Source organism: Billgrantia zhangzhouensis, from assembly GCF_021404465.1.
Classification (GTDB): domain Bacteria; phylum Pseudomonadota; class Gammaproteobacteria; order Pseudomonadales; family Halomonadaceae; genus Halomonas; species Halomonas zhangzhouensis.
The window spans coordinates 1-112,349 of sequence record NZ_JABFTT010000004.1 but is presented as its reverse complement, the minus strand read 5'-3'; the positions used below and the strand labels follow the sequence as shown (position 1 = coordinate 112,349).

Sequence of the window (112,349 nt, the reverse complement as noted above, 5' to 3'; positions counted from 1 at the left end):
CCACGGGGCTTTCGGGAAGCGTAGCGATCAGGTCGCGGGTTGCACGCCTCCCTTACATTCAGCAAGAGGCAATATCATGTCCGATTTCACACTCAATGCCAGCGTTCGTAACGACCTGGGGAAAGGTGCGAGCCGCCGCCTGCGTCGTTCGAACCTCCAGGTGCCGGCCATCGTTTACGGTGGCGAGAAGGCTCCGCAGCCGATTTCCGTCGAGAAGGCCGCGTTCTACAAGGCCATCGAGGACGAGTCCTTCTTCTCCTCCGTGCTCAATCTGGTCATCGACGGCAAGAGCGAGCAGGTGGTGGTGCGTGACCTGCAGCGTCATCCGTACAAGCCGCTGATCACCCACGCCGACTTCATGCGCGTGGACGCCACCCACGAGATCACCATCAACGTGCCGCTGCACGTGGTGGGCGAGGAGAAGTCCAAGGGCATCAAGGACCAGGGTGGCGAACTGCACGTGCTCTCCAACGAGGTCCAGATCAGCTGCCTGCCGAAGGATCTGCCCGACTTCCTCGAAGTCGACATCAGCAACGTCGAGATGGGCACCACCCTGCACCTCTCCGACCTCAAGCTGCCGGCCGGCGTCACCCTGGTCGAGCTGACTCACGGTGCGGATCACGACAACGCCGTACTGAGCATCACCAAGCCCAAGGGTCGCAGCGAGGCTGACGAAGGCGAAGGTGAAGGCGAGGAAGGTGAAGGTAGCGCCGAGTAAGCTGCCCCGCAGGGGTCGCCCAAGCGGGCGGCCCCTTCCCGGTCCCATCAAGCGCTGCGGCGCTTGTTTTCGTTTGGAGACCCCGCATGCCCCAGATCAAGGCGATCATCGGGCTGGGCAATCCCGGTGACGGGTACGCCGCCACACGCCACAACGCCGGCGCCTGGCTGGTGGAAATCCTGGCCCGCCAGGCCGGCACCGAGCTGCGCCCCGAGAAGAAGTTCCTCGGCCTGTATGCCAAGGTGCGGCTCGACGGCCAGGAACTGCATCTACTCGAACCCACTACCTTCATGAATCGCAGCGGTGCCGCGGTGGCGGCCCTGTGCCAGTTCTACAAGATCGCCCCGGATGAGCTGCTGGTGGCTCACGACGAGCTGGACATTCCCCCTGGTTCGGCCCGCTACAAGCAGGGCGGTGGCCACGGCGGCCACAACGGCCTGCGCGACATCATTAGCGCGCTGGGCGAGAAGGGCTTCAATCGCCTGCGCATCGGCATCGGCCACCCCGGTAACTCGCATCAGGTCACGAATTACGTGCTCGGTCGCCCCGGCAAGGCGGAACTCGAAGCCATCGGCGCCGCACTCAACGAGTGCCTGGCCACGCTTCCGCTTGCCGTATCGGGCGAATGGGCGCGAGCCATGAGCCGACTGCACAGCTTCTCGGGCTGATCCGGCTCCCCGGCTGATCTAGAATAGAGCCCGCTGCGAACGCCATCCGCCATCTCACTCAGGACAACATCATGGGTTTCAACTGCGGTATCGTCGGCCTGCCCAACGTGGGCAAATCGACCCTCTTCAACGCCCTGACCAAGTCCGGCATCGATGCCGAGAATTTCCCTTTCTGCACCATTGAGCCCAACGTCGGTATCGTGCCGATGCCCGACCCGCGCCTCGACAAGCTGGCCGGGATCGTGAAGCCGCAGAAGGTGCTTCCCACCACCATGGAGTTCGTCGACATTGCCGGCCTGGTGGCGGGCGCCTCCAAGGGCGAAGGGCTCGGCAACCAGTTCCTGGCCAACATCCGCGAGACCCAGGCCATCGCCCACGTGGTGCGCTGTTTCGACAACGACAACGTCATCCACGTGGCCAACCAGGTCGACCCCCGCGCCGATATCGAAACCATCAATCTGGAACTGGCGCTGGCCGACCTCGACACCGTCGAGCGAGCCATCCAGCGCCTGGTGCGCGTAGCCAAGGGCGGTGACAAGGACGCCATCGCCACCAAGGCGATCCTGGAACGCGTCCAGCCGCACCTGGCCGAGGGCCAGCCGCTGCGGAGCTTCGGCCTCGACGACGACGAGAAGCGCCAGGTCAAGAGCTTCGGTTTCCTCACGCTCAAGCCGACCATGTACATCGCCAACGTCAACGAGGACGGCTTCGAGAACAACCCCTACCTCGATATCGTCAACGAGATTGCCGCCGAGGAAGGCGCCGTGGTGGTGCCGGTGTGCAACCAGCTCGAAGCCGAGATCGCCGAACTCGACGACGACGAGCGCGCCATGTTCCTCGGCGAGATGGGCATGGAAGAGCCCGGGCTCGACCGGGTGATCCGCGCCGGTTACAAGCTGCTGGGCCTGCAGACCTACTTCACCGCCGGGGTGAAGGAAGTGCGCGCCTGGACGGTCAAGGTGGGTGCCACCGCTCCCGAGGCCGCCGGGGTGATCCACACCGACTTCCAGAAGGGCTTCATCCGCGCCGAGGTCATCGCCTACGACGACTACGTCTCCCTGGGCGGGGAACAGGGCGCCAAGGATGCCGGCAAGTGGCGCCTCGAGGGCAAGGAGTACGTGGTCAAGGATGGGGACGTGATCCACTTCCGCTTCAATGTGTAGCCTTCAAGCTTGACCTGATGGGGGCGAATCCGTAAACTTCGCCTCCGTCGATTGGCTACGTAGCTCAGTTGGTTAGAGCACATCACTCATAATGATGGGGTCCCCTGTTCGAGTCAGGGCGTAGCCACCAGAATCGAAAAAAACCCGGCGCCTCATGGGCGCCGGGTTTTTCGTGGTGACGACTCAAACCAACTGGGAGCGGTTGGCAAAGGCGATCAGCGCCCGGGTCAGATGCTCGACATCATGGCTGCCCGCCGTCTCGCGAATCGAGTGCATGGCCCACTGCGGCACCCCCACATCCAGCGTCGGCACACCGAGCTCGGTGGCGGTAATCGGACCAATGGTGCTGCCGCAGCCCATGTCGGCACGGGTGACGAAAGTCTGCACCGGCACGCCGGCTTCGCGACAGAGATCGCGAAACAGCGCCGACGTAGCGCTGTTGGTGGCATAGCGCTGGTTGGCGTTGACCTTGATCACCGGACCACCATTGAGCGCTGGCCCATGGGCGGCGTCATGCTTGTCGGTGAAATTGGGGTGAAGGGCGTGAGCGTTATCGCAGGAAATCATTCGCGAGGCCTGGATCAGGCGAATGAAGCCCTCCTCGCCCGGTTCGCCGAGCTGCGCATTCACACGACGCAAGACGTCGCCGAGGAACGGCCCCTGGGCACCGCAAGCGCTGGCACTGCCGACTTCTTCATGATCGTTGGCCACCAGCACCACGCCCTGACTGCCGTCGCTCTCCAGCAACGCTTCCAGGCCGATGAAGCAGGAAAGCAGGTTGTCCAGGCGGGCGCTCGCTATCAGCTCGCGCTCGACGCCCACCAGTGCCGGCGGCTGCACATCGTAGAGTGCCAGCTCGAAATCGAGGATCTCGGCTCCGGTGATGCCATGCTGCGCCTCCAGCCACTCGAGCAGCAGGCGTTGCAGGTCGGCTTTTTCTCCGCCCTGCAGGAAAACCGGCGGCATCTGGGTCTGGGCGTTGATCGCCCGGCCGGCGTTGACCTCACGATCGAGGTGGATGGCCAGACTGGGGATGATGGCGACCGGCCGGTCCACGCACAACAGCACGCCTTCGATACGACCGTCGGCATGTCGCACGTGGACTCGCCCGGCCAGCCCCAGGTCGCGATCGTACCAGGGGGCCAGCAGCACGCCGCCATAGAGTTCGACGCCGAGCTGCAGCCAGCCCGCCGAACTCTGGGCCGCATTGGGCTTCAACCTCAAGCCAGGGCTATCGGTATGGGCACCAATCATGCGCAGCGACTCAAGTCCCTGCCGAGGCAGCTGCAGCGCCACGATGGATGAGTCGTTACGCGTGGCAAAGACCCGCTCGCCGGGAGAAAGCTGCCAAGGCTGGCGCTCGTCGAGGCGACGAAAGCCGGCAGCCTCGAGCCGGTCGGCCATTACCGCCACGGCATGCCAGGGCGTAGGGGAACGATGCAGAAAATCGAGCAGTCGCTCGAGACGGGCTTCCCGAGACATGTGGATCCTCATCAGGGGTCGTGGTTAGCGCGAGAGCTGCTACAATGCGGTTTCTGCTTGGCAACTCACACGCCATACGCTTGTCTAGGGAAGGAAGTGTACACGAAACCAGGGGTGCTTCATTGATGAGCCAGTTAGTCGTTATTCGGCACACAGCGATCATGACGCTGGTGCTGCTGTTGTCGTGCGCTCAACTGGCGCTTGCCCAGATCCAGCCCGGCGATGCCCAACGGCAGGCCGCGGTAGAGGTGGCCGAATCGTTACGCTACGGCCACTACGCCGACACCGCTCTCGATGACGCCTGGTCGCGACTGGCCTTCGAGCGCTACCTCGACATCCTCGACGGCCAGCGCGCCTTCCTGCTGGAGAGCGACATCGAGGAATTTCGCCATCTCGAGGGGCGCATCGACGACATACTGTTCGAGGGTGACCTGACTTCCGTCTACCAGCTCTACCAGCGCTATCACGAGCGTGCCGAAAGCCGCTTCGAATGGCTGCTCTCCGCCCTCGATCAAGGGCTGAACTTCACCTACGAAACCGATATGAGGCTCGATCTCGACCGCCGCGACGCCGACTGGGCCACCAGCGAGGCGGAACTCGACGACCTGTGGCGCAAGCGTCTGAAGAACGCAGCCCTGACCCTGGACATCAGCGGCCAGGACGAGGAGCAGGTAGCGAACAATCTGCGCCAGCGCTACGAAGGCCAACTCTCGCGGCTCCGCCAGACCAATGGAGAAGACGTGTTCGGTCTGTTCATGGCGGCCGTGACCAGCAGTATCGACCCGCATACCGAATACCTCTCCCCGCGCCAGGGCGAATCCTTCGATATCCAGATGCGGCTGTCACTGGAAGGCATCGGTGCCATGCTGCAATCCGACGGCGAATACGTGAAGGTGACCAGCCTGGTGCCCGGCGGTCCGGCGGATCGCGCCGGTGTGCTCGAGCCCGCCGATCGCATCGTCGGCGTCGGGCAGGAAGATGAAGGGGAAGTCGTCAACGTCGTCGGCATGCGCCTGGACGAAGTGGTCGACCTGATCCGCGGTCCCAAGGGCACCGTGGTACGCCTCGAGGTAGTGCCTGCGGAAGCCGTGGACATGACACGCTCGCACACCATTGAGATCACCCGTGACACCGTGGACCTCGAAGAACAAGCGGCCAAGAGTGAGATCGTCGAAGTAGAGCGTGACGACGACATCAAGCGCATTGGCGTGATCACCATCCCCACCTTCTACGTCGACTTCGATGCCTGGCAGTCCGGCGCCGAGGAGTTTCGCAGCACCACCCGCGATGTTGCACGCGAAGTCGAGCGACTCAAGGCAGAGGGTATCGACGGCATCATGCTCGACCTGCGCAACAACGGCGGTGGCGCTCTGCAAGAGGCCAACTCTCTGCTCGGCCTGTTCATCGACCGTGGCCCCACCGTGCAGGTACGCGACGCCCGCGGCCGCATCAGCCTCTACGGCGACACCGAGACCGGTACCCTCTACGACGGTCCGCTGGCCGTGCTGGTCAATCGCCTGTCGGCCTCGGCCTCGGAGATCTTCGCCGGTGCGATCCAGGATTACGGTCGCGGTCTGGTGCTGGGCAGCGCCACCTTCGGCAAGGGCACCGTACAGACTCTGAACGATCTCAGCCACGGCCAGATCAAGCTGACCCGAGCCAAGTTCTACCGCATCTCGGGTGAAAGTACCCAGCATCGCGGCGTCGAACCCGACATCCTGTTCCCCGACATGATCGACCCGGACCGGATCGGCGAGAGCAGCCTGGACAACGCACTGGAGTGGGATACCGTCCAGGCGGTCCAGTATCGCCACTACGGCGAGCCGTGGGAGTATCTCGAGACGCTGCGCTCACGACATCGCGAGCGGGCCGACTCCCACCCCAACTTCGTCTATCTCAAGGAGCGCGTGGAACTCGCACGCCGCATGCGCGAGGAGCACACCAGCGTCAGTCTCGACCGTGAGCAGCGCCAGCGCGAAGTGGAAGCCCGCGATGCGGAACAGTTGGCTCTCGAAAACCGCCGCCGCGAGGCCCTGGACCTGGAGCCGCTGGACGAGTTGATCGATGCCCGCGGTGAAGAAGAAGGTGAAGAGGACGAACCCGTGGACCGCGTCCAAGTCGTCGAGGCTGCATCGATCCTTGCCGATTATGCCGAGCTGACCCAGCGGCGCCTGGCCGGCCGATCCTGATCGCGACGCACCTCGATCCCCTGCCCTTCCGCCAAGGGCGCCCGACTGCGATGACCGGGCGCCCTTGGCGCATCGCCCCATGCGGGCCCGTATCCGGCTTACCCGCTAGCGTTTGTGCCGAGTCGAGCCTCTGATAAAGGCTTCACTTATACTCAACGCAAGTGATGCAGGGTGAGACGACAGCACTCGATACCAGGCAAGAATCAAAATGGGGAGGGAAACGAAAGCTGGCTCCCGGAGCAGGACTCGAACCTGCGACCCAGTGATTAACAGTCACTTGCTCTACCGACTGAGCTATCCGGGAATGGTGCAATGCTTCTGCAAAGAGCCGATGGCTTTCTTTGAAGCCGAGCTGATGGCTCTTTTCGAGCTTGAGCTGATGGCTCCTCGAGCAGGACTCGAACCTGCGACCCAGTGATTAACAGTCACTTGCTCTACCAACTGAGCTATCGAGGAATGACGAGCGTCAGGATCAGCGTGTGTTCTTGGCTCCCGGAGCAGGACTCGAACCTGCGACCCAGTGATTAACAGTCACTTGCTCTACCGACTGAGCTATCCGGGAATGGCCCTGAACACGGTGCGTAGTATACGGATCGCTCACATAAGGTCAAGGGCGGATTCTACTAGCCTGGCACCGCCCTCAAAACCCATGACGCCCGCGCAACGGTAGCTGCGCGGGCGTCATGGGAGAACCTGGTGGCTACGCCCTGATTCGAACAGGGGACCCCATCATTATGAGTGATGTGCTCTAACCAGCTGAGCTACGTAGCCTTTTCGAGGGCACAAGGACCCTTCAACGCGGCAGGATTATGCACGATACCTGACATGCAAGCAAGCCGGCAGTCGCCCTTCTTTTATTGATTGAACGTTCAATAAAAAATTAGCATACTGATGAGCCATCGTGGGGGTCATTGCATTCACAGGAGTCAGCGGTGCCAAAGACAGGTATGGAGCCGATCAGGCGTAGCCAGCTCATCAAAGCCACCATGGCTGCCATCGACGAGGTCGGTCTGGCGGATGCTACCGTACTGAGAATCGCCCGGCATGCCGGCGTATCGGCGGGCATCATCAGTCACTACTTCGGTGGCAAGGACGGCCTGCTCGAGGCCACCATGCGCCAGATCCTCACCGACCTGGGCCAGGCCGTAGCGGCCCGGCGCAGCCGGTTGAAAGATGGCTCTCCTCGCGACCATCTAGGCGCCATTATCGATGGCAACTTCGACCGTAGCCAGATCTCCAGCCCAGCAGCCAAGACCTGGCTCGCCTTCTGGGCCAGCAGCATGCACAAGCCGCGGCTCCAGCGACTCCAGCATGTCAACGACCAGCGGCTCTATTCCAATCTGTGCTGCCAGTTTCGCCGCCTGATGCCGCACGCAGCGGCACGCGATGCCGCTCGCGGCCTTGCCGCCATGATCGACGGCCTGTGGCTGCGTGGCACCCTGAGTCCCGAGGGGCTGGATACTGAACGCGCCCGACGCTTGGCGCACGCCTATCTCGATCAGTTACTGACCGGTTACGACACCTCCCTTGCGTCCACAAAGGAGACAGCATGACAGCGTACAACACCGAGCCCCTCTTCATCGCGGGCCGTCGGGAGCCGGCGACCTCCGGCGAAACTTTCGACGTCATCAACCCTTACGATGGCAGCCTGCTGTCCAAGGTCGAGCAGGCCAGCCAGGCTGATATCGATCGTGCCATCGCTGCGGCACGGAGGGGCCAACACCGCTGGGCCGCCCTGACCGGCATGCAGCGCGCCCGCATCCTCAACCGTGCCGTCGCGCTCTTGAGAGAGAGAAATGACGAACTCGCCGAGCTCGAAACGCGCAATACCGGCAAGCCGATCAGCGAAACCGCTGCGGTAGACATCGTCACCGGCGCCGACGTGCTCGAGTACTACGCTGGCTTGGCTCCAGCCATCGAGGGCGCCCAGATTCCGCTGCGCGAGTCGTCGTTCGTCTACACCCGCCGCGAGCCGCTCGGCGTGATCGCCGCCATCGGAGCCTGGAACTATCCGATCCAGATCGCCTGCTGGAAGGCGGCCCCGGCGCTGGCCGCGGGCAACGCCGTGGTGTTCAAGCCCAGCGAAGTCACTCCGCTGACCGCCATGAAACTGGCCGAGATATTCACCGAAGCCGGACTGCCCGACGGCGTGTTCAACGTCGTGCATGGCGACGGCCGCGTCGGCCAGATGCTGACCGAACATGAAGACATCGCCAAGGTGTCGTTCACCGGCGAGGTAGGCACCGGCAAGAAGGTAATGGCAGCAGCCGGCGGCTCGACGCTCAAGGACGTGACCATGGAACTGGGCGGCAAGTCGCCGCTGATCGTGTTCGCCGATGCCGACCTCGAGCGCGCCGCCGACGCGGCGATGATGGCCAATTTCTATTCCAGCGGTCAGATCTGCACCAATGGCACACGGGTCTTCGTCGAACGCTCGGTGAAGCAGGCCTTCGAGGAGAAGATCGCGGAGCGCGTGGCGCGCATCCGTGCTGGCGACCCGCTCGACCCCAGCGTCAACTTCGGCCCGCTGGTCAGCTTCGAACATCAGGCCAAGGTGCTTGGCTACATCGAGTACGGCAAGCAGGACGGTGCCCGCGTGCTGATCGGCGGCGAGCCCTTGGCCGAAGGCGACTTCGCCCGCGGCGCCTGGGCCCCGGCCACAGTGTTCACCGATTGCACCGACGACATGCGCATCGTACGTGAGGAGATCTTCGGTCCGGTGATGTCGATCCTCGCCTTCGATGAGGAGGAGGAGCTGATCCGCCGCGCCAACGACACCCATTACGGCCTTGCCGCTGGGGTATTCACCGAGAGCCTCGCCCGGGCACATCGCACCATCCATCGCCTGGAAGCCGGCATCTGCTGGATCAACACCTGGGGCGAGTCGCCGGCGGAGATGCCGGTGGGGGGCTACAAGCAGTCCGGTGTCGGCCGTGAGAACGGCATCGAGACCTTGGCCCACTACACCCAGACCAAGTCGGTGCAGGTGGAGATGGGACCCTTCGAGTCTGTGTTCTAGGAGGCAGGAGAACATAGGGGATCGCTCGGGGCTGATCCGTCGACAAGCCCCGGGGCGCCGGACCGTCGATGAGGCGCTGTGAACCCATCCCTGGGCGCTACCTACGCCATCCATGGCGTAGGACCTCCTCTTCGGCTTGTCCCCGGCGCCCCTCGCTACCGCCAGCCGCTCCTGCCTTGGGCCGATACTCCTTGCGCACAGGAGCGGGCCCGCTTCCGTCGCGTTATCAGTGAGAGATGTTATGTCCCAGATTCGTGAATTCGACTACGTCATTATCGGTGCCGGTTCCGCCGGCAACGTGCTGGCCACCCGCCTCACCGAGGACGCGGACGTCAGCGTGCTTTTGCTCGAGGCGGGCGGCCCCGACTACCGCTTCGATTTTCGCACCCAGATGCCTGCCGCCTTAGCCTATCCACTGCAAGGCAAGCGCTACAATTGGGCCTTCGAGACCGACCCGGAGCCGTACATGAACGGCCGCCGCATGGAGTGCGGCCGCGGCAAGGGACTTGGCGGCTCCTCGCTGATCAACGGCATGTGCTATATCCGCGGCAACGCGCTTGACTACGACAACTGGGCCAGCATGGCCGGCCTTGAGGACTGGCGCTACGTCGATTGCCTGCCCTACTTCAGGAAAGCCGAGTGCCGTGACATCGGGCCCAACGCCTACCACGGAGGCGACGGCCCGGTCAGCGTGACCACGCCCAAGGAGGGCAACAACGAACTCTACCGCGCCTTCGTCGATGCCGGCGTGCAGGCAGGCTATCCCGAGACCGAGGACGTCAACGGTTACCAGCAGGAAGGCTTCGGCCCCATGGACCGTTTCGTCACCCCCAAGGGCCGCCGCTCCTCCACCGCGCGCGGTTATCTCGATCAGGCCAAGGGGCGCGACAACCTCACCATCGAGACCCACGCCACAACGGACGTGATCGAGTTCGAGGGCAAGCGCGCCGTAGGCGTGCGCTACCTGCGCCGCGGCCAGACGCAGCAGGTTCGCGCCCGCCGTGAGGTGCTGCTGTGCGCCGGGGCCATCGCCTCGCCGCAGATCCTGCTGCGCTCGGGGGTCGGCAATCCGGAGCACCTGCGCGAGTTCGACGTTCCCGTCGTTCACGACCTGCCCGGTGTCGGTGAGAACCTGCAGGACCACCTGGAGATGTACATCCAGTACGAATGCAAGCAGCCGATCACGCTCTATCCTGCACTCAAGTGGTTCAACCAGCCGAAGATCGGCGCCGAGTGGCTGTTCCTTGGCAGCGGTATCGGCGCCAGCAACCAGTTCGAGTCGTGCGCCTTCATTCGTACCCACGACGAGGAGCCCTGGCCCAACCTGCAGTATCACTTCCTGCCCATCGCCATCAGCTACAACGGCAAGAGCGCGGTACAGGCGCACGGCTTCCAGGCCCACGTGGGCTCGATGCGCTCCGAGAGCCGCGGGCGCATTCGCCTCACCTCGCGCGACCCCAAGGCCGCTCCCAGCATCCTGTTCAACTACATGGCCAAGGAGAAGGATTGGCAGGAGTTCCGCGATGCCATTCGCCTGACCCGTGAGATCATCGCCCAACCCGCCATGGATCCGTATCGCGGCCGTGAGATATCGCCAGGGCCGGACGTGCAGAGCGACGAGGAACTGGATACCTTCGTGCGCGAGCACGCGGAGACCGCCTACCACCCCTGCGGCAGCTGCCGTATGGGGGAAGGCGACGACGCCGTGGTCGACGGCCAGGGCCGCGTGCACGGCCTGGAGGGGCTGCGTGTGGTGGATGCCTCCTTGTTCCCGGTGATCCCTACCGGCAACCTCAACGCACCGACCATCATGCTGGCCGAGAAGATCGCCGACCGCATCCGTGGCCGCGAGCCGTTGCCACCCTCGGATGCGCCCTACTACGTGGCCGGTGACAGTCCGGCGAGGCGCGAGCCACAGCGCCGCCTAACCTAGGAAATACGGTACAACTACCTGCGCGAGCGAATCACTTTTCCTCCCACCCAGCGCCCTGCCACCGAGCAGGGCGTTGTCATTTCGTCTGCGCCTCAGGGCTGGCCAGCGTCGAGGAGATCGGCTAGGCTGACACATTCAAACAACCGTTCTAAACATGAACCAAGGGAGCGCCGAACACATGCTCACCCTGATACTCCTCATCCTCACTGTCGCTGGCCTGCTGGTGTTAATGCGGCGCGAGGCCGGCGCCATGCCGATCCTGGTCATGCTCGGAGGCCTTGGCCTGGTGAGTCTGCTGGTCTCCCCCGTACTTGGCGTACTGCTGCTGCTCGGCGCGGCAGCGGTCGCCGTGGCCGGCCTGCCGGCGCTGCGTATCCAGTGGCTCACGCCGCGCCTGTTCGCCATGTTCAAGCGTGTCTCGCCCAAGGTCTCGGATACGGAGCGTATTGCGCTGGAAGCCGGAACCGTAGCCTGGGATGGCGAGCTGTTTTCGGGTCGTCCACAGTGGGACAAGCTGATGAGCTACCGCGACGACGGCCTGACCGAGGAGGAGCGCAGCTTTCTCGAGCGCCAGTGCTCGGTGGCCGCCGGCATGTGCAACGCCTGGGAGATCGCCAAGGAGCGTGCCGACCTGCCGGAGGAGCTGTGGCAATACCTGAAGAAGGAAGGCTTCTTCGGCATGATCATCCCCAAGGAGTACGGCGGCCTCGGGTTCTCGGCCAAGGCGCAGTCGCTGGTGCTGCAGAAGCTCTCGATCAGCGAGACGTTGATGGTCACGGTGGGAGTGCCCAACTCCCTCGGCCCGGGCGAACTGCTGCTCAAGTACGGTACCCAGGCGCAAAAGGATCACTATCTGCCGCGCTTGGCTGACGGCCGCGAGATTCCCTGCTTCGGCCTGACCGGCCCCCGCGCCGGCAGCGATGCCACCTCGCTTCCCGATACAGGCATCATGTGCAAGCAAGTGATCGACGGTGAAGAGGTGTTGGGCCTGCGACTCAACTTCGAGAAGCGCTGGATCACCCTGGCGCCTATCGCTACCGTGGTGGGCTTGGCTTTTCGCCTGTTCGACCCCGACCACCTGCTGGGCGAGGAGGAGGATCGTGGCATCACCCTCGCACTGGTGCCGCGCAATACCGCTGGCATGGAAATCGGCCGCCGCCACCACCCCATCGGCAGCCCGTTCCTCAACGGTCCGATCAAGGGCAAGGATGTCTTCGTCCCGCTGGACACCATCATCGGCGGCACCGAGATGATCGGTCAGGGCTGGCGCATGCTGGTGGAGTGTCTTTCCATCGGCCGCTGCATCACCCTGCCCTCCGGTGCCAGCGGCACCATGCGCTACGCCCTGGGCTGGACCGGCGGCTTCGCCCGCATTCGCCGCCAGTTCAACGTACCCGTCGCTGAGATGGAGGGCGTACAGGAGCCACTGGCACGCCTGGCCTCGTTGGGCTACATCGCCCAGGCGGCAGTCTACCAGACCGCCAACACCATCGACCGCGGTGAGAAGCCTTCCGTCCCCTCGGCGATCCTCAAGAGCCAGCTCACCGAGTTCCAGCGCCTCGGGCTCTCCGATGCCATGGACATCCACGGCGGCAAGGCGGTCACCCTGGGCCCACGCAACTATCTGGGCATCGGCTACAGCGCCAACCCGGTATCGATCACGGTCGAGGGTGCCAACATCATGACCCGCAACCTGATGATCTTCGGCCAGGGCGCCATCCGCTGCCATCCGTTCGTGCTCGAGGAGCTGGCCGCCTCGGACAGCAACGATCTCAAGGCCTTCGACCGTGCCTTCTTCGGCCACGCAGCCCTGGTCTTCGGCAACGCTGCCCGCTCCTTCACCATGGGGCTCGGCATCGGCAAACCGAGCGTGCCCTTCGATGAAGTCGCCGCGCCCTACGCCCGCGACATGGCCCGCCTCTCGGCCGGCTTCAGCCTGTGTGCCGATGCCGCCATGGCCAGCCTCGGGGCCACGCTCAAGCAGCGCGAGATGATCTCGGCACGCCTGGGCGACGTGCTCTCCAATCTCTATCTCGCCTCGATGGTGCTCAAGCACTGGCAGGAGGGTGACAAGGTGGAAGGCGAGGCCGCCCTGCTCCACTACAGCTGCATCCACCTGCTGCAGCGCGCCGAGCAGGCCTTCGACGAGCTGTTCGACAACCTGCCCAACCGCGCGCTGGCCGGCGTGCTGCGCGCGGTGACGATGCCGTTGGGACGGCGCTGGAAACGCCCCGCCGACCACCTGACCCGGGAGATCGCTCAGTCCGTGTCGCGCGACACCGCGCTGCGCGCCAAGCTCCTCGCGGCGGCCTGGCAGCAGAACGACGGCGCCAAGGACAATCCGCTGGCCCACTACAATGCCCTGCTGGCCGACTACGACCGCGCCGAAGCGCTCTACCGCACGGTCAACAAGGCCTACGCCAAGGACGAACTGCCGCGGCAGGCGCTGCATCCCGAGGCTCGCCTGGAGGCGGCGCGGGAGAAGGGCCTGGTAAGCGAGGAGGACGCCGAGTTCATGCGCCGCTTCGAAGCCGAGGTGCTCGAGCTACTCACGGTGGACGACTTCGAGTATGACGAGTTCGCCACCGACAAGGCCAACATCCTGCGCCACAACGCGGCATAAGATCAGTTCCCTACCCAACCCTGGCCCCAGCGCCGGGGTTTTTCGTTTCCTCTCCTACAAGGGCCATACCAGTAGGATCATCGGTATCGCCACCACCATGACTATCAGCTCCAAGGGCAACCCCATGCGCCAGTAGTCACCGAAGCGATACCCTCCCGGCCCCATGACCAGGGTGTTGGATTGGTGTCCGATAGGCGTGAGGAAAGCACAGGAGGCACTGATGGCCACGGTCATCAGGAAGGGATCGATGGAAGCCTCGAAACCGCTGGCCAGGCTGACGGCTATCGGCGCCATCAGTACTGCCGCCGCCGCATTGTTGATCACGTCAGAGAGCATCATGGTGGTAACGAACAGCAGTACCAGGATCAACACGGTGGGCCAGGTGCCCCCCAAATCCAACAGACTCTCTGCTATGAGCGCCGCACCACCGCTGGTCTCGAGCGCCGTGCCCACGGGAATCATCGCCGCCAGCAGCACGATCACCGGACCGTCGATGGCCTGATAACCGTCTCGCAGCGGCAATACGCCGACCAGCAGCGTGACCAGGGCCGCCAAGGCAAGCGCGACGGCATTGGGCAGAATGTCCAGCAGCATGGCGACGATGGCCAGTGCAAAGATACCGATCGATACCAGCAGCATGCGCGGCTGCCCCAGGGTGAAGTTACGCCTGGCCAGGGGCAAGCAGCCCAGCGTTGCCAGACTATCGCTCAGATTGCTTTCGCCGCCCTGCAGCAACACTACGTCGCCGGGCCGAAAACGGATATCGCGCAGGCGCTGGCGCAGACGGCTGCCGTCCCGAGCCACTGCGACCAGATGCATGCCGTACTGGTTGTGCAGCCGTAGTTGCGTCACGGTACGGTTGACCATGACCGAGTCGTTGCGCACCACCGCCTCGACCAGCTCCAGCCCCTCGGTATCCAGGCCGTCGGATGCTCCGTGCTTCTTTTCCTTCTTTTCCTTCTTTTCCTCCTGGCCACTCTCGGCATCCGGCAGGCTACCGTCTCGCTGCATCTGCCCGCCCTCCTCCGCCTCGACACGCTCTTCCTCGATAGTCTCCTCCTGCGGATCGATCCCCACCCGCAGGCCGGCCTTGTCCTCGAGCAGTTTCATCTCTTCCGGCCCCGCCTCTACCAGCAGGACATCCCCCTCTTTTAGCGCGCCGAGGAAGGCATGCCCGGCATAGCGCTGCTCACCGCGCAAGACCGCAAGAACCGGAAGCGTCTCCTCGAGTTCACGCTGGAGTTCGCGCAGGGTCCAACCGAGCGCCTTGGCCTCCTCATCTACCCGGACTTCGACCAGGTAGTGACTGATATCGAACATGCCCTCGGTGGACGCATTGCTGGCCCGCTGCGGGACCAGCCGCCAACCCAGCAACACGATGAACGCGAGCCCCGCCAGGGCCACGCTGGCCCCCACGGGGAAGAACGAGAACATGCCGAAGGTCTCGCCGGTCACGCTGCCGCGATAGCTAGCAATGATGATGTTGGGCGGAGTACCGATCAGCGTCATGAGACCGCCGAGCAGCGAGCCGAAGGCAAGCGGCATCAGCAATAGAGAAGGCGAGGTATTGTGCTCACGCGCCAGGCGCATGGCCACCGGCAAGAGCAGCGCCAGGGCACCGACGTTGTTCATGAAACCGGACAGCACAACCACCGTGGCAGTGAGCGCCACCAGTTGCAGGAACAGGCGGTCGCCCACCTTGAGCACCTGCTCGGCGATGACATCCACCACGCCGGAGCGTTCGAAGCCGCGGCTGAGCACCAGCACGGCGGCCACGGTGATCACCGCCGGATGACCGAACCCGTAAAAGGCCTCCTGGCCCGGCACCAGCCCCAGGATCACGCAAGCCAGCAGCGCGGAGAGCGCCACCAGATCGTAACGAAAGCGCCCCCAGACGAAGGCGGCCAGCGTCAGGCCCAACACGATGAAAACCAGCGTATGGTCGGCCATTTCCCACTCCCTCTGTCGGCGAGCTTTCAGCACAACAGCCATACGCGAAAAAATCCAGCTTTTCTTAGGGTCCCTCATACCGGTGCAAAAAACCCGGCCGAAGCCGGGTCGCTACAGAGCGGGGCAAGAGCTATTCGACTTTCTTCCTCGGTTGCTTGTCGCCGACCTTACGGCTCGCTGAACGGCAGGGGAGCATCCGTATCGCGGCGCACCGCGAAAACGTTCAGGGTCATGGCCACCAAGGCGTAATAGCCAAATACCCCTACCAGTTCGACCACGGCGGGCTCGCCGAAGGCTTCAACGGCCTCGGCATAGAGCGCCTCGTCGACTCGTCGGGTGGCATAGAGCGTGCTGCCCAGGCGATAGATCAGATGCTCATCCTCCCGTTCGAAGACCGGTTCCTCGCCCATGCGCAGCGCCTCGATCACCTCATCGGCGATCCCCGCCTCGCGGGCGATGGGCTCGTGGATCTGCCACTCGGCCTGGGAGCGCCACCAGGCGGCAGTGACCAGGATTGCCAATTCGGTCAGGCGCAGCTCCAGCCGCGTGCCGTAGCGGCAGAAGGCGCCCAGCCGCTGGGCGTGATCGGCCAGGCCCGGGCTATGAATCCAGGCCAGGAAGGGGCCGTCCAGGTTGCCACGTGGGCCGCTGAGGATCTCCTCCAGCACGCGGCGCTGCTCGGCGTCCAGGCGTGTCTCGTCAAGTGGGGTCAGGCGGGATTCGATGGCCATGTGCGTCTCCTTATCGGCTACCCAGCGCACTGCGCAGGGCAATATCGAGCTTGTCGACGATCTCGTCCAGATGGCTCTCTTCAAGGATGAAGGGCGGCGCCAGCAGGATGTGATCGCCCAGGCGACCGTCGATGGTACCCCCCATCGGGTAGCACATCAGCCCCGCCTGCATGGCAGCCTGCTTGACCCGTGCGTTCACCTTGCGTTCGGGATCGAATGCCGTCTTGGTGGCCCGATCCGCCACCAGCTCCAAACCCTGGAAGAGCCCCCGGCCACGAATGTCTCCGATATGGGGATGTTCGCCGAAGCGCTCGGTGAGGCGCCGCTGCAGCCCCTCGCCCAGCTCACACACCCGGGGCAGCAGGTCGCGCTGCTGGATGGTGGTCTGCACCGCCAAGGCCGCGGCACAGGCCGTCGCATGGCCGATATAGGTATGGCCGTGCTGGAAGAAGCCCGAGCCACTGGCGATGGCATCGCGGATACGCCTGCTGACCAGGGTGGCGCCAATCGGCTGATAGCCGGCCCCGAGCCCCTTGGCGATGGTGATCAGGTCGGCGGTGATGCCCTCCTGCTCGGCAGCGAACAGGGTGCCGGTGCGCCCCATGCCGCACATCACCTCGTCGAGGATCAGCAGGATGCCATGGCGGTCGCATACCTCGCGCACCCGCTTGAAGTACCCCGGCACCGCGGGCACCGCACCCATGGTGGCCCCCACCACCGGCTCGGCCACGAAGGCCATCACGTTCTCCGCTCCGAGGTGCAGGATCTCGGCCTCTAACTCGTCGGCCAGGCGTACCGCATAGGCCTCGGGAGTCTCGCCCTCCTGCAAGCCACGGTAGGCATAGCAGGGGCTGACATGGCTCACGTCGATCAGCAGCGGCTCGAACTGCTGGCGGCGCCATGCGTTGCCGCCGGTGGCGAGCGCGCCCAGGGTGTTGCCGTGGTAGCTCTGGCGACGCGCGATCAAGTGCCTGCGCCGCGGCTGACCAATCTCGATAAAGTACTGACGTGCCAGCTTCAGAGCCGCCTCCATCGCCTCGGAGCCGCCCGAGACGAAGTAGACCGACTCGAGCCCTGCAGGTGCGCGCTCGACCAGGAAGTCGGCCAGGGCTTCCATCGGCTCGGTGGTGAAGAACGCGGTGTGGGCGTAGGCCACCTTGCCCACCTGCTCGCGGATGGCCTCGGTGACAGCGGTATCGCTATGCCCCAGGCAGGAGACCGCGGCTCCGCCGCAGGCATCCAGGTAACGCCGCCCTTGATCGTCGATCAGGTAAGGGCCTTCGCCCTTGATGGCCGTCGGGTAATCCTGCGTCAGGCTGCGATGGAAGACGTGGCTCATGGGATCCTCCGGATTGACAATACGCAAAACATACCTGCTTTATTCTATTTTGCAATAAAATTTGCAAACAATCCCCACCCGGCGTCTTCAGCAAGGCAAGGAAGCTACAATGCTGTCCCGACGCCCCGAGAGAAGTGAAGCAACGCAATGAAGGACACCCTCACGACACCCCCGAAGACGCTGAGCGGCCTCAGGCAACGGCTCAAGGCCATCGAGGCCGGCGAGGCCGGCATTCGGCTGGGCAAACGCTCCCGGCACGTACTCGCCCTACTCGTGGAGGCACCGCAGCAGGCCGCCGTCTCCTCCATCAGCGAGCTGGCGGACCGGCTGGGCGTCAATGCCTCGACGCTCTCGCGCCTGGCCCAGCGCCTGGGCTATGGGGGATTCAGCCAGTTGCAGGATGTCTTCCGCCGAGAAGTCACCGAAGGCCAGAGCTTCTACAGTGACCAGGCCTCCCGCCTCCTCGAGGCGAGCGGCGACACGCAGGAGCTGGCCCGGCTGAGCCGGTTGGGTCGACAGGAGAGTGCCAACATGGCCAGTCTGCTGGAGCGGATCGACCCCGCGGCCTTCGAGCAAACAGTGACGCTGCTGGCGACGGCCCATCGGGTGCGCGTCCACGGCATGCGCCAGTTCCATTCCCTGGCGCTGTTCATGGCCTATGGCCTGGGAATGCTGCGCCCCGACGTCGCCCCTCTCGATGCGGGCCGGCAAGGCGTCGCCGATGCCCTGGCCCAGCTCGACCCCGGCGACGTGCTAGTGGTGGCAAGTTGCTTCCCCTACACCCCAAGCGTGCTGGCCACGGCCGAGGTCGCGGCCCGCCACGGGGTCGAGGTCATCGCCCTGACCGACTCGGAGAGCTCTCCCCTGGCCCGGGTCGCGCGGCACAGCTTCCCGGTGCCCAATCATAGCCTGTTCTACAGCAACAGCATGTGTGCCTTCATGCTGCTCGCCCAAGGGCTGCTGAGTGAAGTGGCCAGCGCCTTGGGTAGCGCTGGGCTGGCGGCGCTCAAGCACCGCGAGACGATGATCGCCGAGCTCGGCGCCTCCCTGTGACCTCGGACGGTCGCCCATGAGAAGTGCCACAAAAGATTCAACAAAACTTCAGACAACCTGCCTTCGCTCCTCCCTATGGTGATACCTTCACGGAGGAAGGAGTGGAGCATGTCATACCGGATCGATATCGACTCACTGCGCCGCTATCAGGCTGGCGGCGTGGTATCCAAGGCCATGACTGAAGGTGAGCGCCAGCGCTTCGAACAAGCCGTCGAAGAAGCCCTCAACGCCCGCGCGTCAGCAGGCGGCACGGGCGAACTCGACAGCGCAACGGAGCGGGTTTTCGTCGTCGAGGAAGGCGACAGCCTGTGGGAGATCGCCGAAAAGCTCCACGTCGATTACGACGATTTTCTCGCCCTGAACGAACGTGACGACATGCCCGCCCCGGGAGAAATCGATCCGGGCGACGTCGTGTTCGTTCCGCATACCTCCCCCGAGGAGGCGGCCCAGTCGCCACGCAACGCCGAAGGCGTTCCCACAGGCGAAGACGATTTCATCGACGGCCTGCGCGAGCGAGGCAACGATCTCGAATATGCCGATGACCCGGCCGCGGTCAATTACGACACCGAGATCGATGTCATCTCCCAGGACATCGAGCGCTACCTCGCGGCACTGCCGGCTGATGAACGACTGGCTGCCCTGCAGCGTCTCTACGATCACAACTGGGTGGATGCCGGCCCCGCTCAGATGGCCATCGAACAGGCCGCGGAGAACAGCGGATTGGCGCTTCAGCCGAGCAGTCACACCGGCCCGGAAGCAGAAGCGGCGGCACGCGAGATCATTGACGAGGCCCGTGAGCAGAGTGACCCTCAGGCGGCACTGGAGACCCTTGAAGAGAGGTACGAGGAGGCATCGCCGGCGGTCCAGGCCGCCCTGGGCCGTTCCAGCGATACCAGGGAGATCGCCGCCGAAGCAGGAGCTGGGATCGTCGACGCTGCCCGCGCCGAGGATGATCCGGCCAGCGCACTGCGTACCTTTGAGGCAGGACGGGCCGAGGCTCCCGGGCGGGTACAGAACGCTCTAGACCGATCCAGCGACGCCCAGGCGATCATCGATGAGGCCGCCGCTTGGGCCGCCGAACCTCTCACTGGTGAATTGCAGGGAACGGACACCCCCGAGCGGCGCACACTCGAGATGATCGAACGCCTCGACACCCTGACCGAAGGACTGGAGCCTGAGCTCGCCAGCGAGGTAGTGGAAGCCCTGATCGACGAGATCGAGGCGGCCAACCAGGGTGATCTACAAGCTTATGGCGGAGCCATGGCGGGCCCGAACGGCACAGCCCTGCTGATGGAGATCCTCGATCGTATCGCCGGAACGGAAGCCGGGGACCAGGCGGCGCAGCATATTGCCGAACACCTCCCGGTGGACATGAATACGGTGCGCAACGAGATGCACGAAGCGATCTCCTCCGGCGAAGCGATTCCCAGCCTGGCCCTGGCGATCGCCTCGTTGGAAGGCGCGGAGAGTTTCCGTGACGAACTGTTCACCGCCGTGGAACAGTTCCGCGACCATACCATCGGTGGACAGGCCGACGAGTACCACGAGCATCTCGACGAATTGAGCTTCCTGATCCTCAACGGCGGAGCGGCAATGACCGAGGAGCAGCTCGCAGCGGCGATCGACGAGTACATCGCTTCCAATCCCGACTGGGAAACGGAGTTCGAGGCACTGCAGGAGCAGTTGGCCGACAGCGGTGCCGGGCTGCTGGAACAGATAGAACAGCTGCGGGGGCTACCGGACGAGGCGGACGGCGATCAGCAATCGCGTATCGAGGCCCTGCTCGAAGATGCCAATGCCCAGTTGGCCGTATCGACTGCCCTCCAGGAGAAACCCGAGCGGGTGTCGGGGGAAGCAGGCGGCGCCCTGATCGAGACCTTCAACGAACTGGGTATCACCGAAGACCACCCCTTGGCGGTGAGTCTGGCCGGCGCCTACCTGCGCGAGAACGTGATCCTGCCTGCGGTCGACATCGATCCCAGCGACCCTCAGTCGCTGGAGGAGGCCCAGGCGCGGCTGGACGAGACGCTGCGCGACAATCCCCAGCTCGCCGAGCTGCTGGGCACCACGACCGGCGAACTCGATGAGCTCGCCGACACCTTCACAGCACTGGTACCTGAATTCACCGATGACTTCGACCCGCAGCGCTACCAGATCGACGTGGCGCGCAACCTCAACAATACCCTGGACAAGACCAACGAGATCTTCCGCAACTCGCCCTACAATCGCGCCTTCCGTGCTTCCGCGCTCTCCATCGTCGGCTCAGGGCTGGCCAATGCCATCGAGACCTACGGCGACGACCCTTCGCTGCGCAATGCCCTGCAAGTATCGATCGAAACAGCACGGGTCGGCGTCGATGGCGCCCAATTGGTCGACGCTCTGTTCACCGGCGGCGAAGGTTCCCGAGCCACGCCTGGCCTCAAGCTGGGCGGCAAATTCGTGCATTTGCTCGGTGCCTCGTTAGCCGGGGCCGATGCCCTGGCTCGCCTGAACGAGGGCGACGTGGTCGGTGCCGGTCTCAACGCGGCGGTGGCGGGCGGGGTCGGCTATGCGGTGTTCGGTAGCTCGACACTGGCAGGCCCAATCGGCTTCGGCATTGCCACCCTGGCCACCCTGGTGCAGTTCGGTCGTGACGCTTACCTGACCGCGCAGCACAACAGTCGCTTCGAAACCCAGACCACGGCGGACTTCCTCGCCCACGCCGGTTTCAGCGAAGAGGCCGCCCAACTGCTGATCGACCAGAGCGGCGATGGGCATAGTGTAGTGCCTCTGCTGATGCGCTATGGCGAACTTCACGGACTCTCGCCCGAGCAGACCGTGGAGTGGATCAACACGATTCCCGAGAGTGAGAACGGAGCCGTCATGCTCGCCGCTCTGCGCGACAATCTGCACAACACGCTCGACAAGTTCGATGGCGATATCAGCCAGTTCGACACCCATGCCGATGGCTTCGAACTGGCCTCGCCCTCACTCGGGGAGTCTCGCAGCGGTTCCCTGACGCCTCGCTCGCAGTTTGAACTCGACGCCATCCTGCCGCAGCTCGGCATCGAGTCTCCGCGGGAGTACGCCTAGTCGTACCGCCAAGAGGCTCAAGCGAAAACGACAACGCCCGCCTCGAGGAGAGACGGGCGTCGCATGAGTCGAGCTTCGTTCGGGCCTATGGCAGCAGTATGGTCGAGCCGGTGGTCTGGCGGCCGGCCAGCGCATCCTGGGCCTTGCCGGCATCGGCCAGGGCGAAGCGCTGGCCGATGTCGACCTTGACCTTGCCGCTGCCCAGCATGTCGAACAGGTCGCGACACATCATCTCGAGCCGCTCGCGGCTATCGGCATAACCGTTGAGGCTGGGGCGGGTCACGAACAGCGAGCCCTTCTGGTTGAGAATGCCAAGATTGACCCCTTCGACCGGCCCCGAAGCGTTGCCGAAGCTGACCATCAGCGAGCGCGGCTTGAGACAATCCAGCGAAGTGATCCAGGTGTCCTTGCCCACCGAGTCGTAGACCACGTCGCACATCTCACCATTGGTGAGTTCGCGCACCCGCTCGACCACGTTCTCACGGGTGTAGTCGATGGTTTCCCAGGCGCCGTTGGCCTTGGCCAGTTTCGCCTTCTCCTCCGAACTGACGGTGCCGATCAGCTTCACGCCCAGCGCTCGGGCCCACTGGCAGGCGATGGAGCCCACTCCACCGGCCGCGGCATGCCACAGGATCGTCTCGCCACCCTCGAGCGGGGCGGTCTGGCGTAGCAGGTACTGCACCGTCAGGCCCTTGAGCATGCTGGCGGCGGCGGTTTCCGCGTCGACGCTGTCGGGCAGTACCACCACCTTCTCAGCCGGCAGCACATGATACTCGGCATAGGCACCGAGCGGGCCCTGGGCATAGGCGACCCGATCGCCCTCCTTGAGGTGGCTAACGCCCTCGCCCACGGCGTCGACTACCCCGGCGCCCTCGGTGCCGAGCCCGGACGGAAGCCCTGGGGCTGGATAAAGCCCGGTACGGAAATAGATGTCGATGAAATTGAGGCCAATCGCCTCGTTGCGGACACGAACCTCGCCAGAGGCAGGATCGGCAGGCGTCACGTCGACAAGTTCAAGTACCTCGGAACCGCCGGTACGAGCAAACTGGATTCGCTTGGCCATGTCATTTTCCTTCGTTCGCTAACTGAGTGTGCTTCATCCAACCCTTCCCGCTCCACCCGGTCAAGCCCTACTCCCATTGCACGGACGGCGCTTAGCCGGGAAACGCCGCCAAACGTTCGACGAAGCGCCCCTTCTCCTGCTCGAAAAAGTGCGGATCGTGCTTGAAACGACGCAGCACGGCATCGTCATCGAAGCTCAGTGCCGGCTCCAGTTCACTCACGCCACGAGCCGGATGGTGAGAAGAGAGCCCAACGCGCCGACCGCCGGGGATCGCAAACCAGCGCTCGATACCGCAACGGCGAAAGAATGCCTCTTCGTCCTGATCCGCTGCGTCGACCCGAAGCGGGGCTTTCTGGGCCAGCTCGCGAATCAACCGCCGCAGGCTCTCGCGGTCACCGCCAGGCGAAGCATGCAACCACAAGGTCATGCCTGCACCCGACGCATCGAGCGTCAATAGGGCCAGCGCCCCGGGCCTGCCCCGGTCGTCCACCAGCGCCCACAGACGTGCGGCCTCATGAGCGAAGAGCAACTGTCGCGTACCGGTGAACGTGACCAACGGCGATAGCCCCGCTTTCCTTCCATAAATATCGGCGCACAGGCGTGCGAGCCAGGCATCGCGTTGCTCGTCACACTCAGGGGTCATCACCTTCATGCCTTGCCTCGTTGCATCGTCAAAGGCTGCAAGCCTAGCATAGTCGCGGTCGATTCCATGCGCGTCATCCCCGCTCGAGTCGCCATTCCGTCATCCTCATCGTTTAGCCTGCCACGACCTTCATGCGGAGCCCTGACATGCCAACGCACCCCGATATCGCCTTGCCCCGTTTGATCGCTCATCGCGGTCTCTCCGCCCACGCCCCGGAAAACACCCTCGTTGCGGTGAGAGCCGCCCATGAGGCCGGCTTTCAGTGGGTAGAGCTCGACGTTCAACTACTCGGCGACGGCACCCCGGTGATCTGGCATGACGCCACGCTCATGCGCTGTTCCGACGGTCACGGCCGGCTGGCCACGCTGGATCTCGCCGCGGTGCGCAAGCTCGATGTCGGCGGCTGGTTCGGCGACGGTTTCCGCGGTGAGTGCATGGCCACCCTGAGCGACATGCTCGAGCTGCTGGTGGAGCTGGACATGAGCGTCAACATGGAACTCAAGGTCACCAGCCGGCGCAGTGGCACCGAGCTGGCCGAGGTGGTCGTGCCTCGCTTGCTCAGGGCCTTGCCGCCGGAACGGCTGATTCTCTCCTCTTTCGACCAGCCCGCCCTGAATCATGCGCGCACCCTGGCCGACGCCTCGCTGCTACCCATTGGGGTGTTGACCGAAAGCGTGCCCGAAAAATGGTGCTCACGCTGCGAGGCGCTCAATGCCTACAGCATTCATACTGACTGGACCCGACTCACCGCCCGCCGCGCTCGTGAGATCAAGGCGGCCGGCTACCACTTGCTGTGCTACACGCCCAACGACCCAATGGCCTTCGCCAACCGCTGGACGTGGGGCGTCGACAGCGCCATCAGCGACGACCCGGCACTGTTCGCCGGTATTGCTCCGCCCCCTGACCAAGCTCAAGCGTAAGCGATAGCCAGACATCCCTCAGTTGAACATGCCGAGACGCCAACGTTGCGAAAACTGCTTCAGCATACGTAGCCCGGCAACGCTATTGCCATGGTCGTTCAGCGCCGGGCCAATCACGCCAATGCCCATGCGCTCGGGAACCACGGCCAGGATGGCACCGGACACACCACTCTTCGACGGTACGCCCACCTCCACGGCGTACCTGCCCGACTGGTCATACATGCCGGTGGTCAGCATCAGGGTGAGCACGATACGCACCGTTTCTTCGCTGATCCGCCTCTCACCACTCTCGGGGTCCTTACCACCATTGGCAAGTACCGCAGCGATCCGGGCCAACTCCCGGCAATTCATCTCGATAGAGGTCTGCTTGAGATAGGGCACCAGCAGGTCCTCTTCACCGCCTTGCACCACGTCGTGATTGCGCATGTAGTAGAACAGCGCTCGGTTGAGATCCTTATCCTCGGCTTCGAACATCTCGCGGTTGTAGTCCAGTTCGGGGTTGCCGCAGAGTAGGCGAAAGAAATCCAGCAAACGGCCGAACCGCTCCTCTCCATCGCGAGCGCGGATCATGGCGGTCGCCACGATGGCACCGGCATTGATCATGGGGTTTGAAGGAACGCCTACTTCACCTTCTTCCAGGGTGGCAATGGAGTGGTAGGGATCCCCCGAAGGCTCCATGCCTACGCGCTCGAACAACACCCCGGGGCCTACATCCTCCAGCGCCAGAGCGAGCGTGAGTGCCTTGGAAACGCTCTCCAGCGGAAACCGCCGCTCGGCACTACCAGCCTGGGCAATGCTGCCCTCGGCTCCCACCACGGAGATGCCGACCTGCTCCTGATCCTCTTCATTTGCCTCGGTGAACGAGGTCATTTCACCCTCATGACGATACGCCCGCTCGCCCGCCACGATCTCTTCCAACGTTTCACTCATCGATTCGTCGATGCGATCCATATCCGCCTCCTTGCGCATTGCGCGCTTCGACAGCGCCTTACCATTCGAGCCATTGCGCAACGAGCGCTAAACTGGCCTAGGTTGAAAATGCCGATTTACTACCGGTCGGCTTTGAGGCTAGTCGGCTATCAGGAGGAGAGGCAATGGAACTGCTGGATCGCATCACGGACTATCTGGTCGACAACGAATTGAAGCTTGCCACCGCCGAGTCGTGCACCGCTGGACTGATCGTGTCCGAGCTGGCCCGGGTGCCTGGCAGCGGCCAAAGCATCGACTGCGGCCTTGGCGTCTATTCGCCACAATCGAAGCATCGTTACCTCGGGGTCAGCTTCGACACCATCGATCGATATGGACTGACCAGCGAGGCCGTGGCCTGCGAAATGGCCAGCGGCGCGCTGAATAACAACGATGCCGATGTAGCCCTGGCCAACACCGGTATCGCCGGTCCCAACCCCGGCGACGACGATACCCCCATTGGCACGGTCTGCTTCGCCTGGGCCTTCCGCGAGAATGGCCGGCATCATCATTTCAGCGAAACCCGCCGCTTCGACGGTACGCGTAACGAAGTGCGCCTGGCTGCGGCCCACTATGCGCTGGAGCGACTGCCCCACTATCACCGGCTGAGCATCGACGCCTTCCTGTAAAACCGGGACGGCTCCCGACTCGCCTTCGATACCATCGTGACCACCTACCAGCGCATCGAGCACAAGCGCCAGCTGCCGCTCACGCCGGACACCGCAAGCTGACGAGGTGCGGGCCGACACCGACGTATCGGCCCGCACGGCAACCAACCGCTCCGCTCACATTCACAGCCCTAGCAGGCGCTCGATGGCGGCCATGTCCAGGTGCGCTTCCAGGCAGTCGGCCAGCCGGTCGAGTTCCTGCTGGCGATGGGCTCGGTAGTCCACCGCGTCACCCTGTGCTTCGAGCCCGAAGCGAGCCAGTAGCGCCGCACACGCCTCGGACCGATCGAATAGACCATGCAGGTAGGTGCCCATGACCCGGCCATCGTCGCTGACGGCACCGTCCGGCTGGCCTTGCAACTCAACGAGAGGCTTTGCCAGGGAAGGCCCCTCGCTCACTCCATTGTGGATCTCGTAGCCGCCAATCGGCACGCCTTCGGGTAGCAAGCGCCCACTTACGTTGCGCAGCTGCTTGCCTGCTACCATGCGCGTCTCGAACTCGAGCAGCCCGAGTCCCTCGCTGGAGCCCGCCGGCCCCTCCAGCCCATCGAGGTCGTGCACTGCCCGGCCCAGCATCTGGAAGCCGCCGCAGATACCCAGTACCCGACCGCCGTAGCGCAGATGGCGTTGTATCGCTTCTTCCCAGCCTTGGGCGCGCAGCCAGGCAAGATCGCTACGGGTACTCTTGCTGCCGGGCAGGACGATCAGGTCCGCCGGCGGGATCGCTCGGCCCGGCCCGATGAAGCTGAGTTCCACGCTGGGGTGAAGGCGCAGCGGGTCGAAGTCGTTGTGGTTGCTGATGCGCGGCAGCGCCGGCACCACGACCTTGAGCGTGCTCCCCGGCCCCACCCGCCCGCTGCGACCGATGCTGTCCTCGGCATCGAGCAACAGCCCTTGCAGATAGGGCAGCGTGCCGAACACTGGCTTGCCGGTGCGCTCGGTGAGCCAGTCGAGTCCCGGCTCGAGCAGGGCGATATCACCGCGGAAGCGGTTGACGATGAAGCCATGGGTACGTGAGCGCTCGCTCTCGCTGAACAGCTCCAAGGTGCCGACCAATTGGGCGAAGACCCCTCCGCGATCGATGTCGCCGACCAGCACCACCGGGCAGTCGACCATCTCGGCGAAGCCCATGTTGGCGATGTCGTTGGCGCGCAGGTTGATCTCCGCCGGGCTGCCCGCCCCCTCGGCGACGATCACGTCATAGCGTGCCGACAGCGCCTGCCACGCCGCCAGCACGCTCTCCCGCGCGGTGCGCTTGTAGGCATGGTAGTCCAGCGCGTCCATGTGGCCATGGACCCGTCCGCGCAGAATCACCTGGGCACCGCGGTCGCTCTCGGGCTTGAGTAGCATCGGGTTCATGTCGCTGTGAGGCTCGACTCCCGCCGCTAGTGCCTGTAGAGCGGTGGAGCGCCCGATCTCGCCGCCGTCCACCGTCACCGCGCTGTTGAGCGCCATGTTCTGCGGCTTGAACGGCGCCACCGACACCCCGCGCCGCGCCAGCACCCGGCACAGCCCGGCCACCACCGTGCTCTTGCCGGCGTCCGAGGTGGTGCCCTGGACCATCAGGGTTGGCATGGTCTGGCCACCTCTTGCAGCGCCTCGTGAAGGGCCTCGTGAAGGGCCCCGTCCGCCAGCGCCTGCCCCCAGCCGTTGCCATGCACCAGCTCGGTGAGGGGCAGGCGCTGGCGCCACCCGGAGCGGGCCAACTCGGGCTGCTCCAGAAACTCGCTGACGTAGCCCAGGCACAGATAGGCGAGCGGATAGACCGAGGCCGGAAGTCCCAGCACCTCGGCCAGCTCGTCGGAATCGAGAATGCTGACCCAGCCCACGCCGATGCCCTCGGCGCGGGCCGCCAGCCACAGGTTCTGCACCGCCAGGCAGGTGCTGAACAGGTCCGTGTCGACGATGCTGGTGCGTCCCAGCACCGGGCCATCGCCGCGGCTCCGGTCGCAGGTGATGCAGAGGTTGAGCGGGCTCTCCAGAATGCCTTCGAGCTTGAGGCGGCGGTACGCCTGCTGCCGCTCAGCGGAAAACTGCTGCGTTCCCCGCTCGTTCTCCCGCTCGAAGATGCCATGCACCTGGCGCCGCACCTCCAGGCTGTCGATCACCAGGAAGTCCCAGGGCTGCATGAAGCCCACCGAAGGCGCATGGTGCGCGGCGTTCAGCAGCCGAGCCAGCACCTCGGGCGGCACGGGGTCCGGCAGGAACTGGGCGCGCACGTCGCGGCGCTCGTGAATCGCGCGGTAGAGTCCCTCCCGCTGTGGCGGGGGAAAAGCGTGATCGGCTCGCCCGCTGTGTTCTGCCATGCGGCTCTCCAAAAACGTCATGAGGGAACGAGTCGGCAGGATGACTGCCAGCGAAAAGCTGATAATGCGTGAGCTCGGCAGGATGAGCGCCGAGAACAAGTCGAAGCGAGGGTCTTTTGCCATGGATGGCAAAAGTAGCGCCCAGGGATGGGTTCACAGCGCCCTCGCGATGGCTTGTCGCCGGAGAAGCTCATCATCCCCTCCAGCCGAATCATCAGCTAGAGTTCAATGCCCTTCTGCGCCTTGATCCCCTGCTCCTTGAAGGCGTGCTTGACCACCTTCATTTCGGTGACGGTGTCGGCCAGCTCGATCAGCGCCTCGGGGGCATGCCGGCCGGTGACGACCACGTGCTGCATGGGCGGACGGGCCTGCAGGTCGTCGAGTACGCGATCGAGCTCCAGGTAGCCGTGGCGCAGCGCAATGTTGAGTTCGTCGAGCAGCACCAGATCGACCGCGGGGTCCTCGAGCATGCCGCGAGCCACCTCCCAGGCCGCCTCGGCGGCTTGCACGTCCTTGTCGCGATCCTGGGTATCCCAGGTGTAGCCCTCGCCCATCACGTGGTAGTCGACGTTCGACTGCTGGCGAAAGAAGGCTTCCTCGCCGGTCTGGAGCTTGCCCTTGATGAACTGCACCACGCCCACCTTCATGCCATGACCCAGCGCACGGGCCAGCATACCGAAGCCGGAGCTGCTCTTGCCCTTGCCGGGGCCGGTGAGTACCAGCAGCACGCCCTGCTCCTTGTCGGCGCGGGCGATGCGCTCGTTCATGATCTTCTGCTTGTGGGCCATGCGCTCGGCATGGCGCTGGGGGTCCGCGGCATTTGCTCGCATGGGTGTTCTCCTCAATTCTGGGTGAAGCGCAGCGGTTCGCCGCGGAAGATAGCGGCAACAAGCGCCGGCGCCGAGGGAAAGTAGCCATGGAAATAGCTGGCCATGAGTGCACCTTCGACGTAGACCGGTTCGGCCGGGCTGCCGGCCAGGCGCCGGGCATGGGCGGCTGGCTCAAGCGGCGTTTCCAGCAGGGAGTGGTGGTAGGTGTGACCGCGCAGCTCGCCGACCTCGGTCGTCATGTGCTGTAGGCCCAGGGCGGTGAGCTTGCCAGCCATGCGCGCGGTGCCGGGCATCAGTCCCAGCATGGCATGCGCGTTTTCTTCACTGTCTACCAAGGTTTCCATGCACGCCATCAACCCGCCACACTCGGCCAGAATCGGCCGGCCGACGCCGTGATGCGCGCGAATCGCGGCGAGCATCGGCGCATTGGCGGCAAGTCTGGCCGCATGCAGCTCCGGGTAGCCGCCAGGCAGCCACAGGGCATCGCACCGGGGCAGCTCGCTGTCGGTCAGCGGCGAGAAAAAGCACCACTTGGCCCCCATCCGTTCGAGTAGGTCGAGATTGGCGCGATAGAGGAAGGCGAAGGCGTCGTCCCGAGCCACGGCAACGCGCACGCCCTCGAGCAGCCGCGACGGCGGCTCGGGGGCTTCGGCCTCGAGCGCCACCCGACCCGGTAGCTGATCGAGGCCGGCCGCCTTGAGCACCTCGGCGGCAGCGTCGAGCTGGGCGTCGAGGCCGGCAAGCTCACCCGCCTGCACCAGCCCCAGGTGGCGGTCGGGAATCTGCATCGCTGCGTGCCGTGGAATGGCGCCGAGCAACGAGAGCCCCGTCGGCATGCTCCCGGCCAGCAGTTTGCCGTGGCCGGGGCTGCCCACACGGTTGGCGATCACCTCGTGGATGGCAAGTTCGGGATGGAAGTTCGCCAGCCCCTGAGCCACGGCGCCAAAGGTCTGGGCCATGCCCCAGGCATCGATCACCGGCAGCGCCGGCAGCCCGGCCAATATCGCCAGGTCGGCACTGGACGGGTCGCCGTCGAACAGCCCCATGGAGCCCTCGACCAGGATCAGGTCCGCCTCGGCGGCGGCTTCGGCCAAGCGCCAGCGGCACTCGTCTTCGCCGGTCATCCAAGGGTGCAACTGATAGACCGGCTGGCCCGAAGCCACCTCCAGCACCATGGGGTCGAGGTAATCAGGGCCATGCTTGAATACCCTGACCTTGCGTCCGGAGTTGCGGTGTAGCCGCGCCAACGCCGCGGTGACCATGGATTTACCCTGGCCGGAGCCGGGGGCAGTGATCAGGGCGGCATGGGCCTCGCCGCGAATCGTCGCAGTCGTCATATCACCTCACGGGTACGAAAACGGGGGCACCGTCAATCTCGGCGGTGGCCAGACGCTGGCCGTAGAGCCGCTCCAAGGCGGCGGGCACCAGCATGCTTTCCGCCGGCCCCCAGCACGCCTCGCCGTCGGGATAGAGCAGCAGCAGGTGGTCGCACCAGCGCGCCGCCAGATTGAGATCGTGCAGGCACATCATCACCGCGCGGCCCTCGGCAGCCTGCTCGGCGAGCAGCGCCATCACCGCGCTCTGGTGGTGTAGGTCGAGATGGTTGGTCGGCTCGTCGGCGAGCCAGATCTGCGGCGCCTGGGTCAGCACCGTGGCAATGGCCAGGCGCTGGCGCTCACCGCCCGAAAGCGTGCTGACCAGGCGTTCGGCCAGATGCGCGATGTCGAGGCGTTCGAGCGCCGCCTCGGCCAGGCGCAGATCCTCGCCGCCCTCCATCTGCCACACCGAGAGCCACGGATGCCGACCGATCAGCGCCGTCTCGCGCACCGTGGCGGGAAAGCCATCGTGACGCTCCTGGAACACCAACCCCAGGCTGCGTGCCACCTGGCGCCGGCCCAGCGACGCCAGCGGGCGACCGTCGACCAGCACCTGTCCCGCCCGCGGGCCACGCAGCCCGGCCAGGGTATGCAGCAGCGTGGTCTTGCCGGCGCCGTTGGGGCCGAGTACGCCCCATACCTGCCCCGGCTCGACACTGAGCGTGAGCGCTTGACCGTTGCGCCGCCCCGGCACGTCGACCACCAACTCGCGGATCTCGAGGCGGTTCATCAGCGGCTCCGATACAGCAGGAAGAGGAAGGAGGGCACGCCGAGCAATGCGGTGATCACCCCCACCGGCAGTTGCTCCGGGGCGATCATGGTACGCGCCAGGGTATCGGCCAGCACCAGCAGCGTGCCGCCGGCCAGGGCGCAGGCGGGCAGGATCAGGCGTTGATCGTTGCCCAGCACCAGACGCAGCATATGCGGCACCACCAGGCCGACGAAGCCGATGCTGCCGGCGGTCGTCACCGCGGTGGCGGTGAGCGCACTGGCCACGAGATAGATCGTCCACTCCAGGGGGCGCACGTTGACCCCCAGGGCAGCTGCCTGCAGCGGCCCCCGGGCCATGACGTTGAGGCTGCGACCCAGCGGCAACAGCAGCAGACAGATCGTCAACAGCAGTGCCAGAGGTGGCCAGGGGGAGCGTGAGTAGGAGAGGTCGCCCATCAGCCAGTAGAGCATACCGGGCAGTCGCTCGGCGGGGCTTATCGCCAGCATCAGCGTGATCACCGCGCCCCAGCCGGCGGCCACCACCACGCCGGTGAGCAGCAGCCGCGAGGGAGTCCAACTGCCGGTACCGTGGGCCAGACCGAACACCAGCAGCGTGGAGAGAAAAGCCCCGGCGAAGGCGGAGCCGGTGATCACCGCCCCACCCAGCCCCGCCAGCATCGCCGCCAGCGCCCCCACCGAGGCGCCGCCGGAGAGACCCAGCACGTAGGGGTCGGCCAGGGGATTGCGCAGCAGCACCTGCATCAGCGCCCCCGCCACGGCGAGCAGGCCGCCCACGGCAAAGGCCGAGAGAGAACGCGGGATACGCAGGTCGAGGATCAGCGTGCGCGCCAGGGAGCTACCCTCCCCGCGCACCACCGCCCATACGTCGCCCAGCGACAGCGCGGCGCTGCCCAGGGTGACCGATAGCAGCAGCGCCGCCAGCCCCAGCAGCGCGAGCACCGCCAGCGGCGGCCACAGTGAGCGCTGGGGCGTGGTCATGCCGGCTTCAACGCTTGGCACGGGCACGGTCGAGCTGCTCGCAGAACAGGCGGCTGCCCTCGAGCAGGCGCGGCGTGGGGCGCTGGATCAACGACGGAGGCACGAAGTAGAGATTGTCGCGTTCGACGGCGGTCAGGCTTGGATATTGCTGCCAATGGGTCAGCCAGCCGCGGTTCTCCTCGCCCATGCCTCCGGCCAGGATCGCCTCGGGGTCGGCGGCCAGCACCGATTCGTCGTCGATGCGCGGCACCAGCCGCGACAGTTCGCCGAAGACGTTGACCCCGCCGCACAGGGTCAACACCTCGCCGATCAGGTGCTCGTCGTTGATGGTCATCAACGGTTCGTCCCACACCTGGTAGAACACCGATACCGGCTCCGCATCGGCGTAGCGCTCGGCCAGCGTCGCCATGCCGTCGCGGAACTCGGCGGCAACCCGCTCGCCCTCGTCGCGGGTATCGGCCAGCAGCGCCAAGCGCTCGACGGCGCTGGAAACGCCCTCGAAGTCCCTCGGCTCGATGTAGAACACCGGTATGCCCAGCGCCTCGATGGTCTCGAGCTGCTCGGGCGGGTTGCCGGTCACCCAGCCAATTACCAGGTCGGGGTTCAGCGCCACCAGGGTTTCCAGATCCATACGGGTGTGGCTGCCCACCGACTGAACTTCCCTGGCCTCGGGCGGGTAGTCGCTGAAGGCCACTACCGCCACCACCTTCTCCCCCGCCCCGGCGGCATAGGTCAGCTCCGTCGCGCCTGGTGACAGCGTGGCGATGCGCTCGGTAGGCTGGTCGAGACACACCTCGCGGTCGCGATCATCGACCACGCAGACGGGATCCGCCTGGGCTGAGGCTCCCCCCCAAAAAAGGAGCGCCAGCGCGAGTCCGGCTAGCCAGCCGAACAACCGTCTACTGCCCAAAGTGGACGCTAACGAAAGCAGCACGGCCGGCACTGAGATAATCATCGCCATCGAAGAAACGAGTCGTGACGTAGTCCTTATCAAGTGCATTCTCCACGCTCAGGCGCGCCGACCACAGCGGGGCAAACTGCCAGCCGGCGCGTAGATTGACCAACCCGTAGCCGCCAATTCGCTCTTCGTTGTCGGCATCGTTGTAGCGATGATTCTGCACGATCCAAGAGCCACCCAGCGACCAGTCGCCCAACTCACGGTCGGCGTCGAGGCGTAGGCTCTGCGAGGCGCGCCGCTGGATACGCTTGCCCGTGGCACGATTTTCCGGATCGCTATAGGTCAGCGCTGCCGCCAGCGTCCAGGCATCAATCTTGGCACCGCCGGAAAGCTCAATGCCGCGAATGCGCGTGGTGGGGATATTGGTCGTTACATCGCCGCGCTGGCCAGCGATCAGGTTGTCGATATCGGTTTGGTAAAGCGCCGCATCCCAAAACCAGCTTGCATACTGCCCGCGAATCCCAAGCTCGATCGTTTCGGACGTTTCTGCCTCCAGGTCGGGATTGCCAAAGCCCGGGAAGTAGAGATCATTGAAACTTGGTGCCTTGAACGCTGTGCCGTAGCTTGCGCGCAGCGTATGTCGGTCATCGAGATCATAGCCCAGCGCCAGACTGCCGGTGACTTCCTCTCCGTATGCCTCGTTATCGTCGTAACGCAGGCTGGTCTGTACAGCAAAGGGCGCGAAGTCAAGCAGGCCTTGGGCAAATACCGCAATATTGTCGCGGCTATCGACGGCGTAGTCGTTGCTACCTGAGACCTCGTCCTCACTGTACTCGGCACCGGTGATCAGTTCATGCATGCCGAAGCGGAGGGTATTCTGCCAGCGCAGCGTCTGGGTGCGTGTATCGATAGTGGAATCGCCGAAGTCATCGAAGGAATCCAGCTCGTCGCGCGCTTCGCTGAGCGTCAGCCGGTTGGTCCACTGCTGGGTGATGGGAAGCTCAGCGTAGATCCCAGCCACCTGCTGGACGAAGTCGCTCTCGCCGCCGTCGAACTCGTTGCTGCCGCGGGCGCGTAGCGCCAGGACACCAACCTCGGCACCACTATCGAAGGTATGCGACATCCGCGCCAGCGCCGAGGTATTGTCGTAGCCCTTGTCCTCACCGCCACGACGCACTGGTGTGCCGTCGGTAGCGAAGTGGCTGCCGGCGAAGCTGTAGCGGGTGCCACCCTCACTGCCCGAGAAGCCGGCGCTGTAACGCTGGGTATTGAAGGAGCCGCCGCCCGCCGAAATACGCGGATGAGGGCCATCCTCCTCGGCGTCGTGGGTAAACAGCTGCACCACGCCACCCACGGCATCGGCACCATACAGGCTACCACGGGGGCCGCGCACGATCTCGGCACGCTGGAACATGCGCGGGTCGAGGTAGTGCCAGGCGGCACCGCCGGTGGTCGCCGAGCGCAGGCGAATGCCGTCGATCAGCAGCACGTTTTGATCGTTACCGGTGCCACGCAGATAGACGCTGCTGTTCTTGCCGAAGCTACCGTTGGAGGTCACGTCCACTCCCGGCTGGCCGCGCAGCATATCGGTCACGCTGGTGGGATCCTGCCGGCGCAGGGTGACCTCATCGAGCACGGTCACGGAGGAGAGCGTCTCATCGGCGGTACGTGGCGCCAGGGTGGCGGTGACCACCTGGGGGTTGAGGGCGACGGTGTCGGCTTCGGCGGCGGTGGTGGCCTGAGCCTGAACGGCCAGAGGAAGCACAGCCAAGCCGAAGGCGGCCAAGCCCTGCGCGGCCAGATGTCGTTTGGTTTTCATTTCGATTCCCTTGCTCGCCGTGCCTACCCGCACGGTCTTCTAGGCGAAGCCGGGGCGGCGTGAAGGGGATCGAGAAAGGGAGAGAGGCGCGGCCCTGCCTCGAAGTTGCCCGCCGCAACCCGACAGATTACCTCAGGCCGGTCTCCGGGCTGACGAGTGAAGCGCCAACTGCACGCTTCGGGTCCATCGCCTTCCCATGCAAAGCACAGTGGCATGATGATGGACCTACACTCGATCACCGTTGCGGGGGCAGCGTCGGAATGCGCCTCTTCGACTTGCGAAGCGGGTCACCGACTTCCCGTTTAACCTCGATAGGACAATGAGGCGCCTGAGAGTGGGCGTAAGCTAACAACAGCACCGGTGGACGTCAACGCATCGTTGCGCTCAGGCTGATATAGATCATCGACTTAGCTCTTTCACCAGCCCGTTCCATACGTACCACACCCGCTCGCAGCGGGCCGCGGCGTCCTGGGCCAACCAGCCGTTGAGGTCGCGCAGGCGCCTGTTATCCAAGCCGAGCGGCACGATACCGCGGCCCATTTCGAGCAGGATCAGCACGGCCTCACCGCCGCGTTCGGCCTCCCAGCCCCACAACGCATCGAGCTCCCGTGCCATGGCCTGGCGCAGCCGGTCGTCGTCGGGCTCGGCGGCGAGCCGCTCGCCGATCCAACGCTCCCAGCCCTCCAGCACCAGGCAGCGAGTTTCCGCCAGTGAGCGCCAGGCCTCGAGCCGGCCCCCGGCATGGGCAGAGTGCCAATGCGGGGCCTCGAAGCGCTGCCTTACGACGTCGCGCTTGCCGGCGTAGGCACCGCCGATGAAGAGCTGCATTGCCAGCGTCCCTCTTCGTTCATGGCAAACGTGAAGCGGCGTCCCTCCGCCTGGACGACGTCACCCTGCCAGAAGCCGATGCCCTCGAAGCGACGGCGCAGCTCGCGAATTACCCCGCCATGAGCGACCACCAGCACGCGACGTTGGCCAAGCGCCTTGCAAGCGCTTAGCACGTCGTCGAACCATGCGTCGAGCCGCCGGCCCAGGTCGGCGGTGGACTCGCCGCCAGGCGGTGGCTGCCGGCCTTCGCTGTCGATCCAGGCGCGATAGAAGGGCTGCGACTTCAGCTCATCGTAGGTGCGCCCCTCGTAGTCGCCGAAGTCGAGCTCACGCAGGCGCGCATCGAAGTTCGTCGGCCAGGCCCTCTCGCGCCCTTCGACCACATGCGCCAGGGTCTGCCGACAGCGGGTCAGGTCGCTACAGTGCACGGCATCGAAGCTCTGTTCTTCCAGCGCCTCGCGCAGCCGGTCGAGGCCCGGCAGGGCGTCGGGCAACAGCAGCGGGATGTCGCGCTGCCCCTGGTAGCGACGCTCACGGTTCCACTGCGTCAGCCCGTGACGAACGACCACCAGCTCCAGGCAACCAGCAGCAGCCATAGCTCTCCTCCCTCGATTGCGGTTCCGACGATATCGCCGTTGATGCCCTTGAAGGCACGCAGCATGGCCCAGGCATAGAGCATCAGGAACGGCGCCAGTGCAAGGCACAGCCACATTCCTCCCGGCACCAGCACAGCCAGCGGCAGCAACGGCAGCGCCGCGAGCCAGAGATCACGCGGTGAAAGATCGCGCTTCCAACTGACGGCCATGCCCTCGGACCGTGCCGCCGGAGCCAGCACCAGCAGCGTCACGGCTGCCAGGCGGCCCAGCCCCGGGACCATCACCAGCAACAGCAGGCTTGTGCCGGCCTCGAGCAGCATGAACAGCAGCGCGGCCTTCCACAGCAACAGGAACACCAGCGCCAGGATACCGAAGCTGCCGACATGGGGATCCTTCATGATCTCCCACTTGCGCTCCAGCGGCGCGTTGCTGCCCAGGGCGTCGGCCACGTCCATCAGGCCGTCCAGGTGCAACCCGCCGGAGAGCGCCACCCACAGCGTGAGCAGGGCCAGCACCAGCAGCAGCGCAGGTAACAGGTTCCCGAGCAGCGCGGCGGCCGCCACCAGCAAGCCGCCGAGCAGCATGCCCACCAATGGATAGCAGCGCACCGCCCAGCGCCGTGCGGCCGGCGTCCAGGGGCAGGCGAACGGCAGCGGCAGGCGGGTGAGGAACTGCAATGCCAGTACCAAACCATAGGCGGCGTCTTTCATGAGCGCTCCTCACCACGGCGTTTCCACACCTGCGGCAGCCCGGCCATTACCTGGATCACCTCGTCCGCCTCCTGCGCCACGAGGCGGTGAACCCGCTGCAGAAAGGCCAGGTAGCGCCATACCTCGGCATTCTCGGGGGGCATGCCCTCGTTGACGTCGTTGGAGACGATCACCAGCGCCACGTTGCGTCGCCGGGCCTCGGCCAGCAGGCGCTCGATCATGGCAATGCCCTGTGCCTCGTCGAGTTCGCTGGCATGCTCGCTGGAATAGAGCAGTTGGCTGGCCCACAGGGTCAGGCAGTCGAGCAGCAGCGTGCTGCCGGGCTCCACCCGCTCGAGGGCGGCGATAAGATCCACCGGCTCTTCCAGGGTGATCCAGCCCTCGCCCCGGGCTTGCCGATGGCGGCCGATACGGGCCTGCCACTCGCCGTCGCCGCCGCTGGCAGTCGCCAGGTAATAGCGGGCTCCGCCCCGTTCGGCCTGCCAGCGCCGCACCAGGGCTTCGGCATGGGTGCTCTTGCCGGAGCGCGCCCCGCCGCTGATGAAGGCGATCATGGCGCGCTCCAACGGGCGATCGCCTCGACCAACGCCTGGTTCTCCGGCCGTGAGCGCACCGCCACTCGCAGCCAGGCACCCTCGAGGCCGATGAAATTGTGGGTATGGCGGGCGAGGATGCCGCAACGCGCCAGGTGTTCCAGCAGCGCCGGCATCGGCCCGCCGCGATCATCCCGGAGCCGAGCATTCCGGAACAGCAGGAAATTAGCGTGTGAAGGCACAACGTTCAGCCCCAGCGCCTCGAGTTCGCCCTGCAGCCAGGGCCGCTCGGCGTCGAGCCAGGCGCGAGTCCGGGCCAGATAGTCACGATCCGCCAACAGCGGTGCGACCAGCCCCGCCGCCAGGGCGTTGACACTCCATGGCGGCTGCAGCTCGCCGATATGCCCTACCGCTGCGGCCGAGCCTAGCAGGTGGCCCAGCCGTAGGCCGGGAATGGCGTAGAGCTTGGTCATGGAGCGCAGCAGCAGCAGGTTATCGAAGCGCGCCAGCAGCGGAGTGAGCCGCTCGTCCGGCGTGACGAAATCGACGAAGGCTTCGTCCACCACCAGCGTGGCGCCGTGGCGCTGGCCTGCCACCAGCAGGCGCTCGATTCGCTCACGCTCGATCAGCGTTCCGGTGGGGTTGTTGGGGCGGCACAGGAACAGCGCGCCGGTATCGCACATGGCCTCAGCGGCACGCGCCTCGTCCAGCATGAAGCGCTCCCCCGTCAGGGCGAGAGGCTCCACGGCGATGCCGTAGTGACGGCAGGCTCGCCCATATTCGCCGAAGGTAGGCTGCACGATCGTGGCCTGAGTCACTCCCTGCCTGGCCAGCAGCGCCGCGGCGAGGAAGATCGCCTCGGCGCCGCCGTTGGTAAGCCGCACCTGCTCGGCGGGCAGCCCTTCGTTGCAAGCGATGGCCTCGCGCGCCTCGCGATAGTCGGGGTCGGGATAGGTAGCTAGCTCCGTCACGCTAGCGGCAAGCCGCTGCGCCAGCCAGGGCGGCGGCCCCAGCGGGTTGAGGTTGGCACTGAAGTCGATGATTTCACTGCCGCCAGCGAGGCCGAAGCGCGGCAATAGCTGCTCCGGACGCCCGCCATGGCTTGGCCAGTCGCTCATGCGTTTCTCCTCTCGCTCATGCTCATGCCCATGCGCTCCACATCCCGACCACACCGGCCATCAGCAGGAAGAACACGGCCCAGGCGCCGTGCATGTGAACCACGGCACGCTGGATGTGGACGACTCGCAGCGGCTCGTGCGGTTCGCCCAGCCTTATCCGCTCGGAGACCAGCCCGCCGTAGGTATTGGTGCCGCCGAGCTGCACACCGAGCAGATGCGCCATCATCGCTTCGGGCCAGCCAGCGTTGGGGCTGGGGTGACCCGGCGCGTCACGCCAGGTGCCAGCCAGCGCTCCCTGTCTACGCACCCCCTGCCAGCGGGCCTCCGGCAGCGCCAGGGCGGCCAGCCACATGCTCAGGGCGGTGAGCCGGGCCGGCACCCAGTTGACCAGATCGTCGAATTTGGCCGAAACGTAGCCGAAGTCTGCGTAGCGTTCGCTGCGGTGGCCCACCATGGAGTCCAGCGTGTTCACCGCCTTGTAAGCCAGCGCCAGCGGCGCCCCGCCGAGCAGCGCCCAGAATAGCGGCGCGGTGATGCCATCGACCGTGTTCTCGGCCACGGTCTCCACCGTGGCGCGGGTGATCTCGGCCTCGTCGAGGGCCTCGGTATCGCGCCCCACAATCATCGCAACGGCCCGGCGCGCGGCATCGAGGTCACCTTGGGCCAACGGGCCGGCCACCGCGAAGGCAGCATCGCGCAACCCCTTGATCGCCAGCGCACTGGCCAGCAGCAGCAGTTCGCCGATGAGCCCCAGCCAGGGGTGCAACCCGGCGAGCAGCGTCAGCACGCCCCAGGCCAGAGCATAGGTCAGCCCCACCACGCAACCGGTAAGCAGAAAGCCCTTGAGCCGACGCGCCCGGTGAGAGCCGCGGTTCCAACGGCGCTCCAGCGCTTCGGTCAGCCGCCCCATGGCGACCACCGGGTGCGGAAGCCAGCGCGGGTCGCCGATCAGCAGATCCAGCGCCATGGCCCCCAGCAGCAGCGCCAGCAGGGCCAAGCTCAGCGGCTCGGCACTCATGCTTCGGCGCTCATGACTCGGGGGCAGCGCCAGCCACGCCGGCCGAATCGAAGGTGGCCATCTCGCTCAACATGCGGCAGGCGGCTTCGAGCAGCGGGAAGGCGAGCGCCGCGCCGGTGCCCTCGCCCAGGCGCAGCTGCATGTCGAGCAGCGGCTCGGCGTCGAGCAGTTCCAGCGCCACGTCGTGGCCCGGCTCGCAGGAACGGTGGCCGAAGATCAGGTAGCCGCGCAGGGCAGGCTGGAGCCGGCAGGCCACCAGCGCCGCCACCGTGGCGATGAAGCCATCGACCAGGATCGGCATACGCCGGGCCGCCGCGCCCAGGTAGGCGCCGGCCATGGCGGCGATCTCCAGACCGCCGAGCTTGGCCAGCAGTTCCAGCGGCCGGGCCGGGTCGGGTTGGCGCGCCGCCAAGGCACCTTCGATCACTCTGGCCTTGTGGGCCAGGCACGAGATATCGATGCCTGTCCCCTGCCCCACCAGGCGGCTCACCGGCCGGCCGCTCAGCACCGCAAGCAGGGCGCTGCTGGCGGTGGTGTTGGCGATGCCCATCTCGCCGACGACCAGACAGCGGCAGCCGGCAGCGTGGCTGCGCGCAACGGCGCGGATTCCCACCTCGATGGCGCGTTCGGCCTCGGCCAGGCTCATGGCGTCCTCGCGGGCGAAGTTGGCCGTGCCGGGGCGCACCTTGTCGATGACCACACCGTCGCCCGCAACGGCGCCCTTCACACCCACGTCGACGACCTCGAGCCGCGCGCCGATCTGGCGGGCAAAGACGTTGATGGCGGCACCACCGGCGGCGAAATTGGCTACCATCTGCGCCGTGACCTCCTGGGGAAAGGCCGACACCCCCTCTTCGGCCACGCCATGGTCGGCAGCGAAGACGATCACCCCGGGCGGACTCACCTTGGGTGAAACATCACCGCTCATACCGGCCAGCGACTTGATCAGGGCCTCGAGTCGCCCCAGGCTGCCGGGGGGTTTGGTGAGATTGTCGAGGCGTGCCTGCACGGCGGGGGCAAGAGCGTCATCGACCGGGGCGATGGCAGCCAGGGTATCGGCAAGCATGAGCGTATCCTGATAAGGCGTGGGGCAGCCGCCATCTTAACAGGCTGGCTCGGCCTGTCACGGCGCCGTGCCCAGCGCTCCCACCTGTCGGCTTTGCTGTGGCTGCTCGGGCTCCCGCTCACCGGCCAGGGCCAGGCGTGCCGAATTCGCCACCACGCTGAGCGAGCTGGCCACCATGGCCAGCACCGCCACCAGGGGCGGAATCGGCATGGCCACCGCCAGGCCCAGCGCCAGCAGGTTGTAGACTCCCGAGAGCACCAGATTCTGCCGCATCACCCGGCGCGTGCGGCGCGCCAGACGCCAGGCCACCTCGACCCCGGCCACCCCGGGCTTCAGCAACGCCACGCTGGCGCCCTCCTGCACCGTGGTATTGGCACCCAGCGGCGCCACGCCGACGCTGGCGGTGGCCAGCCCCACCACGTCGTTGAGCCCATCGCCCACGTAGAGCGACGGCTGGGGCATGGCCGCCAGCAGCTTGGCCTTGGCCTCGGGGCTGCGCCCGGCATAGCACTCTTCCGCTTTGATTCCCACGGCATCCGCCAACCACCTCACCGCCGGCGCCCTGTCGCCGCTGATCAGGGCCAGGGCAAGCCCCTCTCGGCGCAGTTCGGCCAGCGTCTCGGTAGTGCCGGGCAGAGCCGTCTCGCCCAAGGTAAAGCGGGCCAGCAGGGCGCCGTCGCAGGCCAGCAGCACTTCACTCTCCCCCGAGTCGCCGGCCTGCGTCGTGTCAACGCCCTGCTCGGCGAGCCAGGCACGGCTGCCCAGCAGCAGTTCTCGCCCATTGCCAAGCGCAACCTGCCGGCCCCGTCCGCCGACCTCTTCGGCCTGCACGATGTCGAGCTCCCCGCCCGCCCCGGAATCCTGGGCCCCTCGGGCATCTTGAATATCTTGCACATCTTGAACATAGCGACGCACGGCCCGCGCCAGCGGATGCTCGCTGCCACGTGCTACCACGGCAGCCAGCTCCAGCAGCTCCGGCTCAGCAAGGTTGGCTGCAGAGTGCATGGCCTGCACCTGCGGCTCCCCGGCGGTGAGCGTGCCGGTCTTGTCGAAGGCGGCGCTGCGAATTCGCGCCAGCGTCTCGAAGGCCCCCGGGTCGCGGATCACCACGCCGCGCTCCAGGGCCTGACCGCTGCCGGCCAGGCCGGCCAGGGGAATGGCCAGGCCCACGGCGCAGGGGCAGGCCACCACCAGCACCGATAGCGCTCTTACCCAGGCCTCCTCGGCCGGCACGCCGGCCAGCCAGGTGGCCACCAGGGTGAGCAGCGCCAGCACCACCGCCAGGGGGCTGAGCCAGCCGGCGAAGCGATCCGCCAGTCGCTGCAGCTCGCCCTTGCGCGCCTGTTGCCACCACATCTGCTCACGCAGTCGGTCCAGACGACACTCGCCGGCGGGCGCGGTGACCTCGAATACCAGCGCCGCGCCGAGATTACGGCAGCCGGCCACCACGGCATCGCCCGGCAAGCAGCGTCGCGGCGCGCTCTCGCCGGTCAGTGGTGAGAGATCGAGCAGCGCTTCGCCATCGCGGAGGATGCCATCCAGCGGCAGCGTCTCGCCGGGTTCGACGCGCAGCCGATCCCCCACCGTCACCGCTTCCAGCGCACAAGGCTGCCAGGCATCCGCCTCCCAGCGCTGCACCTGCGCCGGCGGCCGATGCAACGCCTGGAGTGCACGCAGCCCGCGGTGGCGGCACAGGGTTTCCACCAGCCGGCCGACCAGCAGCAGCGTGACCAGCATCACGGCGGTATCGAAATAGACCTCGGGCGAGCCGTGCGCCAGCAGCCACAGCGATACACCCACCGCCGTCAGCGCACCCAACGCCACCAGCGCATCCATCCCGGGTCGCCACGCCCGGGTCGTGCGCCAGCCGGCGCGGTAGAACGGCAGCGCCACATAGGTGACCACCGGAAGGGCGAACGCACCCGAGACCCAGGCCATGATCAAATCGAGTTCGGCTCTGGGCATGGCACCGGCATAGATCAACAGCGAAGCGAGCATGGTCCACATGCCGAAGACCACGGCCATCAGCAGCCGCAGGGTGAGATAGCGGCTCTCGGCGTCGAGCCGCGCCTCGGCATCGGCTACCGCCTCAGGCGGACCGAGGCGGTAGCCGAGACGGCGTACGGCAACCTCCAGCCGGCGCTCGTCGAGAGCCTCCGGCTCACCTTCCACCAGTAGGGTGGCGCTGGGGTAGTGCACGCTGGCGGCACCAATCCCGGGCAGTCGTTTCAATTGGGCCTCGACGGCCAGTGCGCAGCTGGTACACCAGAGTCCCTGCACCGAATACAGGGCTTCGGCGCGGCGGATGGACGGGTTGTCGGAAGTTGACGTCATGCTCACCAGCGTAACGACCCGCGGACATTTATCCAGCGTTGGCGCTTCGTGAATGAACCGATATACTGTATATAAATACACTATCCGGATCGCCGCCATGCCGCAGTTCGACCAGCAGCAGCCGCGCAAGGGACGCGGCGCCACCTATAATCCCGACAACCGCTTCGCGCCCACGTACAGTGAAACGGAGGACGACGGCTGGTGGCAGGAGGAAATGCCGACGCGCCTGGCCACCGTGGTCAGCAACGAACAGGCCCGCAGTGCGCTCTCCTGGAACGATTCGCCGGATATTGGCTTCGATCGCTCGCTGAACCCGTACCGAGGCTGTGAGCATGGCTGCATCTACTGCTACGCGCGGCCCAGTCACGCTTACTGGGATCTCTCCCCCGGGATCGACTTCGAAACCCGGCTGATCGCTCGCAGCGGCCTGGTGGAGCGGCTACATGAGGAGTTCTGCAAGCGCAGCTACGTATGCCGGCCCATCGCCCTGTCCGGCAATACCGACTGCTATCAGCCGCTGGAAGCGGAGCGTGGTTCCACCCGCGGGATACTGGCCTTTCTGCTCGAATGCCGCCATCCGGTCTCGATCATCACCAAGAGCGCCCTGATCCTGCGCGACCTGGACCTGCTGGCCGAGTTGGCGCACTTGCGTCTGGTCAGAGTGGCAATCAGCCTCACCAGCCTGGATACCGAGCTCAAGCGCAGCCTGGAACCGCGCGCCGCCTCTCCTGCAGCCCGCCTACGTACCGTCGAACGCTTGAAGGATGCCGGCATCCCGGTAGGTGTCATGGTCGCCCCGATCATTCCGGGCCTGACCGACCATGAGCTGGAACGCCTGCTCGAGGCGGCGCGCAATGCCGGGGCGGAGTCTGCCGGATGGACGCTGCTGCGCTTGCCGCGGGAAGTGACGCCGCTATTCGAGGAGTGGTTGCAGGCGCATTATCCTCAGCGTGCCGGCAAGGTGATGAGCCTGATGCGACAGTGCCGGGGAGGCGCCGCTTACGACAGCCGCTTCGGCAAGCGCATGCGCGGCGAGGGCATCTTCGCCCAACTCATCGCCCAGCGCTTCGAAAAGGCGTGTCGCCGCCTGGGGCTCAATGACCCTGCGAAGCGCGACTCGCGCCAGTTGGACACCACGGCCTTCCGGCCGCCCCGAGCCCAGGGCGACCTGTTCGATTGAGCCGAGCGATGTAGAACAGAAACGGGCCTGGCGGAGACTCAGCCAGGCCGCCGATCCTCGATGATGGTGCCGTTCTGCTGGACTTCGGCCTCGTGAGCCGCCTCTCGCCAAGGCTCGGCCAGCGCCTCCTCGTACCACTGCTGCATGGCGGGTAGCGACAGCAGCCGGGCCACGTAATCCATCGAGGGCGCACCGAGTTCCAGCCCGAAACTCTGCACGCGGAAGGCCACCGGTGCGAAGAAGGCATCCACCGCAGTGAAGGACTCACCCGCCAGGAAAGGCCCCCCAAAACGGGCGAGACCCTGTTGCCAGAGTTCGTCGAGGCGAGCCAGGTTGCCTGCCAAGGCATCCGGCATGTGGTGCAGTTTCACCCTGACGCCGCAATTCATCGGACACAGACTGCGCAGTGGGGAAAAGCCGGCGTGCATCTCGCTGCTGGCACAGCGCGCCCAGGCGCGCGCTTGCTCATCGGCAGGCCATATCCCCTGATGGCGCTCGGCCAGGTACTCGACGATCGCCAGTGATTCCCAGACGGTGCGTTCGCCATCCTCCAGACAGGGCACCTGACCGGAGGGCGAGAAGGCACGAAAGGTGCTCCAGTTCGAGTCGGACTCGAAGGGGGTCAGGCGCTCCTCGAAAGGGATATCCAACTGGCGCATCAGCACCCAGGGGCGTAGCGACCAGGAAGAGTAGTTCTTGTTGGCAATATGCAGGCGATACATGTCAGAACTCGTCACAAGGGAAGGAAACGACAGCATAGCCTGCCATTGCATCTCCCTGCCACGCGCGCTGAAGCCTCAGGATACGGCGATCTCATAGCCAGTGAATTTGCGCAGGTTGATCACACCCGTGTCGAGGATCAGGTACTGCCCCTTGAGGCCCAGCAGCGTACCGCTCACCCGCGCCTGCTTGTCGAAGTTGTGCGAAACGATCTTGCGCGGGAATTCCAGCACCGGATAGTCGAAGGAGACCGGCACCTCGTCGAGTGCTCGGATGGTATCGGTACCGAAACGTTCACGCAGCTGTCCAAGCCCGCCGTCGAGACGGGCCAACAAGCGATCGCGCTCGGCCATGAGATCGAGCGCCTCCACCTCGCCCTTGAGCATGGCGCGCCAGTTGGTGCGGTCGGCCACCTCTTCCTTGAACAGCACCTCGACCAGGCCGGACTGCTGGCGCGTCTCTACCGTCAGGATCGGCAGCGCCTGGATCGCCCCCTGGTCGAGCCAACGCGTTGGCACCTGGGTGCCCCGCGTGATGCCTACCTTGAGCCCCGAGGAGTTGGCCAGATAGATCACATGCGGCTGGAAGCAATGCTTTTCCGCCCACTCGGGCTCGCGGCAGGTGCCGGCATCGAAGTGGCAGGTCTCAGGCTTGACGATACAGGTATCGCACTGGGCCAGCTTCTTGAAGCAGGGGTAGCAGTAGCCTTGGGCGAAACTCTTCTTCGTCGCCCGGCCACAGTGGGTGCAGGCGATGGCACCCGTCCAGCTCAACTCGAGAGGCTGACCCAGGCGCGCGTTGAGATCCAGGCGATGCTCGCCGGCACGCAGCGTATACCTGACGGGTCCGCCCGGCTCCCCGGGCGCGATGGCCATCTTGCTCAGGCAGCCCTGCACGACCGGAGCCGCCTCTATCCGCTCACCTTCAATCACGGCTGACATCCCGGGCCAGCCCGGCGAGTTCGGGCGGCACATCGGTGCCGCTACTGGCACTGCCACAGGTGCGCTGCTGCAGGTACCCTACGCGCAGCTCCTCGGGCACGTGGTTCTCGTGCTCGTAGCGAATCACCGCCTCGAGGCAGAGTTCGGTTTGCTCCGCGGTCAGCATGCGCCCGTCCGGCCATTTGCGCAGGGCCACCGCCTGCTTGAGGCTATCGTAGATGGCCGGCGTCATCTGCCGGATCATGCGCTCGAAGGTCATATCGCTCATTGGGAAATTCTCTTGAAGTGACGGCTCAGTGAAGACGCCTAGCTCGGCCCGAATAATACCACCCCAACAGAAGCCCTACGACCAGCCCACCCAGGTGTGCCTCGTTGGCCACGTTGCCGAAGCCGACCGCGCCGGCCATGTCGGTCATGGTGAATACCATCCAGCCGAGCATGAAGACCACCAGCATCTGCGGCACGAAGAAGCCGCTGTGCGGCGCCCGGCGCGACATCAGCCAGACATAGCCGAGCAGAGCGAAATCGACGCCCGACATGCCGCCAAACAGCACGGTGCCTGTGGCGTACTGGGCCAGGTTGGCACCGATGCCCGCCACCAGCAGGATCGTCAGCATGCGCCCGCTACCCTCCAGGGTTTCGACCTGGCGGCCGAAGTACCACAGCCACATCATGTTAAAGATCAGGTGCATCCAGCCGAAGTGAAGAAAGACCGGCGACAGCAGGCGCCACACCTGCCCCGAGGCCAACACGTCGGCCAAGTTGCCGAAGGCCAGGCTGCCGCCAACGACGGCGACCGGCACGATGGTCAACATGGCAACCACAATGTCGCCGAGCACGGCCATCAGGGCGAATACCAGCAGCGAAATGCCCAACGCCGCGGTGGTGACCGGCACTTGACGCAAGGCAACGGCGAGAGAGGCCCCGCTCGTCGACCGGCGGCGCCGCTCCGGCATGATGCGTTCACCGCGCTGCCAGCGAGTGAGCAATTGCATCAGCGCATCGTGCTGGTCGGGATCGGCGAGCCATAGGACCTGCCCCTCCGCTTCCTCAGTGAAGCGGTGCCCGATCCGGTGAGCCCACAGCGCACGGCGCAGCTCGCGGGTGTCCGTGTCATGTGGAAACAGCATGATGCGATACATGAACTCTTCCTGAATCAACTTTTTGGCAAGCATCTTGCGCTGCAACGAGGCTTTTCTCAAACCTCTTCGCCTTGAGCCGCGGCAGAAGGCACATAAAAAATCCGGCGGAAGGGGGGCCGCCGGACAAGAGCAAGGGATCATTCAAGGGAACACCTACTCAGACGAGCGAGCCGAGGGGAAGTTCAGGGGTTCGAAAAAAAAGTTGTAAAACTTTGTATCCCTCTTCAATCAAAGTCGATCTCCCACGGCCGAGGCCTCGCTGCTTCTTCCTGCGGTACTCTCACCCAGACGAAATGGTTGGCGTCCAGCCGCCGCTCACCGCTCCAGCGATAGGCCACCAGACGGCCGAATTTCACCGCACTGTAGTCGAGACAAGCGATGTTGGCCGAGGGCAAGGCCGGAATGCCCTCGCACCAGTAGTGACCGATGAACAGCGGCGGCTGGTCGAGCCCATAATGAGGCAGGCGGGCGCGTTCGTGCGCGGCCAACTCTCGCGCCTCCAGGTCGTTGGGGAGATTGTCGGGCTGGAAGGTCACGTCGCCCCAGGTGCGTGGTTCGCGAGCCCAGAAATGCGCGCGGAAGCTGCGCCGGGTGAAGCCATCGCCGGAGTGGATCTCCACTCCGGGGGGCAGCGGCAGGTGTACCCCACGGGTCAAGCGGTCGAGCACCCGATAGGCCAGTGTATCCGACTCCACGGATTGACACAGGAAGGGCTCGTCGATGATACCCCTCGGGCATTCGCGCTCGAGCGCGTCGATCAATTCCTGGTCCCAGCAGGCGTGCACCACTCGGAATGCATCGAAATCGAGGTAGAGAGGAACCTCCATGAACCAGGCCAGCGTCTCGTCCCACTCGGCGGGATGATCACGGTACTGGTCGAGAGTTTCCTTGATGATACGGTTGTGTCGCGGAGAATGTTCGCGCAGCCATTCGCGTCCCAGTTGGCGCGGCGCACGGTGACAATAGGCCAGGGCATTGTATTCATGGTTGCCCATGACCATATGCGCCTCGCCCTCCTCCACCATGCGTCGAACGATGGTGACGGCCAGGCGAATCCGTGGACCGCGATCGATCAGGTCGCCGAGAAAGATCGCCTTGCGCCGCGGATGGCGGTAGACGCCACCGCGCTGGTGGTAGCCGAGCTTCTCGAGCAGGGCCGCCAGGGTGGCACCACAGCCGTGCACGTCGCCGATCAGATCGTAACCTTCTATCGCCGCCTGCCTCACCTCAATCTCCCAGCCGGTTGCTCCAGCCCAGCTTGCTGCGCAGGACCTCGTAGAAGTTATGACCGAGCGGGTGCACGAGCTGCACCCTCTGGGGTTTGCGCTTCACTACCAGTACATCGTCCGGCTTGGCCACGACACGGGTCTGACCGTCGCAGCTGATATGAGGATAGGTCTGATTGGTCTCGCCAATGTGCACATGGATCTCGCTGGCGGCGTCGATCACGATGGGCCGGCTGGACAGGGTATGCGGAAACATCGGCACCAGTTCGATCACATCCAGCTTGGGGTGCATGATCGAACCACCACCCGACAGCGCATAGGCGGTGGAGCCGGTGGGTGTGGCCATGATCAGTCCGTCGCTACGCTGGCTGCAGACGAACTGCTTGTCGATGAACAATTCGAACTCGATCATACGTACCGCCTTGCCGGGGTGCAGCACGACCTCGTTGAGGGCATCTCCGTTGCCGACCAGGGTGCCGTCACGATACAGCTCGGCATCGAGCAAAAAGCGCTCCTCGACTTCGTACTGGCCGTCCAGCACCTGGCCAACCCGCTCCTCCAGCTCATCGGGGGAGATATCGGTGAGAAAGCCCAGGCGTCCTCGATTGACGCCCAGCACCAGGGTGCCGCTATGGCACAGCGTACGGGCGGCGCCGAGCAGGCTGCCGTCGCCCCCCACCACGATGACGAGATCGCACAGCTCACCGAGAGTGCGCCGGCTGGCTTCGGGGTGGCCATGGTCGAGCAGCACGGTAGCGGTGCGGTCCTCGACGATCACGTGGAGGCCGCGTTCGTCGAGAAAGCGCATCAGGCGCTTGAGGGTCTCGACCACCTTGGTGCTACCGAGGCGGCCGATGAGACCTATGTTCTTGAATCCGTCGTGCTCTTTTTGCATGCCCTGGCCTCTCGGATCGTGGCCGCTCATTATGAGGGCTGGGCCCAGGGCGGGCAAACACGCCTTAGACGGCGGCGACCGCTTGACGGCGCAGCCACCATTCGTTGAGCACCAGCGAGCCCACGATGATCGCTCCCCCCAGCCCCAGCCGCACCAGGTCGGCATCACGGTTCCAGATCACCAGGTTGACCACGAGGCCGGCGGGAATCAGGGCGTTGTTCATGATCGCCAGCGCTCCGGCATCCACCCGTGTGGCCCCCAGATTCCAGAAGAAGTAACCAAGGCCCGAGGCCACCAGGCCCAGCCAGGCGAGCACGCCCCAATGCACCGTCGTGGAGGGCAACGCCGCGGTATTGCCCAGCAGCGCGAAGGCCGGCAGCGCCACGGCCAGCGCACCGAGATAGAACCAGGCAAAGACGCTGTGGCGCGGCAATTCGGCGGGCAGCGTCACGGAGAAACGACGGTAACCCACCTGGCCCAGGGCGAAGCAGAAGTTGGCCCCCTGTACCACCAGGAAGCCGAGCCAGAAACCGCTGTCGATGCCGTCGTAGCGGATCACCGCCGCTCCTACCACTGCCAGGGCAGCAGTGAGCAGATAGAATGGCGTGAAGCGGCCGAACAAGGCATCGTCGAGCAGCGTCACGTAGAAGGGTGTGAAAATGGTGAAGAGCAGGACTTCCGGCACCGACAGCAGCAGGAAGGACTGGTAGAAGAAGATGTACATCACACCGAGCTGTACGGCCCCCAGCCCCATCAGCGCCAGACGCTGGCGCCCCACCAGTAGCCGCGGCCGCAAAAACGGCAAGAACACCAGGGCCGCCAGGCCGACACGCATCAGCACCGCGAAGTAGCTGTCCACCTGTCCGGCCAGGTAGACGCCGATCAGTGAGAACGAGAAGGCCCAGAGCACGGTGACGCCGACGAGATAACCCACGGTTAACCTCTTGGAATAGTTTAAGTTGACTGGAGATTATACGGGCATTTCGCCGCCCTTCAATGCACTGACGCCAAGGCGCTTCACGCACCGGATGTCGGCGAGCGGGCCGACTCGCTCGACATGACCGGCTCCCCGGGCGACATCTCGCCACGCTCGCGACGCGTGGTGGCGAAATACTCCTCCAGGCGCGCATCGGCCTCGCCGCCGAACAGGATCGCACACGCCTCACGCAAGCCGGGCGACTGGCGCATCGCCTCCTCATGCACCACCAGGGCGACCTTGGAGCGCCGCCGCAGGAAATCCTCCAGGCGAGTGATCATCTCGCGCCGCTTGGCGTAGTGCAGCTCGCAGCGCAGGTATTCCGTCCCTTCGATCAGCACCTCGGCCTGGCGCGGATCCTCGCGGATCTCCTCGAGCATCTCCAGCGCATGGGTGCCATAGCGTCGCCACAGTCGGGTCGACAGCGGCTCGGAGGCGTCGCTCGCGGTGAAATCGTCGAGCTCCATGAGTTTCGCCTGGTGGAGAAACTCATGGCGCACCTGGTCGGGCGGTTCGCCGTACCAGCGATATTTCGGGTACGGCACCTCGACGCCCATCCGGCCGATCGCGGCAACGATCTCCTCGCCCACGTTGAGGCAGTCGGTCAGCTTGCCACCGAAGATGCTCAGGTGCGAGTCGGCCTGGTTGATGTCGATGGCATGCTTGCGCGAGAGCTGCAGGAAGTCGCGCCCACTGCCGCCATCGGCCTTGACCGCCAGGGGCCGCACGCCACAGCGGATGGAAATGATGTCCTGCTTGTCCAGCGGCCTGTCGAGTTCGAGACGCTTGTTGATGTTGTCCAGCACGAAGCGAATATCGTCTTCCGTGGCCGTCACCTCGGGTCTCTCGACGCGGGTGTCGGTGGTTCCGATACAGGTTCGCGGCCCCATCGGAATGACGAAGAAGAGTCGACCATCGTCGGCGAAGAACGCCAGCACGCGTCGGTTGTCGGTCAGACGCGGCACGATCAGGTGGATGCCCTTGGAGTATACGTGGCGATGGTCCGTAGCTTGCCCGGTGAGGCTGTTATGCTCGTCGACCCAGGGGCCAGCGGCATTGATCAGGACCCTGGAGCGTACGACGAATTGTCGCCCGGTGACGACATCGCGCGCCTGCGTCACCCAGCCGCCGTTCTCGCGTCGTGCGCCCAGCGACTCCACATAGTTCGCCGCCACCGCACCATAGTTGAGCGCCCCACGCACGAAATTGAAGACGAAGCGGGCGTCGTTGTCGTGCAGGTAGGCATCGGAGTACTCGAAACCACCAATGGCATCGCGCGTGTCGATGATCGCTTCGCTGTGACGAATCGCGCTGGGCGAGAGAAATCGCGGAATCTGCGTAAAGCCATTGCCGATCAGCCAGTAGAGCCAGGCGCCGGCCCACAGATAGCGCGGGTGATAGCGAAAGCCTTGTGTGATGGTAGTGAGAAAGCGGATTTCCTGCACCGTGGCGGGATAGTTCTTGATCAGGTGGTTGCGGCTCCTGCAGAGCTTGCGCACCAGAGCGAAGTCGCGGCTCTCCATGTACTTGATGCCACCCCACACCAGGTTGGACGAGTGCATACTGGTGCTGCCGGCGAAGTCGCCACGCTCGATCAGTGCGACCCGTACCCCCTTGCCGGCCAGTGCCGCCGCCGCGGAAGCGCCATTGATGCCGCCCCCCACGATCAGTACGTCAAAGTCTCCGCTGTCCAACTTCTTGATATTACTGCTACGCAGTTCCATGTGCGGACCTTTTGAAGCAAAAGCCCCGTTCGGCGAGCGCCGAGCGGGGCAAGGGTGACCCGGACGGGCTACCGGAACACGGTGGTGGTTCTGGGCCCGGAGCAACGCGCCGGGCAACTTGGCTCGCCGGGTGCGGCCCGACGCTTGCCTCAGCGTGTACCGGCGGCCATCCACTCCTCCATCATCTGGTCGTAGGGCACGGTGGTTCCCTGCGGCATCTCGTCGTCGAGCTCGGCCTTGGGCGAGCCCTCCTGCGACAGCCACTCCTCAGGGTCGCGCTCCTCGTTAAGCATCGGCGGGTAGGTCTCGAACACGTTGGCCCGTGCCAGGCGCGCCATGATGTTGTCCAGCGCTCCAGCCAGGTTGTCGAGGGCCTCCTGGGGCGTGACCTCGCCGCTGACGGCCGGGGCCAGGTTCTGCCACCACAGCGGCGCCATGCGTGGGTAGTCGGGCACGTTGGTCCCGGTCGGCGTCCACATGGACTCGTTGGGGCTACGATAGAACTCAACGAAGCCACCCAGCTTGGGCGCCCGCTCGGTCATCTGGTCGGAGAAGATGTCGGACTCGCGGATCGGCGTGAGGCCGGCCAGCAGCTTCTCCAACGATACGGTCTTGGCGGTGGTGAACTGGGCGAACAGCCAGGCCGCGGTGCGCCGGTCCTCCGGGGTGGAGTCGAAGAAGGTCCACGAACCCACGTCCTGGTAGCCTATCTTCATGCCCTCTTCCCAGTACGGCCCGGTGGGAGACGGCGCCATGCGCCACTTGGGCGAACCATCCTCGTGGTTGACGGGCAGGGTCGGATCCGTCATGTCGGCGGTGAAGGTGGTGTACCAGAAAATTTGCTGGGCGATATTACCCTGAGCGGGTACCGGACCGGCTTCGCCGAAGGTCATGCCCTGCGCCTCGGGCGGTGCGTACTTGTCCAGCCACTCGACCATCTTGGTCACGGCGAACACCGAGGCTGGCGAGTTGGTGGCACCGCCACGGCTGACGCTGGCCCCCACCGGACGGCTCTCTTCGTCGACGCGAATTCCCCAGTCGTCCACGGGGTTGCCGAACGGCACACCGGGGCTGCCCATGCCGGCCATGGAGAGCCAGGAGTCGTGGAAACGCCAGCCCAGAGACGGATCGCGGCGCCCGTAGTCCATGTGGCCATAGACCCGCTGGCCGTCGATCTCGCCAACGTGCTCGGTGAAGAACTCGGCGATGTCCTCGTAGGCCGTCCAGTTGGTCGGTACGCCCAGGTCGTAGCCGTAGATCTCGCGGAACTGCTCCTGCAGGTCCTCGCGCTGGAACCAGTCGTAGCGGAACCAGTAGAGATTGGCGAACTGCTGGGTCGGCAACTGGTAGATGCTGCCATCCGGCCCAGTGGTGTACTGCAAGCCAATGAAGTCGTCGAGATCAAGGGTGGGCAACGTGAAGTCGGCCCATTCGTTTTCCATGGCCTGGGACAGATTGATAGTAGTGCCGTAGCGGATGTGGGTACCGATGGCATCCGAGTCGTTGACGTAGCCGTCGTAGATGTTGCGACCGGTCTGCATCTGGGTCTGCATGTTGTCCACCACGTCACCTTCGCCGATGATGTTGTGGGTGACCCGGATGCCGGTGAGTTCCTCAAAGGCCGGCGCCAGCACGTCACGCTCCCAGACGTGGGTGGTCAGACCTTCGGCGACGGTATTGATCTCCATGCCGCGGAACGACTCGGCGGCCTGGGCAAACCATAGCAACTCCTCGATCTGCTCCTCGCGGGAAAGCGTGGAGTTCTGGAAGTGCGTATCGACCAGCCGCTCGGCGATCGCACGGGCATCGTCTGACTGGGCGTGCAGGCCGGCCGAAGCGAGCAGCAGGCTGCCCGCGATCGCCGTCAGTTGGATCCTTTTATTCTTCATGTTGACCTCGTTCTGCGTGTGGATGTCGTCCATGACACGGTTATCGTCCGTACGGCCTTGGTTCAGCCCCAGCGCATCAGCACCAGCAACCAGAGAATGGAAGCCCCTAGGGCAAACCAAATCGAGAGTTCGGTGAAACCGACCACCACCAGGTGGAGATAGGCAGCGGAAAGCAGCCCGATGAAAAGCCGGTCGCCGCGAGTAGTGGCGATCGGCAGGAAACCGCGCCGTTCCACCGTGGGCGAAACCAGCTCCCAGGCCGTCATGCCAAGCAGTATCGCGGCGATGACGGCGAAGAAAACCGCCGTGGGCAGCGTCCAGACCATCCAATCCATCGTGGTTTCCTCCCCTCAGGTCCGGCCCAGGGCAAAGCCCTTGGCGATATGGTTACGCACGAAATAGACCACCACGATGCCCGGGATGATAGTCAGCACGCCGGCGGCGGCCAGGGTGCCCCAGTCGATGCCCGATGCCGTCGAGGTACGCGTCATGATCGAGGCAATAGGCTGGGCCTTGGTGGCGGTCAGGGTGCGGGAGAGCAGCAGCTCGACCCACGAGAACATGAACAGGAAGAACAGCGTCACGCCGATTCCCGAACGGATCATAGGTAGGAAGATGGTGACGAAGAAGCGTGGGAAGCTGTAGCCGTCGATATAGGCGGTTTCGTCGACTTCCTTGGGCACGCTGCTCATGAAGCCCTCGAGAATCCATACCGCCAGCGGAATGTTGAACAGGCAGTGAGCCAGTGCCACGGCGATATGGGTATCGAACAGCCCCACCGAGTAGTAAAGCTGGAAATAGGGCAGCAGAAATACCGCCGGCGGCGCCATCAGGTTGGTCAGCAGCCAGAAGAACAGGTGCTTGTCGCCGATGAACTTGAAGCGGCTGAAGGCATAGGCGGCGGGCAGCGCCACCGTGATGCTGATCAGCATGTTCATCAGCACGTAGGCCAGCGAGTTGACGTAGCCCATGTACCAGTTGGCGTCGGTGAAGATCCCCACGTAGTTGCCCAGGGTGAAGTTCTGCGGCCAGAACGAGAAGGTGCCGAGAATCTCACTGTTGGTCTGGAACGACAGGTTGAGCAGCCAGTAGATCGGCAGCATCACGAACGCGAGATAGAGCCCGAGCAGCGTGCGGCGGCGCCAGCGGACACTGGCCGAGCGGGCTTGCTTGCGGCGCCTGGCGGCACTGTCAGCCGCCTGCTGGCGTACGCTTTGAGGGGTGGTCGGCACGGAGCGGGTCATGTCAGGCGCCTCCCTGTGAGGTGTCGTCTTTCTGGCTGTTCATGATCGCGGTGTAGAAGACCCAGCAAACCAGCAGAATGATGAGGAAATAGATCAGCGAAAACGCCGCCGAGGGGCCCAGGTCCTGCTGCCCGATGGCCATGGTGGTCAGCGACTGGCTGAGAAAAGTGGTGGAGCTGCCCGGCCCGCCGCCGGTGAGCACGAACGGTTCCGCATAGATCATGAACGAGTGCATGAAGCGCAACAGTACGCCGATCACCAGCACGTTGGTGAGCTTGGGCAGTTGGATATAGCGGAACACCGCCCACTTCGAAGCCCGGTCGATGCGTGCCGCCTGATAATAGGCATCGGGAATCGAGCGCAGTCCGCTGTAGCACAGCAGGGCGATCAGCGGGGTCCAGTGCCACACGTCCATCAGGATGATGGTGGCCCAGGCATCGGACGCATTGCGGGTGATATTGTAGGGGTAGCCCAGCTCGCGAATGCCGACGCCCATCAGCCCGATGTCCCCACGGGTGAAGAGCTGCCAGATGCTGCCCACCACGTTCCATGGGATAAGCAGCGGCAGCGTGATCAAGATCAGCACGGCGGAAGCCTGCCAGCCGCGCTTGGGCATCAGCAGGGCAATACCGATCCCCAGCGGCACCTCGATCGCCAGGATGGTGAAGGAAAAGGCGAACTGGCGCAGCAATGCCGCCTGCAGCGCCGAGTCGTTCAGCATCACCTCGAACCACTCGGTGCCGGTGAAGAAGCGCGTGTTGGCATCGAACACGTCCTGCACCGAATAGTTGACCACCGTCATCAGCGGAATGATGGCCGAGAATGCCACCAGCAGCAGCATGGGCAGGATCAGGAACCATGCCCGGTTGTTGTAGACCTTGTTCATTGCCCCACCTCCACGCAGAACTCGTCGATATAAAGGTGCAGCCATTCTTCGGGAAAGCGGACGAACGCCTGCCGCGGCGGTAGCGGCTGGTCTTCACCCAGGCGCGCACGGAACGTCTTGCCGGCGAATGCGAACGACACGATGCGGTAGGTGCCGAGGTCCTGAACGCTGTCGATCTCGATCGGGTAGGCATCCGTGGCCGGGGTTTCCCGCACCTCGACGAACTCGGGGCGAATCCCGAGCTTGATGTTGCGTGAACGGGCCTGCTGGATGGCGCCCTGAAGCACCAGGGAAAGCGCCAGGTCGACGGTACCGGCCCGCGCCCCGCTGTCAGTGCGCGCCACTTCCATGAGGTTCATGCCGGGGCTGCCGATGAAGTAGCCGACGAAGGTGTGCGCGGGCGTCTCGAACAGCTCACGCGGGGTGCCGAACTGCACCACCTGGCCCTCGTACATCACCGCGATCTTGTCGGCGAAGGTCGAAGCCTCGAGCTGGTCGTGGGTCACGTAGATCATGGTGATGTTGAAGCGCTCGTGGATCTCCTTGAGCTTGCGCCGGAGCTTCCACTTGAGCTGGGGATCGATCACCGTGAGCGGCTCGTCGAAGAGGATCGCCGAGACATCGTCGCGCACCAGACCGCGCCCCATGGAGACCTTCTGCTTCTCGTCGGCGGTGAGGTTGCGCGCCCGGCGCCTGAGCAGCGAGGTGAGATCGAGAATATCGGCCACCTCGGCGACGCGCTCGCGCACCTTGGCTTCGGGAGTCCCCACGTTACGCAGCGGAAAGGCCAGGTTGTCGTACACCGTCATGGTGTCGTAGACCACCGGGAACTGGAACACCTGGGCAATGTTGCGCTCCTCGGGCGGCAACTCGTTCATGACCTGGTCGTCGAACAACACCTGCCCATTCGAGGGTGTCAGCAGGCCGGAAATGATATTGAGCAAGGTCGACTTGCCACATCCGGAAGGCCCTAGCAGGGCATAGGCCCCGCCCTGGTGCCACACGTGCTCCATCTCGCGAATGGCATAGTCTTCGGGGCCCGAAGGGTTCGGCGCGTAGCTGTGCGCCAGCGACTTGAGAGTAATCTGGGCCATCAGTGCGCTCCTGGCCGTGCCGGAATGTGCACGACGTCGCCATGCCGGTCGAAGGCATAGATCTTGTGAGTCGGGAAATAGACCTTGATGCGCTGGTCGACACCGAATTCATGCACACCGGCCAGGTGCAGCACCAAGTGGAAGAGGTCGTTGTGCACGTGCAGGAAGGTCTCCGAGCCGCTGATCTCGGCGATATCGACCGTCACGTCCAGCTCGAGATCGTCGTCCGCCTGACGCTGCAGTCCGATGTGCGAGGCACGCACGCCAAACTGGTACTGGCCCGGTGTGAGACTCGCCAGATCGCGGTTGAGCGGAAAATGGACATTGCGATCGAAGGTCACTTCGGAGCCGGAAACCATTGCCGGCACTACATTGATGGGCGGCTCCGAAAACATCTCGGCGGTGAGCACGTCGCGGGGACGATGATAGACGTCCTCGGTGGGGCCGTACTGCAGCAGGCGCCCCTCGTGCAGCACGGCGGTGTGACCACCTAAGGCCAACGCCTCATGGGGCTCGGTGGTAGCGTAGACGGCGATACAGTTGCGCGCCTTGAACAGCTCGCGCAGCTCCTCACGAAACTCCTCACGCAGCTTGTAATCGAGGTTGACCAGCGGCTCGTCGAACAGGATCAGGTCGGCGTCCTTGACCAGTGCCCGGCCCATGGCGGTGCGCTGCTGCTGGCCGCCGGAGAGCTCCGCCGGATAACGCTCCAATAGATGTTCGATATGTAACATCCTGGCCGTCTCAAGCACGCGTCGGCGAATTTCCTCTCGCGGCACGCGCGCCAACTTGAGCGGCGAGGCGATGTTGTCGAAGACCGTCAGGCTCGGGTAGTTGATGAACTGCTGGTAGACCATCGAGACGTTGCGCTTGCGCACCGACTTGCGCGTCACGTTCTCTCCATGCATCAATACCCTGCCGCGGGTTGGTGCCTCGAGGCCCGCCATGATCCTCATCAGCGTCGTCTTGCCGGCCAAGGTCCGCCCCAGCAGCACGTTGAAGGAGCCGGGAGCCAGTTCGAGGTTGATCCCCTCGATATGCGTGGCTCCATTGACCACATGGTCGATGTTTTCAAGTATCAGAGACATACCGAACTCTTTGTCATCATTATTGAGTCGTTGTTGAGCTGGCGCGTACGTCTAGCCGGCCAGCCAGCTCGCCTCGGCGCCATGCACCACCCAACCGTCGCCCGGGAATGATTGAGTCAGCTCCCGCTAAGCCATGATCAGCGGACGCAGCGAACGATCGAAGAGAACCGCACGCGAACTGGTCGTGCCTTGATTGATGGAGAGTAAGTAGGACATTAGCCTCGCCCTGTTATTCTTGTCGGGTCGTAGCCATGGAGGTTTTGCCGGGAAAACGAACAGGAGAGAGGGCACCATGTTCGATTTCAGCCAAAAAACAACCTCAAATGTTCGATTTACGATAGCGAGATTAGCGCAGAGGTAGATGAGGAGCAATGTCAATGTTCGAACAAATCGTCATACTATAGTCTATCTGCGGTCGAGAATCGCTCAGCCTTCGCGTCTTCGGCAAGCTGGGCTCTGCCCCATGACGTGTTTTCGTTTTTCGACAACACTGTTCGATTTCGAATACAAGGTCAGAGAAACAGGATGGCAATGATAGATACGAAGATGCCAGCCAGGAGCAGAGCGAGCATCCAGGCAGGTTAAGGAGTCAGTTAAGCCCCGCGCCGCAACCACCACCAGGCATAGAGGCAACCAGGCAGCCAGCCCAGCAACGTGAGTAGCAGGCAGATGGCGATACGCCCAGCACCGCCCCGCGATAGACCGACGGCCAAGGGTGGCAGCAACAGGGCCAGCGCCATCAAGGAGAAACGCAGCGTCGGCGAATCTTGCCGGCCCGGGGATGACACGGGTTGCGGAGCCTGCTGGACTGAAATCGAATTCTCATGGATTTTCGGCGGCACGTACTCCCGCACCACGGGCTCGGCCTCACTCACGCTCTCCGCTTCTTCCCTGGCTTGGCGATGGGCCTCGTGATCGATCTTTTGCTCGATGGTGTCGGCGCCCTCGGCCAACTTATCGTGGTAGCGCTCCCAATCCTCCCAGTCGTGGGGCGTTCCCGCACGCGGCTGGTGTCCGCCCGCCTGGCGCGCACGCTCCCAGGCCTTCTCCTCCAGGGTGTTGGGGCGCTCCTCATCGCGACTGCCATCGAGCCCCTTTCTTGCCAGGTATTCGCGTGCATCCATGACCCACCTCCCCTTGGGCATCAGGTTCGCCTAGCCTGCCTACAAGCTAGTCCACACTCCTGACTTGTTGGAGCCACACGGCCATGATCATGTTCCTCCTTCGTTGCCAGCCTCGGCATCCGGCCCAGAGCGTTGGCAAGGTGTTGAAGACTTCCCTTATATCCGAGTCGGCTCGACTATGCTGAAAGTGTCCCGCCAAGAGCGACCGAAACAAGGAGATGCGCCATGCTCAACAGGGCCCCTACCGTCGTTCGCGATATCATGTCCCGGGATTGCTACCGGGTCACCGGCAACACATCGATCACCACACTGGCCCAAGGCCTCGCCCTGCATCGTTTGCCCGGCGTGCCGGTCGTCGACGAGCATGACAATCTCATCGGCTTCATCTCGGAACAGGACGTACTGGGCAAGCTGTTACAGAGTGCCTATCTCAATGACGAAGCGCCGCTGGTCAAGGAGCTGATGCGCAACGAGGTCCTGTCCGTCTCGCCAACCAAGAGCATTACCGATCTGGCGCAGGAGATGCTGGGACAAAAACCCAAGGTCTACCCGGTAACCGAGCAAGGACGTCTATGCGGTATCGTGACCCGTCGCGACGTTCTGACCGCGATTCTGCGCATGCGTCATAACTGAGCCCATCATCGCCCGGCCGAAGCGTCGGGCATCCAAGCCGAACCGTATCAGCCAGCGCACTCGACCGCCCGGCCGCCTCCGGGCGGGTCGGCTCTGCATGCGTCGTACTTGACGAAAAAAAACCGCCCATGGGGTCATGGGCGGCAAGATCGAAACTGCGAGCCAGAGCAACAGTGTTAGCGACTGCCATCGCGCTGTTGCCTGTATCAGGTATGACAGCAGCAAGCAAAAAAGTTCGCCACTGTTCGTTAATTTTTTTATCTCACGCTACCTCGCCTTTGCCACACGCCTCACGCTACCTCGCCTTTGCCACACGCCATGCAAGATCGGAAAAGCAATCACTTAACGCGAGAGGAATGAGAAAGGCACACAACGGCTTGCAAAGCCCAAGCTCCTGGTTTTACTATCGAATCCGCCCGCGGGTGTAGCTCAATGGTAGAGCAGAAGCTTCCCAAGCTTAAGACGAGGGTTCGATTCCCTTCACCCGCTCCAACTCCCGCTGCGGGCTGACACCCCCTGGTGCCTTCCGCCAGCCTTCTCCGCCAGCGTGGCTCATCATGGCACTCTTCTTGCTCATCTTCGCCGTTTGCCTGTTCGTCATCGGCGGCATGGTGTTGATCCTGCTGTTCTCGCGCACGCCGCGCTATCGCACCGAGCCGGAGCAACTGCTGGCACTGTTCGACAAGGCCCTGGAGAACAAGGTTGGAGAGACGGAGTGGAACATCGTGATGAACTACCCCATTCGCCACGACGACTACCTCGATGGGGTGAGGCGCCGGGCTCAGCGCCTGATGCAGGAGCATGGCCGTCCCTGGCTGCTCGCCCAAGGCAAGCCCCTGCTCGACAAGACCGGTCGCGATGAGCTAGCTGCGCTGCGCCATCACCTGGCGTCTCACCAGCGCCTGAGAGAGCGACAGCGCAACCAGCCAAAGCGTTGAGCAGGCGTCGAGTATGGTAAGCTTCAATGCGATAGCCACAGGCGGGAGGCCCCATGCCCAGCATCATACGCCAGATTCTTCTCGACACCGCCACCCAGCATCACGCCCATGACTTTCACCAGATCGTCATCGGCCTGCAGGGCCGTGCGGAGTTCGAGATCGAAGGCCTCGGCGGTGCAATTTCCGCCTTCTCCGGCTGCATCGTGCCCGCCAATCACGTGCACTACTACGTTGGCCAGGGTGAAAACCGCCAGTTGATCCTCGACCTGCCCGCCGATGCCCCCTCGCTCACCGGCTACCATCATGAGCTGTCGCGCCTCTTCGATGCCCCTCGTTTCTTCGCCCTGGACAGCCCTCTCAAGCATTACCTCGAGTTTCTGCTGCTCGAACAGGCCAACGGCAAGAAGGGCCTGAGCGCCGCCCAGAACGACCGCCTGGCCGCCACCTTCCTCGGCTGCCTGCATGCCAGGCTCGGCGGAACGGCTTCCCATTCCAGCGTGCACCGCCTGGACCTGGCCAAACTCGATCGCTTCATCGACCGGCACTTGGCCTCACCGATCTCCGTGGCCGACCTGGCCGCCCAGGCGTGTCTCAGCGAGGCTCACTTCCGCAACCGTTTTCGCGAGCAGACCGGGCTTTCTCCGTGGCAATACGTACGCCGGCGGCGGCTGGAAGCGGCACGTCGGCTGCTCGAGGAGAGCCGTATGCCGCTATCCCAGATCGCCGTGAACACCGGCTTTTCCCATCAGAGCGCCTTGACGCATGCGTTTCGCAGCACGTTCGGCTGTCCGCCAAGCCAACTCCGGCGCGCCGTTTTGGAGCGCTCTACCCTTGAAGTCACAAACCGTCTACGACATACGACTTAAGTCTTAATTTCAACAGCTCTGCGGCAATCTGCCGCGAAATTCATAAATCCTTCCCGGTTTTTGACAAGCAGCCTCCTCCAACCAGCCCTACAGTCAAGAAAGACACACCCATGTTCGGGCAGAGCGCCACGCACATGGTGTTTGGCCGTTCTGGAATGGGTGATTACCGGGGGATTCCTATGCTCAATGCCGAAACCATGCTGAATGCTGCCACCTGGCAGCAGGATCTCGATAGCCTGTTCTCGCGTATCAGCGAACACTACGTGGTGGACGAAGAGATCTTCGTCAAGGAGCTGGTCAACGTACTCAGCGCCGATACCGAGGATTTCCGGCGCATTGCGGGCAAGACCGCTGAGCTGGTCCGCGAGGTGCGCGAAATGGACACCGCGGTCGATACGATCGATCAGTTGCTGCAGCAATACAGCCTCGACACTCACGAAGGGCTGATGCTGATGTGTCTGGCCGAAGCCATGCTGCGTATTCCCGACACGGCCACGGCCGACGCCCTGATCGAGGACAAGCTCGGCCCCGCCGACTGGAAAGCCCATGTCGGACAGAGCGACTCCTGGCTGGTCAATGCCTCCACCTGGGGGCTGCTGATGACCGGACATGTGGTCACCCTCGACAAGCCGCGCGACGGCAAGCCTTCAGGCTTCATCAACCGTCTGGTCAATCGTATGGGCGAGCCAGTGATCCGCCGCGCCATGTACGAGGCGATGAAGATCATGGGCAAGCAGTTCGTACTCGGCCGCGACATCGATGAGGCTTTGAAGCGCTCCCGTCCGCTGTTCGACAAGGGCTACACCTACTCCTACGACATGCTGGGCGAAGCGGCGCGTACACGGGCCGACGCCAAGCGCTACTTCGACGACTATGCAAAGGCCATCCAGCGGGTCGGCCTGACCAGCACCAAACTCTCCGAACGCACCCCGGCGCCTTCCGTGTCGATCAAGCTCTCGGCACTGCACCCGCGCTACGAATTCGGCCGTCGCGAGCAGATTCTGCACGAACTGGTGGGCAGCGTACGCGAGCTGGTGAGCATGGCCCGCGAGCGTAACGTGGCGCTGACCATCGACGCCGAGGAAGTGGATCGCCTGGAGCTGTCGCTGGAAGTGTTCCGCGCCGTCTACGAGAGCGACGCCTGCAGGGGCTGGGGCCACTTCGGCCTGGTGGTCCAGGCCTACTCCAAACGCGCCTTGCCGGTACTGCACTATCTCAACCGCCTGGCCGAACGCCAGGGCGACGAGATTCCCGTACGCCTGGTCAAGGGCGCCTACTGGGACAGCGAGATCAAGGAATCCCAGCAGCTCGGCGTCGAGGGTTATCCGGTCTATACCCGCAAGGCCTGCACCGACGTAGCCTATCTGGTCTGCGCCCGCTTCCTGCTTTCCGACCAAACCCGCGGTCGCATCTTCCCGCAGTTTGCCACCCATAACGCCCATACCATCAGCACCATCCTCGAAATGGCCGACGAAGCCACTCGTCCCTTCGAGTTCCAGCGCCTGCACGGCATGGGCGAGGCGCTCTACGATGCGGCACTCAAACGTGCCCCAAAAGGTACCTATTGCCGGATCTATGCGCCGGTGGGGGCGCACAAGGATCTGCTGCCCTACCTGGTGCGCCGGCTGTTGGAAAACGGCGCCAACTCCTCGTTCGTGCATCAACTGGTCGACCCCAAGGTGCCGGTGGAAACGCTGTGCGTGCATCCGGTGGAAACGCTGGGCCAGTACCGCACCTTCTCCAACCCTCGGATTCCTCTGCCCAAGGACATCTACGGTGAAAAACGACGCAACTCAAGGGGAGTCAACCTCAACGTGCGCAGCCATTACGAACCGCTGATGAAGGCCATGTCGGGCTTCATGGAACGCAGCTACGAAGTCGGGCCCCTACTGGCCTTTGAGGTGGAACGCAACCCGGCCAACGTGCACGAGGTTTTCAGTCCCTATGACCGCCGTCAGCGAGTCGGCAGCGTGCAGTGGACCAGCCGCGACCAGGCCGCTCGCGCGGTGGATGCCGCCTGGGCCGCATTCCCGCGCTGGGAAGCCACGCCGGTAGCCGAGCGTGCCGCCATCATTCGTCGCTTGGGCGACCTGATGGAAGAGAACCTGGCCGAACTGATGGCGCTGTGCTCCCGCGAAGGCGGCAAGCTGCTCACCGATGGCGTCGACGAGATTCGTGAGGCGGTTGATTTCTGCCGTTATTACGCCATGCGCGCCGAGGAGCAGTTCGGCGAGCCGCTCGAGCTGCCCGGTCCTACTGGCGAATCGAACCGTCTGATGCTGAGCGGCAAGGGGGTGTTCGCTGCAATCAGCCCATGGAACTTCCCGGTGGCGATCTTCTGCGGCCAGATGGTGGCGGCAGCCGTGGCCGGCAATAGCGTACTGGCCAAGCCCGCCGAGCAGACCTCCATCGTCGCTCATCGCGTGGTCGAGCTGCTCTACGAAGCCGGCATGCCACGCGACGTGGTGCAGCTGCTGCCGGGCGACGGCCCCACCGTGGGCAGCGTACTCACTTCCGACCCGCGCATCACCGGCGTCGCCTTTACCGGCGGCACCGATACCGCTCAGATCATCAATCGCGCCCTGGCGGCCCGCGAAAACGCCCCGCTGCCGGCCCTGGTCGCCGAGACTGGCGGCATGAACGCGCTGATCGTCGACTCCACCGCCCTGCCAGAGCAAGTCGTGGCCGACGTAATCCAGTCCGCCTACCAGAGTGCCGGCCAGCGCTGTAGCGCACTACGCGTGCTCTATTTGCAGGACGACGTGGCCGACCGGGTCATCGAGATCCTGCGTGGCGCCATGGACGAGCTGCACGTCGGCGACCCCCGCGACCTGGGTACCGACGTGGGGCCAGTGATCGATGAGGATGCACGCAAGAACCTGCTGGCACACATCGAGAAACTCAAGGGGGAAGGCCGCTTGCTGGCCGAAACCCACCTGGATCCAGCCCATACGGCACATGGCACATTCGTGCCGCCGGTCGCCTTCAGCATCGACGCCATCGACGCTCTGGAGCGGGAACAGTTTGGCCCGGTGCTGCACGTGGTGCGCTACAAGGCCAGCGAGATCGAGCAGGTGCTCGAGTCGATCAACGCCAAGGGCTACGGGCTGACTTTCGGCGTACATAGCCGCAATGAATCCTTCGCACAGCTCGTTGCGCAGAAGATTCGCGTTGGTAATGTATACATAAACCGGAATATCATCGGCGCTGTCGTGGGCGTTCAACCGTTTGGCGGGCAGGGGCTTTCCGGCACCGGGCCCAAGGCGGGCGGACCGCACTATCTGCTGCGTTTCGCCACGGAGAAGACCGTGACCGTCAACACCGCCGCGCTGGGCGGCAACGCGTCACTGCTTGCGCTGGGAGACGAGTGACCGCGCTCGTCATCAACCACAACAACATTTGAAGGAACCCCCTCATGGTTCAGAATAACATGGCTATCGGTTTCACCTTCGTGGTGTACCTCTTGTTGATGCTCGGCATCGGTATCGTCGCCTACAAGCGCACGACCAACCTTTCCGACTACATCCTGGGCGGGCGCTCGCTGGGGCCCTGGACCTCGGCGATCTCCGCCGGTGCCTCCGACATGTCGGGCTGGCTGCTGCTCGGCCTGCCCGGCGCCGCCTATGTCAGCGGTATCTCTGCCAGTTGGATCGCCGTGGGCCTGCTGATCGGCACCTGGCTCAACTGGCTGATCGTGGCGCGCCGACTGCGCCTATATAGCTTCAAGGTCAGCGACGCCCTGACCCTGCCCGAGTACTTCGCCAATCGCTTCCGTGACAACTCGCAGCTGTTACGGGTCATCTCGGCGGTGTTCATCCTGATATTCTTCCTCTTCTATACCAGCTCCGGTCTGGTCGCCGGCGGCCGACTGTTCGAGACGGTGTTCGGCTACGATTACACCGTCGCGGTCACCATCGGTACCATTGCGGTGATCTCCTACACCTTCTTCGGTGGTTTCCTGGCGGTTTCCTGGACCGACCTGATCCAGGGCCTGATGATGGCAGCGGCACTCGCCATCGTGCCGATCATCGCCTTTGGCGACCTGGGCGGCACCGCCGGTGCCGGCGCCGCGCTCGCCGAGGAGAGTGCCTACATGCTGGCCTGGTTCCGTGATGCCTCGACTGGCGAAGCGCTGACCTTCATCGGCATCGTCAGCTCACTGGCCTGGGGCCTTGGCTATTTCGGCCAGCCGCACATCCTCGCTCGCTTCGCCGCCATCCGCAGCGATCGCGACATTCCTACCGCGCGCCGCATTGCGGTCACCTGGACCGCCATCGCCCTGATCAGCTCGGTGGCCGTGGGCCTGCTCGGAGTGGGCTTCGTGCAGCGCGACCTAGCCGACGGTGAGACGGTGTTCATGGTCATGGTCAACCTGATCTTCCACCCGGTGATTGCCGGCATTCTGCTTGCCGCCATCCTGGCCGCAATCATGTCCACTGCCGATTCGCAGCTGCTGGTCTCCTCCTCGGCACTGACCGATGACTTCTACAAGGCGATCTTCCGCAAGGATGCCAGCCAGACCGAGCTGGTGTGGGTGGGACGCCTGGCCGTCATTGCCATTGCCGTCCTTGCCTACCTGCTGGCGCTCAATCCCGATGCCACCGTGCTCGATCTGGTCGCCTACGCCTGGGCCGGTTTCGGTGCGGCTTTCGGCCCCGCACTGATCATGTCGCTCTACTGGCGTCGCATGAACAAGTGGGGCGCGCTGGCCGGCATCGTGGTGGGCGGCGTCACCGTGGTGGTCTGGGCCGAGCTGTCCGGCGGCATCTTCGATCTCTACGAGATCGTACCTGGCGTCATCCTGGCCTATATCGCCATCGTAGTGGCGAGCCTGGCCACCGAGGAGCCGGATCTTCGCGTTACCGCCGACTTCGATACCTTCGAGGAAGCGTAATCGGTCAGCACCATCACGCAACGAGAAAGTCGCCCATGGGCGACTTTCTCGTTTTTCACTCATGCCAACCAGAAAGCGCGTACCACTACAATTACGGCAAAGGCGCCCAGCACCGCCCAGTTCCATGGCGGGTTGGTGACACGCCGCAGCCAATGGCGGCGGAACTCTAGCCCCAGCGGCTGCATGAAGGCCGCTCCCAACGCCCAAACGCCCAGCCCGATGGCCGGCATACGCAGAAACATCGGCAGCCCACTGAGCAGTTCGGGACGAATCAGCAGCCACAGCGCCAATGCAGCGGCCACCAGCATGGCGGCCAGCGTCAGCCACATCGGACGATCCTGAACCTCTGTCCGCATCTTGCCCTCTCCTCTCAACACCTACCCAAGGCTTAGCCCTTGGTCGCTCCCTGCGCCATGCTGCATCACAACAATAGTTGTACAGAAAAATGCACATTATTTGTCATATGCGTAGCTTTGAAATTAGGCGTTCACGCGATTGGGTCAATCAATCAGCGCTATATCGACGATAACAAAATTAAACAGGACTTTTAGAAACAGTGTTCGTATACTAGGAAACGTCCAATGCTGCCGGGAACCTCCGGCGTTAGAAACCAGGGGGACGCTAATATGAAACCGATTCGTCTGATTCCTGTGGTGGCTCTTGCGGCCAGTACTCTCTTCGCCAGCCAAGCAGTTCTGGCCTATAGCGCCGGCGATACTTTCGTACGTGGCGGCTTCGCCAAGTCCGACACTCGTTCCGACAATGGTATCGCCGACGGTATCAGTAGTGGTGAGACCGGCTTCACCTATGGTGCCGGCTACTTGTTCCACGACAAGGTGGGTATCGAGCTGAATGGATCCGAGAAAATCGAGCATGACGTGACGCTCGGCGGCGCAACAGGCTCCATCGACCGCATGCCGGTCAACCTGCTGGTGAACTACTACCCGCTCGGTGGACTGGATTCCAAGGTGCAACCGTATGTCGGCGCGGGCCTCAACTACACCCGTTTCTCTGGCGAGCCGGAAGGCATCGACGCACGCCGCTCCTATGGTGCAGTGGGTCAGGTCGGGATCGATCTGGCGATTACCGACAACTTCATGCTCAACGGCTTTGCCAACTATGCCGACGTCGATTCCCGCATTTCTGCTGACGGCGAGCGCATCGGCACCGCCAAGGTCGACCCGATGACTATCGGCGGTGGCGTTACCTTCCGCTTCTAAGCCTGACGAAGCCATGTCGCATCGAAACGCCGGGCCATGCCTGGCGTTTTTCGTCACCCAGCCTTCCCGCTCGGCTCTTCAAGCCATAAGTAATATCGAAAATACCTCATTAGTTGCCGAAACAACTATTGCCGTGGGTCAATATTCCGCTGTCAAGCTCTGAGTAGACTGACTTCGTTTGATGGCAGCCCAGGCTGCTCCTTTGCCAATGACAGGAGTCAACCCATGCGCAAGCAAGCCCTTCCCACCCTGTTCACTGCCAGCTTTGCGGCTACCGCCCTCTTGGCCAGCAGCCAGGCTCTCGCCTATAACCAGGGCGATTTCATCACCCGCGTAGGTGTCGCTCATGTCGATCCCAAGAGCAGTAACGGCAGCCTGGCAGACGGCGCGTTCGATGTCGACGTACGCAGCGATACCAACCTGGGCTTTACCCTGGGCTACCTGTTCCACGACAAGCTCGGCGTCGAACTGCTGGCGGCGCTGCCGTTCAAGCACGACATTCGATTGAATGGAGAGAACCTTGCTTCCACCAAGCACCTGCCGCCTACCCTGACCTTGCAGTACTACCCGCTGGGTGGTACGGGCGCCCAGGTTCAGCCCTACGCCGGCGTTGGCCTCAACTACACGCACTTCTTCGACGAATCGAGCGAGCTCGGTGATCTGGAACTCGACAGCTCCTGGGGCCTGGCCGGGCAGCTTGGCCTAGACGTGCGCCTGGACGACAACTGGGGCATTAACGCCGCCGCCTGGTACGTGGATATCGATACCGATGTAAGCCTCGATGGCGCGGACCTGGGCAAAGTGAGCATCGACCCTTGGGTCTTCATGGCCGGCATCAGTTACCGCTTCTGAGCGGCCTTCTGAACGCAACAAGGCCCGCGATTGCGGGCCTTGTTGCGTTCAGCTCAATTCTCCGTGACCAACCGATCGATCTCTTCCACCGCCTTGCACAGCAGCAATCGATCTGTGGCTCGCGCCCCCTGCTGGGCCAGATAGGTATCGATCACAGGCGCCACATCGCACTTCTCGGGCATCGGCGCCTCAGCCTCGATCAGCCCATCGAGACGAACGATGAACACGAAGCGCAGCCACTGAGGCAAGGTCATGGTATCGATGCAGAACGGTTGCCGGCTCTCGTAGGCCGCCGGCTCCGGCGCACTCATTTGCCACATGTTGGTAGCCTTCATGGTGGCCTCGAGACGGCGCAGGGCTACATCGAGCTCCTCATGTACGGTCATGACGTCTCCTGTTGGACATGTCATTCATTATCGCACAACTCGCCCGCCCTCCCTATGCGAAGCCTGGTCATGCAGGCTGGCCGGCCAGGATCTTGCGCAGGAAGTCCCGCGTACGCGGGTCCTGAGGAGCATTGAATAGCTGCGAAGGCGGCCCCTGCTCGACGATACGCCCCCCCTCCATGAACACCACGCGATCCGCTACGTCCCTGGCAAACCCCATCTCATGAGTCACCACCAACATGGTCTGGCGCTCACGGGCCAACTGCTTCATCAGCGCGAGCACCTCTTCGACCCACTCCGGATCGAGAGAAGAGGTCGGCTCATCGAACAGGATCACCTCGGCCTGAGCTGCCATGGCGCGCCCGATACCGACCCGCTGTTGCTGGCCGCCGGAGAGCGAAGCCGGATAGGCATCCGCCTTGTCGGCCAGGCCGATGCGTTTCAGGATCTCCCGAGCCCGAGCATGCGCCTTGTCCTTTGGCCAGCGGTTGACCACGATCAGGCCTTCGGCAATGTTCTCGAGCGCGGTCTTGTTGGCGAACAGCGCATAGTTCTGGAACACGAACGCCGTGCGGCGCCTCGCTGCCAGTATCTCGGCCCGGCTGGCCCGGGTAACGTCGACGTCCAGATCACCAATGACCAGGCGACCGGCATCCGGCCGCTCGAGGAAATTGAGGCAGCGCAACAGGGTCGACTTGCCGGTCCCCGAAGGGCCGATCACGACGATGATCTCGCCTTGTTCGATTTCCAGGTCGATGCCATCGAGCACGGTTGCATTGTCGAATCGCTTGACGAGATGGCTGATTTTGATCATCTGCGATAAGCCCTGTTGAGTCGTGTCTCCAGCCATCTCTGGAACCAGGCCAGCAGCTCGACGATGATCCAGTACATGACCGCCACGGTGATGAAGGCCTCGAAGTAGAGAAAGCTGCCGGCCGCCTCTTTCTGCGTTGCCCCCATCAGTTCCGTGACACCCAGGGTAAAGGCCAGGGAAGTCGCCTTGATCATGTCGATGAAGTAGTTCATCAGCGTGGGCACAGCCACGCGAGTGGCCTGGGGCAACACGATGCGACGCATCAGTTGCCCGTTGGTCATGCCTATCGACAGGGCAGCTTCGGTCTGGCTACGATCGACCCCTACGATGGCAGCACGTATCGACTCCGCCATGTAAGCCGAAAAATGCAGTGTCAGCCCCATGATGGTGGCGGTGATGCCGTTGATGTGCGTCAGGAAGGCCAGTAGTTGAGGCAGGCCGTAGTAGAACAGAAACAGCTGCACCAACAGCGGCGTACCGCGAAAAAAAGAGATGAACAGCAGCGTCGCTGCGTTCAGCCCCGGAATCTTCAAGACGCGAATGACCGCGAGAGCGCAGGAGAGCACCAGGGCAAACGCCATTCCTGCCGCCGCCATTTGCAGCGTCAGCGGCAAATAGCGCAGCAGGATGGGGATCAGCCCCAGCATGTAATCGAGATCGAGAACACGCATGACAGGCACTCAGTGAATCATGGACGCGTGATGTCGGTACCGAACCAGCGCTCCGAGATGGATGCCAGGGTCCCGTTTTCACGCAAGGTGGCAAGCGCCTCATCGACTCGATCGTGCAGGGCGCGATCCGCTTCGGTGTCGCGGAACGGCAGTGCGTTGCGAATACTCGAGAACGGTTCACCGGCGAGCTGCAACGGCAGCGACCGTTCCTGGATCACCTGGCTGGCGCTGACACGATCCATGACGAAGGCATCGACACGCCCCAGGGCGGTATCCTGCTCGATATTGCTGTCGTAGGTGCGGATATCGATCTCGTCGGCATAAGGCAGCTCGCGCAGCAGCTGTTCGTAGTTCGAGCCGAGGTTGACGGCAACCCGCTTGCCTTTCAGGTCCTCTACGCCGTCGATCTCCTCGTTGCCTGCCCTGACGACCACTTGCGCACCGTCATAGACGTAGGGGTCAGTGAACAGGTACTTCGCCTCGCGCTCTTCAGTAATGGTGATCTGGTTGGCAATGGTGTCGATGCGCCCCGATTCGAGCATGCCGAACAACCCCGAGAAATTGGCGGTCACGAAATCCACTTCGAGTCCCAGCTCTTCGCCAACCGCCTGCATGACCTCTACTTCGAAGCCCTTGAGCGTGTCCCGCTCGACGAAGGTGAACGGAAAATAGCTGCCCGACATGCCCACCCTGAGCACGTCATCTTGGGCCTGAGCGCTTCCCACGATAGCAAGAGCGCCGGAAATAACCGCTGCAACAAGAACACGCGACGACATGGCCAACCTCCATAAATATCGATTCGTAATAGATACCCACACTATTATTCCATTTTAACAAAAGCGGGAGCGAATGGCTCCCATCTCCACATTGAATTGATGCATGACTGCCATAGCGTAGCCGGGCAGTTGAGGGTCATGCACAGATTCGCTGCAAGAGGCTGTGGATAAGCTTTGGAAACCCGCTCCGGTAGCAGAGAATACGGGGCTTCGCCTGGCATGCTCATTTCTTGACCAGATTGCGACGATCCGCGCCGACGGGTGGCTGACAACCCCCCGGCCGTCACGGTAGAGTGCACGCTCAAAAGGGAGCCCATATGCAGCCGATCCACACGCTTCACGATTTCTTCGACCGCACCGGTGCCGAGGTTCGCCTCTATCACATGGGGCGCAGGGTCGAGCCGTGCTCGCTACGAATGTTGGCCGACCTGGAAAATGACACCAGCCCGTGGCCGTTACCCTGGCAGGGCCAGGCTCGCCTGGGCATCGTCTTTCGCCTTGGAGATCTCGCCGACCCGCTGATCTGGTTCCTCGCCCTGCCGCTGGATGAACAGGGGCAACTGGTTCCCGCCCCTCGCGACGCCTTCCTGCAACGCTTGCTCGTGACGCTGGGCCGTAACGTCGAGCGAGCGGAACGTCACGATTCGGACAGCGGCGAAATCGACAACCTGATGCACGACAATCCGCTGGCCTTCACGCCTTCACTGCCTTTCCAAGCCGTGCTGCATGCTCGCGCCACCCATGACACCGGCAAGCCCGCCAGCCCCCACCTGGAGCCGGTGGAAGCCTATCTCAGCGGCCAACAGCAGGTGGATTGGCAGTTCCTGGGGCTGCAGGGACTGGCCGACTTCGCCGTTCGTCTGGACGAGGAAACCGCTAGCCTACTGGCCTCGACGCTCCCCACCCTGCCCGACGAAGTGCTGCATTCGCTGTGCTACTGTCTAGAGCATGTCGCCATACCCGCTGTGCTTGCGCACGCCTTGCGCGATCGGGGCGAGCAAGCCGCAGCAGCGGGCCATCTGGAAACGCTGTGCGCCTGCATCCGGGCCGTTGGCGGCGCCGACACGGGGATCGCCGGCCTCTGGTTCGACTCGCTGCTCGATGACCCGGCCGCCTGCGGCCCCGACCTGTTGGCAGCCATTGCTGCGCGCGGCTGGGAACATCTGGAAGACGGCCAGCGGCTGCCGCGTTTTCTCGAACGGCTGGCACAGCAGCCGAAGGCGGACTTTTCCAGCGCAGCGCGCGACCTGGCCTTGATACCACGTCTTCGTCTGCCAGTCCTGATGACGCTGCGCGAAGCGCGGCAGGATTCCGCTATCGGCCAACGCCTGGCCGGCCTGGGTCAATAAGCCCAGGAAAATGAGTAAGGAAAGCTGGAAATAACGCGATGAAGGAACTGCCTTATATCCCCAAGGCCGTGATCGGTCGTCTCGAGATGGTCACCCTGCCTACCATCGGAATGACCGTCTGCGCCAAGATCGACACCGGGGCCTACACTTCAGCATTGCATGCCGAGGACATCGAGATCTTCGAAGAAGAGGGCCACCTCTGGGTCAGCTTCACCACTCGTAGCGGAGGGTTGGCGTCGCCACCTCACGTCTACCGTACCCACCTGCACGACCGCCGACGCGTGACGAGCTCCAACGGACAAAAGGAGTGGCGCTACGTGATTCGCACGCCAATGCAGTTGGGCGAGCTGGAGGTGATGGTGGAGCTGACCCTCGCCGACCGCAGTGACATGCGCTACCCCATGCTGCTCGGCCGTCGCGCGCTGCGGCGTTTACTGGTGGCACCCGGCGTCACCTTCCTGCATGGCGAACCCTGACGATCCCACCGGCCCTACCACCCCGGAGCCCCCGATGCATATCGCGCTGCTGTCTCGCAATCGCAACCTCTACTCCACGCGACGCCTGGTGGAGGCCGCGGAACAACGCGGCCACAAGGCCCGGGTAATCGACACCCTGCGCTGTTACATGAGCATTGCCGCCCACCACCCCTCGATCCATTACAAGGGTCAGGAAATAGAGCGCTTCGATGCGGTCATACCGCGCATCGGCGCCTCGGTGACCTTCTATGGTTGCGCCGTGTTGCGCCAGTTCGAGATGATGGGCACCTACGTACTCAACGACTCGGTCGCCATTACCCGCTCGCGTGACAAGCTACGCTCGCTGCAATTGCTCTCGCGCAAGGGATTGGGCCTGCCGATCACCGGCTTTGCCCATTCCCCCGACGATATTCCCGACCTGATCACCATGGTCAAGGGCGCGCCCCTGGTCATCAAGCTGCTGGAAGGCACTCAAGGCATCGGCGTGGTGCTGGCCGAGACCAACCAGGCCGCCGAGTCGGTGATCCAGGCCTTCATGGGCATGAAGGCCAACATCATGGTGCAGGAGTATATCAAGGAGGCCCGCGGCGCCGACATTCGCTGTTTCGTGATCGGCGACAAGGTGGTCGCTTCCATGAAGCGACAAGCAGCCGAAGGCGAATTCCGCTCCAACCTTCATCGCGGCGGCACGGCCAGTCTCATTCGCATCACCCCCGAGGAGCGCTCAACGGCAATTCGCGCCGCCAAGGCCATGGGCCTGAGGGTGGCCGGCGTCGACCTGCTGCGCGCCCATCACGGTCCGGTGATCATGGAAGTCAACTCATCACCGGGGCTGCAGGGCATCGAGACCGCTACCGGCAAGGATATCGCTGGCATGATCATCGAACACATCGAAAAGAATGCCGTGGCTCCACGCAAGACACCACCCAAGCCCAAAGGGTAATTGCGAGAAAAGCGCCATAATTTGTAGAAAGGACACTTATTTTGCTCGCGGGGGTAGAAAAACACTGTTTCCCCGGCCACAATCTGCGTCACCGGAGGAGGTGACCGCTCATGTTTCTCGACAATCGCCAAGTGGCGATGGACAGCGTTTTGGAAGCGTTGGCCGACAGCATCGATTATTTCCAGGACAACCTCGAGCGCCTGCGCCCTTCCCTGCGCGAAACGCTCAAGCCTCACTATGAAGGGCGCGCCAAGACGCTGCAAAAGCTACAGGAACTGGCCCGGCGTCACCTCAAGCTGCTCCCACGCGATGCCGATGTCGAACGCGACGACTACATGTGGCTGTGGAGTCGCCTGAAGAGCTTCGTCGGCAACGAGAGCCAAGTGGTCATCGGGGAGCTACTCGAGCAAGAGCGTGTACTGATGCAGGCCTTGGCCACCCTCTACACACATCCCCTACCCAACCCGCTCGAGCCAGTCGTGGAACAGTGCTGGAAGGACTGCCGGGAACTGATTCGCGAACTCTACCGTCAACAGAAGCCGCGCCGCCGCTGAATCCAGTCTGGCGGTCAGGGCAGCTCCTCCGGCTCCAGGTCAAGCAATTGACGCCAGGCTGGCGGAGCGATCTGTAGCGGCTCGAGCGGCCCCAGGAAATACGGCTCGCGCCCCCATACGTAAAGATCACCCACGGTGGCCGCTCGCGCCACCCATTCCCGCGCCTGCAGTCGCCACAGTCCTACCACCGGACGCGACGGAGCGCTGCAGCCATACGCCTCGAGACCAAGCGCATCGGCAATGAACAGCGCACGCGGCAAATGCCATGATTGCGTGACCAGCAGGACCCGATCGACACCAAACACGTCCCGCGCCCGAGCCAGGGTATCGAAGGTACTGAAACCGGCGTAGTCGAGGGTCATGTCTTCATCACGTACGTACTGGGCGCGCAAGTCGCGCCACATGGTGATGGGTTCGTTGTACTGACGGGTACGATTATCACCGGAAAGCAGCAGGTGCTCGACCCGGCTCAAGCGCATCAGGCGGGATGCTGCGTTGATACGCGCATCGAAATGCGGGTTGCGCACACCGCTTCGGGTCCAGTGTGAAGTCCCGAAGACGATGCCCACCCGCTCGGGACCGCACAACGGCAACTCGTGTTCGATACGACCATGAGTCTGCGCCAGCACCCACAGGTTGGCGCCCACGAACAGCAGCACAGCCAGCAGCAACAGTGCGCCGAGCGACATCAGAAGAAGCTTGAAGGTTTTCCACAGCAGCGCCTGCATTCACCCTCACTGCACAGCAAGAAGCGAAGCCTGTGCGCGGCACATGACTTCGCCTAGGGGCTAGAACATGCCGAGTTCCAGCTTCGCCTCGTCGCTCATCATCTCACGGCTCCAGGGCGGATCGAAGACGATTTCCGTATGCACCCGGCTGATTTGCGGGGCACCGAGGATCTTGTTGCGCGCATCGGCGGCAATCACGTCGCCCATGCCGCAGCCGGGCGCGGTCAGGGTCATGCGAATGGTGACGATACGCTCGCCGCTGATCAGCCGTTCGATGCGACAGCCGTAGACCAGCCCCAGGTCGACGATGTTGACCGGGATCTCAGGGTCGAAGCAGGTGCGCAGCTGGTCCCACACGAACTGCTCGATCTCCTCGTCGTTGGCATTCTCGGGCAGCGTCGGCCGTGGCAGGGACTCGAGCCCCAGGGCATCGAGATTGCTACCCTCGATCAGGTAAAGACGCCCCTCGTAGCCGATGCTGACCGAGCTGCCCTTGGCCTGCATCACGCTGACTACGCTATCCTCGGTCAGGGTCACGGTCTTGCCGAAGGGAATCGAGATGGCGTCCACGTCGCGTTGCAGCGGCAGCGTCTGGCCCTTCTGCAGGCTGGCGATCTGTTCGATGGTCGACATGGCTCAGCGCACCATGCCAATGACACGCTCGAGGGCGTCGACGAAAGCGTCGACCTCTTCCAGCGTGTTGTAGGCGGCAAACGACGCCCGGCAAGTCGCCGTCACACCGAAGTGCGCCAACAGCGGCTGGGCGCAGTGATTGCCAGTGCGAATGGCCACGCCGAGCTGATCGATCAACAGGGCGATGTCCTGCGAATGCGCCCCGTCGACGACGAAGGAGAGCACGCCGGCCTTGTCCGGCGCGGTTCCCAGTATGCGCAGTCCATCGATGCACGACACCGCCACCGTGGCGCGCTCCAGCAGCGTCGCCTCCCAAGCACCGATACGCTCGAGCCCCACGCCGCGAACCCAATCCAGCGCCACGCCCAGCGCAATCACTTCGGCGATGGCCGGCGTACCTGCCTCGAACTTGTGGGGAATGTCAGCAAAGGTGGTCGGCACCTCGAAGGAGACGCTCTTGATCATCTCACCGCCACCCTGCCATGGCGGCATGGCCTCGAGCAGCTCGGCCCTGGCGTAGAGCGCACCTACCCCTGTCGGGCCATAGACCTTGTGACCGGAGAAGGCGTAGAAATCAGCCTCGATGGCGCGCACGTCGACACGCTGGTGCGGCACTGCCTGGGCACCGTCGACCAGGATCAGGGCACCATGCTCGTGAGCGATGGTCGCCATCTCGCGCACCGGATTGATGGTGCCGAAGGCGTTGGAGACATGATTCACGGCCACCAGCTTCGTACGCTCGGTGAACAGCGCGCGATAGGCGTCGAGATCGAGCACCCCGCGCTCGTCCACCGGAATCACCTTGACCACGATACCGAGTTGGGTGGCAAGGAGCTGCCACGGTACGATGTTGGAATGGTGCTCCAGCAACGAGACCAAGACCTCGTCGCCGGCCTCGAGATTGGCCCGGCCCCAGCTGTTGGCCACCAGATTGATCGCCTCGGTAGTGCCGCGGGTGAAGACGATCTCGCGCCGGTCGGCGGCATTCAGGAAAACGCGCACCGTCTCGCGAGTCGCTTCATAAGCCGCTGTCGCCTCGTCGGCCAGGGTGTGCAGGCCACGATGAATATTGGCGTTGTAGCGGCTGAAGTAGTCGCGGAAGGTATCGATCACCGCCAATGGCGTCTGGCTGGTGGCAGCATTGTCGAAATAGATCAGCGGGCGGCCATGCACCTGCCGCTCGAGAATCGGGAACTGGGCGCGAATCCCGGCCACGTCGAAGGCCGGTGCGCTGAGCGGTCGCTCGGTGGCCAGGTGGTTCATCCGCGTTCTCCTCGAATCACTCGTCGTGCAGGGCCACGGCGGCTTCCACCAGCCCGGCCAGGTTGAAACGTTCCGGCAGCTTGCCGGCCACTGCCAGCTCCACCCGTTCGGAGATAGCGTCCAGGTCGACCAGTTCCAACACCTCGCCAGCGAAGGCCAGGGTCAGCAGGCCACGCGCGGTTTGCTCGTCGATGCCGCGAGTACGCAGGGCATAGACCGCCTCTTCGTCGAGCTGGCCGGTGGTGGTGCCGTGGGAGCACTTGACGTCATCGGCGTAGATTTCCAGCTCAGGCTTGGCGTCGATCTCGGCGCGATCGGAGAGCAGCAGGTTGGCATTGCTCTGGAAGCCCTCGATCTTCTGACTGTCGCGCTTGACCACCACCTTGCCGTTGAACACGCCACGGGCACGGTCATCGAGGATGCCCTTGTAGTTCTCGTTGGAGAAGGTGCGCGGGGCGTTGTGGTTGGCCAGGGTATGGTTGTCGATGTGCTGACGCCCCTGGCCGTAGAACAACCCGTAGAAGTTGGCCTCCGCCCCTTCGCCGTTGAGCTCGCCGATCAGGTCGTTGCGCACCAGCCCGCCGCCCAGGTTCAGGTTGAATGAGGTGTAGCGGCTATCGCGGTTCTGCTCGACGTGAATGCTGGCCACATGCAGGTCACCAAGCGGGGCCTCTTGCAGCTTGTAGTGGGTCAGGATCGCTCCGCGGTCGAGCATCAGCTCGGCCACCAGGTTGGTGAAATTGGCCGCCTCGCTCTCGCCGACGTGATGCTCGACCAGCGTGGCCTGGCTGCGGGAGCCGGCCTCGACCAGGATGCGCGGGTGGCTCATCACCGGCTCGGCGTTGGCCCGTGACAGGAACTGCAGCAGGATCGGCTTCTCCACCACACTGCCCGGCGCCAGGCGCACCACGGCGCCCTCCTCCATGAAGGCGGTATTGAGCGCCGAGAATGGTGAGAACTCGACGCCGGTCAACCGGCCCAGCGGACCGCCAACGGCCTCGTGATTCTCGGCCAACGCCTGGGACAGCGGCAACACCGCCACACCGCCGGGCAAATCGCCCAGATCGGAAAGCGCCGGCGAGAAAATGCCGTCGACGAAGGTCAGCCGATACGCCTCGATGGGCAACGTCAGCGCCGCGGCCGAGGCCGGCGAGAACTCGGCGTTATCGGTCAGCACGAAGTCGCCGCGGGCGATGGCGCGCACATCGGTGTACTTCCACGCCTCGTCGCGCCGCGTGGGGAAGCCGAGCGCCTCGAAGCGAGCGGCACCTGCCTGGCGCCGCGCGGCGATCCAGGTCGGCTCCTGCCCGCGGTTGGCATTGCGCTCCGCGAGGCAGTCGAGAAAGGCCTTCACCTCTCTTGCTTGCTGTTCGACATCGCTCATGCAGCGGACTCCTCCACGACCCAATCGTAGCCGCGGGTTTCCAGTTCACGAGCCAGCTCGGCGTCGCCGCTCTTGGCGATGCGGCCATCGACCAGTACGTGCACCCGATCTGGCACGATGTAGTCGAGCAGGCGCTGGTAGTGAGTCACCAGCAGGATGGCGCGTTTCTCGTCGCGCAGGGAGTTGACGCCATCGGCCACCACGCGCATGGCGTCGATATCGAGACCTGAATCGATCTCGTCGAGCATGGCAAGCTTGGGCTGCAACACCAGCATCTGCAGGATCTCATTGCGCTTCTTCTCGCCGCCGGAAAAGCCCTCGTTGACGGCGCGCTGCAGGAAGCTGGCGTCCATCTTCATCTGCGCCAGCTTCTCCTTGACCAGCTTCATGAACTCCGGCGCCGGGACCTCTCCCTCGCCGCGAGCCTCACGCTGGGCGTTGAGCGCTGCCTTGAGCAGATAGATGTTCTTCACGCCGGGGATCTCCACCGGATACTGGAAGCCCAGCAGCAGCCCCGCCTGGGCGCGCTCCTCGACTTCCATTTCCAACACGTCCCGGCCTTCGAAGGTGATCGACCCCTGGGTCACTTCATAGCCATCCTTGCCTGCGACCACTGCCGAGAGGGTCGACTTGCCGGCCCCGTTGGGACCCATGATGGCATGCACTTCCCCGGCGTTGATGGTCAGGCTGAGACCTTTGAGGATATCCTTGCCTTCCACCTTGACGTGCAGATCCTTGACTTCGAGCATCTTGAGTACCTTTTCGATTCTGTCGAGCCGTCGATGCGACCCGAAAAATTGATTCAACCGCGCAGCCGTTTCCTCAACCAACAGCGCCTTCCAGGGTCACGTTCAGCAATGCTTCCGCCTCCACCGCAAACTCCATCGGCAGCTCCTGGAACACATCCTTGCAGAAGCCGTTGACGATCATGCTCACCGCGTCTTCCTCGGAGATACCGCGACTCTGGCAGTAGAACAGCTGATCCTCACCAATCTTCGAGGTGGTCGCCTCGTGCTCGATGGTTGCCGTGCTGTTGCCGATCTCCTGGTACGGAAAGGTATGCGCTCCGCAGCTATCGCCAATCAGCAACGAGTCGCATTGGGTGAAATTGCGCGCGCCCTTGGCCCGCGGGCCGATCTTGACCAGTCCGCGGTATGACTGATTGCTGCGGCCGGCGGAAATGCCCTTGGAGACGATGTACGAGCGCGTACCCTCACCGATGTGGATCATCTTGGTGCCGGTATCGGCCTGCTGACGGCCATTGGTCACCGCTACCGAGTAGAATTCGCCGATACTATCCTTGCCGCGCAGCACGCAGGAGGGGTACTTCCAGGTGATGGCGGAACCAGTCTCGACCTGGGTCCAGCTGATGCGCGAGCGATCGCCGCGACAATCGCCGCGCTTGGTGACGAAGTTGTAGATGCCGCCCTTGCCATCCTCGTCGCCGGGATACCAGTTCTGCACCGTGGAGTACTTGATGTAGGCGTCATCCAGCGCCACCAGCTCGACCACTGCTGCGTGAAGCTGATTCTCGTCTCGCATCGGCGCGGTGCAGCCCTCCAGGTAGGAGACCTGGGCACCCTCCTCGCAGATGATCAGGGTGCGCTCGAACTGGCCGGTGTTGGCCGCATTGATGCGGAAATAGGTGGAAAGCTCCATCGGACAGGTCACGCCCTTGGGCACGAAGACGAAGGAACCGTCGGTGAACACCGCCGAGTTGAGCGCGGCGAAGTAGTTGTCTGCCACCGGTACCACCGTGCCCAGGTACTGCTTGATCAGCTCCGGGTAGTCGCGGATCGCCTCGGAGATCGAGCAGAAGATCACTCCCGCCTCGTGCAGCTTCTCCTTGAAAGTGGTGGTCACCGATACGGAGTCGAACACTGCGTCCACCGCCACACCAGCCAGGGCGGCACGCTCATGCAGCGGGATACCCAGCTTCTCATAGGTCTCGAGCAGCTTGGGATCGACCTCGTCGAGGCTCTGCGGGCGGTCCTCGGGACGCTTAGGCGCGCTGTAGTAGGAGATCGCCTGGTAGTCGATGGGCGGATAGTCCAGATGCGCCCAGGAGGGCTCCTTCATCTTGAGCCACTGATGGTAGGCCTTGAGACGCCACTCGAGCATCCACTCGGGCTCGCCCTTCTTGTTGGAAATGAACGCAATGACGCTCTCGTCGAGCCCCGGCGGTACCGTCTCGCTCTCGATGTCCGTCACGAAGCCTTCTTTGTATTCGCGGCGGACCAGCTGTTCCATTTCCTGACTTGCCATGTTCTCTCCCCTCCCGGGCGGTTGGGCCGGCGAGCAAGCTCGCCTCGGGTAATGAATTCTGTTCGATGGTTCAGGCCGTGTCGGCGGCCAGACTCACGCTCTGTATGGGTAACTGAACCGGTAGCTTGATCGGCGCGGTATCGGCCAGGTGGGCCAGGGTCACGCTGTCGAGCAGGGTGCGTACCGCCAGTGATACGCGCTGCCAGTTGTCGGAAACGCCGCAGGTCGCGAGCAGGTCGCAGTCACCTTCGGCATGACTGCATTCGGTCATCGCTACCGGCCCTTCGATGGCGGTAATGATGTCGATGGCGGTGATCCGCGACGCCGGCCGCGCCAGCGAGTAGCCGCCCTGGGCACCGCGACGCGACTCCAGCAGCCCCGCCTTGACCAGCATCTTCAAGGTCTTGCTTACCGTGGGGTGCGGCAACTGCACGGTCTCGGCCAGCTCTGCCGCCGCATGGGGCTGCTCGGGATGCCGGGCGATCTGCGCCAGAATCACAGCGGCATAGTCGGTCAGCCGGGAAAGCTTCAGCATGCCTGACTCCTGGGTATCGCGATGCGAATATTGCCATCACTCCATTTGGGACCATTTTAGTCCTGTATGGGTTCGATGTGAAGCCTGCACAAGGCGAAAGAAGCCTCAAAACCTAAAGATGACCGCACGTTCGGCGCCGTTCGCATCAATAAATACAATCGTTCTCATTCGAGAACTCTATCGGATCGTCATCGCTCAGCGGCATGCGGATGACAGCAGGGAGAAGACGACAGGCTCGGTATATCTTGAGCCCGGGGATGGGTAGGTGGCGCAGGTACTCGAAGGAGGAAAGCCGGTCCCGAAGTCGTCGATGCGGATCCGGATATTGCAACCGCGTAGCTTGCGAACTGGCGAGTACGAGCCGTATTCGCCAGACTTGTCATGATGGTTAGCCGTACCGGCCAAGGAACCACTGAACGCCACATTGACGAGGCACCCCATGCGCAATCTCAAACTCGACCGCATCGATCGCATGCTGCTAGAAGCTCTCCAGCAGGACGCCCGTCTGACCACCGCCGAGCTGGCGGAACTCGTGAATCTCTCCCCCTCCCCTTGCGCTCGCCGCATTCGCCGGCTCGAGCAAGCAGGATTGATCACGCGTTACCGAGCCGAGCTGGACAAGGCCCGCCTCGGCCTGATGGTCACGATCTTCGTGCAGGTTCGGCTCAATCAACATCTGCAAGCGCAAGTGGAAGAATTCGAGCAGAGCGTGAGCCATATGCCGGAAGTGGTTCAATGCCACAGCGTTTCCGGCCACTTCGATTACTTGTTGCAGGTCATAACCGCAGATATCCAGGCTTTCGAACGATGGCTGCGGTATTTCCGTCAACTGAAGACGATCAGTACCGTCGATAGCAGCTTCGCGATCAGAACGGTCAAGGAGAACGGTCCGCTGCCACTGCCCATCGTCTGACATGACAGCAGATGGGCAAGGCGGGTCCTGGCGCAAGCGAAGGGGTGGAAACGAAATGCTGAAGGCTCCCATTACTGTATTCGGCGGTACCGGCTTTCTCGGGCGTCATGTCGTGCAAGAGCTGTTCGATGCCGGCCATGCAGTGCGCATCGCAGCGCGTCGGCCAACACTGCCCGAATGGGCGGAACCCGGGGACCCACTGGAGCCCATGAGCGTCGATATCCGCAGCGAAGCCGATGTGAGCGGGGCACTCGAAGGAGCCTACGGCGCGGTCAATGCCGTCAGTCTTTACGTCGAAAGGCGTGGAGTAAGCTTCGAGCAGGTTCATGTGGAAGGTGCCGCTCGCCTGGCCCGCCTGGCCCTGGCACACGGGGTCAGCACCTTGGTGCAGCTCTCCGGCATAGGCGCCGACCGCGCCTCGCGCTCGCGCTCGCGCTCGCGCTACGTGAGCGCGAGGGGGCATGGAGAGTCCGCCGTGATCGATGTCTACCCGAAGGCGGTCATTCTGCGCCCGAGCGTGATGTTCGGCCCCCAGGACGCCTTCCTGAACCGCTTGGCGGACCTGACTCGGCTGCCCCTCGTCCCGCTTTTCGGTCGCGGGGAAACCCGACTGCAGCCGGTGCATGTCGGGGACGTGGCAAGGGCCGTGGTGCGGCTGATGGGCGAGCCCTCGACCGAGCGCCGGTTATTCGAGCTAGGCGGACTGGATATCCTGAGCTACCGGGAAGTCGTGGAGTCGGTCATGGTTCATCTTGGGCATGAGCGCCCCCTACTGCCAATACCCTTCCCACTCTGGCATCTTGCGGCTCTGCTGGCCTCACCGCTTCCCGGTCCGCCGCTGACCCGCGATCAGGTCATCATGATGCGTGCAGACAACACGGTCGGCGAAGGCGTGGGTACCTTCGACGACCTCGATATTCTGCCACGTTCGCTACGCGACTCCCTGCCAGCCTGTCTCCCGACTCAGGCCTCGTCCTCATCGGAGTAGAAGTCGAGATCTTCGAGGCGCCCAAGCACCGCCGTGGTGATATTGGCCAAGTGCGCCGCCACACGCTTGTAGTGCCGGGCCAGCAACGAGTAGGCCACGGCCTCGTGAAACTCGACCTTGTCCTCGTCGCGAAACAGTTCTTCGATCAGGCGATCGCAGTGCGGACGCACTTCGCCGGCCTTGGCCAAGGCCTCGCGCGCCCGTGCCTCATCGGAATCCCGGGCCGCCTTGGTGACAAGGCCAAACATTTCACCTACCTGGGCGGCAATACTGTCCAGCGGCTCCTGATACTTGGTGACGTGGAACCCTTCGCGATAGAAATGCCCCACCTCGAAGACGTTCTTGCAGTAGTCGCCAATGCGCTCGGCATCCTTGGCCACGCTCATCAACGCCAGGCAGATCGCCACGTCGTGGCCCGGGTTGACGGTCAGGTGGCGCAGCACCTTGCGCCGGATCGAACGCTCGAGCTCGTTGATGCTGCGATCGCGATCATAGAGCGGCTGGCGCACCTCATCGGCGGGAGCCGTGCTGTGCAGGACCTCGTTGGCCCGATCGAACATCCAGGCCCCGTGCTGCAGCATCTGGGTGAGATCCTCGAAGGCCTGATTGATGGTGTTCTCTGAAGTCAGGGCGCTGTATAGCTGACGAAACATTGAGGCAACTCCTGAAATACCGCGCTCAGCGCAGGCTGGTGAAAAGTTCGACGGCACCGATTCCCAACAGGGGTACCACCAGGAACACGCCGATCAGGAAGATGAAAGCATAACGGGTCTGGCGCGCCGCCAGCTTGCCGTACCAGGTCGCCACCTTGAGCGGAATATAGCGCAGCGGCCACCAGATGGCGGTGCCGGTCAGGTTGAACGTGACGTGGAACAACGCCACGGTCATGGCGGCAGCCACCGGATTGGCGGTCGCAGCCAGCAGGCTGGTCACCGTAGTGCCCAGGTTCGCCCCCATCATGAACGGCAGTACGCGCCGCAGGCGGACCACGCCGGCGCCGGCCAGGGGCACCATCAGGCTGCTGGTGATGGTGCTCGACTGCACCAGCACGGTGGAGACCAGCCCCACGCTATAGGCTCGTAGGTCGCTACGGAAGAAATAGGTTCGAAACAGGCCGTCCATGTGTCGCAACAGGGCACCGCGCAGGTTCTGTACCATGAAGATCAACGCAATGAACATCAGCAACAGGCCCAGCCCAGCAACCAGCAGTCCTTGCCCGGCCAGAGTCGGCATCAGCCAGGCACCAATACCATTGAAGAGATCGACGACCGGCTGGGTGATGAGCTTGATGGGGCTGTTGGGACGTGCCACTTCCTCGAGTCCGATCAAGTCGGTCAACCAGCCCGCCAGACGCGAGAACATGCCGCGCCCCGTTTCATGGAACAGGCCGCTGACGAGCTCCAGCGGAAACACCACCAGCACGGTGAGAATATTGAAGAAGTCGTGCATCAGTGCGGCAGTGAAGGAGCGCCTGAAGTTGCGCCGAATGCGCACGTTGGCCAGCGCCACGATCACTCCGGTGACCGCCGTACCGATGTTGGCGCCCATGATGGCGAATACGGCCGTGCCCAACGTCATCTCCCCGCTGGCCACCAGGGTCACGATCAGTGCCGAGGTGAACGAAGAACTCTGCACGATCATGGTCACCAGCACCCCTGCCAACAGCGCAACGAAGGGATTCTCGCCGTAGGCGAAAAGCTGGGTCAGGAAGTCGCTGGCCTGGCCGAAGGTGCCCAGGCCCGAGCCCAGTACGTTGAGCGCCGCCAGGAAGAGGTACAGGCAGATGCCGGCATAGACGCCGCGCATCCAGGCCGGCACTTCACGTCCCGACTCGCGGGCCAGTGCCGCACGCTGCGTTGCATTGGAGGAAAGGGGGGATTTCGACATGAGAAGGCCGTTTGCTCCGTGCCTGGAATGTGACGAATACATGACACTTGCGTTACTGCCGGCGAACGGTACCCCTCCTGTGTGACAGTTTCATGACATCATTCCCTATTCGCCAATGTCCTCGTTCCACAGTTCCGGAAAGGTCTCGATGAAGTGGGTCATCATGCCGATGCACTCATCGAGCTGCAGGACCTCGACCTCGATGCCACGGGAACGCAACAGCTCCTCTTCGCCCAGAAAGGTCTGGTTCTCACCGACGACGACCCGAGGAATGCCGTACAACAGTATGGCGCCGCTGCACATGGGACAGGGAGACAGCGTAGTGTACAGGGTGCAATCGCGATAGACCGAAGCTGGCTGGCGGCCAGCCTGCTCGAGCGCATCCATCTCGCCATGCAGCACGGCGCTGCCGGACTGGACACGCCGGTTATGGCCGCGTCCGATGATTTCTCCACGGTGCACCAACACCGAACCGATGGGAATCCCGTCCTCGGCAAGGCCCATGCGGGCCTCCTCGATTGCGGCTCGCATGTAGCGATCCATGTGGTGCGCCTCCTCGTCATGTCCTTTGCGGGTCTCGCCGTGACCATAGCAGATGCCCGAGCGGCTTGCCTGCTGCCACATCTCGCTGCCTATTGCCAACGCCAGCCATGCCGCTCCCACCACTCCAGGGCGATGGCGCGATTCTCCGCATTGGCACTCTGCTCGAGCGTTTCGGTGAGGCGCACGTAATCGCCGCCTGTCTGGGCCATCAGTTGCGGATCCTGGGTCGCCAGCTGCAGGGAATAAAGTACCAGCATCAGCTCGTACTGATCTTGCGTATCGATAAGCGCGAATAGCATCGGCACGGCCGGCTCGCCAATCTGCCCAAGCCGTTCCGCCGCAATGTACCAGACCCTCGGGTGCTCGCTGCCGCCCTGCACGTCGATGAAGCGCCTGTCGGCCAAACGGCTGATGTAGTAATGGACCTCGTCCTCTTGCGAGGCGTAGAGCGGAGGCACCCAGAAGCGATCATGCTGGGTAGTAGGCACCGGCCTCGCAGCCGGCTCGTCCGGCACCGCCGGTTCGGGGTCAGCGGCAAGCTCGGCCTGCGGAGCCTCACGACCGGCACAACCGGCCGCCAGCAATAGGGTAAGCAGAATAGGGATGAATCGCGGGTTTCTCGGCATCACCTGGGCACCACTCCTCTCGCTAGTGCATTGCATGGCGCCACGGATGGCCGCCACAGGGTTCTCATGGTATGAACAAATATCGCCAGGTGCGACACACTTCGCTCCCCCGGGTTGAAGGCCATGTCCTGGCGCAGGTAGGCCAGGCAGGGAGCCACCAGCATGTCGGCAAGAGAACGGTACAGTTGGCGACTTGCCACTATGCTCCGAGGAAAGAGGCGGTTTAAGACGGGAGACGCTATGAAATTTGCCATCATGGGTAGCGGCGGTGTCGGCGGCTACTTCGGCGCGCGCCTGGCCGAAGCCGGCGAGGATGTGGCGTTTATCGCCCGCGGCGAGCATCTTGCCGCCATGCAACGTCAAGGACTGCGTGTGAGCAGCATCAAGGGAGACGTCGACTTGGCGCAAGTCAAGGCCACGGATGATCCCGCCACGCTGGGCGAGGTGGGTTGTGTCATCGTGGCGGTCAAGGCATGGCAGGTTCGTGAGGCGGCCGAAACGATTCGTCCTCTGGTTGGACCCGATACTCTGGTCCTGCCGCTGGAGAACGGCGTGGAAGCCGCCGACACCCTGGCCGAAGTACTGGGAGAGGCTCCGGTGCTCGACGGACTCTGCGGGATCCTGGCCTGGCGGGAAGCACCGGGGCACATTCGGCATGCTGGCGTGGATCCATTCATACGCTTCGGTGAGCGCGACAATCACAGCAGTGCGCGTACGGCACGACTCAAGGCCGTATTCGACAAGGTACACGGCGTCAGTGCCGAAATTCCCGACGACATTCGCGTCGCCCAGTGGAGCAAGTTCCTGTTCATCTGCGCCATGAGCGGCATAGGCAGCATCACTCGCGCCCCGATCGGCGTTACGCGCCAACTTCCCGAAACCCGGGCTCTGATCCAGGCCATGCTCGAGGAGATCGACCAGGTCGCCCGAGCCCATGGCGTTGCCTTTCCTGCCGATGCCGTCGCCCGTGCCATGCAGTTCATCGATGCCATGCCAGCGGAGAGCACCTCTTCCATGCAGCGCAACATCATGGCTGGCGAACCCTCCGAGCTGGAGTCGCAGAATGGCGCCGTAGTGCGCCTGGGACAGGCGGTGGGCGTCGCCACCCCGGTGCATGGCATCATCCATGCCGCCCTGCTACCCCAGGAATTGACGGCACGAGGGGAGTTACCGCAAGCAACATAGGATGCCCCCGAGAGACCGTCGCGACATATTGGAGTATGCTTAATTCATGGAGGCATATCGCACCGGAAAGTGCCTCTCTGCCCCTATGGAGCCTCATGATGAGCGAACTTCCTCATAATGCCCCGGGCCAGCGCTGGAACGCCGAGGCCTATATGCACCACGCCGATTTCGTCGCCGAACTGGGCGACACGATAGCGAGAATGCTCGCCCCTCGCCGCGGCGAACGCATACTCGACCTGGGCTGCGGCGACGGCTCCCTGACCGAGGTGCTGGCGAAGTCCGGGGCCACCGTCGTTGGCGTGGATGCCGCTAACGATATGGTCGAGGCCGCCCGGAAACGGGGACTCGACGCTCGCGTCCTGGATGCCCATAACCTGCCCTTCGAACATGAATTCGATGCCGTATTCAGCAATGCCGCCCTGCACTGGATGCTGAATCACGAGGCCGTGGTGGCAAGCATCCATCGTGCCCTCAAGCCGGGTGGGCGCTTTGTGGCCGAATTCGGCGGTCATGGCAACGTCGCAGCGATTTGTACCGCCATGCTGGCAGCACTCCAGGCGCGAGGCATCAGCGGCAAGGCTCGCTTCCCATGGTTCTTTCCCACACCAGAAGAGTACCGTGAATCTCTGGAAGCGGCAGGATTCAAGGTCGAGTCCATCGAGCTGATGCCGCGCCCGACCCGCCTGCCTACCGGTATCTCCGGTTGGCTCGCCACCTTTGCCAATCCTTTTCTGCATGGCCTGGACGAAAAACTCCGCGAGGCGATACTGGACGACACAGAGTCACTGTTGACACCGAGCCTGCGCGACAGCCATGGCAACTGGACGGCCGATTATGTTCGCTTACGGGTGAGGGCACATCGCTGACACGCAGTATCTCCTGCCCATGCGCCAGCCCAGCGGGACGGCACTTCTGCCGTCCCTGACAGCTGCTCAACCGATGGGCTCGAGTGCACTCCAGTCCGTACGATTGGCCAGAAATTCCGGACGCGGCCGGTTACCGCAGAAAGGGTTCATCAAGCCGTTGTCTATGCTGTTATAGACGAAGAAAAGATTACTGCGCGGCCAGCATGACATGTTGATGTTCGAGCCGTGCATGGTGTTGCACTCGAACATCACCAAGGTGCCGGCCGGCCCCTTGGGCGCCTCGATATCCCCCTTGAGCATTAGTTCGCGCAAGCTAGCATTGTCAGGCACGCCCACGTCCTGGCGCTTGAGTGACTCCTTGTAGTTGTCCGTCGGCGTGCGTCCCACGCAAGGCACGAAATACTTGTGCGAGCCCGGAATCAGCATCAGCGGACCATTGAACTCACCGTTGTCGGTCAACACGATGGAGCAACTCAGGGAGCGCATGCGTGGCATGCCGTCCTCGCTGTGCCAAGTCTCGAAATCGGAATGCCAATCGAAGCCCTTGCCCTTGAAGCCAGGCTTGTAATTGATGCGTGACTGATGAATGTATACGCCCTTGCCCAGCAACTGCTCGACCATGGCCAACAGCCGGGGATCGCGGGTCAGACGGCTGAAGCGCTCCGATATCTCGTGAATACCGAAGATAGAGCGAATCTCCTCCCGCCCAGGCTCCAGAATGGTTCCTTCGGAGAGCTTGAGATCATCATCATGTTCATACTCACGAAGTTCGTGGATAAAAGCCTCCATTTCCTCACGTTCAAAGAAGCCTTCGAACGAAAGAAAGCCTTTCTCCTCGTACTCGCGTACTTGCTCCTCGCTCAGCGGTCCATCGCTGCGCTGCCTTCCCTCGCTGAAGACGACGGGATCGATACGCTCGAACATCCCCAGCTTGCGCTCCAAGCGCGTGGGAAACAGATCCTGTACGTCCTTTTTCATCGCATGCTCCTCCATGAATCCAAGCGAAACGCCAATCTTCCTATTGGTAATCACTCAACCTAGACTTGGAAACGTTTGCGTGCAAAGCGAGTTTGTATCGGCCTATTGCGCAGCGAAAATTAACCGTAATCGCCTGGGCAAAGAAGGTCCTGCCATCTACAGAGGCGAGAGATCGTCTTTATTGTTGAGCTGCTTGATTTCCTTACACAGGCGGCGCCGTTGCCAGGAAGAAGCTAGCCGCTTGGTATCCCAGGTCACCGGTACCAGGCCGCAGCCAGGTTGATGATCGATGAACTCAAAGCAGCGCTCGGCGCCGATCGGCAGATCCTCTGAGCCATAGATACAGATGATACGGATGCTCAGAGAGTGAAAGATCACCCCCTGCCGAGGTTGGTAGCCCTGCATCTCGAATCCACCATGGCGCGCCAGCCGCTGTGTCAGCTCGCCGAAACTGTCGATATGTACGAACTTTCCCGGCTCGAGTGGCCCCTGATGGGAGCCATCGCGAACGATAGGAGGGGCATCTGCGGCAGTGGTGCCGGCACTTTCGCCCCCCTGTGTCTCACTACCCTCGCTGAAGGTATCGGTACGGTCGGTGACATCGACCCGCACGATGCCGTGCGAGGTCTTCAACTCGGCGATGACATGCTGGAGGAACACCGGCTCCGCACTCATGTTGCTGATGATGCACAAGGCATCAATGTCCTTTTTACGGCCCCGGTTGATCAGCAGGCGCGGCCGGCGCTGGCGACGAAAGCTGAAGTAGAGAAGCTGGGCGTAGACGACCCAAACGATCAGGGTACCGATATCCGTCAGCACGGAGACGGTGTCCCCGTGCTGATTGACCCAGTCGAACATGGCAATCCTCCCTGACTGCGACGAAAGCTACGCCTAGCAATCAACCACGCTGGTAGGTGCCGATCAGCCGGTTCATGCCGAGCAGGTGCGGCTCGAGCTGTTTGAGCAGCTCCTCCAACCCAAGCCCCTCGGGCAAATCGGTCGGCTTGTCGAGAGCCAGCACCCAAAAATAGTAATGATGCACGCCGTGCCCTTCCGGCGGCATCGGGCCACCATAGCCGAGCTTGCCGAAATCGTTCTTGCCGCTCGTGCCATCGCTGGTACCTTCGACCAGCGTCGTGGTGGAGCCCGGCAAGTTGTAGAGCAGCCAATGCACGAAGCCATAGCTGCCGTGCTGAACGAGAGGTGCGTCAGGATCGTGGCAGATAACTGCATACCCCTTGGTGCCCTCGGGAGCGTCGCGCCAGCTCAGCGCTGGCGAGGTATCGTCGCCCTCACCGGTATGTCGGGTGGGAATCGCACCATGTGATTGAAAGGCGGAACTTTCCAGTTGCATGTCAGAAAGTGCAAAAGCCATGAGCGTGCCCTCTCCTGTAGTGGCAAAGCGGAATGATGCCGAAACAGCGTCGGAAAAAGCCGTTAGACTGTCAAACATGAAACGTCTGCTGATCGTGGCCCATGCGCCCTCGCCCAATACCCAGCGCCTGCGGGACGCCGCCACGCGCGGCGCGCAATACCTTGACCTCGAGACAGTCGAGGTTGTGGTAAAGGCCCCCCTCCAGGCGGGCCCGGAGGACATACGTGCCAGTGATGCCATTCTGCTCGGCACCACAGAAAACCTGGGCTACATGAGTGGCGCACTGAAGGATTTCTTCGACCGCAGCTACTACCCCGTCCTGGAAGAGAAACAAGGCATGCCCTGCGCGCTCTACGTGCGCGCCGGGAACGACGGCACCGGCACGCGTCGCGCGGTGGAGAGCATCGTCACCGGGCTACGCTGGCGCTGGGTTCAGGAGCCACTGGTCCTGCGTGGCGAGTGGCGGGAGGAATTCGCCGAGCAGGTGGAGGAGCTAGGCCTCTACCTGGCAGTTGGGCTCGAGGCCGGCGTCCTCTAGCAAAACGGCACCCCTAAAGGGGTGCCGCTGCATTGCAAGAACAGAATGGTCGGGACAAGGGTCACTTGAGCCGCTCAAAGACGGTCGCCACCCCCTGCCCCATGCCGATACACATGGTGGCGAGCCCCAGGGTAGTGTCCTGCTGGCGCATCACGTTGAGCAGTGTGGTGCAGATACGCGAGCCGGAACAGCCCAGCGGATGACCCAGCGCAATGGCACCACCGTTGAGGTTGACCTTCTCGTCCATGGCCTCGAGGAACCCCAGATCCTTGAGCACCGGGAGCGCCTGGGCGGCGAAGGCTTCGTTGAGCTCGACGGTCTGAATGTCATCGGACGACAGGCCAGCCGTCTTGAGCGCCTTCTTCGAGGCCGGCACCGGGCCGTAGCCCATGATAGAAGCATCACAGCCCGCCACACCGGTGGACAGAACCCGCGCCATCGGTTCCAGCCCCAGCGCCTGAGCACGCTCGTAGCTCATGATCGCCATGGCGGAAGCGCCGACCGAAAGCGCCGAAGACGTACCGGCCGAGACGGTACCGCCGCGCGGATCGAATACCGGCTTGAGCTTGGCCATTTCTTCCAGGCTGGCGTCGATGCGGATGACTTCATCACGCTTGACCAGCTTGCGGAAGCCACGCTCGTCGTGTCCCTCGACCCCAACGATCTCGTTGTCGAAGTAGCCCTGGTCGCTGGCCGCGGCGGCGCGCTGGTGAGAACGCACGCCGAACTTGTCCTGATCCTCACGGGTGACACCGTGCATCTTGCCCAGCAATTCGGCGGTCAGGCCCATCATCATCGCCGCCTTGGCAGCGTACTTGCTGGCCGCCGGGTTGACATCGACACCATGGGCCATGGGCACATGTTCCATGTGCTCGACGCCACCGATGACGTAGAAGTCGCCCATGCCGGCCTTGATGTTGGCCGCAGCGATATGCAGCGCGGTCATGGAGGAGCCGCATAGGCGGTTGACCGTCTGGGCCGGTACCGTACGCGGGATGCCAGTCATGATCGCCGCATTACGAGCAATGTTCATCGACTGCTCGAGAGTCTGGTTGACGCAGCCCCAGATCACGTCGTCGACCTCGGCCGGGTCGAGCCCCGCATTGCGCTCGAACAGTGCCTGCATCACCGCAGCGGAAAGGTTCTCGGCACGCACGTGACGGAAGGCGCCGTTCTTGGCCTTGGCCATGGCGGTGCGGACGCCGTCGACCACCACGATGTCTCTCGGGTTCAAGCTCATATCATTACTCCTGTTCGTGGTGGATTAGCCCTGGGCCCGGTCTTGAGTTCGGGCGGAATAGAAGCGCTCGCCGCTTTCGGCCATCTGGCGCAACTTGTCGGTGGGGGCATAAAGCGCTCCCAGCTCCTCGGCCAGGCCATCGGCCAGCTTGACGAACTCGGCCACCCCCATGGCGTCGATATAGCGCAGCGCGCCACCACGGAACGGCGGGAAGCCGATGCCGTAGATCAGTGCCATGTCGGCTTCGGCCGGGGTTTCGACGATGCCGTCTTCCAGGCAGCGCACGGTCTCCAGGCACAGCGGCACCATCATGCGGACGATGATGTCCTCGTCGGAGAACTCCTTCTCCTGCTGGACGACCTGCTTGACCAGCTCATGGGCTTTGTCGTCGCCGACTTTCTTCGGCTTGCCCTTCTTGTCTTCCTCGTAGGCATAGAAGCCCTTGGCGTTCTTCTGCCCCAGGCGCTCGTTCTCGACCATCACCTGGATGGCGGTCTTGGCATCGCGTGCCATACGGTCGGGGAAGCCTTCTGCCATCACCTCGTTGGCATGCACGGCGGTATCCATGCCCACCACGTCGAGCAGGTAGGCCGGGCCCATGGGCCAGCCGAACTTTTCCATTACCTTATCGACGCGCTCGAAGTCGGCGCCCTGCTCGACCAGCAGGCTGAAGCCGCCGAAATAGGGGAACAGCACGCGGTTGACCAGGAAGCCGGGGCAGTCGTTGACCACGATCGGCGTCTTGCCCATGGCGCGGGCGTAAGCCACGGTAGCCGCCACGGCGGCGTCGCTGGTCTTCTCGCCGCGGATGACCTCGACCAACGGCATGCGGTGCACCGGATTGAAGAAGTGCATGCCGCAGAAGTTCTCGGGGCGCTTGAGATTCTGCGCCAGACGGGTGATCGAGATGGTCGAGGTGTTGGAGGTAAGAATCGTGTCCTCGCTCACCAGGCCTTCCACCTCGGTCAGCACCGCATCCTTGACCTTTGGATTCTCGACCACCGCCTCAACCACCAAGTCGACATGGCCGAAGTCGCCATAGGAGAGCGTCGGACGAATCAGGGTCAGCTTCTCGGCCATCTGCTCGGTGGTGAGCTTATTCCGCTCCACCTGCTTGGCGAACAGCTTGCGCGACTCCTTGAGCCCCAGCTCGATGGCCTCCTCCTTGATATCCTTCATCAGGATCGGCGTGCCCTTGGAAGCGCTCTGGTAAGCGATGCCGCCCCCCATGATGCCGGCCCCCAATACCGCCGCCTGCTTGACCGCCTTGGCCTGCTTCTCGTACTTGCCGGCCTTCTTCTTGACCACCTGATCGTTGAGGAACAGCCCCACCAGGTTGTAGCAGACGTCGGTCAGCGCCAGCTTGGCGAAGGCCTTGGCCTCGATGGCCTGGGCGCGGGCGCGCTCCTCTCCGGCCCCCTTCTGGATCACCTTGATCGCCTCGACCGGTGCCGGGTAGTGCGGCCCAGCCTTACCGGCCACGTAGCCCTTGGCGGTCTCGAAGGCCATCATCTGCTCAATGGCGTTGAGCTTGAGCGGTCCGGTCTTCTCGGCTCGACGCGCCTGGTAGTCGAGTTCACCGGCGTTGGCTCGTGCAAGAATGTCCAACGCTGCCGCCTCGAGCTGCTCGTTTGGCACCACGGCGTCCACCGCACCTACCTTGAGGGCAGCATCAGCACGGTTCTCGCTGCCGCCGGCAATCCACTCCACGGCGTTGTCCGAACCGATCAGGCGTGGCAGGCGTACGCAGCCTCCCCAACCAGGCAGGATGCCGAGCTTGGTTTCGGGCAGGCCGATCTTGGCTTTCTCACCCATCACACGGAAGTCGGTAGCCAGCGTCACTTCGCAACCGCCACCCAGCGCCAGCCCGTTGATGGCAGTCACCGTAGGGAAGGGCAGATCCTCGATAGCGTTGAAAATCTCGTGCACCCTGAGATTCATCTCGACCAGGTACTCTTCGCCCTTTTCGAAGATGCCATGGAATTCGGTGATATCGGCCCCAACGATGAAGACCTCCTTGCCACTGCCGATCACCAATCCCTTCAGCCCGTTCTCGGCGCGAATGGCCTGTATGGCCTCGTCCAGCTCGGCAACCACGGCGCTGGACAACTTGTTGATGGACTCGTCCTTCAGGTCGAAGGTGAGCATGGCGGTGTCAGCGCCACCGTTCCCGGTACCGCGTGCCACCGTGATGGCATTGCCTTGATAGATCATCCACGAATCTCCACACAGAGGTTGGCGTTGGAGGAGTGCCAGGTTTCATACGGCCGTTTGATTCAAGAAAGCTTGGTGCACTCGGGCCGGCACGTCAAGTCCTCATCGACGCTTGATGGCAACGAACGCAACATAGGCTTCAAGCCGTACATGCTGGCCGCAATGATGGGTTCGGCCGCCCTCCGACGGCGCTATCCGCTATGCTTTCTCCAGACATGGAACCTTTCCGTTAGTCCGTTAATCGAAATGTGACCAGCCGTTTCACGACGCGACAAGTTGCATTACACGCAAGGGGTCCGGACAATTCGGCAAATTCAACGATTAAGCGGAGTCCCATGCACCAGAACATTGGCTTCCGACTGTCCCGTCTGCCTCGCCTGTGGCGTGCCATCATCGACCGGCGTCTCGCTCCGCTAGGCCTGACGCAGACGCGCTGGATCACGCTATACCATCTATGGCGGCTTGGCGACGGCCAGCCCCAGTGCGACTTGGCCCGTGCGATCGGCGTCGAGGCGCCATCCCTGGTCCGCACCCTCGACCAGCTTTCAGAGCAAGGGCTGATCGAACGCTGTCCCTGCGACCAGGATAGACGCACCAAGCGAGTCTTCCTGACCGCAGCGGCGGATCCCCTGCTGGAGCAGATCGATGAGGTGGTCACTCAGGCCAGGCGCGAAATGCTGGCCGGCCTGAGTGAAGAAGAGGTGCAGCGACTCGATGCGCTGCTGGAACATATCGAGAACAACGGACTGGAGATCCAGGCCAGGGAGAGCGAAGGCTGAGGCTGCCCAGCGCTTTCACGACACTAGTCGCGAGGCGCGCTTTCGCCGAAGACTCGCCTTCCCCCGATATGCTCGGCATGGCCGGCCAGAGAGGCGCGCAACTGGCGGAAGTCCTCGGTGTAGGTGAGAAAGCGTTCGGCAGTTTGTGATTCCCACCACCACAGGGTAATCGCCGATTCGCTGGACTCGAGGACCAGCGCATCCTGAGGCAGACGCATCAGAATTGCCTCGAGCGCATTACGCGCCGCCTCGGGCAGAGGACGCAAAGGCTCGACCCGCCAACGCCAGTCAGCCACGTAGGGCTTGAGCACATCGCTGGCCTCGCTAGCCCGTACCAAGAGGAATCTTGGTCCCGGCGCATCGCCCGGATACGTCCAGCGGTAACCTGGCATGGCGGTCTCGACGCCGTGCAGCGGGGGCTTTTCCAGTACCACCCTCACCCCTGCCTTGGCCGCCGCGTTGCGCAGCGGCACGATGCGACGCTGCCTGACGCTGGGCTTGAGCCACATCACTGGCGAGATCATCAGCAACAGTGCCACCAATATGACCAACCAGACCATCTGGTTTCTCCTGATTCTTGACGCAAGTCGTTGTCTTGGCTCATCAGCCGTCCTAGAGTGAAGGCATATCGATCACGTGCCGTTACGCAGGAGTCCGAAATGAGCAACGAATACCGCCATATCCTGGTCGCCGTCGACCTGACCAAGGATTCCCACAAGGTGCTCGAGCGTGCCATGCAGATCGCCGAGCGCAACCAGGCTAAACTGTCTATCCTGCACACCCTCGAGCCGCTGGGTTTTGCCTATGGCGGAGATATCCCCATGGACCTTACCAGTATCCAGGATCAGTTGGACGAGCACGCCAAGCAGCGTCTGGCCGAGATAGCCGATCCACACGTGGCCAAGGAGAACCAGCACGTACTGGTCGGCATGCCCGACACCGAGATCCACCGCTTTGCCGAGGAGAACGGCGTCGATCTGATCGTGGTCGGCTCCCATGGCCGGCACGGCTTCGCCCTGCTGCTCGGCTCCACCTCCACCGGCGTACTGCACGGTGCCCAGTGCGACGTTCTCGCCGTACGGGTAGGGCAGAAGGGCGAAAGCGCCGAGTAGCGGAAACCCTGTTTATCTACTGCGCTCGACGACCCACAGGGAGGTGGGAAGTGCGTTGGTTCGTCGGGAACGAACCTAGCCTTCTGGCTGCCGGCGGTGCCGATACGTCGGACCGTCGCTATCCTCATGTAGCAGGCGGTAGCTCCACTCCGGCGGCAGCCAGCCTATCTTTGCTCGCAACGATAAACAGCGCTTCCTATCGAATTTTTGTTTATTACTCCCCTGCGGCGAGGGCCTCCAACTCCATCCACCGTTCCATGGCGGCGTCGAGTTCGGCCTGCTTGTCACTCATGGCCTGCAGCACCTCGGATACCACCCCAGCATCCTGCTGGTAGAAAGCCGGGTCACCCACCCTGGCTTCATACTCCGCCACCTCGACCTCGAGCCTCTCGATCTCTGCCGGTAGGGCATCGAGTTCCCGCTGTAGCTTGTAGGAGAGCTTGGCGGGTCGTTTCGCGGCCGGCGCCGCCGCAGCGGTGGCAGACTTCGGCTTCTTCTCCGTTTTGGCAGTGGGCTCGGCCTGCTGGCGGGCAGCACCTTCCCAAGGCGCTGGTGGCAGTGTCCCGCCCTGGCGCACCCAGTCGCTGTAGCCACCGACGTATTCACGCACCACACCGTCACCTTCGAAGGCCAGCACGCCGGTTACCACGTTGTCCATGAAGGCACGGTCGTGCGAGACCAGCAGCAACGTGCCGTCGAAATCGAGCAGCAGCTCCTCGAGCAATTCCAGGGTCTCGACATCGAGATCGTTGGTCGGCTCGTCGAGCACCAGCACGTTGGCCGGCTGGGTGAAAAGCCGCGCCAACAGCAGGCGGTTGGATTCTCCGCCGGAGAGCGCCTTGACCGGCTGACGCGCCCGCTCCGGAGTGAACAGGAAGTCCTGCAGGTAGCTGATGACGTGCTTGTCCTTGCCGCCCACGCTGATCCTGTCGCTGCCCTGGGCCACGTTGTCGTAGACGCTCTTCTCCGGCTCCAGCCCCGCGCGCAGTTGGTCGAAGTAGGCCACCTTGATATTGGTGCCCAGCCTTACCGTACCTTCGCTGGGCTCGAGTTCGCCGAGCAGGATCTTGAGCAGCGTGGTCTTGCCGGCACCGTTGCGCCCGATCAGGCCGATGCGGTCGCCACGCTGGATCTCGAGCGAAAGGTCGCGAACGATCGTCTCGTCGCCGAAACGGTGGGTCACGCCGACGAGTTCCACCACCCGCTTGCCGCTGCGCTCGCCGCTGTCGATGCCGAAACTGGCGCGGCCCTGTACGTCACGCCGCTGGCTGCGTTCGCGCCGCAGCTGCTCGAGCGCGCGAACCCGGCCCTCATTACGCGTACGCCGCGCCTTGATGCCCTGCCGGATCCACGCTTCTTCCTGGGCCAGTTTCTTGTCGAACTCAGCGTTCTCGCGCGCCTCCACCTCGAGTTCATGGGCCTTCTGCTGCTGGTATTTGGCGTAGTCGCCTGGATAGCGTCCTAGTCGGCCGCGATCGAGCTCGAGGATCGTCGTCGCCAGCTTCGACAGGAAGGCACGGTCGTGGGTGATGAACAGCACCGCTCCGTTGAAATCGAGCAGTTGTTCCTCGAGCCAGGCGATGGTGTCGAGATCGAGATGGTTGGTGGGCTCGTCGAGCAGCAGCAGGTCGGGCTCGGCCACCAGTGCCCGGGCCAACGCCACACGCCGGCGCCAGCCTCCCGAGAGCGAACTCATCAGGTCGTCGGCCGGCAGTCCCAGGCGCGTCAGTACCACGTCGATGCGCTGATGGAAGGACCAGCCATCGATGGCTTCGAGTCGGCTCTGCAGGGTCGCCATGCGCTTCATGTCGGGATCGGCGGCCTGCACCAGGCGATGGTATTCGGCCAACAGTTCGCCCGCCTGGGGCAGCCCTTGGGCCACCACGTCGAAGATGGTCTGGCCGGAAGCCGCCGGCAGGTCCTGCTCCAGCACGCCGATCTTCAGCCCGGGCGCGCGCCAGATGCTGCCGTCGTCGGGCAGGATATCGCCGGCCACCAGCTTGAGCAGGGTCGACTTGCCGGTGCCATTGCGCCCCACCAATGCCAACCGTTCTCCTTTCTCCAGCACCAGATCGGCCCCATCGAGCAGTACATGGGTGCCATAGGCCAATTGCAAGCGTTCCAGACGTAGCAGGGTCACGCAGTTACCTCTTCGATCGTTCGGGCTAGGGGCCTGCCGGATTGGGCACGCCCCGCGGCGACGCCGGGACCTCATGACAAATCCGCGTCGATCCGGCAGGCGCCTAGTGTAACGCATGGCTGGCCCGCCGTGGCTTTGGTTACAATGCGCGTGAACCAGCAGAGGAGCCTCCCCTTGGCCGACATCGACGCCACCTTCGACGAGTTTCTGCCCGAGGCGTTGCGCTTTTGCGCTCCCGCCCCACTGGTGGACATCGGCGCCAACCTGACCCATGACAGCTTCGGCCGCGATCTCGAAGCGGTACTGGGTCGTGCGCGGGCGGCCAACGTGGCGACCTTGATCGTGACCGGCACCGACCGCGCCCATGCCGAGCAGGCCGTGGAGCTGGCCCAGCGCTATCCTGGGCTGCACGCCACGGCCGGCGTACACCCCCACGATGCCAGTCGCTGGGACGCCTCCCTGGCCGCTGCCATGCGGGAGTTGCATCAACGCCCCGAGGTCGTGGCCGTGGGTGAGTGCGGGCTCGACTTCAACCGCAACTTCTCCACGCCGGCCGAGCAGGAGCGTGCCTTCGAGGCCCAGTTGGGGTTTGCCGCAGAGAGCGGCAAGCCGCTGTTCCTGCACGAGCGCGACGCCGGACCACGCATGCGCGAAATGCTGCGGGCCTGGCGCGACGATATCGCTGATGCCGTGGTGCACTGTTTCACCGCCGACCGCGACACTCTCTACGGCTACCTCGACCTGGACCTGCACATCGGCCTGACAGGGTGGATCTGCGACGAGCGCCGCGGTCATCACCTACGCGAATTGGTGGGAGCAATCCCCCTCGAGAGATTGATGGTGGAAACCGACTGTCCCTACCTGCTGCCACGCGATTTACCTGCCAGAATCAAGGGCAGACGCAATGAGCCTGCACTGCTGCCGTGGATCGTACGCGAGATCGCCCACTGGCGAGACACTGACGAAGCGGAACTGGCTCGCGCCACCAGCGATACCGCTCGACGCTTCTTTCGCTTGCCGCAGGCAGGCGAAGATCAGGACAATGGCCGCCCCCAACAGGAGCCGTGAAATGGTCGAAATACCCGGATTCATCGCCGTTGAGACCGGCGACGACAGCGATCTACCGCTGGCCATTGCCTGGGTGCTGCCCGATGGACGCATCAAGCACACCCTGATCCAGCCCGACGACGAGTGGCTCGATGACGAATTCAACGAGCTCAACGGCTACAGCCTGGAGGAGCTGCACAACTTCGGCGCGAGTCCTCTGGACGTGATCCGTGAACTCGAGAGTGACCACTTCAACGCTACGCTGTTCACTGCGGGTATCAGCGGCGATGAAGCCGCCCTGGCACGCCTGTTCGACACCTACGGCATCGATCCCTTCATCGAGCTGGCTCCCGCCGACAGTCTCTATCCCGAGCTGTCTGCCGGCGAATGGAGCCGGGCACGCAACGAGTTGTTCGGTGAAATGGGGCTCGAACCGCTACGGCCCGAGCACGAGGTCGAGGTGATGCTGCGCCTGCACGAGCGCCTAGCCGTGAGCTGATGCTCCCTCGGCCGTCAGTCGGTCACGCTGTTCGGAAATGCCCATGCACAGCAGGCGTGGCTCCTGCTGTTGGCCGGCCTGAAAGCTGGCCTTGTCTTTCCAACCCTGCCAGCCGATCTGAATCAGCGTCTGTGCCGTGCCCCCGCCCAGCGTCGCCCCGGGGCCGGGTATGACGATACGGTCGGGCGCGAACTCACGCACGCCGACCTTCACTGCCGTAGTGAAATCGTAGGGGGCGACCAGCTGTTCGCCCAGGGTGTAATCCCACAGCGCCTGCGGATCAGTGCTCCAGGGCGTCCAGATGTGACCGCGACCGTCGATCATCGGCACTTCGGGAGCGCGGAACGGCTCGGCACCAAGCCGCCGACGCGCCTCGCGTTTCACTCCTTCCTGAAGAGGCGTATGAAAGGCGGCGTGCTGGTGCAGCCGCAGCGGGTATCGCTCGCGCGCCGGCAGCCGCTCGGTCAGACGCGAAAGCCCCGTCTCGTTGCCACCGAAGACCAACATGCCACCGAGGTCGATCGAGAGATAAAGCTCGGCCTCTTCACCGCCATGGATACGCTCGGCCAATGCCAGTAACTCCTGGCGCAGAGCCCAGTCCGGCCGCCATGATTCATCGACCCAGGGATAGATGACCTGGCCGCCGGCCAGGCGCTCCTGCATCAGCCATCCCATGGTGCCGATCAGTTGCAGCGTCTCGTCGGGCTCCAGGGCGCCGGCGGCCGCCAGGGCGATGTACCAGCCCATGGAGTTGCCGGTCACTGCCACGACCTCGTAGCGCTCCCGGTCGATCGACAGCAGGTCGGCCCAGGCGCAGGCATAGATCAACGGCGAGGCGTGCTCGCCCCGCCCATGCAGGCCCTGGCGGAAAGGCGTCTCGCCGTCCAACTCAGAGAGCGTCGGCAGCTCGGCCTCGCGGCGCATGGCATCGAAGCGCCCCAGCCACTCGCTGCCGCCCGCCAGCCGGTTCAGGGTTCCCCACTCCGCAGCATTGTAGGTGCCACGGCCGGGACAGACGATCAGTATGCGCTCGCGAGCCGATTCGCCGCTCATCTTGCTGTCGCTGCGGTTCATGCTTCACCACTCCCTGCCGTGACCTTGCCCGTACCCGCCGCCTTCGCGGCCATCTCACCGTGCTGCCCGGGGGCCACTAGGCGTCGCCCCTGCGCCACGATCGCCTCCACCGAGGGCAACGTGACCGTGGCTGCCCGCCCCAGGGGAATGAAGCTGTCCTCGGCCGTCAGCCGGTGCAGCCTGCCGCTCGCCATACCACGCTCCACCAGGCCTGCGATCAGCTCCTCGCTGGGCGAACCGCTGCGCCGGCACTCGTCGACGACCAGTATCTGGGTACAGTCGGCGACCAGGCGATGCACGGCGTCATGATCGATGGCGGTCAGCCAGCGCAGATCGACGATGCGCAGCGCCACGCCGTCGGCTTCCAACCTGGCGGCAGCCTGCCGCGACAGATAGACGCCGTTGCCGTAGGTGACGATGGCAAGCTCACGGCCCTCGCCCCATACACCAAGCTCGCCCACGCCCAATCGATGCTCGGGCCCGGGATCGGCAAAACACCACCGCTGGTCGCCCTCCTCGAACAGGTCGCGGGTGTGGTAGAGCGCGATCGGTTCGATCACTACCACCACGCGCTGCTCCTCGTCAGCCAGACGCACGGCCTCCTGCAGCAGGCCCACGGCGTCGGCGGCGTTCGATGGGCAGGCCACCAGCAGCCCGGGAATGTCGCGCAGCACGGCGATGGCATTGTCGTTGTGGAAATGCCCGCCGAAGCCCTTCTGATAGCCGAGCCCGGCGATGCGCACCACCATGGGGTTGGTGTACTGACCGTTGGAGAAGAAGCTGAGCGTGGCCGCCTCGCCACGCAACTGGTCCTCGGCGTTATGCAGGTAGGCCAGGAACTGGATCTCTAGGATCGGCACCAAGCCGTTCTGACCCAGACCGATGCCGAGCCCGAGGATGCTCTGCTCGTCAAGTAGGGTGTCGATCACCCGATGCGGCCCGAACTGCGCCTGCAGGCGCTGGGTAACGCCGTACACGCCCCCCTTGCGGCCGATGTCCTCGCCCGCCATCACCAAGTGCGGATAGCGGGTCATCAAGCGCTGTAGTGCCTGGTTGAGCAGCTTGGCCATGGGTGCTGGAGTCGCGTCCACCTCGCCCTGCCAGGGCCGTGCACGCCCCGGCCTTGATGGCGGCACGATGCTCGCCATGACCTCGCCGGCCGCCTGCAGCTTGGGCCGGCGAATCGCCTCCTCGGCGACATGCGCGACCCGCTCGGCCACCGAGCGGTAGAGTGCTTCGATGGCGTCGCGCCCGAGCACACCGTGGCGCTGGAGCAGCCCTGCCGTGACCAGTAGCGGATCGCGCGCCTCGTCGGCCTTGATCCGGGCAGGCGTCATATAGGCCTGTTGGGCATCGGAGCCGGCATGGCCGTAGAGCCGCACGCAGCGCATGTGCAGGAAGACCGGCTGTTTGCGACACCGCGCGATGCGCTCGGCTTCTCTGGCCGCCCGCCAGGTATCGAGCAAGTCGAGACCGTCGCAGGCGAGATAGTGAAATCCAGGACGCGAGCGCATGCTGGCTTCGATCCAGCCGTCCGGCGTGGGCGTGGAAATGCCGATGCCGTTGTCCTCGCACACCATCACCAAGGGCATCGGCGCACCCTGGTAGGCGGCCCAGCCGGCAGCGTTGAACGCCCCCTGTGCGGTGGAGTGGTTGAACGAAGCGTCGCCGAAACTGCAGATCGCCACGCTATCGACAGGCCACTCGCCAGCGCCACCCAACCGCCGCCACAGGCCGAGACTGTAGCTCGCTCCTACGGCCTTGGGCAGGTGCGAGGCGATGGTGCTGGTCTGGGGCGGTATGTGCAGCGTCTTCGAGCCCAGTACCTTGTGCCGCCCGCCGGAGATCGGATCCTCCGCCGAGGCAGCGAAGCTCAGCAGCAGATCCCATAGTGGAGTCTGCCCCGGCACCGCTCGGCTGCGCTGGATAAGAAAGGCCGCGTCGCGATAGTGCAGGAAGGCTGGGTCGGTGGCACGAAAGGCACGCGCAATGGCGGCGTTGCCCTCGTGACCCGCGCTGCCGATGGTGTAGAAGGCCTCGCTCCGACCCTGCAGGCGCCGGGCGTGCAGGTCCAGGTGACGACTCATCAGCTGGGTTTCGAACAGCTCGGCCAGACTGGAGGGAGTGAGCCCGACCTCGTCGAGTTGCCACTCCCGTTGTGGTATGGGCCAGTCGCCGTTGCGTAGCGCAGCGTAGAATCGCTGCTCCTGAGGAAGAGGTTCGAGCACGGTACAGGCTCCCGGGGCTGCCAAGGTAATGGTTACAGCCTAGCGTGCCCGACAGACAAAGCGATAATATCGATATCCTGCCCCAGATATAGGCATAGATTATGGATGTGCGAAGTCTGCGCTACTTCATCGCCGCCTACGAGGGCGGTTCGATTAGCGCCGCCGCCCGGCGCTGCCACGTGGCGCAACCCTCCATCTCGACCGCACTGGTGCAGTTGGAGGAGCGGCTGGGCACGCCGCTGTTCGAACGTCACCGTCGCGGCATCACGCCAACCGAAGAGGGACACCGGCTCTATCCACTGGCCCGCCAGGTCAGCGAGGACCTCGACGCCATCAGCCGCCTGTTTCGCACTCCGGCGCCCCCGACACCGGTTCGCCTGGGATTGATGCGCTCCCTTGGCGCCAACCGCATGACCGCCCTGCTCAAGGAGTACATCGGCCAGGGCGACAACCTGGCACTGACCCTGGTCAATCCGGAGGAGCGCTGCGATGCGCGCATCATCGGCGAACAGGACCTGTCGCCCGGCGAAGCCTTCCAGCCGATCTGGCACGATAGCTATCTCCTCGCGCTGCCCAGCGGGCACCCGCTGGGCCTGAAGGGCACTGTCTCGCTGGCCGACCTCGACGGATTGCCGTTCATCTGGCGCCACCCTTGCGCCGCCATGCAGCAGTTGGCCACGGCGCTCAGCGATGCTGGCGTGCGCTGCCAGGTGCGAGCACGCCTGCGCACCATCGAATATACCCTGGGGCTGGTAGCGGCCGGGGTCGGCGCCTCGCTGGTGCCGGCCTGGCCTGAGATCCTCGCTCACCCGGACGTGCAGAGCCGTCCCATTGCCGAGCTCGAGATTCGCCAGACCATCGGCGTCGCCTACCCGGCACGCCAGGCGATGCCGGCACTGGCCCCACTGCTTCAGCTCGGTAGAGCGGCGTGGGAAGCTCGCGAGCACAGCTGATCGAGTACATGCAGCCCCGCTGACAGGGCGCTCTGCATGGACTCGCCCTGTTGGTAGAAGGCCAGCAGCGCAGCGTGGAACGCGGCAGCCCGGCGCGGCAGCCCTTCCCGCTCATAGCGGGCCGCACGTTGCGCAACACGATCATGGAAGGCCTCGCGGTCGACCTCGACCTCACCGCCCAGGTTGTCGACGCTAACATGAAAGCGTAGCCCGCAAGCTCGAGAGAAAAGCATTTCCAGTGCTTGAGGCGCCACTTCGGCCTGTTCGAACCGGCGTTGCTGCTCCGCGTTGCGCCCGTCGGGCAGGTACCAGTAGCCGTAATCCTCCAGCAGGCGCCGCTGTTCACCGGCGATGCACCAATGGCTGATCTCGTGCAAGGCACTCGAGTAGAAGCCTCGCGCGAAGACCACCCGATGCCAGGGAACGACCTCATCGGCGGGCAGATAGAGCGGCTCATCCCCACCGCGAATCAGGTGGGTATTGAAATGCGGTTGGAATAGGCCGTCGAACAAGGTGATCACGTCATCGAGACGATGCGTCACGGGTTCTCCATGCATGACGAATGGCCCGCCAGTATAGGCGAGTCGTTTGCGCAGCGAAATTCACCGGGAATTGCTAACATACTTGGTTTCCTTGGCATGTGGCCAAGGCCCTGACATGCATGGAGCATCCCTTTGGCAACGTTCTTCTCCGACCTGCTGAGCGTCAGCCGCACGGAAACGCGGCCCCTGCTACGGCTGACCCTGCCAATCTGCGGCGCCCAACTGGCCCAGGCCGGCATGAGCGTCACCGACGTGATGATGACGGGCCGTGTCAGTGCCACCGACCTGGCGGCCGTTTCCGTCGGCTCCAGCCTGTGGCTGCCATTGATGCTGTTCATGACCGGTACGCTGATGGGGCTGACGCCCATCGTCGCCCAACTACTAGGAGGTGGTGCCACCGAACGCATCCGTCCCAACGTCCACCAAGCGCTGTGGGTCGCCCTGGCCCTGGGATTGCTGGCAGCACTGCTGCTATGGTTCACGGTTACGCCGATCTTCCGTCTAATGGACGTTCCCCCCGAGGTTGCCCGACGCTCGGCGGCCTATCTCTCCGCCGTCGCCTTCGGCATGCCGGGCATTGCACTGTTCCAGGCCCTGCGCGCCTTCTCCGACGGCATGAACCATACCCGTCCCTCGCTGTGGATCAGCCTGGTGGGCCTAGGCGTGAACATTCCCAGCAACTTCGTGCTGATCTACGGCGGCGATGGGCTCACTGCACTATTCGGCGACTGGCTGCCGGCCTGGGTACAAGCCCTGCCGGCTCTAGAGGCTCTGGGCTGCGGCATCGCCACTGCTCTTTCCATGTGGGTCATGTGCCTGACCATGATCCTCTATACCCGCCGCTCACGTGCCTACGGCAGCATCTCTCTGTGGCACTCGCCCACGCCTCCACGCTGGAAGCTGATTGGCGAACTGCTCTATGTGGGCGTGCCTATCGGTGTGGCGATCTTCGTCGAGGTCACGCTCTTCTCGCTGATCTCGCTGTTCATTGCCAGCCTGGGTGAAGTGACGGTAGCAGCGCATCAGGTCGCCCTGAACTACACCTCGATCCTGTTCATGCTGCCGCTGGCCCTCAGCATGGCGCTGACCGTCAGGGTTGGTAACACACTCGGGCAGGGCAAGACCGAGCGGGCACGCATGGTGGCCTGGAACGGCGTGCTGGTATCGGTGCTGATCGCCCTGCTCAACAGCACACTGCTGTGGTTCACGGCAGAGCCGGTCATGGCCCTCTACACTCACGATACGGCCGTACAACGCCTGGCCCTGTCACTGGTTCTGCTGGCCATGCTCTACCAGGTGTCCGATTCTCTTCAGGTCAACCTGGCCGGCGCCTTGCGCGGCTACAAGGATACCCGGATCATCATGGTGATTACCTTGTTCGCTTATTGGGCGGTGGGACTGGGCGGCGGCCACTGGCTGGGCACTCAAGGACTGGCAAGCTGGGGCGGACCGCTGGGAGTGCATGGCTATTGGATTGGCCTGATCGCCGGACTCACCGTAGCGGCGGTCCTGCTCAGCATACGTCTGCGGCGCAAGGCCAGGGGAGTCGCGAATGGCAGGCTGGACATCCCGCAGGATTGAAACGGTTGACCGGCACCCCGGCGCACGAGCGGCTGGAACAGCTTGAAACACTGTCTACGCGCTGGCTGGTAGCGATGGACGAACTATTCGAGAGCCATATCTCTCTTCCCGTTGCGGTCGCCGAGTATCGTCAGCGCTGGCTCTCACTGGAAAATCCGGACGCTCCCTTGCCCACCCTGCGTCGGGCCCGCCGTGAGCACCATCAGCATTGGCATATCCTGGCCGAGCGCTGTTCATGAAAAGCGTTCGTCGGGCTTAACTTGCACAGCAACTCTGTGATATTGGTGAACCGTAAGAGGTAGGAGTCGATCCCGTCAGCCTTGCCGTAGCCGTGAGCTTACCGCTCGGCCCATGCAGAATCTGGAGGGAGGAACATGGGTATGACACCGTCACCCTGCCCTGCCCGGGTCATCGACCTGGAAACGATGCGCCAGAAGCTCCAGGCCAAGCGCCGCCTGGTACGTCTCTCCCCTGAGCTCGACGGTCTCGAGATGGTCTATAGCCTGGCCTCGGACCCCGACTCCCTCTACGGCATGCCCATTCTTGCCTGGGGCCTGCGTGAGGATGGCGACGTGGTTGGCCTTGTCCCTTGGATGGAAACGCTGACCTCGTGCCACCTTCTCGATGATGCCGAACACGGCTGCTTCATAGGTTACCGCGACCCGGAAACCGAGGAGCTTCTCGAGGATCCCCCGCCACACAAGGCCTGTGAGCTGAAACATGCCGCCGCCTATTTCGACTATGAAGAAACCGGCGAGATCACCCTCATTCAGCAAATTCCCGATACCCAGGGTACCCATGCCCTATGCATCGACGACGACAGTCGCCCCTGGCAGCTCAAGCAGGTATTCGGCTGGCGCCTATACAGCGATGGCAACGTGGAAGCACTTCTGGCCGATGAAACACTCGTCGAGTCGACGCCGATCCTGCCTGGCGATGCCTGCCTTTACCCCGGCCGCAGTCGTCACAGGGTGGTCTACTTTTTTCAGCGCAGCATTGCCAATCGAATCCGCGAACAAGACCCAGGCACCCTCGAGGCTCTAGCGTTGATGGTCATCCCCTGCGCCGCGGAAGGAGCCGGCAACTGAGCGGTGGCAGTGAGTCGGCGGGCTGGCAGTACATCAGCCTAAACGGATAAAGTAGAGATATTGCCCGTCCGACTCCTGCTGCGAGATCAGCTCATGGCCAAGAAAGCTGCAAAACTTGGGCACGTCCCGAGTGGTCGCCGGATCCGTGGCGATCACCTTGAGAATCTCGCCAGGCTGCATGTCGCGCACTTTGTTGTGCATCAGCATGATGGGCTCCGGGCAGTAGAGTCCGGTCGTATCCAGCTCAGCCTGATGGGTAAAGGTGGGCTGTGAGTCGGCGGTATTCGTCATCGATCGACCTCGGCGTAGGGAGCTGCTAGATGATCAAGATCATTATCGAACGTCGTATCATGCCTGGCCTGGAGGTGGAATACGAGGAGGCGGCGCGCGAAACCATGCGTCACTCGCTTGGCGCCAGAGGGTTCGTGGGTGGAGAGACCCTGGTCGAACGCGGCCACAGCGACCGGCGTCTGATGATCGTCAAATGGCGCGACCTGAACGCCTGGAACGAATGGTACACCAGCGAAGAACGCTCCAGGGCAATGCAGCGCATTCTGCCGTTGCTGACCGAGGACGAGACCATCCGCATTTACGAACCCTCCTACTGAGAAGAGTTCGCTGTCGTCAGTCTCGCAGCCTGACATGCACCGTGACCTCTTCACGGTCGTGATAGAGATGCCGGCAGCGCAGCATCGCGCGCACACCGGCATCTGCCAGCGCATCCTCCAACTGAGTCAGGCAACGTTCGACCTCTTCCCAGCGCCGCTTCATCGGCAGCTTGAGGTTGAATACTGCCTCCCGGCACCAGCGCCGGGTCAGCCAACGCTGTACCATCGCCGTCACACGAGCCGGCTTGTCGACGATATCGCATACCAGCCAATCCAGCCGATACGGTGGCTCCCAGACAAAACCATCCTCACGTAGATGTTCGACCAGCCCTGTGGCCATCAGGTCTCCCTTCATGGGACCGTTGTCGATGGCAAAGACATGCATTCCACGATTGACCAACTGCCAGGTCCAACCCCCTGGCGCTGCCCCCAGGTCGACAGCTTGCATACCTTCGGCCAGGCGCTCATCCCACTCATCGCGGGGTATGAACTCATGCCAAGCCTCCTCTAGCTTCAAGGTCGAACGACTGGGAGCGGCCGGAGGGAAACGCAAGCGCCGTATGCCACCTGGCAGCTCGCTGCGGTTACCGGGAAAGCTCATGCCCAACTGGACACGATCGCCGTCCGTCCAGAACAGGTGCAGCCGACGCCCTGCCGCCTTTCGACGCAGAGCTCCGCGCTTACGCAGCGTCGATTCCAGCGGGCGTGTCAGTGCCTTGATCAGCCCCGCCAGGGCCTTGCCTTCGTTGGTATCGGGCGTCTCATGCCATATGGCATCGAAGCTCCAGCCACTGGCAACTACCTGCGCCACAATAGCGGAGAGCCTGTCATCTCGCACCAGGGAAAGCGGCGGCAACGCCACCAGACACTGGCGCGCAAAGACGAGCTGCTCGAAACGTAGCTCACGATGCAATTCGTTGGAGGGTCGTTCATCCTCCACGAGGAAGCGCACGTAACCCTCCTGCGGAGAAAATTCCGACCTGCCCCGCCACCCTAACAACTTGACGTGCGCCGCCACTTCAGCGGCCACATCATGCTCGAACCCTGGGCGACAATATAACAGCAGCCGATCCGGTACCACGCGCACTTCCCCTTGTGGCATTTCAGGCATTCCCTCCTGGCAGTTGCGGCCTGTCCTGCCCAACTCGACTGGCATGAGACACAGAAGCAAAAGGGGGCGTCGGGATCAATGACATCAACAACATAGGCTCCGGCAGGTTCCAGACACTAATGGTAACAGCCTCGGCAGCGGCTGTCGGCAAGAATGACCACTCAACACATCGTTTAATATTCGTCCATTAAGCCATGCTAATGATCGATGTTGGTGCATAGCTTTGGATGTTTTGAAAGCGATTTCGGCTCATATCAATGTCTAATCCTGACATAGCCTATGCGATTGCTGCATAATGGTGCATTGAATTATAGTGAGTGCACCTAATTAAACTCAGGACGCTCTCAATGACATACATCCACGACACCCTCGAAGGGTTGCGCAGGAGCAGTCCGGCCCAAGGCGAGTTCTACCAGGCCGCCGAGGAAGTACTCGAATGCCTGCGCCCCCTGCTCGAGGCCGTGCCACGTTACCACCAACACAGCATCATCGAACGCATCGTCGAGCCGGAACGCCAAATCATGTTCCGCGTTAGCTGGGTCGACGATGCCGGCAAGGTTCAGGTCAACAAGGGCTATCGCATCCAGTTCAACTCGGCACTTGGCCCTTACAAAGGCGGCCTGCGCTTTCATCCCAGCGTCAACGCCAGCATCATCAAATTCCTGGGCTTCGAACAGATCTTCAAGAATGCTCTGACCGGGCTACCCATCGGTGGCGGGAAGGGAGGCTCCAACTTCGACCCGAAGGGCAAGTCCGACGGCGAGATCATGCGCTTCTGCCAGTCGTTCATGAACGAGCTGTACCGCCACATCGGGCCGACTATCGACGTTCCCGCCGGCGACATCGGCGTGGGCGCACGGGAAATCGGCTACCTATATGGCCAGTACAAGCGCCTCACGGGCCGCTACGAAGGAGTGTTTACTGGCAAAGGGCTGAACTGGGGCGGCTCTCTTGGCCGAAAGGAAGCTACCGGCTATGGTGCAGTCTACTTTGCCCAGAACATGCTCGAAGCGCGTGGCGATAGCATTACCGGCAAGACCTGCCTGGTATCCGGCGCCGGCAATGTGGCCATCTACACGATCGAGAAGCTCTACCAACTCGGCGCCCGGCCCATTACCTGCTCGGATTCCCGCGGCACGATCCATCACCCAGAGGGGATCGACCTCGATACACTCAAGTTGCTCAAGGAGATCAAGCGCACCTCGCTGCGTGAGTATGTCGAACACCATCCCGAGGCAAGTTACATCGATGCCCAGGACTACCCGAGCGACGGCCATGCCGTATGGCGTATCGCGGGTGACGTGGCCTTCCCCAGCGCCACTCAAAACGAAGTCACCGAGGCCGATGCCATCGCCTTGCTTAATAACGGTGTGCACTGCATCAGTGAAGGCTCCAACATGTCCTCCACGGCAGCCGCCGTCGACCGCTTCCTCGAGGCCAGGGTCGCCTATGGCCCCGGCAAGGCCGCTAATGCCGGCGGTGTGGCTACCAGCCAGCTAGAGATGGCACAGAACAGCAGCATGCAGCAATGGACCTTGGAGAAAGTCGACTCCAAGCTGCAGGCCATCATGGCAGATATCCATCGTCAGTGTGCGAGCACCGCAGAGGAGTTTGGCGAGCCAACCAACCTAGTACTCGGTGCCAACATCGCCGGCTTCCGCAAGGTGGCCGATGCCATGATTGATCAAGGCGTCGTATAAGCGCCGTTCCATCTAAGTCGTCGGGCTCCCCGACGGCCGAACATGACAAAGCCCCGGTCTTCTCGACCGGGACTTTACCCATATAGGCCCTTTCTCACTACCCGCTAAGCAGCCAGCTTCAAACCCACCAGACCAGCAAGGATCAGCACCAGGCTGAGCAGCCTCAATGGCGAAGCGCTATCGCCATATATCAGAATGCCCAGCAATACCGTGCCGACCGCGCCAATCCCCACCCACATGGCGTAGGCGGTACCCACGGGCAGCACCTTCATTGCCTGTGCCAGCAGATAGAAGCTGGCCACCATGGCCAGGATCGTGAGCAAACTGGGAAGCGGCCGGGTAAAGCCCTGTGACGCTTTCAGGCCCAACGCCCACGCCACTTCGAGAAGACCGGCAACGACCAACATCAACCAGGCCATTGAGATTTCCTTCTTGAGGGTCCGAGGCCGTCCCCGGGTTGCAGTACACCACCGGGTCGTCCCGCTGGCGATCAGGGGGCGCTTTGGGAGCCCCCAAACGACGAAACCCAGCCTCTTTCGAAGCTGGGTTTCTGAAAAAATGCCTGACGATGACCTACTCTCGCATGGGGAGGCCCCACACTACCATCGGCGCTGAGCGGTTTCACTGCTGAGTTCGGCATGGGATCAGGTGGTTCCCACTCGCTATGGTCGTCAGGCGTAAACGGTTGGAATCATGCTGAGCGATACGTCTCGTCCGTTTCGCCATGTTGGCTGTCGGGCGTATCCGTCAATCGTGTGCGCGATGCGCAGACCCCTTGGGGTTATATGGTCAAGCCTCACGGGCCATTAGTACCGGTTAGCTCAACGCCTTGCAGCGCTTCCACACCCGGCCTATCAACCAGCTGGTCTCGCTGGGCCCTTCA

General features: G+C 63.5%; 106 protein-coding genes, 6 tRNA genes, 2 rRNA genes and 1 riboswitch. Of the genes, 41 read left to right on the top strand and 73 right to left on the bottom strand.

The annotated features are described in order from the left end of the window. The first annotated feature begins 76 nt into the window (after nt 1–76). From HOP51_RS05980 to HOP51_RS05965, 4 genes are all read left to right on the top strand, one after another. Nucleotides 77–718 carry a 50S ribosomal protein L25/general stress protein Ctc gene (locus HOP51_RS05980; RefSeq protein WP_234273043.1) on the top strand — a complete coding sequence of 214 codons (642 nt, stop codon included), beginning with the start codon at nt 77–79 and terminating at the stop codon, nt 716–718. Between the two features lie 86 nt (nt 719–804). After that, nucleotides 805–1,386: an aminoacyl-tRNA hydrolase gene (pth, locus tag HOP51_RS05975; RefSeq protein ID WP_234273042.1), complete on the top strand. Its 582-nt coding sequence runs from the start codon at nt 805–807 to the stop codon at nt 1,384–1,386. Nucleotides 1,387–1,457: 71 nt separating this feature from the next. Further along, the gene (gene ychF, locus HOP51_RS05970) at nt 1,458–2,549 is read left to right on the top strand and encodes a redox-regulated ATPase YchF (RefSeq protein ID WP_234273041.1); all 1,092 of its coding nucleotides are present in this window, start codon (nt 1,458–1,460) and stop codon (nt 2,547–2,549) included. A gap of 53 nt (nt 2,550–2,602) precedes the next feature. After that, nucleotides 2,603–2,679, top strand: a tRNA-Met gene (locus HOP51_RS05965). Nucleotides 2,680–2,732: 53 nt separating this feature from the next. Here HOP51_RS05965 and HOP51_RS05960 read toward each other — a convergent pair. Beyond that, entirely contained in the window at nt 2,733–4,031 is a 1,299-nt protein-coding gene (locus tag HOP51_RS05960) for a M18 family aminopeptidase (protein ID WP_234273040.1), read from the bottom strand. 125 nt (nt 4,032–4,156) lie between these two features. On the opposite strand from HOP51_RS05960, the gene HOP51_RS05955 reads away from it, so the two are divergent. Continuing rightward, entirely contained in the window at nt 4,157–6,220 is a 2,064-nt protein-coding gene (locus tag HOP51_RS05955) for a carboxy terminal-processing peptidase (protein WP_234273039.1), read from the top strand. A gap of 228 nt (nt 6,221–6,448) precedes the next feature. Here HOP51_RS05955 and HOP51_RS05950 read toward each other — a convergent pair. From HOP51_RS05950 to HOP51_RS05935, 4 genes are all read right to left on the bottom strand, one after another. After that, nucleotides 6,449–6,524 (bottom strand) — tRNA-Asn (locus HOP51_RS05950). Nucleotides 6,525–6,600: 76 nt separating this feature from the next. Further along, nucleotides 6,601–6,676: transfer RNA gene (locus HOP51_RS05945), tRNA-Asn, on the bottom strand. A 30-nt stretch (nt 6,677–6,706) separates the two neighbouring features. Then, a tRNA-Asn gene (locus tag HOP51_RS05940) sits at nt 6,707–6,782 on the bottom strand. Nucleotides 6,783–6,914: 132 nt separating this feature from the next. Next, nucleotides 6,915–6,991: transfer RNA gene (locus tag HOP51_RS05935), tRNA-Met, on the bottom strand. 161 nt (nt 6,992–7,152) lie between these two features. Between HOP51_RS05935 and betI the strand changes: the two genes are divergently transcribed. The 4 genes from betI to HOP51_RS05915 all read left to right on the top strand — a co-directional run bounded on the left by betI (nt 7,153) and on the right by HOP51_RS05915 (nt 13,795). Then, complete coding sequence (betI, locus tag HOP51_RS05930; protein WP_234273038.1) at nt 7,153–7,773, top strand: transcriptional regulator BetI; 621 nt, start codon at nt 7,153–7,155, stop codon at nt 7,771–7,773. After that, nucleotides 7,770–9,239, top strand: coding sequence for a betaine-aldehyde dehydrogenase (gene betB / locus HOP51_RS05925; protein WP_234273037.1), 1,470 nt, complete (start codon nt 7,770–7,772; stop codon nt 9,237–9,239). The genes betI and betB overlap by 4 nt, the downstream gene beginning before the upstream one ends. A 241-nt stretch (nt 9,240–9,480) precedes the next feature. Then, nucleotides 9,481–11,172 (top strand): choline dehydrogenase, encoded by a 1,692-nt coding sequence (gene betA, locus HOP51_RS05920; protein WP_234273036.1) that lies wholly within the window; start codon nt 9,481–9,483, stop codon nt 11,170–11,172. A 178-nt stretch (nt 11,173–11,350) separates the two neighbouring features. Continuing rightward, the gene (locus tag HOP51_RS05915; protein WP_234273035.1) at nt 11,351–13,795 is read left to right on the top strand and encodes an acyl-CoA dehydrogenase; all 2,445 of its coding nucleotides are present in this window, start codon (nt 11,351–11,353) and stop codon (nt 13,793–13,795) included. 54 nt (nt 13,796–13,849) lie between these two features. Here the strand turns inward: HOP51_RS05915 and HOP51_RS05910 are convergent, their stop codons facing one another. The 3 genes from HOP51_RS05910 to HOP51_RS05900 form a co-directional block, all read right to left on the bottom strand. Continuing rightward, the gene (locus HOP51_RS05910; protein ID WP_234273034.1) at nt 13,850–15,745 is read right to left on the bottom strand and encodes an SLC13 family permease; all 1,896 of its coding nucleotides are present in this window, start codon (nt 15,743–15,745) and stop codon (nt 13,850–13,852) included. Between the two features lie 167 nt (nt 15,746–15,912). After that, nucleotides 15,913–16,476: a carboxymuconolactone decarboxylase family protein gene (locus HOP51_RS05905; protein ID WP_234273033.1), complete on the bottom strand. Its 564-nt coding sequence runs from the start codon at nt 16,474–16,476 to the stop codon at nt 15,913–15,915. A 10-nt stretch (nt 16,477–16,486) separates the two neighbouring features. Then, on the bottom strand, nt 16,487–17,815 hold the full coding sequence (locus HOP51_RS05900) for an aspartate aminotransferase family protein (protein WP_234273032.1): 1,329 nt from the start codon (nt 17,813–17,815) through the stop codon (nt 16,487–16,489). Nucleotides 17,816–17,962: 147 nt separating this feature from the next. Here HOP51_RS05900 and HOP51_RS05895 point away from each other — a divergent pair, with 147 nt between their 5' ends. Together HOP51_RS05895 and HOP51_RS05890 are read left to right on the top strand one after the other, a co-directional pair. Beyond that, the gene (locus tag HOP51_RS05895; RefSeq protein WP_234273031.1) at nt 17,963–18,868 is read left to right on the top strand and encodes a MurR/RpiR family transcriptional regulator; all 906 of its coding nucleotides are present in this window, start codon (nt 17,963–17,965) and stop codon (nt 18,866–18,868) included. Between the two features lie 108 nt (nt 18,869–18,976). Then, entirely contained in the window at nt 18,977–21,940 is a 2,964-nt protein-coding gene (locus HOP51_RS05890; protein WP_234273030.1) for a LysM peptidoglycan-binding domain-containing protein, read from the top strand. An 85-nt stretch (nt 21,941–22,025) separates the two neighbouring features. On the opposite strand, the gene HOP51_RS05885 is transcribed toward HOP51_RS05890, so the two are convergent. Both HOP51_RS05885 and HOP51_RS05880 read right to left on the bottom strand, forming a co-directional pair. Then, complete coding sequence (locus HOP51_RS05885) at nt 22,026–23,003, bottom strand: NADPH:quinone reductase (RefSeq protein ID WP_234273029.1); 978 nt, start codon at nt 23,001–23,003, stop codon at nt 22,026–22,028. A gap of 91 nt (nt 23,004–23,094) precedes the next feature. Continuing rightward, nucleotides 23,095–23,655 carry a hypothetical protein gene (locus tag HOP51_RS05880; protein ID WP_234273028.1) on the bottom strand — a complete coding sequence of 187 codons (561 nt, stop codon included), beginning with the start codon at nt 23,653–23,655 and terminating at the stop codon, nt 23,095–23,097. Between the two features lie 137 nt (nt 23,656–23,792). Here HOP51_RS05880 and HOP51_RS05875 point away from each other — a divergent pair, with 137 nt between their 5' ends. Next, nucleotides 23,793–24,566, top strand: a complete 774-nt coding sequence (locus tag HOP51_RS05875) for a glycerophosphoryl diester phosphodiesterase (RefSeq protein WP_234273027.1) — start codon at nt 23,793–23,795, stop codon at nt 24,564–24,566. Between the two features lie 18 nt (nt 24,567–24,584). Here HOP51_RS05875 and glsA read toward each other — a convergent pair whose 3' ends face one another. Further along, nucleotides 24,585–25,517 (bottom strand): glutaminase A, encoded by a 933-nt coding sequence (gene glsA / locus HOP51_RS05870; RefSeq protein ID WP_234273026.1) that lies wholly within the window; start codon nt 25,515–25,517, stop codon nt 24,585–24,587. Nucleotides 25,518–25,660: 143 nt separating this feature from the next. Here glsA and HOP51_RS05865 point away from each other — a divergent pair, with 143 nt between their 5' ends. Beyond that, nucleotides 25,661–26,161 carry a CinA family protein gene (locus tag HOP51_RS05865; RefSeq protein ID WP_234273025.1) on the top strand — a complete coding sequence of 167 codons (501 nt, stop codon included), beginning with the start codon at nt 25,661–25,663 and terminating at the stop codon, nt 26,159–26,161. Between the two features lie 162 nt (nt 26,162–26,323). Here the strand turns inward: HOP51_RS05865 and HOP51_RS05860 are convergent, their stop codons facing one another. The 16 genes from HOP51_RS05860 to HOP51_RS05785 form a co-directional block, all read right to left on the bottom strand. After that, complete coding sequence (locus HOP51_RS05860; protein ID WP_234273024.1) at nt 26,324–27,775, bottom strand: cobyric acid synthase; 1,452 nt, start codon at nt 27,773–27,775, stop codon at nt 26,324–26,326. Then, entirely contained in the window at nt 27,763–28,506 is a 744-nt protein-coding gene (bluB, locus tag HOP51_RS05855; protein ID WP_234273023.1) for a 5,6-dimethylbenzimidazole synthase, read from the bottom strand. The genes HOP51_RS05860 and bluB overlap by 13 nt, the downstream gene beginning before the upstream one ends. A gap of 218 nt (nt 28,507–28,724) precedes the next feature. Beyond that, a complete protein-coding gene (cobO, locus tag HOP51_RS05850; RefSeq protein ID WP_234273022.1) occupies nt 28,725–29,336 on the bottom strand; it encodes a cob(I)yrinic acid a,c-diamide adenosyltransferase in 612 nt (203 codons plus the stop codon). An 11-nt stretch (nt 29,337–29,347) separates the two neighbouring features. Continuing rightward, entirely contained in the window at nt 29,348–30,673 is a 1,326-nt protein-coding gene (locus HOP51_RS05845) for a cobyrinate a,c-diamide synthase (protein WP_234273021.1), read from the bottom strand. Nucleotide 30,674: 1 nt separating this feature from the next. Beyond that, nucleotides 30,675–31,442, bottom strand: coding sequence for an ABC transporter ATP-binding protein (locus HOP51_RS05840; RefSeq protein WP_234273020.1), 768 nt, complete (start codon nt 31,440–31,442; stop codon nt 30,675–30,677). Then, complete coding sequence (locus tag HOP51_RS05835; RefSeq protein ID WP_234273019.1) at nt 31,442–32,422, bottom strand: FecCD family ABC transporter permease; 981 nt, start codon at nt 32,420–32,422, stop codon at nt 31,442–31,444. The genes HOP51_RS05840 and HOP51_RS05835 overlap by 1 nt, the downstream gene beginning before the upstream one ends. Before the next feature lie 7 nt (nt 32,423–32,429). After that, nucleotides 32,430–33,239, bottom strand: coding sequence for a cobalamin-binding protein (locus HOP51_RS05830; protein WP_407061780.1), 810 nt, complete (start codon nt 33,237–33,239; stop codon nt 32,430–32,432). A gap of 82 nt (nt 33,240–33,321) precedes the next feature. Further along, entirely contained in the window at nt 33,322–35,139 is a 1,818-nt protein-coding gene (locus HOP51_RS05825; RefSeq protein ID WP_234273018.1) for a TonB-dependent receptor domain-containing protein, read from the bottom strand. A gap of 118 nt (nt 35,140–35,257) precedes the next feature. Next, a riboswitch (cobalamin riboswitch) is annotated at nt 35,258–35,486 on the bottom strand. A gap of 52 nt (nt 35,487–35,538) precedes the next feature. Further along, nucleotides 35,539–35,967, bottom strand: coding sequence for a bifunctional adenosylcobinamide kinase/adenosylcobinamide-phosphate guanylyltransferase (locus tag HOP51_RS05820; RefSeq protein WP_234273017.1), 429 nt, complete (start codon nt 35,965–35,967; stop codon nt 35,539–35,541). Next, the gene (locus HOP51_RS05815) at nt 35,919–36,563 is read right to left on the bottom strand and encodes a histidine phosphatase family protein (RefSeq protein ID WP_234273016.1); all 645 of its coding nucleotides are present in this window, start codon (nt 36,561–36,563) and stop codon (nt 35,919–35,921) included. The genes HOP51_RS05820 and HOP51_RS05815 overlap by 49 nt, the downstream gene beginning before the upstream one ends. After that, the gene (gene cobS, locus HOP51_RS05810) at nt 36,515–37,273 is read right to left on the bottom strand and encodes an adenosylcobinamide-GDP ribazoletransferase (RefSeq protein WP_234273015.1); all 759 of its coding nucleotides are present in this window, start codon (nt 37,271–37,273) and stop codon (nt 36,515–36,517) included. The genes HOP51_RS05815 and cobS overlap by 49 nt, the downstream gene beginning before the upstream one ends. After that, nucleotides 37,270–37,827, bottom strand: coding sequence for a bifunctional adenosylcobinamide kinase/adenosylcobinamide-phosphate guanylyltransferase (locus HOP51_RS05805; RefSeq protein ID WP_234273014.1), 558 nt, complete (start codon nt 37,825–37,827; stop codon nt 37,270–37,272). The genes cobS and HOP51_RS05805 overlap by 4 nt, the downstream gene beginning before the upstream one ends. Beyond that, nucleotides 37,824–38,924 (bottom strand): threonine-phosphate decarboxylase CobD, encoded by a 1,101-nt coding sequence (cobD, locus tag HOP51_RS05800; protein ID WP_234273013.1) that lies wholly within the window; start codon nt 38,922–38,924, stop codon nt 37,824–37,826. The genes HOP51_RS05805 and cobD overlap by 4 nt, the downstream gene beginning before the upstream one ends. 22 nt (nt 38,925–38,946) lie before the next feature. Next, on the bottom strand, nt 38,947–39,942 hold the full coding sequence (gene cbiB / locus HOP51_RS05795) for an adenosylcobinamide-phosphate synthase CbiB (protein WP_234273012.1): 996 nt from the start codon (nt 39,940–39,942) through the stop codon (nt 38,947–38,949). Between the two features lie 10 nt (nt 39,943–39,952). Next, the gene (gene cobT / locus HOP51_RS05790) at nt 39,953–41,008 is read right to left on the bottom strand and encodes a nicotinate-nucleotide--dimethylbenzimidazole phosphoribosyltransferase (RefSeq protein ID WP_234273011.1); all 1,056 of its coding nucleotides are present in this window, start codon (nt 41,006–41,008) and stop codon (nt 39,953–39,955) included. Nucleotides 41,009–41,065: 57 nt separating this feature from the next. Continuing rightward, the gene (locus tag HOP51_RS05785; protein WP_234273010.1) at nt 41,066–43,342 is read right to left on the bottom strand and encodes a heavy metal translocating P-type ATPase; all 2,277 of its coding nucleotides are present in this window, start codon (nt 43,340–43,342) and stop codon (nt 41,066–41,068) included. 97 nt (nt 43,343–43,439) lie between these two features. On the opposite strand from HOP51_RS05785, the gene HOP51_RS05780 reads away from it, so the two are divergent. Then, on the top strand, nt 43,440–44,522 hold the full coding sequence (locus HOP51_RS05780) for a PA0069 family radical SAM protein (protein ID WP_234273009.1): 1,083 nt from the start codon (nt 43,440–43,442) through the stop codon (nt 44,520–44,522). A gap of 38 nt (nt 44,523–44,560) precedes the next feature. On the opposite strand, the gene HOP51_RS05775 is transcribed toward HOP51_RS05780, so the two are convergent. From HOP51_RS05775 to HOP51_RS05705, 15 genes are all read right to left on the bottom strand, one after another. Then, nucleotides 44,561–45,244 carry a glutathione S-transferase family protein gene (locus HOP51_RS05775; RefSeq protein WP_234273008.1) on the bottom strand — a complete coding sequence of 228 codons (684 nt, stop codon included), beginning with the start codon at nt 45,242–45,244 and terminating at the stop codon, nt 44,561–44,563. A gap of 75 nt (nt 45,245–45,319) precedes the next feature. Beyond that, nucleotides 45,320–46,183, bottom strand: a complete 864-nt coding sequence (locus tag HOP51_RS05770; RefSeq protein WP_234273007.1) for a DUF2797 domain-containing protein — start codon at nt 46,181–46,183, stop codon at nt 45,320–45,322. Continuing rightward, nucleotides 46,167–46,451, bottom strand: coding sequence for a YeaC family protein (locus HOP51_RS05765; protein ID WP_234273006.1), 285 nt, complete (start codon nt 46,449–46,451; stop codon nt 46,167–46,169). The genes HOP51_RS05770 and HOP51_RS05765 overlap by 17 nt, the downstream gene beginning before the upstream one ends. Before the next feature lie 25 nt (nt 46,452–46,476). Further along, the gene (locus HOP51_RS05760; RefSeq protein WP_234273005.1) at nt 46,477–47,325 is read right to left on the bottom strand and encodes a rhomboid family intramembrane serine protease; all 849 of its coding nucleotides are present in this window, start codon (nt 47,323–47,325) and stop codon (nt 46,477–46,479) included. Between the two features lie 224 nt (nt 47,326–47,549). Then, complete coding sequence (locus tag HOP51_RS05755; protein ID WP_234273260.1) at nt 47,550–48,536, bottom strand: metallophosphoesterase; 987 nt, start codon at nt 48,534–48,536, stop codon at nt 47,550–47,552. A gap of 16 nt (nt 48,537–48,552) precedes the next feature. Next, on the bottom strand, nt 48,553–49,446 hold the full coding sequence (locus HOP51_RS05750) for an NAD(+) kinase (RefSeq protein WP_234273004.1): 894 nt from the start codon (nt 49,444–49,446) through the stop codon (nt 48,553–48,555). Nucleotides 49,447–49,510: 64 nt separating this feature from the next. Beyond that, nucleotides 49,511–50,380: a carboxylate/amino acid/amine transporter gene (locus HOP51_RS05745; RefSeq protein ID WP_234273003.1), complete on the bottom strand. Its 870-nt coding sequence runs from the start codon at nt 50,378–50,380 to the stop codon at nt 49,511–49,513. A gap of 83 nt (nt 50,381–50,463) precedes the next feature. Then, a complete protein-coding gene (locus tag HOP51_RS05740; RefSeq protein ID WP_234273002.1) occupies nt 50,464–52,146 on the bottom strand; it encodes a glycerol-3-phosphate dehydrogenase/oxidase in 1,683 nt (560 codons plus the stop codon). Between the two features lie 149 nt (nt 52,147–52,295). Further along, nucleotides 52,296–54,035, bottom strand: a complete 1,740-nt coding sequence (locus HOP51_RS05735) for an ABC transporter substrate-binding protein (RefSeq protein ID WP_234273001.1) — start codon at nt 54,033–54,035, stop codon at nt 52,296–52,298. A 62-nt stretch (nt 54,036–54,097) separates the two neighbouring features. Beyond that, nucleotides 54,098–54,370, bottom strand: coding sequence for a DUF2160 domain-containing protein (locus tag HOP51_RS05730; RefSeq protein WP_234273000.1), 273 nt, complete (start codon nt 54,368–54,370; stop codon nt 54,098–54,100). A 15-nt stretch (nt 54,371–54,385) separates the two neighbouring features. Beyond that, the gene (locus tag HOP51_RS05725) at nt 54,386–55,279 is read right to left on the bottom strand and encodes a carbohydrate ABC transporter permease (RefSeq protein WP_234272999.1); all 894 of its coding nucleotides are present in this window, start codon (nt 55,277–55,279) and stop codon (nt 54,386–54,388) included. Between the two features lies 1 nt (nt 55,280). Continuing rightward, nucleotides 55,281–56,165: a carbohydrate ABC transporter permease gene (locus HOP51_RS05720; protein WP_234272998.1), complete on the bottom strand. Its 885-nt coding sequence runs from the start codon at nt 56,163–56,165 to the stop codon at nt 55,281–55,283. Then, nucleotides 56,162–57,259, bottom strand: a complete 1,098-nt coding sequence (locus HOP51_RS05715; RefSeq protein ID WP_234272997.1) for an ABC transporter ATP-binding protein — start codon at nt 57,257–57,259, stop codon at nt 56,162–56,164. Before HOP51_RS05715 ends, HOP51_RS05720 begins: the two co-directional genes overlap by 4 nt. Then, a complete protein-coding gene (locus HOP51_RS05710) occupies nt 57,259–58,347 on the bottom strand; it encodes an ABC transporter ATP-binding protein (RefSeq protein WP_234272996.1) in 1,089 nt (362 codons plus the stop codon). Before HOP51_RS05710 ends, HOP51_RS05715 begins: the two co-directional genes overlap by 1 nt. 593 nt (nt 58,348–58,940) lie before the next feature. Next, entirely contained in the window at nt 58,941–59,471 is a 531-nt protein-coding gene (locus HOP51_RS05705) for a YqaE/Pmp3 family membrane protein (RefSeq protein ID WP_234272995.1), read from the bottom strand. Nucleotides 59,472–59,696: 225 nt separating this feature from the next. On the opposite strand from HOP51_RS05705, the gene HOP51_RS05700 reads away from it, so the two are divergent. The 6 genes from HOP51_RS05700 (at nt 59,697) to putP (ending at nt 66,802) form a co-directional block, all read left to right on the top strand. Next, nucleotides 59,697–60,104, top strand: coding sequence for a CBS domain-containing protein (locus HOP51_RS05700; protein WP_234272994.1), 408 nt, complete (start codon nt 59,697–59,699; stop codon nt 60,102–60,104). Nucleotides 60,105–60,522: 418 nt separating this feature from the next. Continuing rightward, a tRNA-Gly gene (locus HOP51_RS05695) sits at nt 60,523–60,596 on the top strand. A gap of 65 nt (nt 60,597–60,661) precedes the next feature. Next, nucleotides 60,662–61,042 carry a hypothetical protein gene (locus HOP51_RS05690; RefSeq protein ID WP_234272993.1) on the top strand — a complete coding sequence of 127 codons (381 nt, stop codon included), beginning with the start codon at nt 60,662–60,664 and terminating at the stop codon, nt 61,040–61,042. Nucleotides 61,043–61,095: 53 nt separating this feature from the next. Continuing rightward, nucleotides 61,096–61,908, top strand: a complete 813-nt coding sequence (locus tag HOP51_RS05685) for an AraC family transcriptional regulator (RefSeq protein WP_234272992.1) — start codon at nt 61,096–61,098, stop codon at nt 61,906–61,908. 179 nt (nt 61,909–62,087) lie between these two features. Further along, complete coding sequence (gene putA, locus HOP51_RS05680) at nt 62,088–65,279, top strand: bifunctional proline dehydrogenase/L-glutamate gamma-semialdehyde dehydrogenase PutA (RefSeq protein WP_234273259.1); 3,192 nt, start codon at nt 62,088–62,090, stop codon at nt 65,277–65,279. A gap of 44 nt (nt 65,280–65,323) precedes the next feature. Further along, nucleotides 65,324–66,802, top strand: coding sequence for a sodium/proline symporter PutP (gene putP, locus HOP51_RS05675; RefSeq protein ID WP_234272991.1), 1,479 nt, complete (start codon nt 65,324–65,326; stop codon nt 66,800–66,802). Between the two features lie 59 nt (nt 66,803–66,861). Here putP and HOP51_RS05670 read toward each other — a convergent pair whose 3' ends face one another. Beyond that, nucleotides 66,862–67,158 carry a hypothetical protein gene (locus HOP51_RS05670; protein WP_234272990.1) on the bottom strand — a complete coding sequence of 99 codons (297 nt, stop codon included), beginning with the start codon at nt 67,156–67,158 and terminating at the stop codon, nt 66,862–66,864. 270 nt (nt 67,159–67,428) lie between these two features. On the opposite strand from HOP51_RS05670, the gene HOP51_RS05665 reads away from it, so the two are divergent. Together HOP51_RS05665 and HOP51_RS05660 are read left to right on the top strand one after the other, a co-directional pair. Further along, complete coding sequence (locus HOP51_RS05665) at nt 67,429–68,022, top strand: OmpW/AlkL family protein (RefSeq protein WP_234272989.1); 594 nt, start codon at nt 67,429–67,431, stop codon at nt 68,020–68,022. A gap of 225 nt (nt 68,023–68,247) precedes the next feature. Then, entirely contained in the window at nt 68,248–68,874 is a 627-nt protein-coding gene (locus HOP51_RS05660) for an OmpW/AlkL family protein (protein ID WP_234272988.1), read from the top strand. A gap of 53 nt (nt 68,875–68,927) precedes the next feature. Here HOP51_RS05660 and HOP51_RS05655 read toward each other — a convergent pair whose 3' ends face one another. From HOP51_RS05655 to HOP51_RS05640, 4 genes are all read right to left on the bottom strand, one after another. After that, nucleotides 68,928–69,260, bottom strand: coding sequence for a YqcC family protein (locus HOP51_RS05655; RefSeq protein ID WP_234272987.1), 333 nt, complete (start codon nt 69,258–69,260; stop codon nt 68,928–68,930). Between the two features lie 67 nt (nt 69,261–69,327). Next, nucleotides 69,328–70,074: an amino acid ABC transporter ATP-binding protein gene (locus HOP51_RS05650; RefSeq protein ID WP_234272986.1), complete on the bottom strand. Its 747-nt coding sequence runs from the start codon at nt 70,072–70,074 to the stop codon at nt 69,328–69,330. After that, complete coding sequence (locus tag HOP51_RS05645; protein ID WP_159553284.1) at nt 70,071–70,745, bottom strand: amino acid ABC transporter permease; 675 nt, start codon at nt 70,743–70,745, stop codon at nt 70,071–70,073. The genes HOP51_RS05650 and HOP51_RS05645 overlap by 4 nt, the downstream gene beginning before the upstream one ends. A gap of 17 nt (nt 70,746–70,762) precedes the next feature. Next, on the bottom strand, nt 70,763–71,521 hold the full coding sequence (locus HOP51_RS05640) for an amino acid ABC transporter substrate-binding protein (RefSeq protein WP_234272985.1): 759 nt from the start codon (nt 71,519–71,521) through the stop codon (nt 70,763–70,765). Between the two features lie 317 nt (nt 71,522–71,838). Between HOP51_RS05640 and HOP51_RS05635 the strand changes: the two genes are divergently transcribed. The 4 genes from HOP51_RS05635 (at nt 71,839) to HOP51_RS05620 (ending at nt 74,843) form a co-directional block, all read left to right on the top strand. Continuing rightward, complete coding sequence (locus HOP51_RS05635) at nt 71,839–72,870, top strand: DUF3549 family protein (protein WP_234272984.1); 1,032 nt, start codon at nt 71,839–71,841, stop codon at nt 72,868–72,870. 38 nt (nt 72,871–72,908) lie between these two features. Continuing rightward, nucleotides 72,909–73,346, top strand: a complete 438-nt coding sequence (locus HOP51_RS05630) for an ATP-dependent zinc protease family protein (RefSeq protein ID WP_234272983.1) — start codon at nt 72,909–72,911, stop codon at nt 73,344–73,346. A 34-nt stretch (nt 73,347–73,380) separates the two neighbouring features. Further along, nucleotides 73,381–74,289: a 30S ribosomal protein S6--L-glutamate ligase gene (gene rimK, locus HOP51_RS05625; protein ID WP_234272982.1), complete on the top strand. Its 909-nt coding sequence runs from the start codon at nt 73,381–73,383 to the stop codon at nt 74,287–74,289. Nucleotides 74,290–74,399: 110 nt separating this feature from the next. Further along, a complete protein-coding gene (locus HOP51_RS05620) occupies nt 74,400–74,843 on the top strand; it encodes a hypothetical protein (RefSeq protein ID WP_159553292.1) in 444 nt (147 codons plus the stop codon). Between the two features lie 14 nt (nt 74,844–74,857). Here the strand turns inward: HOP51_RS05620 and HOP51_RS05615 are convergent, their stop codons facing one another. The 7 genes from HOP51_RS05615 to HOP51_RS05585 form a co-directional block, all read right to left on the bottom strand. Further along, nucleotides 74,858–75,571, bottom strand: a complete 714-nt coding sequence (locus HOP51_RS05615) for a SanA/YdcF family protein (protein ID WP_234272981.1) — start codon at nt 75,569–75,571, stop codon at nt 74,858–74,860. A gap of 60 nt (nt 75,572–75,631) precedes the next feature. After that, entirely contained in the window at nt 75,632–76,204 is a 573-nt protein-coding gene (gene sufT, locus HOP51_RS05610) for a putative Fe-S cluster assembly protein SufT (RefSeq protein ID WP_234272980.1), read from the bottom strand. 3 nt (nt 76,205–76,207) lie between these two features. Then, nucleotides 76,208–77,467, bottom strand: coding sequence for a cysteine desulfurase (locus HOP51_RS05605; RefSeq protein WP_234272979.1), 1,260 nt, complete (start codon nt 77,465–77,467; stop codon nt 76,208–76,210). A 16-nt stretch (nt 77,468–77,483) separates the two neighbouring features. Continuing rightward, nucleotides 77,484–78,851, bottom strand: a complete 1,368-nt coding sequence (gene sufD / locus HOP51_RS05600; RefSeq protein ID WP_234272978.1) for a Fe-S cluster assembly protein SufD — start codon at nt 78,849–78,851, stop codon at nt 77,484–77,486. Next, nucleotides 78,848–79,600 carry a Fe-S cluster assembly ATPase SufC gene (sufC, locus tag HOP51_RS05595; protein ID WP_234272977.1) on the bottom strand — a complete coding sequence of 251 codons (753 nt, stop codon included), beginning with the start codon at nt 79,598–79,600 and terminating at the stop codon, nt 78,848–78,850. Before sufC ends, sufD begins: the two co-directional genes overlap by 4 nt. 73 nt (nt 79,601–79,673) lie before the next feature. Then, nucleotides 79,674–81,116, bottom strand: a complete 1,443-nt coding sequence (gene sufB / locus HOP51_RS05590; protein ID WP_234272976.1) for a Fe-S cluster assembly protein SufB — start codon at nt 81,114–81,116, stop codon at nt 79,674–79,676. 70 nt (nt 81,117–81,186) lie between these two features. Continuing rightward, nucleotides 81,187–81,651, bottom strand: coding sequence for an SUF system Fe-S cluster assembly regulator (locus HOP51_RS05585; protein WP_111414695.1), 465 nt, complete (start codon nt 81,649–81,651; stop codon nt 81,187–81,189). Between the two features lie 439 nt (nt 81,652–82,090). Here HOP51_RS05585 and HOP51_RS05580 point away from each other — a divergent pair, with 439 nt between their 5' ends. Together HOP51_RS05580 and HOP51_RS05575 are read left to right on the top strand one after the other, a co-directional pair. Continuing rightward, complete coding sequence (locus tag HOP51_RS05580) at nt 82,091–82,564, top strand: Lrp/AsnC family transcriptional regulator (RefSeq protein ID WP_234272975.1); 474 nt, start codon at nt 82,091–82,093, stop codon at nt 82,562–82,564. A 55-nt stretch (nt 82,565–82,619) separates the two neighbouring features. Beyond that, nucleotides 82,620–83,552 carry a complex I NDUFA9 subunit family protein gene (locus HOP51_RS05575; protein ID WP_234272974.1) on the top strand — a complete coding sequence of 311 codons (933 nt, stop codon included), beginning with the start codon at nt 82,620–82,622 and terminating at the stop codon, nt 83,550–83,552. Here the strand turns inward: HOP51_RS05575 and HOP51_RS05570 are convergent. From HOP51_RS05570 to HOP51_RS05555, 4 genes are all read right to left on the bottom strand, one after another. After that, nucleotides 83,528–84,205: a phosphate signaling complex PhoU family protein gene (locus HOP51_RS05570; RefSeq protein ID WP_234272973.1), complete on the bottom strand. Its 678-nt coding sequence runs from the start codon at nt 84,203–84,205 to the stop codon at nt 83,528–83,530. The genes HOP51_RS05575 and HOP51_RS05570 overlap by 25 nt on opposite strands. A 25-nt stretch (nt 84,206–84,230) precedes the next feature. Further along, entirely contained in the window at nt 84,231–85,439 is a 1,209-nt protein-coding gene (locus HOP51_RS05565; RefSeq protein ID WP_234272972.1) for a Na/Pi cotransporter family protein, read from the bottom strand. A gap of 105 nt (nt 85,440–85,544) precedes the next feature. Beyond that, nucleotides 85,545–85,982 carry a nucleoside deaminase gene (locus HOP51_RS05560; protein ID WP_234272971.1) on the bottom strand — a complete coding sequence of 146 codons (438 nt, stop codon included), beginning with the start codon at nt 85,980–85,982 and terminating at the stop codon, nt 85,545–85,547. Nucleotides 85,983–86,071: 89 nt separating this feature from the next. Further along, nucleotides 86,072–86,608 carry a hypothetical protein gene (locus HOP51_RS05555; protein WP_234272970.1) on the bottom strand — a complete coding sequence of 179 codons (537 nt, stop codon included), beginning with the start codon at nt 86,606–86,608 and terminating at the stop codon, nt 86,072–86,074. A gap of 240 nt (nt 86,609–86,848) precedes the next feature. Between HOP51_RS05555 and HOP51_RS05550 the strand changes: the two genes are divergently transcribed. Both HOP51_RS05550 and HOP51_RS05545 read left to right on the top strand, forming a co-directional pair. Next, nucleotides 86,849–87,793 (top strand): 2-dehydropantoate 2-reductase, encoded by a 945-nt coding sequence (locus HOP51_RS05550; protein ID WP_234272969.1) that lies wholly within the window; start codon nt 86,849–86,851, stop codon nt 87,791–87,793. Between the two features lie 98 nt (nt 87,794–87,891). Beyond that, nucleotides 87,892–88,659: a class I SAM-dependent methyltransferase gene (locus tag HOP51_RS05545; protein ID WP_234272968.1), complete on the top strand. Its 768-nt coding sequence runs from the start codon at nt 87,892–87,894 to the stop codon at nt 88,657–88,659. A 66-nt stretch (nt 88,660–88,725) separates the two neighbouring features. On the opposite strand, the gene thpD is transcribed toward HOP51_RS05545, so the two are convergent. The 3 genes from thpD to HOP51_RS05530 all read right to left on the bottom strand — a co-directional run bounded on the left by thpD (nt 88,726) and on the right by HOP51_RS05530 (nt 91,012). Continuing rightward, complete coding sequence (gene thpD / locus HOP51_RS05540; protein ID WP_234272967.1) at nt 88,726–89,637, bottom strand: ectoine hydroxylase; 912 nt, start codon at nt 89,635–89,637, stop codon at nt 88,726–88,728. Between the two features lie 156 nt (nt 89,638–89,793). Next, the gene (locus HOP51_RS05535; RefSeq protein ID WP_234272966.1) at nt 89,794–90,495 is read right to left on the bottom strand and encodes a hypothetical protein; all 702 of its coding nucleotides are present in this window, start codon (nt 90,493–90,495) and stop codon (nt 89,794–89,796) included. Between the two features lie 40 nt (nt 90,496–90,535). After that, nucleotides 90,536–91,012, bottom strand: coding sequence for a YbhB/YbcL family Raf kinase inhibitor-like protein (locus HOP51_RS05530; RefSeq protein ID WP_234272965.1), 477 nt, complete (start codon nt 91,010–91,012; stop codon nt 90,536–90,538). A gap of 76 nt (nt 91,013–91,088) precedes the next feature. Here HOP51_RS05530 and HOP51_RS05525 point away from each other — a divergent pair, with 76 nt between their 5' ends. Continuing rightward, entirely contained in the window at nt 91,089–91,550 is a 462-nt protein-coding gene (locus HOP51_RS05525) for a flavodoxin family protein (RefSeq protein WP_234272964.1), read from the top strand. Between the two features lie 61 nt (nt 91,551–91,611). Here HOP51_RS05525 and fadA read toward each other — a convergent pair whose 3' ends face one another. Beyond that, nucleotides 91,612–92,790, bottom strand: coding sequence for an acetyl-CoA C-acyltransferase FadA (fadA, locus tag HOP51_RS05520; RefSeq protein ID WP_234272963.1), 1,179 nt, complete (start codon nt 92,788–92,790; stop codon nt 91,612–91,614). 24 nt (nt 92,791–92,814) lie between these two features. After that, nucleotides 92,815–95,004 (bottom strand): fatty acid oxidation complex subunit alpha FadB, encoded by a 2,190-nt coding sequence (fadB, locus tag HOP51_RS05515; RefSeq protein ID WP_234272962.1) that lies wholly within the window; start codon nt 95,002–95,004, stop codon nt 92,815–92,817. Nucleotides 95,005–95,339: 335 nt separating this feature from the next. On the opposite strand from fadB, the gene slyA reads away from it, so the two are divergent. Further along, entirely contained in the window at nt 95,340–95,783 is a 444-nt protein-coding gene (gene slyA, locus HOP51_RS05510; RefSeq protein ID WP_234272961.1) for a transcriptional regulator SlyA, read from the top strand. A gap of 23 nt (nt 95,784–95,806) precedes the next feature. Here slyA and HOP51_RS05505 read toward each other — a convergent pair whose 3' ends face one another. Next, nucleotides 95,807–96,343, bottom strand: a complete 537-nt coding sequence (locus HOP51_RS05505; protein WP_234272960.1) for a preprotein translocase subunit YajC — start codon at nt 96,341–96,343, stop codon at nt 95,807–95,809. A gap of 99 nt (nt 96,344–96,442) precedes the next feature. Here HOP51_RS05505 and HOP51_RS05500 point away from each other — a divergent pair, with 99 nt between their 5' ends. Further along, nucleotides 96,443–96,895, top strand: a complete 453-nt coding sequence (locus HOP51_RS05500; protein ID WP_234272959.1) for a universal stress protein — start codon at nt 96,443–96,445, stop codon at nt 96,893–96,895. A 214-nt stretch (nt 96,896–97,109) separates the two neighbouring features. On the opposite strand, the gene HOP51_RS05495 is transcribed toward HOP51_RS05500, so the two are convergent. Next, nucleotides 97,110–99,035, bottom strand: a complete 1,926-nt coding sequence (locus HOP51_RS05495; protein ID WP_234272958.1) for an ATP-binding cassette domain-containing protein — start codon at nt 99,033–99,035, stop codon at nt 97,110–97,112. A gap of 144 nt (nt 99,036–99,179) precedes the next feature. Between HOP51_RS05495 and HOP51_RS05490 the strand changes: the two genes are divergently transcribed. Together HOP51_RS05490 and HOP51_RS05485 are read left to right on the top strand one after the other, a co-directional pair. After that, nucleotides 99,180–100,103 (top strand): TatD family hydrolase, encoded by a 924-nt coding sequence (locus HOP51_RS05490; RefSeq protein WP_234272957.1) that lies wholly within the window; start codon nt 99,180–99,182, stop codon nt 100,101–100,103. Nucleotide 100,104: 1 nt separating this feature from the next. Then, nucleotides 100,105–100,581 carry a hypothetical protein gene (locus HOP51_RS05485; RefSeq protein WP_234272956.1) on the top strand — a complete coding sequence of 159 codons (477 nt, stop codon included), beginning with the start codon at nt 100,105–100,107 and terminating at the stop codon, nt 100,579–100,581. On the opposite strand, the gene HOP51_RS05480 is transcribed toward HOP51_RS05485, so the two are convergent. Beyond that, nucleotides 100,567–101,655 (bottom strand): ACP S-malonyltransferase, encoded by a 1,089-nt coding sequence (locus HOP51_RS05480; protein WP_234272955.1) that lies wholly within the window; start codon nt 101,653–101,655, stop codon nt 100,567–100,569. The genes HOP51_RS05485 and HOP51_RS05480 overlap by 15 nt on opposite strands. Next, the gene (locus HOP51_RS05475) at nt 101,652–103,883 is read right to left on the bottom strand and encodes a thiamine pyrophosphate-dependent enzyme (protein ID WP_234272954.1); all 2,232 of its coding nucleotides are present in this window, start codon (nt 103,881–103,883) and stop codon (nt 101,652–101,654) included. Before HOP51_RS05475 ends, HOP51_RS05480 begins: the two co-directional genes overlap by 4 nt. A 101-nt stretch (nt 103,884–103,984) precedes the next feature. On the opposite strand from HOP51_RS05475, the gene HOP51_RS05470 reads away from it, so the two are divergent. Continuing rightward, on the top strand, nt 103,985–104,836 hold the full coding sequence (locus HOP51_RS05470; protein ID WP_234272953.1) for a LysR family transcriptional regulator: 852 nt from the start codon (nt 103,985–103,987) through the stop codon (nt 104,834–104,836). On the opposite strand, the gene HOP51_RS05465 is transcribed toward HOP51_RS05470, so the two are convergent. After that, nucleotides 104,794–105,378 (bottom strand): elongation factor P hydroxylase, encoded by a 585-nt coding sequence (locus HOP51_RS05465; RefSeq protein ID WP_338073034.1) that lies wholly within the window; start codon nt 105,376–105,378, stop codon nt 104,794–104,796. The two genes, HOP51_RS05470 and HOP51_RS05465, sit on opposite strands and share 43 nt — an antisense overlap. 132 nt (nt 105,379–105,510) lie before the next feature. On the opposite strand from HOP51_RS05465, the gene HOP51_RS05460 reads away from it, so the two are divergent. From HOP51_RS05460 to HOP51_RS05450, 3 genes are all read left to right on the top strand, one after another. Next, nucleotides 105,511–106,959 (top strand): MATE family efflux transporter, encoded by a 1,449-nt coding sequence (locus tag HOP51_RS05460; RefSeq protein WP_234272951.1) that lies wholly within the window; start codon nt 105,511–105,513, stop codon nt 106,957–106,959. 5 nt (nt 106,960–106,964) lie between these two features. Next, nucleotides 106,965–107,198 carry a hypothetical protein gene (locus HOP51_RS05455; protein ID WP_234272950.1) on the top strand — a complete coding sequence of 78 codons (234 nt, stop codon included), beginning with the start codon at nt 106,965–106,967 and terminating at the stop codon, nt 107,196–107,198. A 135-nt stretch (nt 107,199–107,333) separates the two neighbouring features. Beyond that, entirely contained in the window at nt 107,334–108,047 is a 714-nt protein-coding gene (locus tag HOP51_RS05450; protein ID WP_234272949.1) for a hypothetical protein, read from the top strand. Nucleotides 108,048–108,080: 33 nt separating this feature from the next. Here the strand turns inward: HOP51_RS05450 and tusA are convergent, their stop codons facing one another. Continuing rightward, nucleotides 108,081–108,338, bottom strand: a complete 258-nt coding sequence (gene tusA, locus HOP51_RS05445; RefSeq protein WP_234272948.1) for a sulfurtransferase TusA — start codon at nt 108,336–108,338, stop codon at nt 108,081–108,083. A 29-nt stretch (nt 108,339–108,367) separates the two neighbouring features. Between tusA and HOP51_RS05440 the strand changes: the two genes are divergently transcribed. Beyond that, nucleotides 108,368–108,655, top strand: coding sequence for an antibiotic biosynthesis monooxygenase family protein (locus tag HOP51_RS05440; protein WP_234272947.1), 288 nt, complete (start codon nt 108,368–108,370; stop codon nt 108,653–108,655). A 16-nt stretch (nt 108,656–108,671) separates the two neighbouring features. On the opposite strand, the gene rlmM is transcribed toward HOP51_RS05440, so the two are convergent. Further along, entirely contained in the window at nt 108,672–109,757 is a 1,086-nt protein-coding gene (gene rlmM / locus HOP51_RS05435) for a 23S rRNA (cytidine(2498)-2'-O)-methyltransferase RlmM (RefSeq protein WP_234272946.1), read from the bottom strand. A 356-nt stretch (nt 109,758–110,113) separates the two neighbouring features. Here rlmM and gdhA point away from each other — a divergent pair, with 356 nt between their 5' ends. Next, nucleotides 110,114–111,466 carry an NADP-specific glutamate dehydrogenase gene (gene gdhA / locus HOP51_RS05430; protein WP_234272945.1) on the top strand — a complete coding sequence of 451 codons (1,353 nt, stop codon included), beginning with the start codon at nt 110,114–110,116 and terminating at the stop codon, nt 111,464–111,466. A 104-nt stretch (nt 111,467–111,570) separates the two neighbouring features. On the opposite strand, the gene sugE is transcribed toward gdhA, so the two are convergent. The 3 genes from sugE to HOP51_RS05415 all read right to left on the bottom strand — a co-directional run. Then, nucleotides 111,571–111,885, bottom strand: a complete 315-nt coding sequence (gene sugE, locus HOP51_RS05425) for a quaternary ammonium compound efflux SMR transporter SugE (RefSeq protein ID WP_234272944.1) — start codon at nt 111,883–111,885, stop codon at nt 111,571–111,573. Nucleotides 111,886–112,026: 141 nt separating this feature from the next. Continuing rightward, nucleotides 112,027–112,142, bottom strand: a 5S ribosomal RNA gene (gene rrf, locus HOP51_RS05420). Nucleotides 112,143–112,251: 109 nt separating this feature from the next. Next, a 23S ribosomal RNA gene (locus HOP51_RS05415) occupies nt 112,252–112,349 on the bottom strand; the annotation flags it as partial.

Coding starts and splice junctions, on each gene's coding strand:
- HOP51_RS05640 (WP_234272985.1), bottom strand. CDS start 71,521: ATGTCGTCGCGTGTTCTTGTTGCAGCGGTTATTTCCGGCGCTCTTGCT.
- HOP51_RS05635 (WP_234272984.1), top strand. CDS start 71,839: ATGCAGCCGATCCACACGCTTCACGATTTCTTCGACCGCACCGGTGCC.
- HOP51_RS05450 (WP_234272949.1), top strand. CDS start 107,334: ATGGGTATGACACCGTCACCCTGCCCTGCCCGGGTCATCGACCTGGAA.
- HOP51_RS05630 (WP_234272983.1), top strand. CDS start 72,909: ATGAAGGAACTGCCTTATATCCCCAAGGCCGTGATCGGTCGTCTCGAG.
- HOP51_RS05860 (WP_234273024.1), bottom strand. CDS start 27,775: ATGCCAACCCTGATGGTCCAGGGCACCACCTCGGACGCCGGCAAGAGC.
- HOP51_RS05775 (WP_234273008.1), bottom strand. CDS start 45,244: ATGTATCGCCTGCATATTGCCAACAAGAACTACTCTTCCTGGTCGCTA.
- gdhA (WP_234272945.1), top strand. CDS start 110,114: ATGACATACATCCACGACACCCTCGAAGGGTTGCGCAGGAGCAGTCCG.
- rimK (WP_234272982.1), top strand. CDS start 73,381: ATGCATATCGCGCTGCTGTCTCGCAATCGCAACCTCTACTCCACGCGA.
- HOP51_RS05560 (WP_234272971.1), bottom strand. CDS start 85,982: ATGGATCGCTACATGCGAGCCGCAATCGAGGAGGCCCGCATGGGCCTT.
- HOP51_RS05785 (WP_234273010.1), bottom strand. CDS start 43,342: ATGACGTCAACTTCCGACAACCCGTCCATCCGCCGCGCCGAAGCCCTG.
- HOP51_RS05545 (WP_234272968.1), top strand. CDS start 87,892: ATGAGCGAACTTCCTCATAATGCCCCGGGCCAGCGCTGGAACGCCGAG.
- sugE (WP_234272944.1), bottom strand. CDS start 111,885: ATGGCCTGGTTGATGTTGGTCGTTGCCGGTCTTCTCGAAGTGGCGTGG.
- HOP51_RS05605 (WP_234272979.1), bottom strand. CDS start 77,467: ATGAACCACCTGGCCACCGAGCGACCGCTCAGCGCACCGGCCTTCGAC.
- HOP51_RS05710 (WP_234272996.1), bottom strand. CDS start 58,347: ATGTCTCTGATACTTGAAAACATCGACCATGTGGTCAATGGAGCCACG.
- HOP51_RS05915 (WP_234273035.1), top strand. CDS start 11,351: ATGCTCACCCTGATACTCCTCATCCTCACTGTCGCTGGCCTGCTGGTG.
- HOP51_RS05880 (WP_234273028.1), bottom strand. CDS start 23,655: ATGAAGGTGATGACCCCTGAGTGTGACGAGCAACGCGATGCCTGGCTC.
- HOP51_RS05470 (WP_234272953.1), top strand. CDS start 103,985: ATGGATGTGCGAAGTCTGCGCTACTTCATCGCCGCCTACGAGGGCGGT.
- fadA (WP_234272963.1), bottom strand. CDS start 92,790: ATGAGCTTGAACCCGAGAGACATCGTGGTGGTCGACGGCGTCCGCACC.
- HOP51_RS05490 (WP_234272957.1), top strand. CDS start 99,180: ATGCGCGTGAACCAGCAGAGGAGCCTCCCCTTGGCCGACATCGACGCC.
- HOP51_RS05615 (WP_234272981.1), bottom strand. CDS start 75,571: ATGCAGGCGCTGCTGTGGAAAACCTTCAAGCTTCTTCTGATGTCGCTC.
- sufD (WP_234272978.1), bottom strand. CDS start 78,851: ATGAGCGATGTCGAACAGCAAGCAAGAGAGGTGAAGGCCTTTCTCGAC.
- HOP51_RS05885 (WP_234273029.1), bottom strand. CDS start 23,003: ATGGCCAAGCGAATCCAGTTTGCTCGTACCGGCGGTTCCGAGGTACTT.
- HOP51_RS05570 (WP_234272973.1), bottom strand. CDS start 84,205: ATGTTTCGTCAGCTATACAGCGCCCTGACTTCAGAGAACACCATCAAT.
- ychF (WP_234273041.1), top strand. CDS start 1,458: ATGGGTTTCAACTGCGGTATCGTCGGCCTGCCCAACGTGGGCAAATCG.
- HOP51_RS05655 (WP_234272987.1), bottom strand. CDS start 69,260: ATGACCGTACATGAGGAGCTCGATGTAGCCCTGCGCCGTCTCGAGGCC.
- HOP51_RS05735 (WP_234273001.1), bottom strand. CDS start 54,035: ATGAAGAATAAAAGGATCCAACTGACGGCGATCGCGGGCAGCCTGCTG.
- HOP51_RS05825 (WP_234273018.1), bottom strand. CDS start 35,139: ATGAAAACCAAACGACATCTGGCCGCGCAGGGCTTGGCCGCCTTCGGC.
- HOP51_RS05770 (WP_234273007.1), bottom strand. CDS start 46,183: ATGTCAGCCGTGATTGAAGGTGAGCGGATAGAGGCGGCTCCGGTCGTG.
- HOP51_RS05865 (WP_234273025.1), top strand. CDS start 25,661: ATGGAACTGCTGGATCGCATCACGGACTATCTGGTCGACAACGAATTG.
- HOP51_RS05895 (WP_234273031.1), top strand. CDS start 17,963: ATGAAGGACACCCTCACGACACCCCCGAAGACGCTGAGCGGCCTCAGG.
- HOP51_RS05700 (WP_234272994.1), top strand. CDS start 59,697: ATGCTCAACAGGGCCCCTACCGTCGTTCGCGATATCATGTCCCGGGAT.
- HOP51_RS05705 (WP_234272995.1), bottom strand. CDS start 59,471: ATGGATGCACGCGAATACCTGGCAAGAAAGGGGCTCGATGGCAGTCGC.
- HOP51_RS05980 (WP_234273043.1), top strand. CDS start 77: ATGTCCGATTTCACACTCAATGCCAGCGTTCGTAACGACCTGGGGAAA.
- HOP51_RS05565 (WP_234272972.1), bottom strand. CDS start 85,439: ATGTCGAAATCCCCCCTTTCCTCCAATGCAACGCAGCGTGCGGCACTG.
- cobS (WP_234273015.1), bottom strand. CDS start 37,273: ATGAAAGACGCCGCCTATGGTTTGGTACTGGCATTGCAGTTCCTCACC.
- HOP51_RS05685 (WP_234272992.1), top strand. CDS start 61,096: ATGCCCAGCATCATACGCCAGATTCTTCTCGACACCGCCACCCAGCAT.
- HOP51_RS05815 (WP_234273016.1), bottom strand. CDS start 36,563: ATGGCTGCTGCTGGTTGCCTGGAGCTGGTGGTCGTTCGTCACGGGCTG.
- HOP51_RS05835 (WP_234273019.1), bottom strand. CDS start 32,422: ATGACCACGCCCCAGCGCTCACTGTGGCCGCCGCTGGCGGTGCTCGCG.
- HOP51_RS05750 (WP_234273004.1), bottom strand. CDS start 49,446: ATGCAAAAAGAGCACGACGGATTCAAGAACATAGGTCTCATCGGCCGC.
- cobT (WP_234273011.1), bottom strand. CDS start 41,008: ATGCTTGCCGATACCCTGGCTGCCATCGCCCCGGTCGATGACGCTCTT.
- HOP51_RS05665 (WP_234272989.1), top strand. CDS start 67,429: ATGAAACCGATTCGTCTGATTCCTGTGGTGGCTCTTGCGGCCAGTACT.
- tusA (WP_234272948.1), bottom strand. CDS start 108,338: ATGACGAATACCGCCGACTCACAGCCCACCTTTACCCATCAGGCTGAG.
- slyA (WP_234272961.1), top strand. CDS start 95,340: ATGCACCAGAACATTGGCTTCCGACTGTCCCGTCTGCCTCGCCTGTGG.
- HOP51_RS05720 (WP_234272998.1), bottom strand. CDS start 56,165: ATGAACAAGGTCTACAACAACCGGGCATGGTTCCTGATCCTGCCCATG.
- HOP51_RS05765 (WP_234273006.1), bottom strand. CDS start 46,451: ATGAGCGATATGACCTTCGAGCGCATGATCCGGCAGATGACGCCGGCC.
- thpD (WP_234272967.1), bottom strand. CDS start 89,637: ATGAAAAAGGACGTACAGGATCTGTTTCCCACGCGCTTGGAGCGCAAG.
- HOP51_RS05820 (WP_234273017.1), bottom strand. CDS start 35,967: ATGCAGCTCTTCATCGGCGGTGCCTACGCCGGCAAGCGCGACGTCGTA.
- HOP51_RS05575 (WP_234272974.1), top strand. CDS start 82,620: ATGCTGAAGGCTCCCATTACTGTATTCGGCGGTACCGGCTTTCTCGGG.
- HOP51_RS05910 (WP_234273034.1), bottom strand. CDS start 15,745: ATGGCCGACCATACGCTGGTTTTCATCGTGTTGGGCCTGACGCTGGCC.
- HOP51_RS05530 (WP_234272965.1), bottom strand. CDS start 91,012: ATGGCTTTTGCACTTTCTGACATGCAACTGGAAAGTTCCGCCTTTCAA.
- HOP51_RS05550 (WP_234272969.1), top strand. CDS start 86,849: ATGAAATTTGCCATCATGGGTAGCGGCGGTGTCGGCGGCTACTTCGGC.
- HOP51_RS05845 (WP_234273021.1), bottom strand. CDS start 30,673: ATGACGACTGCGACGATTCGCGGCGAGGCCCATGCCGCCCTGATCACT.
- HOP51_RS05690 (WP_234272993.1), top strand. CDS start 60,662: ATGGCACTCTTCTTGCTCATCTTCGCCGTTTGCCTGTTCGTCATCGGC.
- HOP51_RS05580 (WP_234272975.1), top strand. CDS start 82,091: ATGCGCAATCTCAAACTCGACCGCATCGATCGCATGCTGCTAGAAGCT.
- HOP51_RS05805 (WP_234273014.1), bottom strand. CDS start 37,827: ATGATCGCCTTCATCAGCGGCGGGGCGCGCTCCGGCAAGAGCACCCAT.
- HOP51_RS05535 (WP_234272966.1), bottom strand. CDS start 90,495: ATGTTCGACTGGGTCAATCAGCACGGGGACACCGTCTCCGTGCTGACG.
- bluB (WP_234273023.1), bottom strand. CDS start 28,506: ATGGCAGAACACAGCGGGCGAGCCGATCACGCTTTTCCCCCGCCACAG.
- HOP51_RS05840 (WP_234273020.1), bottom strand. CDS start 31,442: ATGAACCGCCTCGAGATCCGCGAGTTGGTGGTCGACGTGCCGGGGCGG.
- fadB (WP_234272962.1), bottom strand. CDS start 95,004: ATGATCTATCAAGGCAATGCCATCACGGTGGCACGCGGTACCGGGAAC.
- sufB (WP_234272976.1), bottom strand. CDS start 81,116: ATGGCAAGTCAGGAAATGGAACAGCTGGTCCGCCGCGAATACAAAGAA.
- HOP51_RS05960 (WP_234273040.1), bottom strand. CDS start 4,031: ATGTCTCGGGAAGCCCGTCTCGAGCGACTGCTCGATTTTCTGCATCGT.
- glsA (WP_234273026.1), bottom strand. CDS start 25,517: ATGGATCGCATCGACGAATCGATGAGTGAAACGTTGGAAGAGATCGTG.
- HOP51_RS05660 (WP_234272988.1), top strand. CDS start 68,248: ATGCGCAAGCAAGCCCTTCCCACCCTGTTCACTGCCAGCTTTGCGGCT.
- betA (WP_234273036.1), top strand. CDS start 9,481: ATGTCCCAGATTCGTGAATTCGACTACGTCATTATCGGTGCCGGTTCC.
- HOP51_RS05725 (WP_234272999.1), bottom strand. CDS start 55,279: ATGACCCGCTCCGTGCCGACCACCCCTCAAAGCGTACGCCAGCAGGCG.
- cobO (WP_234273022.1), bottom strand. CDS start 29,336: ATGCGAGCAAATGCCGCGGACCCCCAGCGCCATGCCGAGCGCATGGCC.
- HOP51_RS05875 (WP_234273027.1), top strand. CDS start 23,793: ATGCCAACGCACCCCGATATCGCCTTGCCCCGTTTGATCGCTCATCGC.
- HOP51_RS05555 (WP_234272970.1), bottom strand. CDS start 86,608: ATGCCGAGAAACCCGCGATTCATCCCTATTCTGCTTACCCTATTGCTG.
- HOP51_RS05485 (WP_234272956.1), top strand. CDS start 100,105: ATGGTCGAAATACCCGGATTCATCGCCGTTGAGACCGGCGACGACAGC.
- HOP51_RS05715 (WP_234272997.1), bottom strand. CDS start 57,259: ATGGCCCAGATTACTCTCAAGTCGCTGGCGCACAGCTACGCGCCGAAC.
- cbiB (WP_234273012.1), bottom strand. CDS start 39,942: ATGAGTGCCGAGCCGCTGAGCTTGGCCCTGCTGGCGCTGCTGCTGGGG.
- sufC (WP_234272977.1), bottom strand. CDS start 79,600: ATGCTCGAAGTCAAGGATCTGCACGTCAAGGTGGAAGGCAAGGATATC.
- HOP51_RS05890 (WP_234273030.1), top strand. CDS start 18,977: ATGTCATACCGGATCGATATCGACTCACTGCGCCGCTATCAGGCTGGC.
- HOP51_RS05645 (WP_159553284.1), bottom strand. CDS start 70,745: ATGCGTGTTCTCGATCTCGATTACATGCTGGGGCTGATCCCCATCCTG.
- HOP51_RS05955 (WP_234273039.1), top strand. CDS start 4,157: ATGAGCCAGTTAGTCGTTATTCGGCACACAGCGATCATGACGCTGGTG.
- HOP51_RS05650 (WP_234272986.1), bottom strand. CDS start 70,074: ATGATCAAAATCAGCCATCTCGTCAAGCGATTCGACAATGCAACCGTG.
- HOP51_RS05760 (WP_234273005.1), bottom strand. CDS start 47,325: ATGTATCGCATCATGCTGTTTCCACATGACACGGACACCCGCGAGCTG.
- HOP51_RS05905 (WP_234273033.1), bottom strand. CDS start 16,476: ATGGCCATCGAATCCCGCCTGACCCCACTTGACGAGACACGCCTGGAC.
- HOP51_RS05585 (WP_111414695.1), bottom strand. CDS start 81,651: ATGCTGAAGCTTTCCCGGCTGACCGACTATGCCGCTGTGATTCTGGCG.
- HOP51_RS05670 (WP_234272990.1), bottom strand. CDS start 67,158: ATGCGGACAGAGGTTCAGGATCGTCCGATGTGGCTGACGCTGGCCGCC.
- HOP51_RS05900 (WP_234273032.1), bottom strand. CDS start 17,815: ATGAGCCACGTCTTCCATCGCAGCCTGACGCAGGATTACCCGACGGCC.
- HOP51_RS05780 (WP_234273009.1), top strand. CDS start 43,440: ATGCCGCAGTTCGACCAGCAGCAGCCGCGCAAGGGACGCGGCGCCACC.
- HOP51_RS05525 (WP_234272964.1), top strand. CDS start 91,089: ATGAAACGTCTGCTGATCGTGGCCCATGCGCCCTCGCCCAATACCCAG.
- HOP51_RS05740 (WP_234273002.1), bottom strand. CDS start 52,146: ATGGAACTGCGTAGCAGTAATATCAAGAAGTTGGACAGCGGAGACTTT.
- sufT (WP_234272980.1), bottom strand. CDS start 76,204: ATGTCGACCATCGAACAGATCGCCAGCCTGCAGAAGGGCCAGACGCTG.
- pth (WP_234273042.1), top strand. CDS start 805: ATGCCCCAGATCAAGGCGATCATCGGGCTGGGCAATCCCGGTGACGGG.
- HOP51_RS05730 (WP_234273000.1), bottom strand. CDS start 54,370: ATGGATTGGATGGTCTGGACGCTGCCCACGGCGGTTTTCTTCGCCGTC.
- HOP51_RS05440 (WP_234272947.1), top strand. CDS start 108,368: ATGATCAAGATCATTATCGAACGTCGTATCATGCCTGGCCTGGAGGTG.
- putA (WP_234273259.1), top strand. CDS start 62,088: ATGCTCAATGCCGAAACCATGCTGAATGCTGCCACCTGGCAGCAGGAT.
- putP (WP_234272991.1), top strand. CDS start 65,324: ATGGTTCAGAATAACATGGCTATCGGTTTCACCTTCGTGGTGTACCTC.
- HOP51_RS05480 (WP_234272955.1), bottom strand. CDS start 101,655: ATGAACCGCAGCGACAGCAAGATGAGCGGCGAATCGGCTCGCGAGCGC.
- cobD (WP_234273013.1), bottom strand. CDS start 38,924: ATGAGCGACTGGCCAAGCCATGGCGGGCGTCCGGAGCAGCTATTGCCG.
- HOP51_RS05500 (WP_234272959.1), top strand. CDS start 96,443: ATGAGCAACGAATACCGCCATATCCTGGTCGCCGTCGACCTGACCAAG.
- HOP51_RS05505 (WP_234272960.1), bottom strand. CDS start 96,343: ATGGTCTGGTTGGTCATATTGGTGGCACTGTTGCTGATGATCTCGCCA.
- betB (WP_234273037.1), top strand. CDS start 7,770: ATGACAGCGTACAACACCGAGCCCCTCTTCATCGCGGGCCGTCGGGAG.
- HOP51_RS05620 (WP_159553292.1), top strand. CDS start 74,400: ATGTTTCTCGACAATCGCCAAGTGGCGATGGACAGCGTTTTGGAAGCG.
- rlmM (WP_234272946.1), bottom strand. CDS start 109,757: ATGCCACAAGGGGAAGTGCGCGTGGTACCGGATCGGCTGCTGTTATAT.